This window comes from Streptomyces sp. NPDC004658, from assembly GCF_040609555.1.
Taxonomy (GTDB): domain Bacteria; phylum Actinomycetota; class Actinomycetes; order Streptomycetales; family Streptomycetaceae; genus Streptomyces.
This window is the reverse complement of sequence record NZ_JBEXKG010000017.1, coordinates 1-82,062: the sequence shown is the minus strand read 5'-3', so window position 1 is coordinate 82,062 and position 82,062 is coordinate 1. Positions and strand designations below refer to the sequence as shown.

Genomic DNA, 82,062 nt, shown 5'->3' with positions numbered 1-82,062 from the left:
CGGCGGGCCCCGACTGCCCCTTCCGGCCCCCGACCCGGTGGCCGTCGGCGCCCCGGCACCCTGCCCGCGCCCCGGTCCGGCCACCGCGCCGGACGGCGCCCGTGCCCCGCCCGATCTGGCGGAACTCCAACTCCTGCGGATCTAGAGGCCGCCCCGGCCGCCGCCCTGCCACGGCGCAGGCGCCGCGGTCGCGCCCACGCGTGCCCGAATCCCTTCAGAACAGCAGGAGTTCCCCGCATGACCATCCGTACCCTGACGCGCCGTGCCGCCCTCGCCGCGGTCGCCGTGACCGGAGCCCTCGTCCTCGCCGCCTGCGGTGGCGACAGCGACAACTCGGGCGGCGGCCACACCGGCCACGGCTCCTCCGCCACCGCGAGCGCGTCGGCCACCGCGCACAACGCCCAGGACGTCTCCTTCGCGCAGGGCATGATCCCGCACCACCGGCAGGCCCTGGAGATGGCCAAGCTCGCCGACGGCCGGGCGTCCTCCGCGCGGGTGAAGGACCTCGCGTCGCGCATCGAGAAGGCGCAGGACCCGGAGATCCGCACCATGACCGGCTGGCTGACGTCCTGGGGCGAGCAGGTCCCCATGGCCGGCATGGACCACTCCGCCCACTCCGGGATGTCCGGGATGTCCGGGATGTCCGGGATGATGAGTGACGCCGACATGACGGCCCTGAAGAAGGCCACCGGCAAGGACTTCGACACCAAGTTCCTGTCGATGATGGTCGACCACCACGAGGGCGCCGTCGAGATGGCCACCACCGAGAAGGAGAAGGGCCAGTACGGCCCCGCCAAGACCATGGCGGGCGCCATCGTCACCGCCCAGAACGCCGAGATCGAGGAGATGAAGAGGCTCCTCGGCACGCACTGACGGCACGGCGGGCGGGGACCGGTGCCGCCACCGGCCCCGCCCGTCCCTCAGGCCAGCACCTTCTCCAGGGCCGCCAGCGCCGACCGCAGCTCCTCCGCCGTGATCGTCAGCGGGGGCGCGAGCCGGATCGTGGAGCCGTGGGTGTCCTTGACCAGGATCCCCTCGCGCATCAGGCGCTCGCTGATCTCGCGGCCCGTGCCGAGGGCGGGGTCGACGTCCACGCCGGCCCACAGCCCGCGCGAACGGAACCCGGTCACGCCCCTGCCGGTCAGCTCGGTCAGCCCGTCCCGCAGGACCACGCCCAGTTCGGCCGCCCGGCGCTGGAACTCACCGGTCTCCAGCAGCTCGACCACCGCCGTGCCGACCGCCGCGGCGAGCGGATTGCCGCCGAACGTCGAACCGTGCTCACCCGGGTGCAGCACCCCCAGCACCTCGCGCCGGGCCACCACCGCCGACACCGGCACGATGCCGCCGCCGAGCGCCTTGCCGAGCAGCAGCACGTCCGGGACGACGTCCTCGTGCTCGACGGCGAGGGTCCGGCCCGTCCGGCCGAGGCCCGACTGGATCTCGTCCGCGATGAACAGGCACCCCTTGCGGCGGGTCAGCTCCCGCACCCCGGCGAGATAGCCGTCGTCCGGGACGATCACCCCGGCCTCACCCTGGATGGGCTCGATCAGCACCGCCGCCGTGGTGTCGTCGACCGCGGCCTCCAGAGCGGCCAGGTCGTTGTACGGCACGATGGTGAAGCCGGGCGTGAACGGGCCGAAGCCCGCCCGGGCCGTCTCGTCCGTGGAGAAGCTGACGATGGTCGTCGTACGTCCGTGGAAGTTCTCCGCCGCGACCACGATCGTCGCCTGCCCGGCCGGGACGCCCTTCACGTCGTACGCCCACTTGCGGGCCACCTTGATCCCGCTCTCGACCGCCTCCGCGCCGGTGTTCATCGGCAGCACCATGTCCAGGCCGGTCAGCTCCGCGAGCCGCTCCGCGAACTCGGCCAGCCGGTCGTTGTGGAAGGCGCGGGAGGTGAGGGTGAGCCGGTCGAGCTGGCGGTGTGCCGCCTCGACGAGCGCCGGGTGCCGGTGGCCGAAGTTGAGGGCCGAGTAGCCGGCGAGCATGTCGAGGTAGCGGTTGCCCTCGACGTCCTCCACCCAGGTGCCCTCGGCACGGGCCACCACCACGGGCAGCGGATGGTAGTTGTGCGCGAGAACCGGCTCCTCCGCGCGGATCAGGTCGTCGGACGTACGGGTGCGCGCGGGTGCGGTCATCAGCGGATCTCCTGGGTGCAGCACTTGATGCCGCCGCCGGCCTTGTGGAACTCGGACAGGTCGACGGGGACGGGGACAAAGCCGTGGTCGGCGAGGCGTTCGGCGAGCGCCTCCGCCTGGGGCGCGATGAAGACGTTCCGGCCGTCGGAGACGGAGTTCAGGCCGAACGCCATCGCGTCCTCGCGGGTGGCGAGCACGGCGTTCGGGTACAGGCGCTTGAGGACCTCCCGGCTGCCCGGAGAGAAGGCCTCCGGGTAGTAGCAGATGTTGTCGTCGTCGAGGACGAACAGCGCCGTGTCCAGGTGGTAGAAGTACGGGTCGACCAGGGTCAGGCCGATCACCGGGTGGCCCAGGAACTCCTGCGCCTCGCGGTGCGCCTCACGCGTCGTGCGGAACCCGGTGCCGGCGAGCACGTACCGGCCCGTCCACACCAGGTCGCCCTCGCCCTCGGTCACCGACTCGGGCCGGTGGACGTCGTAGCCGGCCGCCTTGAACCAGGTGTCGTAGTACTCCGACTCCGGGCGGCGCTCCGGAGCGTGGAACAGGGAGCCGAAGACCCGGCCGCCGACGACGAACGCCGCGTTGGCGGCGAACACCATGTCCGGCAGGCCGGGGACCGGCTCGACGGTGTCCACGGTGTGGCCGTGGGCCCGGTAGGCCCGGATCAGCGCCTGCCACTGCTCCTGGGCCAGGTCCACGTCGACGGGCTTGTCGGGATGCATCCAGGGGTTGATCGCGTACTGGACGGCGAAGTGTCTGGGTTCGCAGACGAGGAAGCGCCGGGAACGCGGCACACGACTGTCGGTCACAGAGGGTTTCCTCCGCTTTCCTGTGTGTCACTGAGGGGTGACACCACGGTAGGAAGAGAGGAAGACGGTCGACAAGCGAGGAAAGCTGCGCGGTTGCGCAGCATCGCTGCGTTGTCGCCGGAGGACACGCACGACTCCTGCGCGTCGAAACGGTCAGTCGGGAGCCGGATGGGTGGCGCCCGCTTCCGGGCTTTCCGGGAGCAGATGGGACAGGACCATCACGCTGATCGTCTTCCGGATGAACGGCTCGGCGCGGATCCGCTCCAGCACCTCCTCGAAGTGCTCCACGTCCCGGGCGCGCACGTGCAGCAGCGCGTCCGCGCCGCCGGTCACCGTCATCGCCGCCGCGATCTCCGGATGGTTGCGGACGACCTCCGCCAGTCGCCGGGGCGGGGCCGCGCCCTCGCAGTACACCTCGACGTACGCCTCCGTGCGCCAGCCCAGCGCGGACGGCCTGACCGTCGCCGTGAACCCGGTGATCACCCCGGTCTCCCGCAGCCGGTCCACCCGCCGCTTGACCGCAGTGGCGGACAGGCCGATCGCCGCTCCGATCTCGGCGAAGCTGGTCCGCGCGTTCGCCATGAGCGCGGTGATGATCTGGCGGTCCAGCTCGTCGAACGAGGGTGTCCTGCTGTTCATGCGGGCACTGTAGCCAGCCCCGTCGGCCGCGCGCGGCTCAGGACTGGGTGACCACCAGGGCGAGCGTCAGCAGCCCCAGCACCACCCATCCGAACCACAGCCAGCCGTTGCTGCCGAGCGCGACCGTGTAGGCGGTCACGACCACCAGCCCGCCGACCGTGAGTGCCCCCATCGTCCTGGTGGAACCGTTCGTGGAACCGGCCATCGCGACACCCTCCTCATGGTCCGTCCAGGACCATGGTGCCCTGGTTCGGGCCCGGACGGGACAGGTACGACGGTCCTGGCCCACCGTGCGACCGGCGCCCGTTGCGCGGTGCGGCTACCCCTCGCGGGCGTTCAGCGAGGCCAGATAGGCGTTGTACGCCTCCAGCTCCTTGTCGCCGTCCCGGTCGGCGGCCCGGTCCTTGCGCTTGGCCTGCCGCTGCTCGGAGCGGTACCACTGGAACAGCAGCGCGATCAGCACCAGCACCGACGGGATCTCGCTGAACGCCCAGGCGATGCCGCCCGCCGCGCTCTGGTCCGACAGCGCGTCGATGCCCAGCGAGGCGGGCGGGTGCTGGAAGGTCTCCACCATCGGCGTCGACGCCATCATCAGCGCGATGCCGAAGAACGCGTGGAACGGCATCCCCGCGAACAGCTCCAGCATCCGCATCAGGTGGCCCGGCCGGTGCGGGCCCGGATCGACACCGATGATCGGCCAGAAGAACACGACACCCACCGCGAGGAAGTGCACCATCATCGCGACGTGCCCGGTCTTGGAGCCCATCAGGAAGTCGAACAGCGGGGTGAAGTAGAGGGCGTACAGGCTCGCGATGAACAGCGGGATGGTGAAGGCCGGGTGCGTGATGATGCGCATGTACCGGCTGTGCAGCAGCATCAGCAGCAGCTCACGCGGACCCTTCCGGCCCTTTCCGGCGGCCGGCAGCGCGCGCAGCGCCAGGGTGACCGGGGCACCGAGCAGGATCAGGATCGGCGACAGCATGCTGATCACCATGTGCTGCACCATGTGCACGCTGAACATGACCATGCCGTAGTCGTTCAGCTTGGTGCACATCACCAGAGCGATGGTGAGCACGCCGACGACGTACGAGACCGTGCGGCTCACCGGCCAGGCGTCCCCGCGCCGCCGCAGCCGCACGACACCCCAGCCGTACAGGGCCAGACCGGCGAGGCAGGCGATGAGGAAGAAGGGGTCCGCCGACCATGCGAGCCCGCGCCCCAGCGTGAACGGCGGCAGATCCATGGTCATGCCGTGCCCGCTGTGATCCATCCGGCGGCTCCTGTTTCGGGGGGTGTGCGCGTTCTGTCCCGCCCAAGGGTAGAACTCGCCCCGGTTTCCCCTTCGGCCGGGGTCAGGTGCTCAGAGCACGCACTCCGCCTCGTCGTACCGCTCCGCCGGTACGGTCTTCAGCGTCTCCACGGCCTCCGCCAGCGACACCATGACGATGTCGGTCCCGCGCAGCGCCGTCATCTTGCCGAACTCACCCCGGTGCACGGCCTCGACCGCGTGCCAGCCGAAGCGGGTCGCCAGCACCCGGTCGTACGGCGTCGGCGTGCCGCCCCGCTGCACATGCCCGAGGATCACCGGCCGGGCCTCCTTGCCGAGCCGCTGCTCCAGCTCGACCGACAGCTGCCGCGCGATGCCCGCGAAGCGCTCGTGGCCGTAGATGTCCTTGCCACCCTCGTCGAACTCCATCGAGCCGGGCCGCGGCTTGGCCCCCTCCGCGGCGACCACGATGGCGAACCGCTTGCCCGCCTCGAACCGCTCGCCGACCTTCTTCGTCAGCTCGTCGATGTCGAAGGGCCGCTCGGGCACGACCACGGCGTGGGCGCCGGCCGCCATGCCGGAGTGCAGCGCGATCCAGCCGGTGTGCCGGCCCATGACCTCCACGATCAGCACGCGCTGGTGCGACTCGGCGGTGGTCTTCAGCCGGTCCAGGGCCTCGGTCGCCACGGTCACCGCCGTGTCGAAACCGAAGGTGACATCGGTGACGGCGATGTCGTTGTCGATGGTCTTGGGCACGCCCACGATCGGCAGCCCGCTGTCCGACAGCAGCCGGGCCGCCTTCAGCGTGCCCTCACCGCCGATCGGGATGATCGCGTCCAGGCCGAGTTCCGCGACATGCCCCCTGGCCCGCTCCACGCCGTCCCGCAGGTGCTCCGGGCGCACCCGGGAGGAGCCGAGGATGGTGCCGCCGCGGGCCAGGATGCCGCCCACCGCGTCCAGGTCGAGCTTCAGATAGTCGCATTCCAGGAGGCCCTTCCAGCCGTCCCGGAAACCGATGACCTCGTCGCCGTGGTCGGCGACGGCACGGTGCACGACGGACCGGATGACGGCGTTCAGGCCGGGGCAGTCGCCGCCGGACGTGAGGACACCAATGCGCATAGCCCGAAATACCTTCTCAACGTGGGCCGGGTAACCGGACCACGTCGTCCGGCGGATTCCCGGTCACCCTACCGGCGTGAGGGGGTGGCACCGTAGCGGGCGTCCGCCTGATGGACGCACCCGCACATGTGAGCGGACGGGCCGTCAGGCGGGCCCGCACGAGCCTGCCGGACCATGCTGGAATCCGGCTGAAGAACGGGTTACGCGGGCTGCTGCGCCGCCGCGATGCGCTCGTTGCGGAGCGCCTCGTACCAGCGGTCGTCGATCGGCGGCAGCGCGTTGACGTCGAGCGCCAGCTTCAGCAGCAGGTCGGCGATCTGCGGGTTGCGGGCGAGGACCGGTCCGTGCATGTACGTACCGAAGACGGTGCCGTTGTACGCGCCCTCCGTGCCGTCCCCGGTGCCGTTGCCCTTGCCGATCTGCACCCGGGCGAAGGGGCGGGCCGTGGGGCCCAGGTGGGTGACGCCCTGGTGGTTCTCGAAGCCGGTCAGCTGGGGGAGGCCCAGCTGGGGGTCGATGTCGGCCAGCACGTCACCGACGCACCGCTCGCCCTCGCCGCGCACGGAGACCACGTCGAGCAGGCCGAGGCCCGGCTCGCGCTGGCCGAGGTCGTTGATGAACTCGTGGCCGAGGATCTGGTAGCCGGCGCAGACCGAGAAGACGATCGCGCCGTTCTCCACCGCCCGGTGCAGATGCCCGTCCCGGCGCAGCCGCTCGGCCGCGAGCCGCTGCGGACGGTCCTCGCCGCCGCCGATGAGGTAGATGTCGCCGGAGGTCGGGATCGGCTGGTCGCTGCGCACGTCCAGCCGGGCCACGTCCAGGCCGCGCTGCCGGGCCCTGCGCTCCACGACGAGGGCGTTGCCCTGGTCGCCGTACGTGCTCAGCAGGTCCGGGTAGATCCACACCAGCCGCAGTTGGTTGTCGCTCATGAGGTGATCGCCCTTCGAGGATCAGAAGATCAGTTGCCGACGCGGCGGCGCAGGTCCTGGAACGCGGTGTAGTTCGCGATGACCTCGATCCGGCCCGGCGGGCACATCTGCACGGCCTGGTCGAGGTTGTCGCAGACCTGGAAGTGCTGGTTGGCGACCTCCAGACGGACGGCGAGGTCCAGCTTCCGGTCGCCGATGACGAAGATCGGGTGGCCGGTCAGCCGGGTGTAGTCGACGTCCCACAGCCAGGAGGTGTCGGTGCCGTCGGCCCCGCGCGCGTTCACGGACAGGATCACCGGCGCGGGCGGCGGGTCGATCAGGGAGAACGTCTCCAGCCAGCCGGCCGGGTTCTTGGCGAGCAGCAGTCTGAGGTCGCGGTTCTGGAACTGGACGACGTCGTACCGGCCGGCCACCGCCTGCACCTGGTACATCCGCTCCAGGGCGACCTGCGGCGGCACCCCGAAGACGGCGGCGACGGCCGCGGAGGAGGCCGCGTTCGCCTTGTTGGCACGGCCCGGCAGCTGGAGGTGGATCGGCCAGGCGGACCCGTGCGGGTCCAGCACGTGGTCCCCGGACAGCGCCCAGGTCGGCGTCGGCCGCCGGAACCCGCACTCACCGCAGAACCAGTCGTCGCCCGGGCGCTGCATCACGCCACCGCACGACGGGCAGGACCAGGCGTCGTCCTTCCACATCTGCCCGGCCGCGACCCAGATCACATTCGGGGACGAGGACGCCGCCCACACCACCAGCGGGTCGTCGCAGTTGGCGACGATGACGGCCTTGGAGCCGGCCAGGCCCTCCCGCCAGTTCTCGGCGAGCATCCGGGTCTCGGCGGCGCGGTCGAGCTGGTCGCGGGAGAGGTTCAGCAGCGCGATGCACTTCGGGCTGGTGTCCCGGGCCACACCGGCCAGGTACTTCTCGTCGACCTCGATGACACCGAACTTGGCGTCCGAGCCGCCGGCCAGCGCGGAGGTGATGCCCGCCGGCATGTTGGCGCCCAGCGCGTTCGACACGACCGGGCCCGCGGCGCGCAGCGCCTCGGCGATGAGCCGGGTGGTCGTGGTCTTGCCGTTGGTCGCCGACACCAGGACGACGTCCAGGTTCTGGGCGAGCCGGGCGAGCAGGTCGGGGTCGAGCTTCAGTGCGACCCGGCCGCCGATCACCGATCCGCTGCCGCGTCCCGCGGCGCGTGACGCCGCAGCTACCGCCTTGCCCGCGGTCACGGCCAGCTTGGCCCGCGGCGTGAGCGGGTCCGAGTTGCCTGCCATCAGTTCTCGATCCTCCTTGCGTACGCGCCGCGCCTGGGGCCATCCGGCAACGTGGTGTGAACCTCAGCCTATCGAGATCCATTCCCACACCCGAATCCCGGCCCAGGCCTTGAGCGGCGGGCATGAGCGATACGAACCGTACCCTTGCCGCCATGCGACACGGTTCCATTCCGGGCGCCCACGGGCGCGTCCGGCCCCTCACCCTGCTCGGCGACGCGGTACTGCGCGAGCCCTGCCGGGACGTCACCGACTTCGGTTCCGGCCTCGCCGCCCTCGTGGAGGACCTGTTCGCCACGATGTACGCGGCGCGGGGAGTGGGCCTGGCCGCGAATCAGATCGGGGTCGGTCTGCGGGTGTTCGTGTACGACTGTCCGGATGACGAGGACGTGCGCCACCTCGGACACGTGGTGAACCCCCGGCTGATGGAGGCGGACGGTGTGGTGGTCCGGGGCCCCGAGGGCTGCCTGTCCCTGCCGGGCCTGGAGGCGGGGACCGAGCGCTACGACCACGCGGTCGTCGAGGGCTTCACGCTGGCCGGCGATCCGGTCACCCTGCACGGCACCGGCTTCTTTGCCAGATGCTTGCAACACGAGTGCGACCACCTGGAGGGCCGGGTGTACGCGGACCACCTCACGGGGTGGCGGAAGCGGAGGCTGCTGAGGCAGGTCTCCAGAGCTTCCTGGAACCGGGCGGGCACACGGGCCTGAGGGGTGCGGGGGCCGTTCAGAACCCCGGGCCCCCCACCCGGTCACCGGCCGCGGCCAGGCGGCCCCACAGCAGGTCGGCGAGAGACCGCACCAACTCGGCGCGGGAACAGGGCCGTTCCCCCAGCCACCAGTCCCCGGCGGCGTGCATCATCCCGACGATGCCGTGCCCCCACACCCGGGCCAGCTGCTGGCTCTCCGGTCCCAGGTCCACCCGCTCCTCGATGACCTGGGCCAGCTCCTCGCCCATCCGCCGGAGCAGCGGAGCGCTGTGCTTGCCGACGTCGAAGCCCTGGTCGCCCCCGGTGCTGCCCTCCGCCGGGTGCATCAGGAACCGGTACACCTGGGGCCGTGCCTCGATCGCCGCGAGGTAGGTGTCCAGGGTCGACTCGACCCGTTCCCGCCGGCCGGCCGGTGCGTCGAGGGCCGCCCGCAGGGAGTCGAGCAGTGCGTCGGTGTGCCGCTTGGCCAGGGCCGCGTACAGCCCGCCCTTGTCGCCGAAGTGCCGGTAAAGGATCGGCTTGGTGATGCCCGCTTCCGCCGCGATCGCGTTCATCGAGGCCTGCGGGCCGTCGCGCAGCACCACCCGGTCGGCCGCCTCCAGCAGCTCGCGCCGTCGGCGGTCGGCGGTCCGCTGCTGATCGGTCCGCTGTGTGGTGTCCATGTGCTCTCCCCACCCGTGCTGATTCGGTGACGCCTGCGCAAACTAACACTGACCGGGCCCCTGACATCGAACGGGCTGCCGAGGCGTCATCGGCGGTTGACTTTTCCTACCGATCAGTAACACACTCTTGTTACCGCAAGTAACATCGCACCACCGCCGCTGGAGGGGACATGGCCGAGTTCACCATGGAGCTGAACGAGGAACAGAGGGAAGTACGCGACTGGCTCCATGGCTTCGCGGCGGACGTGATCCGCCCCGCCGCGGCGGAGTGGGACGAGCGCGAGGAGACTCCCTGGCCGGTCATCCAGGAGGCAGCGAAGGTCGGCATCTACTCCCTCGACTTCTACGCGCAGCAGTACTTCGACCCCACCGGCCTCGGCATCCCGATGGCCATGGAGGAGCTGTTCTGGGGCGACGCGGGCATCGCCCTGTCCATCGTGGGCACCGGCCTGGCCGCCGTGGGCGTACTCGCCAACGGGACCGAGGAACAGATCGGCACCTGGATCCCCCAGATGTACGGCGACCAGAACGACGTGAAGGTCGCCGCCTTCTGCTCCTCCGAGCCCGACGCCGGCTCCGACGTCGCCTCCATGCGCACGCGTGCCGTGTACGACGAGGCCAAGGACGAGTGGGTGATCAACGGCACGAAGACCTGGGCGACCAACGGCGGCATCGCCAACGTCCACGTCGTGGTCGCCGTGGTCGACCCGGAGCTGGGCTCCAAGGGCCACGCCTCCTTCATCGTCCCGCCGGGGACGCCCGGACTCTCCCAGGGCCAGAAGTTCAAGAAGCACGGCATCCGCGCCTCGCACACCGCCGAGGTCATCCTCGACAACGTCCGGGTGCCCGGCTCCTGCCTGCTCGGCGGCAAGGAGAAGCTGGACGAGCGGCTGGCCCGGGCCCGGGAGAGGGCGAAGAAGGGCGGGGAGCGCGTCAAGAACGCGGCCATGGCCACCTTCGAGGCGTCCCGCCCGGCGGTCGGCGCCATGGCGGTCGGCACCGCCCGGGCCGCCTACGAGGTCGCCCTCGACTACGCCACGACCCGCGAGCAGTTCGGCCGCCCGATCATCGACAACCAGGGCGTGGCCTTCCAGCTGGCGGACATGCGCACCCAGATCGACGCCGCCCGCCTGCTGGTGTGGCGCGCCTCCTGGATGGCGGTCAACGGCAAGCCGTTCACCGCCGCCGAGGGCTCCATGTCGAAGCTGTTCGCCAGCGAGACCGCCAAGAAGGTGACGGCTCAGGCGATCCAGATCCTCGGCGGCAACGGATACACCCGTGAGTACCCGGTCGAGCGGATGCACCGGGACGCGGCCATCTACACCATCTTCGAGGGCACGAGCGAGATCCAGCGGCTGGTCATAGCGCGGACCCTGTCGGGGATGCCCATCCGCTAGTCCGCACCGGTCGCCTCACCGGTGCCTCATCGGTGTCTCAGTGGGGTGAGCTGTTCGATGTCGTACTTGGCCCGCAGCGCCTCGATGGCCTCCTGGTCCGGAGGGCCGCCGTTGCCGAGGATGTCGAGCAGCTCCTCGAAATAGCGCTCGTGGTCCGGCGGGGGAGCGGCCTGGAAGAACATCTTCGCCGGCGCCTCCGTCGGATTCGCGAACGCGTGCGGGCATCCGGGCGGTACGACGATGACGGTGCCCGGTGTCGCCCGGACCACCCGGCTGCCCGAGGACGACTCCCACTTCCGCCAGTTGTCGGGGGTGCGCACGCGCGGCTCGAAGGCGAGGACGTCCAGTTCGCCTTCGAGGATGTAGAACAACTCCTCGCTGCGCGTGTGCACATGGGCGCCCACGTCGAAGCCGGGCGGGACCTCCACCTCGAAGGTGGAGGCCATGCGCGAGTGCAGGCCGGTGACCTTGAAGGTCACCCGCTGGGCCGGTGTCTCGACGACCCGGCCGTGGCCCGGTGGCACGTACAGTCCCTCGGTCTCTGTCATGGGGACCTCACCAGGTCACCGGCAGGCACTCGGGCCCCCGGATCAACGCGCCCTTCCTGAAGGGGACCTGATCCGGCGGTACGGCCAGTCTGAGGCCCGGTACCCGGTCCAGCAGGGCGTTCATCAGCAGTTCCTCCTCCAGCCGGGCCAGCATGCCGCCCGGGCAGTAGTGCGGGCCGAAGCCGAACGCCACGTGCGGGTTCGGACGGCGGGAGAAGTCGATGGTGTCCGGCGCGGGGAAGACGTCCGGATCCCGGTTGGCGGCCAGGTAGGAGACGTACACCGGATCGCCCGCGCGGATGCGGACGCCCGCGATCTCCACGTCCTCCAGGGCGATCCGGGACAGGCCGACCGCGTTGCGGTGCGGGATGTAGCGCAGCAGTTCGTCGATCGCCCGGGGGCGGATCGCCGGCTCCGCGCGCAGCCGCGCCGCCAGAGCGGGGCGGGTCAGCAGCAGGTGGAACATCTGCCCGCTGTTGGCGGTGACCGCCTCGCCGCCGATCTGCAGGAGCACGGCGAGGCCCACGGCCTGCTCCAGCGTGATCTCGCGGCGGCCCACGGCGGCACCGAGCAGCGAGGCGACGTCCTCGCCCGCGCTGTTCCCGCGCAGCCCGATCAGGTCGGCGAAGCAGGCGCTCATCTCCCGCTTGGCCCGCTCGCTGACCTCCTTGCCGTGCGCGGCGGACAGGATCAGCTGCGTCCAGGTGTGCATGGCGTGCCGGTCGCCGGCCGGGACGCCCATCAGTTCGCAGATCACCGCGATCGGGAACGGGCCGAGGACCGTCGCCGTGAGATCGGCGGGCGGCCCGGCCCGGAGCAGGTCGTCGACCAGCTCGTCCAGCATGGCGCGCGCCCGGTCGCGGACGCGCTCCACACCCTTCGCCGTGAAGGCGGCGGCGACGGAGCGGCGCAGCCGGGTGTGGTCGGGCGGGTCGAGGAAGCCGACCGCGCCCGGGTCGGGGATGAAGTGCGGGGCGAGCCGGGTCACCGGCTTGTCGACGACCGCCTCCCGGCTGAAGCGGGGGTCGTTGGCCACCATGCGTACGTCGTCGTACCGGGTGACCAGCCACGCCCAGCCCTCGCCGTTGGGCAGCTGGACGCGGGTGAGAGGGCCCTCGGCCATCAGCTCGGCCAGCACCGGGTCGAAGTCCGTGCCCGTGAGGTCGAGCGCCGGCCAGTGCCGGATCGGGGGCAGGACCTCGACCCCGGTGCGCGTCGCCTCCTCGATCATCGGTCGTCGCCGTCCGCGGTGACCCAGCGGCCCACCGTCATCTCGGCGGTGATGCCGGGACCGAAACCGGCGAGCAGCCCGCGTGCCTGCTCGTGGGCGCCGCCCTCGTCGAACAGCCGGCGCAGCGCGTCGAGGACGACGGCACTGGCGATGTTGCCGTACTCGGTGAGCGTGGACCGGCTGAACCGGAAGGCGTGCGGGTCGACCTCCAGGAACTTGCTGAGGTCGTCGAGTATTCGGGGACCGCCCGCGTGGATGATGTAGAAGTCCAGGTCGGACGCGTCCCAGCCGTGGTCGCCCGCCAGGTCCTTGAGCGCCGGGGCGAGCGGCTCCATGGTCGTGGGCACCCGCTTGTCCAGCAGGAAGTGGAAGCCGGTGGCCCGGACGTCGTAGGCGATCCAGTCCTCGGTCTTCGGGATCAGGTAGGAGCCGTTGCGCTCCAGACGGACGCCCGTGCCGCCCTGCCCCCGCACCACGGCGGCGGCGATGCCGTCGCCGAAGAGGCCGTTGGAGAGCAGCGAGCCGACGCCGAGGTCGGTGGGCTGGTAGCACAGCGAGCAGAACTCGCAGGCCACGATGAGCGCGTTGGCGTGCGGGTAGGCCGAGCAGAAGTCGTGCGCCCGGTTGATGGCCGCGCCGCCGGCGGCGCAGCCCAGCTGGGCGATGGGGAGCTGGCGGGTGGTGCTGCCGAAGTCCATCTCGTTGATCAGCCACGCCGTGAGCGAGGGCATCATGAAGCCCGTGCACGAGACGTAGATGATCACGTCGATGTCGCTGGTGAGCAGCTCCGCGTCGTCCAGCGCCTGCTGGATCACGGCGGGGACGCGGGCCTTGGCCTCGGCCTCGTAGAGCTTGTTGCGCTCCTCGAAGCCCGGGTGTTTCAGGGTCTCCTCGATGGGCTGCACGATGTGCCGTGTCTTGACGCCGGTGTTCTCGATCAGTCTGAGGGCCAGTGCCAGTTGGGGGTGGTCCGCGTGGCGCGAGCGCGCCAGCTCCAGCGTCTCCTCCATCGTGATCACGTGCTCCGGGACCGACACCGAGGGCTTGCACAAAGTCGCCATGAACCGTCCCTGCTTTCGCTCTCCGGGGGCCTTCGCCCACCGGCCAGAAGGTGGGTTCACCTCTGTGGGTGCTACACCCACCGTCACCCGGGAGGACGGCGATCTCGCGCTGGGTTACTCCGAATCGGGGACCCGGGGGTCAGGCGCGCAGGGCGATTCATACCGCCGGACGAGGGAAAACGCGGGTACGGCTGTTACGTGGGGGAGTGCTGTGACCAGGGCGGCTTTGGTGCGCAGAGGTACGCGGCCGGGGCGAGGGGTACGGCGGCGACGCCGGGCGCGGGCACGGCCGTCAGGGCGCCCCGCTGCTGTGGGCGATGCAGGCCACGTCGATGCGGTCGGCCAGCTTCGCCAGTTCGATGGTCAGCGCGGCGACCGTGTCCTCGTCCAGCCCCTGCTCCCCGGCCTCGACAAGATGCAGCCACCGCGCGCCCACGGTCCGCAACAACTTACTCACGTCCACCGCGGCCACCTGCAAGGTCCCGCGGTCGTCGACGATCAGAGGCAGGGTCACTTCGCGGTTCACAAACGGGATGGTAGCCGCGCGGCGCTCACGCACCCTGCCAAACCGTGGTGATGTTGCAGAACTCCCGGATTCCGTGCCCGGACAGCTCACGTCCGTACCCCGACCGCTTCACACCGCCGAACGGGAACGCCGGGTGGGAGGCGGTCATCCCGTTGACGTACACGGCGCCGGCCTCCAGGTCCCGCGCGAACCGCTCCACCTCGTTCTCGTCCCGCGTCCACACGTTCGAACTCAGCCCGAAGGACGAGTCGTTGGCGATCAGCACCGCCTCGTCCAGGTCGCCCGCCCGGTACAGGGTGGCGACCGGACCGAACGCCTCCTCGCGGTGGATGCGCATCTCCCGGGTGATGCCGGCGAGGACGGTCGGCGGGTAGTACCAGCCGGGCCCGTCCGGCCGCTGTCCGCCGCACAGCACCTCGGCCCCGCTGCGCCGGGCGTCGTCGACCAGCTCCTCCAGGTCGTTCCTGCCCTGCTCGCTGGCGAGCGGCCCGATCTCGGTGTCCTCCGCCAGCGGGTCGCCGATCCTGAGGGCCTTCATGCCCGCGACGAACTTCTCGGCGAACGCGTCGTACACGTCGGTGTGCACGATGAACCGCTTGGCGGCGATGCAGGACTGCCCGTTGTTCTGCACCCGCGCGGTGACCGCGACCTCGGCCGCGCGGTCCAGGTCGGCGGAGGGCATGACGACGTAGGGGTCGCTGCCGCCCAGCTCCAGCACCGTCTTCTTGATCATCTCGCCGGCGGTGGAGGCTACCGCCCGGCCCGCGGGCTCGCTGCCGGTCAGGGTGGCCGCCTTCACCCGCTCGTCGCGCAGGATGTCGTCCACCGCGGCCGAGCCGATCAGCAGCGTCTGGAAGCAGCCCGCGGGGAAGCCCGCCCGGTGGAACAAGTCCTCCAGGTACAGCGCCGTCTGCGGGACGTTGGAGGCGTGCTTGAGCAGGCCCACGTTGCCCGCCATGAGCGCGGGCGCCGCGAACCGGACGACCTGCCACAGGGGGAAGTTCCAGGGCATCACCGCGAGCACCGGGCCGAGCGGCCGGTAGCGGACCCGGACCCGGGAGGCACCGGAGTCCGTCACGTCCGACTCGGCGGGTTCCTCGTCGGCCAGCAGCCCCTCGGCGCGTTCCGCGTACCAGCGCATCGCCTTGGCGCACTTCGCGGCCTCCGCGCGGGCCTGCTTGACCGGCTTGCCCATCTCGGTGGTCATGATCCGGCCGATCTCCTGCTGGTCCTCGTCCAGCAGGTCGGCGGCCTTGTTCAGCAGTCGGGCGCGATCGGCGAAGGAGGTCGTCCGGTACGTGCGGAAGGTGGCCTCGGCGAGTTCGAGCCGGCGTTCCAGCTCGTCCTCGTCCATGGGCTCGTACATCTTGAGCGTCTCGCCGTTCGCCGGGTTCACCGTCGCGATGGGCATGGCTGACCTCCCTGGGAGCGGGCTTGTCTCGACCTTCGCGCGCGGCCCCGCAAGTCGCAACGCGACAGGCCCCCCGGCGTCTTCCTCCGGTCGCCGCGGGGGGCGGCTCCTAGCCCGAGTGCTCCGCCAGCCGGTCGAGAAACGCGGCCTGCGCCGTGACGATCACCTCACGGGCCCGGTCCAGGCCGAACCACGCCACCCGGTCCAGCTCCGGGAACTCCTGCGTCCGCCCCGACCGCGGCGGCCACTCCATCGTGAAGGTCCCCGGGGTGATCGCCCGCGGGTCGAGGTCCGCCGCCACCGCCCACGCCGTGACGATCTTGCCGTTGCGCTGCACGACCTCGCCCAGCGGTACGGCCTCACCGTCGGGCGGCGCCACCCCCAGCTCCTCCCGGAACTCCCGCCGGGCCGCCTCCCAGGCCGGCTCCGCCGGGTCGTACTCGCCCTTCGGCACGGTCCAGGCGCCCGCGTCCTTCTTCGCCCAGAGCGGTCCTCCCATATGGCCCAGCAATACCTCCAGTCCCTGGTCGGTGTGCCGGAACAGCAGCAGTCCCGCGCTGCGCTTCGTCGTCCGCACCGTCACGGCGTGACCTCCGGGTGGGCTGCCAGCAGGTCCTGAACGGTATCGGCCTCCTCGGGACGCTTGTCCTCGCGGTAGCGGACCACGCGGGCGAAGCGGAGGGTGACACCGGCCGGGTAGCGGGTGGAGCGCTGGAGGCCGTCGTAGGCGATCTCCACGACGAGTTCGGGGCGGACCCGGACCACCCAGCCGTCGTCCTCGACCGCCAGTTCCCGCAGCCGCTCGGTCTGCCAGGCGAGCATCGCGTCGGTCATGCCCTTGAAGGTCTTGCCGAGCATGGCGAAGCCGCCGTCCGGGTTGCGGGCGCCCAGGTGGAGATTGGAGAGCTTGCCGGTGCGCCGGCCATGGCCCCACTCGGCGGCCAGCACCACCAGGTCGAGGGTGTGCACGGGTTTCACCTTCAGCCAGGCGGCGCCGCGCCGCCCCGCGCTGTAGGGCGCGTCGAGCGCCTTGACCACCACGCCCTCGTGACCGCGGGCCAGGGTCTCGGCGAGGAACCGTTCCGCCTCCGGGATGTCCGGGGGGCCCGACGCCACCGTGCGCCGGACCCGCATCGGCTCGGGCACCAGCCGGGCCAGCTCCGCGTGCCGCTCGGCGAAGGGCAGGTCGAGCAGGTCGCGGCCGTCGACCGAGAGGGCGTCGAAGAAGACGGGGGAGACCGGGGTCTCCTCGGCGGCCCTCGCGACGTCCGTGCGCGAGCCGACCCGGCCCGCCGTCTCCTGGAAGGACCGGGGCCGGCCCGCCGCGTCGAAGGAGATCACCTCGCCGTCCAGGATGAACCGCTCACCCCGCAGCTCCAGCGCCGCGGCCGTCACTTCGGGCAGCCGGTCGGTGATGTCGTCCAGGGTGCGGGTGTGGATCCGGACCGTGTCACCGTCCCGGTGCACCTGGACCCGGATGCCGTCCAGCTTCTCTTCCACCGCGCACGCGCCCAGCTTCTCCACCGCCTCGGCGACCGAGGAGGCGCTGTGCGCCAGCATCGGCAGCACCGGCCGGCCGACCGTGAGCCGGAAGCGGTCGAGCGATGCGGGCCCCTCGCCGAGCAGGGCCTGCGCCACCGTCTGCAACGACCCCGCCAGCATCACGGCCCGCCGCACGTCCGCCGGGTCCGCGCCGGTCGCCCCGGCCAGCCCCTCCACCGCGACCGCGTCCAGCGCGCCCTGCCGGACCTCCCCGGTGAGCAGGCCCCGCAGGAAGCGCTGCTCCTCCTCGGTGGCCGCGCCCATCAGCTCCCCGACGATCCGGGTCCGCTCCGCCTGGGAGCCGGGTCCGGACACCTTGCCCAGTTCGGTGAGCCGGGCGTCGACCTCCCGCACGGTGAGGGAGGGTTCGGCGGCGGGCGGGACCGGGCGGCTCAGCACCTTCCAGCCGACACCGAGCCGGCCCTGCGGCAGCCGGCCGGCGAGGTAGGGGATGACGATCGGCACGTCGTCCGCCTCCGCGTCCCGGAACAGCTCCGCGAGCAGCGCGATCTTCCGGGACCGCGCCGCGGTCGCGGCGACCTCCCGGGACACCTGGGCGAGCCGGGTCAGCAGCATGCCGCCATGGTGCCTCAGCGCCGCGCCGGGTGCGCGGTTCCGTTCCGAGCGGGTGCGTCGTGATCCGCGGGCGCGCGGCGGCAGCCGCACCCCGGACACGGTCCCGCGCCCCTCACAGGGCGCCGGCGTCCAGGTCGGCCATCAGCAGTTCCGCGTTGATCGCCGCCCCCGCGCGGTACCCCCGGCTCGCCGCGTTGACCACCTGTTCCGCGAAGCCGCTCGCGTTGCCGGCCGCCCACAGGCCGGGCACGGTCGTCAGGCCCCGTTCGTCGATCACCGGGTAGCTGCCGAACGGGGTCTCGCGCAGCTCGGCGCCCAGCCTGATCAGCAGCTCGTTGTTCGGCACGGCGCGCGGGGCGGCGTACAGGACCTCGCGGCCGTGGACGGTGCCGTCCTCCAGCCGGACGCCGGTGAGGCGGTCGTCGGCGGTCACGAGTTCCACCACCGCGCCGGGGACGACGGCGACCCCGGCCGTGGCCAGCCGGCGCAGGTCCTGGTCCGTCAGCTCCGACTCGGCCACCTCGTGCAGGAAGAGCCGTACGTCCTTCGTCCACTGGGTGACCATCAGCGCCTGGTGCACGCTGAGCGGTGAGGTGGCGAGGACGCCGGTCGGCTTGTCGCGCACCTCCCAGCCGTGGCAGTACGGGCAGTGGACCACGTCCCGGCCGAACCGCTCGGCGAGCCCGGGGACCGGCGGCAGCTCGTCCTTCAGGCCGGTCGCGATCACGAGCTGCCGGGCCCGTACGGTCCGGCCGCCGCCGAGGACGGCGGTGAAGTCCCCCTCCCGGGTCACGTCCACCACCCGGTCCCGGACCAGCTCCACCCCGTACCGGGCGATCTCCTCACGTCCGACGGCCAGGAACTCGGCCGGGGACATGCCGTCCCTGGACAGGTACCCCTGCATGTGCGCGGACGGCGCGTTGCGCGGCTCGCCCGCGTCGACGACCAGCGTGCGGCGCCGGGACCGGCCCAGCACCAGGGCGGCGGACAGGCCGGCGGCTCCGCCGCCGACGATGACGACTTCGTACCTGTTGTTGTCGGTCATGAGGCGACGGTCGCCCGACGGCTGCGGTATTGACAAACACATTTGCCGTTCCTGCAATTGTGGCCATGAGCACAGACGACGTACTGGCGGAGGTGGGCCCCAGGCTGCGCCGCATCCGCAAGGAGCGGGAGGTGACCCTGGCCGCGCTGTCCGCGGCCACCGGCATCTCCGTGAGCACGCTCTCCCGGCTGGAGTCCGGCCTGCGCAAGCCCAGCCTCGAACTGCTGCTGCCGATCGCCCAGGCCCACCAGGTGCCGCTGGACGAGCTGGTCGGAGCACCGCCGGTGGGAGACCCGCGGGTGCGGTCCAAGCCCATCGTCCGGGGCGGGCGCACCCACTGGCCGCTGACCCGCCAGCCCGGCGGCCTCCAGGCCTTCAAGGTGCTCGAACCCCAGCGCAGACAGGAGCCCGACCCGCGGACCCACGAGGGCTACGAGTGGCTCTACGTCCTCTCGGGCCGGCTCCGCCTGGTCCTCGGCGAGCACGACGTCGTGCTGTCGGCGGGCGAGGCGGCCGAGTTCGACACGCGGGTGCCGCACTGGTTCGGGTCGACGGGGGAGGGGCCGGTGGAGTTCCTGAGCCTGTTCGGGCCGCAGGGGGAGCGGATGCACGTACGGGCACGGCCCGCCCGCACGTGACCTACGCGACTGTTCCCTGATCGGCAAGCGACCGCTTAGTATGCCGTCGGACCCGGTCAGACGAAGCAGTCCCGTGGAGGCCCCGCATGCAGGCATGGCAAGTGCACGAGAACGGCGAGCCGAGCGAGGTGATGCGCCTGACGGACGTCGAGCGGCCCACGCCCGCCGACGGCCAGGTCCTGCTCAGGGTGCGCGCCGCCAACGTCAATTTCCCGGACGCGCTGCTGTGCCGCGGCCAGTACCAGGTGCGTCCGCAGCTGCCCTTCACACCCGGCGTGGAGATCTGCGGCGAGACCGAGGACGGCCGCCGGGTGATCGCCAACCCCGCGCTGCCCCACGGCGGCTTCGCCGAGTACGCCCTCGCCGACGCCCGCGCCCTGCTCCCCGCACCCGAGTCGCTGGACGACGCCGAGGCCGCCGCCCTGCACATCGGCTACCAGACCGGCTGGTTCGGCCTGCACCGCCGCGCCCGCCTGGAGGCCGGGGAGACCCTGCTGGTGCACGCCGCCGCCGGGGGCGTGGGCAGCGCCGCCGTGCAGCTGGGCAAGGCGGCCGGTGCCACGGTGATCGGTGTCGTGGGCGGCGCGGACAAGGCCGCCGTCGCCCGGGAGCTGGGCTGCGACGTGGTCGTCGACCGGCGCTCCGAGGACGTCGTCGCCGCCGTGAAGGAGGCCACCGGCGGCCGGGGCGCCGACGTCGTCTACGACCCCGTCGGCGGCGAGGCCTACGCCCAGTCCGCCAAACTGGTCGCCTTCGAGGGCCGGATCGTCGTCGTCGGATTCGCCAGCGGCGCCATCCCGAGCCCCGCCCTCAACCACGCCCTGGTGAAGAACTACTCGATCGTCGGCCTGCACTGGGGCCTGTACAACACCAAGAACCCGAAGCTGGTCCAGCGCTGCCACGAGGAACTGACCGAGCTGGCCGCCCGGGGCGCGATCAAGCCGCTCGTCAGCGAGCGGGTGCCGCTCGCCGAGGCGGCCGGTGCCGTGCAGCGGGTCGCCGACGGCGTGACCACGGGCCGGATCGCCGTCGTGCTGGAGAACGGAGCCGTCGCATGACCGACGCCGGAGAACTGCGCCGCCGCACCCGGGAGTTGCTCGCGCAGCACCCGCCCGCGAGCACCGACCGCCTGGACTTCCTCCGGGCCCGCTTCGACGCCGGCCTCGCCTGGGTGCACTACCCGGAAGGCCTCGGCGGGCTGGGCGCCCCGCGCACCCTCCAGGGCGTCGTGGACGCCGAGCTGGCGGCGGCCGGCGCCCCCGACAACGACCCCCGGCGCATCGGCATCGGCCTCGGCATGGCCGCACCGACGATCCTGAAGTACGGCACCGAGGAGCAGAAGCGGCGCTACCTGCGCCCCCTGTGGACCGGCGAGGAGGTCTGGTGCCAGCTGTTCAGCGAGCCCGGCGCCGGCTCCGACCTGGCCGCGCTCGGCACCCGGGCGGTCCGCGAGGACGGGGACTGGGTGGTCAACGGGCAGAAGGTGTGGACATCGAGCGCGCACGTCGCCCGCTGGGCCATCCTCATCGCCCGCACGGACCCGGACGTGCCCAAGCACCGGGGCATCACCTACTTCATCTGCGACATGACCGATCCGGGCGTCGAGGTCAGGCCGCTGCGCCAGATCACCGGCGAGGCCGAGTTCAACGAGGTCTTCCTCACCGGCGTCCGCATCCCCGACGACCGCCGCCTCGGCGAGATCGGCGACGGCTGGCGGGTCGCCCAGACCACGCTGAACAACGAACGCGTCGCCATCGGCGGCATGGCCCTGCCCCGCGAGGGCGGCATGATCGGCCCGGTCGCGAAGACCTGGCGCGAACGCCCCGAACTGCGCACCCACGACCTGCACCAGCGCCTGCTGAGGCTGTGGGTCGAGGCCGAGGTCGCCCGGTTCACCGGTGAACGCCTGCGCCAGCAGCTCGTCGCCGGCCAGCCCGGCCCCGAGGGCTCCGGCATGAAACTCGCCTTCGCCCGCCTCAACCAGGAGATCAGCGGCCTGGAGGTCGAACTCCGCGGCGAAGAGGGCCTGCTGTACGACGACTGGACCATGCGCCGCCCGGAGCTGGTGGACTTCACGGGCCGGGACGCCGGCTACCGCTATCTGCGCTCCAAGGGCAACAGCATCGAGGGCGGGACCAGCGAGGTCCTGCTGAACATCGTCGCCGAGCGCGTCCTGGGCCTGCCCGCCGAGCCGCGCACCGACAAGGACGTCGCCTGGAAGGACCTCGCCCGATGACCGACCTGCTGTACTCCGAGGAGGAAGAGGCGCTGCGGGCCGCCGTCCGCGACCTGCTCGCGGACCACTGCGCACCGGCCGACGTGATCGCCCGCGCCGAGTCGGACGCCCCGCACGACCGCGCCCTGTGGAAGCTGCTCGCCGACGGCATGGGCCTGGCCGGCCTCCTGGTGCCCGAGGAGCGGGGCGGCCAGGGCGCCTCCGCGCGGGAAGCCGCCGTCGTGCTGGAGGAGCTGGGGCGCGCGGTGGCCCCCGTGCCCTACCTCACCAGCGCGGTCGTGGCCACCGAGGCCCTGCTCGCCTGCGACGACGCCGAGCTGCTGGGGCAGCTGGCCTCCGGGCGCACGATCGGCGCCCTCGCGGTCGGCCTGCACACGGCGCCGGGCGCCGACGCCGCGGCCGTCCACGTGGAGAACGGCACCCTGCACGGTGAGCTGACGGGCATCGCGGACGCGTCCGCCGCCGACGTCCTGCTCGTCCCGGGCGACGACGGCGGCCTGTACGCCGTCGCCGCCGACGCCGTCGCCGTCACCCCGCAGGCCTCCCTGGACCTGACCCGCCCCCTGGCGAGCGTGCGGCTGGAGGGTGCGCCCGGCCGCCGGGTCGGCGCGGCCGGACCCGCCGTACGCCGTGCCCTGCGCGCCGCCGCCGGACTGCTCGTCTCCGAGCAGCTCGGCGTCGCCGACTGGGCGTTGACGGAGACCGTCCGGTACCTGAAGGAGCGCAAGCAGTTCAACCGGCCGGTCGGCGGCTTCCAGGCGCTCAAGCACCGGCTCGCCCAGCTCTGGCTGGAGTCCGTGCACCTGCGGGCCGCCGCCCGTGCCGCCGCCGACGCGCTCGCCACCGGCGAGGACGTGGAGGTCTCGGTCGCCGTCGCGCAGGCCTACGCGGCGCCCGCCGCCGTCCATGTCACCGAGGAGGCGCTGCAGCTCCACGGCGGCATCGGGATGACCTGGGAGCACCCGGTCCACCTGTACCTGAAGCGGGCCAAGGCGGACTCGATCGCGTACGGCACGGCAGGCGCCCACCGGGAGGCGCTGGCCGCGCTGGTCGACCTCCCGGCACCCCTCCAGACGCCCTGACACGCCCACGGTGAAGCCCGCCCCACCCGGGGCGGGCTTTTCCGCGTGCGCACACCGGTGAAGTGAACAGAGCGCCAACTCCCCGCGAGGAAGGGACCCTTCGGTGGCGAGTGCACGCATACTCTCCCCGGTCCCCATCACCCCAGGGAGGCAGTGCATGGCCCTCACCACCCGTCGCAGAGCCCTCACCACCCTCGGCGCCGCCCTCGCGGGCACGTTCGTCCTGCCCGCGAGCCACGCGCTGGCCGGTGAGCGGACGCGTCATCCGCGCCCGTTGCGGCACGCCCACGCCCACAACGACTACGAGCACCCGCGGCCCCTGTTCGACGCCCTCGACCACCGCTTCGGCAGCGTCGAAGCCGACATCTTCCTCGTCGGCGACCAGCTCCTCATCGGTCACGAGGCATCCGACCTCGACCCGTCCCGCACCCTCGAGTCCCTCTACCTGGAACCGCTCGCCGCCCGCGTCAAGGCCAACCACGGCCAGGTGTACCGGGGTTCGCGCCGGCCGCTCCAGCTGCTCATCGACATCAAGACCGAGGGCTCCGCCACGTACCTCGAACTGGACCGCCACCTGCGCCGTTACCCGCGCCTGTTCACCCGGTACGCGCACGGCCGCGTCCACCCCGGCCCGGTCACCGCGGTCGTCTCCGGTGACCGGGCGGCCCGTACCCCGATGGAGGCGCAGACCGAGCGCCGCGCCTTCTACGACGGCCGGCTCGCCGACCTGGGGGGCCCCGCGCCTGCCTCCTTCATCTCGCTGATCAGCGACAACTGGACGCAGAACTTCACCTGGACGGGCGTCGGGGCGTTCCCGGAGGCCGAGCGGGACAAGCTGCGGAGCATCACCGGCGCCGCCCACGCGCGCGGGCAGCAGGTCCGGTTCTGGGCCACCCCCGACGCCGCGGGCCCCGCCCGGGACGCGGTGTGGACGGAACTGCTCGCCGCCGGGGTCGACTACCTCAACACCGACGACCTCGCCGGCCTGGAGGCCTTCCTCGACGCCCACCCCTCCGCGTAAGACCACACGATCGGAGGACACGTCAGCAGCCCGGACGAACCCTCCGCTACGCCACACTTGCGGCCGAACGCCGCACACGGGGCGTGGCGGAGGAGGGTTCCCGATGGTCATTTCCATCTCTGTGGTGCTGCTGCTTCTGGTCCTGGCCGTGATCTTCATTCGCAACTGCTCACTGAAGATCTCGCACGCCCTGGTCTGCCTGCTGCTCGGCTTCTACCTGGCCTGCACCAGCATGGCGCCCACCATCCAGAGCGGGCTCACCGCGACCGCCGAGCTGGTGGGCAGCCTGCGGCCCTGACCGGCCGGCCTCAGGCGGCGGAGAAGACGCCGATGCCGTTGGGCACCGGACGCTCGGCACCGCCGCTCGGGTGGTTGCGCACCGTCACGCCGGCGTCGTCCGCGTCACGCGCGACCAGCTCCGTCGAGCCGCCCCCGTCGAGGTTGAAGGCGGCGGTGGCCCCCAGCGCGCGCATGGTCTGCGCCTCCTCGGCCACGGTCAGCCCGCCGCGGTAGTGCGCCGAGCCGTCCAGCGCCAGCAGCAGCATCTGCCGGCCGCCGCCCTTGTATCCGACGGCCGTCCGTACCGCCGAGGTGCTGTCGTCCAGGCCGGACAGCGGGCTGCCGTCGCGCAGGATCGGGAAGCCGCCGATCGCGAACGCGTACGGCACCCCGGACGAGGACGCCACCAGGGTGTGCGTCACGTCCACCGGGTCGCCGACCGACAGCTTGCGCAGCTGCCGCGCGCCCTCCTCGCGCCCCACCAGGACCGTGGTGTCCGCGGGGATCGAGCCGCCGCCCGGGGCTTCGGAGGCGGAGACCACCTTGCCCCCGCGCACCTTCACCTCGTACGTGTCCTCGCTGCACGGCGCCGCGCGGGCGGTGTCCGTGCCGCACACCGCCCGCACCCGGGAGGCGCTGCCCCAGCGCGAGGTGAAGGCGCCGACCGAATCCACCGGCAGCGCGTACTGGTTGAGGCCCTTCAGCGGCAGCTGCCCCTCCGGTGTGCCGACCGAGCCGGAGAGGGAGAGGCGGTCCAGGCGGGCCCGCCGGTCGGTGCCCACGCCGAACACGTCCCGGGTGGTGGTGCCCGGGGGCAGCGCGGGCCCGAACCGCTGGCCCTTCGGCACCGCGGCCTTGAGCACCCGCCCGTCGGCCACGGCCGGTCCGACGGGCGCGCCCGTGGCCTCCACGCCCGGGTGCTGGGTCTCGGTGATGTTGAAGAAGTCGCCGTTCACCCCGGCGACCGCACCGGCCGAGTCCGCCAGCCGGGAGACGGTCGCGCGGGCCGCCACCGCCCCCGGGTACAGCAGGTCGACGTGGACGTGCGGGTCGGCCAGGTCCACCGTGACCAGATGCGCGCGGGCCGTCCCCGCCGCCCCGTCGATGTCGAACTGCCGGTACGTGACGCCCGGCGCGAGCCGTCTGCCCACCGGCGCGGCGCCGGCCGGTGCCGCCTCCGCCAGGGCAGCGCCGGCCAGCACACCGAACGCCGTGACAACCGTGAGAACCGCTCTGCCCGCTGCCGAACGCCCGCGAGGTCCCGCCACCGTGCCCCCTGATGTCTCGTCAACTGTCCTCGGTTTCAGGGGCAGTGGACCAGACCCGGACGACCGGCGGGCCGACTAGGCGTCGACGACGCGAGAACGGGTGAGAAAACGCACCCCCTCGGGTGCCTCCAGGGAGAAACCGCTGCCTCGTCCCGGCACGACGTCCACGATCAGCCGGGTGTGGCTCCAGGCCTGGTACTGGCTGCGCGACATCCAGAACGTGACGGGCTCCGGCACGCCGTCCACCGTCAGCTCGGCCAGCAGCACGTCCGAGCCGCCGGTGCGGAACTCGCCGTCCGGGTAGCACATCGGGGCGCTGCCGTCACAGCAGCCGCCGGACTGGTGGAACATCAGCGGGCCGTGCTCGGCGCGCAGACGGCGGACCAGCTCCGCGGCCTGCGGGGTCAGCGCGACGCGCGCGATCTCCTCTTCCATGTCACCGTCCTGCACAGCGGGGGCGTCGGATCGTCGGCTCCAGTCTCACGGATGGCCACGAACCCGTCCAGAACGCCTCGTTGCCCTGGTAGCCCCGACCCGCCCGCTCCCGTCGCGCGCTGGGACAATGGGGGCATGCACCCTCTCTTCCCGAGCCCGCCCGAGCCGCGCTTCGTCCCCGCCGGCGAACACCCGCTGTGGGACGCGGCGCTGGTGGCGGTCAACCGGGACCTCGCGGCCACCCTGCCCGGGCAGACCCCGCTGCGCCTCATCGCGTACCCGGCGGACGAGCACGAGGACGAACAGCTCTACGTCGCGCTGGCCGACGGCAACGCGCACGGCAACTCCCTGTGCCCGGCCGGCTCCGCCGACTGGGCGCTGCGGTACGTCGCCGAGGCCGCCCAGGACACGATCACGGGGTGCCTGTGGCAGGCGTGGCCGGTCTGCACGGTCCACGGCCTCGGGATGCACCTGGGGGAGGAGCCCGGTCGTCCCGTCTGGCGCTGCGCCGGCGGCGGCCGGCCGGGCGATCCGGCCCACGTACGCGCGGCGGTGGGGGAACTGGACACGGTGCACCGCCCGCACCGGCCGAACAGGAAGCGCCGCGAGGAGGGCGGGCGGCGGGAGGGGCCGGGAGGACGGTAGGGGGCGGGGCGGCCGGAGCGCGGGAGGAGCGGGCGGCCCTGGAGCTGTCCCAGGGCATCCGGTGCCGTCCCGTTCCCGTGGGGCCGGTGCGGACATCCGGCGGGTGAGCCGGGGCGCGTTCAGCGGGGGGAGTCGCGCCGGTCCCGGCGGGCGCGGAGGGCCTCGGGCACCAGTGGAAGCAGCGACAGGACGACGACCACGGCGACCAGCGGCAGCAGATAGTCGTCGATGTGCGGCACGGACGCCCCCAGGGTGTACCCGGCGAGCACCAGTGCCTGCGACCACAGCACACCGCCCACCGTCTGCCAGAGGGTGAAGGTCCGCACCGGCACCCCCAGGGCCCCCGCCACCGGGTGCAGGACGGTCCGCAGCAGCGGCACGAACCGGCCGATCACCAGCGCCTTGCCGTAGCCGTACCGCGCCAGCAGCCGTTCCGCCCGCGCCGCCGCGCCCTTCACGCGCCCGCTGTTCGTGCGCGCGAGCAGCGCCCGGCCGCCGTGCCGCCCGATCAGGTATCCCACCTGGCCGCCCGCCACCGCCCCGATCGCCGCGCACGCGAGGACCTGCCACAGTGCCAGCCGCGGCGGCTGCTGCGCGCTGCCCGCGCACAGCACACCGGCCGGGAACAGCAGCGTGTCACCGGGCAGGAAGAAGCCGACGACCAGCAGACCCGACTCGGCGAAGACCACGGCCAGGACGCCCAGCGCGCCGAAGGCGGCCAGCACCGAGGCGCTGTCCATCGGGTTGACGGCGATCAACGGCCACGCCTCCCGGCTTCCTCGGGGACCTTGTCGCTCCCCAGCATCACCTGTCCGGCGCACGAGTGCGCGCCGGTCGCGGGGAACAGCCGTACGAGACCAGCTATCGCGATATGTCGCCGAGCTGTCGTGGTGTGCGATTGAACAGATCGACAGGAATCCCGGCACGCCCCTAACGTCGGGCCCACATGCCGTACGCCCATGAAGGAAGGCACCTTGTCTGGACTCGAGAGCGTCGGTTCCACCAAAGTCGCGCTGGTCACCGGAGCGGCCCGCGGAATCGGCCGGCAGATCGCCATCACCTTGGCCAAGCACGGCTACAGCCTGGGCCTCGTGGACAAGCTGCCGGCCGAGCTTTCGGTCACCGCGGAACACATCGAGAGAATGGGTGGCGAGGTCGTCACGGTCACCGGTGACGTGACGAATCCGGAGAACGTCGACCACTGCTGCGACGCCGTGGAGAAGCGCTTCGACGGCATCGACGTCCTCGTCAACAACGCCGGGTACGCCGGACGGTTCGGCCGCTTCGCCGAGACGGACCCGGACGACTGGTGGGAGGTCATGACCACCAACGTGCGGGGGCCCATGCTGTTCTGCCGCCGGCTCGTGCCGTCCATGCTCGACCGGGGACACGGATACGTGATCAACATCAACACCCGGGTGGCGGTCCGGGACGACGGGCCCCCCACCTTCAGCGCGCTGGCCGCGTCCAAGGCGGCGCTGGCGCGCTTCACCGGCGCCCTCGCGCACGAGACCGCCGGCCGCGGTGTCGTGGTGCTCGACGTCAACCCCGGGATGGTGCGCACCGCGATGACCGAGCAGCGACCGGACTACGACCGGATACCGGACTCGGCGTTCCTGCCGGTGACGGTGTCCGCGAAGAAGATCGCCGCACTGGTGTCCGGTCGGTACGACATGCTGCACGGGCGGTTCGTCCACGCCCGCGACGACCTGGACGAGCTGGCCGAGCAGGTGACCCGTGACCCTCGGGCCCGCGTCCTGTGCATCGGCACCACGGGCCCCGGCGATCCGGTCGGATGACGGCGGGAGCGGCCTGCCGCGATTCCTCTTCCTTCCACGACCCTGCTGTTTTTCCTGCCCGGGAGACCCGATGGACGAAAAGCTGATCGGCCAGGCGATGCGTCAGCTCCAGATCTACGCCGCCATGGTCTATTTCGCTCCGGAATACGACGAGGAGCTCGGCGCGGCGGGACTGGAACCCGGTGTGATGTGCTACTTCGGGGGCCGGGCGGCGCCGATGGGCGCGGTGGCCGCCTCCGTGGTCCACGCGGCGTTCTACAACTTCAACCCGGAGCGGGTCCGTGAGAACGTTCCGCGCACCTGGGAGCTTTCCAGCCCGGCCAAGCTGGTGGAGGCCCGGCTCGTGGCCGTGGACCGCGCGCTGCGGCGGATGCTGGGCCCCGACGTGCTCGCTTCGCCCCCCGTCGCCGAGGCCGCCGAGCTGGCGCGCCGCGCCGCGCTGAGCGCCGACTGCGAGGGGCGTCCGCTGGCCGCCGCCCACCAGGAGCAGGACTGGCCGCGGGAACCGCATCTGGTGCTGTGGCAGGGCCTGGCCATCCTGCGCGAACACCGTGGGGACGGGCACATCGCCGCCCTGGTCGACGCGGAGCTGGGCGGGCTGCAGTCTATGGTCAGCCACTCCGCGACCCACGCCGGCTTCCTGCCGTCGTTCGCGCAGTCCCACCGCGGCTGGTCGCGGGAGCAGTGGGACGCCGCCGTCGAGGAGCTGCGCCTGCGCGGTGTCGTGGACGCGGCCGGTGACATCACCGAGCAGGGGGCCGAACTGCGGGCCCGTATCGAGGCGGACACCGATCGGCTGGCCGTCCCGCCGTGGCGGGCGCTGGGCGAGGAGGGCGCGCAGCGGCTCACCGAGGTCGGCGGAGAGTTGTCCAAGGCGTTGGTGGCGGCGGGGTGTCTGCCGTCCGAAGGGGTCTTCTTCCGGCGCTGACCGCCCGGCCGGCCGGGGCGCGGAACGCGAGTTCGCCGTGGCGGCAGCCGCGGCGCCACGGCGAACTCGGTGACACTAGGTCAGTCGTCGGAGGCGAACCTGATCACCTCGAAGGGGGTGGCGATCTTGCAGCCGAACAGGGTGCCCGCGCGCCGGCCGAGGGACTCCAGGAACTCCTCCGGATCGAAGTCGGGCCGGCCGAGGCCCTTGATGTAGGCCTCGTGGGCCCGCAGCGAGGCCACGCCTCGCGGGAACGTCTCGGTGACGTCGACCCCGTGAGCGGCCAGCGGGGAGTGGGCGACCCAGACCTGCCGTACGCCGCCCCACGGCTCCAGACCCTCGTCGAGCAGATCGGTGAAGACCCATCGGTTGGCGGCGTCCCGGATCCCGTCCAGGATCGCCCGCCCGGTGGCGATGTGGTCGGAGTGATTGAGCGGGGCGTGCTCCCGGCCCAGTTCCTCGGCGTTCCAGGTGTCACGGAGATTGTTGGTGATCACGATCTCGGGGCGCCGGAGCCGGATCTGCCGTGCGATGGCCCGCCGCAACGGCAATCCGTACTCCAGGACACCGTCCGGGAACCCCAGGAAATCCACCGTGCCGACCCCGGCGATCGCGGCCGACGCGCGCTGCTCGGCCTCCCGCACGGCCCGCGCCCGCTCCGGCGGCATTCCGTCGATGCCGGCCTCCCCACTGGTCACCAGGCAGTAGGACAGCGTCTTTCCCTGCGCCGTCCAGCGGGCTATCGCGGAGGCGGATCCGTATTCGAGGTCGTCCGGGTGTGCGACGACCGCCAGGCCTGTCTCCCAGTTCTCGGTCAAGGGTGCGAGCCTGTTCGCGGGCTGCGTCACGATTCTCGTCCTTTCGTCTCTGGTTCCGGCCAGGAGGCCCTGGACTGGTCACGCAGGCTCTCGGAGAGGGCGTGCCATCCCTCCGCGTAGGCCTTTGCGAGATCGGCGATGCGTTCACGGCAGTGCGGCGGTGCCTGGCTGAGCAGGGCGGCGCACTGCTCGTGGCCCAGCGCGTGGGCGTGCAGCCACCGCAGCAGCTCGCGTCCCGCCTCGGAGGACCTCAGGGCGGGATCCCTCCGGAGCGTCCGCAGCAGGGTCTGCGGATCGTGTGCCGGGCCCTGCCGGGCCGGTGCGCGGCGGCACGCCACGCCGCTCGCACCGCCCGATCCGGCCGGCACCGGGTCCTCCCCGCGCGCGATCCGCCGGCGGACGTCCAGTACGGTCGCCGGCGAGATGCCCACCTCGCCGGCTATGTTCCGCAGCGACCGGTGGGGCTCCAGCGCGAGGAGCCTGGCCGCGAGCCGGCGCCGGGCCGCGCCGTCGACCGGCCGTCCGCGGCCGTCCGCGCCGATCCGGGTGTTCGACCGCGGATGCTCCGCACTCGCACGCCGGAGCCTGGCGACCGTCTTGTCGGACAGGCCGGCGGACGCCGCGAGGGACCGGTCCGACCGGTCGGGGAACATCCTGACCAGCCTGGCTGCCGCCGCCTTGCGCTCGGAGAGGGACAGCGGCAGCCCATGGGCCCGGTTGGCCGTGACCGACAACAGGAACGCTTCCTCCGGGGTGCCGTCGAAGAACCGGGCCCTGATCGTCCGTTCGCCCCGGAGCAGCGCCGCCCGGCTCCGGTGGAGGCCGTCGACGACGGTCATGGAGGACCGGTGGACGATGATCGGCGGCAGCCTCTCGGCGGCGATCTCCGCCAGCGCCCTGGTGTGCTCGACGTCCTCCTCGCGGAATCGGGGAGACCCGCCGAATCTGAGGTCCTGGAGGAGGACTTCCACGGTTCCGGCCGGACCGGACGTCCTCGATGCGTTCTGCACGAGCTGCAAGCGCGCCCCCATGCTACGAATAGAGGTGTACCAGAAGGCGTTTGAGTACCTTGCCGCTGGGACCGGTGGGCAGGGACTCCGCGAACTCGACGCGCCGCGGGTACTTGTAGCCCGCCAGATGCTCCCGGCACCAGGCACCGATGTCGGCGGCCAGCGCCGCGTCCCGGGAGAACCCCGGCCGGGGCACGACGACCGCGCAGACCTCCTCGCCCAGGCGGTCGTCGGGGACACCGATGACGGCGGTCTGGCCGACGGCGGGATGCCGCAGCAGCACCTCCTCGACCTCGCGGGGATAGACGTTGTAGCCGCCCCGGAGCACCACGTCCTTCTTCCGGTCCACCAGCCGCAGCCGACCGTCCGGCTCCAGCACGCCCAGATCACCCGAGCGGAACCAGCCGTCGACGAGGACGGCGGCCGTCGCCTCCGGCCGGCCGAGGTATCCGGACATCACGTTGTGGCCGCGGATCACGACCTCTCCCATCGTGCCCGCGGGCAGCAGCTCGATCCGGCCCTCCAGACCGGCGCGGGCGATGCCCACCTCCACACCGGCGATCGGCGTTCCGACCGTGCCCGGCCGCGTGACCGATCCCGGCTGGTTGTAGGCGACGCACGGGGAGGTCTCGGTCAGCCCGTACCCCTCGTACACCGGGCAGCCGAAAACCTCCTCGACCCTCTTCAGGACGGGCACCGCCAGGGCCGAACCCCCGCTGTACGCCCGCCGCAGCCGCGGCGCCGGCGCACCCTCGCCGACCGCCTCCAGCAGCGCGTGGTACATCGTCGGCACCCCCATGAACACCGTGCAGCCGTGCTCGGCCATCAGCGTCAGCGCCGTGGTCGCGGTGAACCCGGGCATCAGCACCACCGTCGCACCGGCGTGGAACGCCACGCCCATGACACAGGTCTGGCCGAAGGTGTGGGACAGCGGAAGACCGCACAGCAGGACGTCGTCGGGCCGGACGGCGAAGGGGGACACGGCCGTCACCTCGATGTTGGTGACGATGTTGCGATGCGTGAGCATCGCCCCCTTGGGCCGGCCGGTGGTGCCCGACGTGTAGAGGATCGCGGCGATGTCGTCGGGCTCGCCGCCCAGGCGGACCGCGTCGGCGGGCGCCGGCGCGAGGGGGTCCAGCCGTATCCCGTCCGGGTGTCCGGCCCCGAGCGTGCACAGCGTGATGCCCGCGGCGGCCGCCGCCTTCGCGCCCTCGTCCACGGTCGTCTCGGCGCAGATCAGCGCGCGTGCCCCGCTGTCCGCCAGGACGAACTGGATCTCGCCGGCCCGGAGCCGGGTGTTCAGCGGGACCACGGTGGCCCCCGTAGCCAGCGTGCCGTAGTACGCGACCGGGAACCGCGGGCTGTTCGGCAGCAGCAGCGCGACGCGGTCGCCCGGCCCGATGCCGTGCCGGCGCAGCTCGGCGGCACAGGTCCGAGCCCGTTCCCACAGCACCCGGTAGGTGAGGGCGGTGGACTCGAAGACCAGCGCCGGCTCGTCCGGCCGCCGTGCCGCGGTGTCGGCGAGCACGGCGGCCAGGGGTCGTGTCACACCACTGCCTTCGCGGTGGAGGCCGCTCCCCGCCGCATGGAGACGGTGGGGATGTTCAGGTCCAGCCAGATTCCGGCGAGGGCCGACGCGAACTCCTTCACGTCCGTGGTGGTGTGGGTCGCGGACGGGGCGATCCGCAGCAGCTCGTCTCCCGGGCGCACGCTGGGGGCGTTGATGGCCTGCACATAGATCCGGTGCCGGTCGAGCAGGAGCGCGGACGCCCGTTTGCACAGGGCGTCGTCGCCGACCATCGCCGAGACGATGTGCGAATCGGACGACTTGAACGGGATGCCGGCGTCGTCGAGCAGACGGTGCAGCAGCTGGGCGTTCTCGGCGAGCCGCCGCCGCTCCGCCTCGGACCCGCGCAGATGCCGTACGGCGGCGAGCGCCCCCGCCGCCGTGGCCGGCGGCATGGACGTGGTGAAGACGAAGGCGCGCGAGGTGGTCCGGACGTAATCGACGAGCGCCTTCGGCCCGGCGATGTAGCCGCCCACCGTCCCGAGTCCCTTGGCGAGCGTGCCCATGATGACGTCGAACCGGTCGGCGATGCCCTCGCGTGCCGCGATGCCCGCGCCCTGCGGACCGTACATGCCGATCGCGTGCACCTCGTCCAGGAACGTGGTCGCGCCGTGACGCTCCGCCAGATCGGCGATCTCGGCGAGCGGGGCGATGTCACCCGACATCGAGTAGACCGACTCCAGCACGATCAGCTTCGGCGCCTTCGGGTCGGTCTCGGCGAGCAGCCGCGCCAGATGCCCGACGTCGTTGTGGCGGAATATGCGTTTGGTCGCTCCGCTGTGCCGCAGCCCGTCGATGATCGAGGCGTGGTTCAGCTCGTCCGAGAACACGACCGTGTCGTCCGGGGTGCCCGCGAGCACCGTCAAGGCGCCGTCGTTGGCCGCGTACCCGGAGGAGAACAGCAGCGCCGCGTCCTTGCCGTGCCAGTCGGCGAGTTCCCGCTCCAACTCCACATGGCAGTGGTTCGTGCCGCCGATGTTGCGCGAACCGCCCGATCCCGCGCCGTACTTGGCCACCGCGTTGTGCACCGCGGCCAGCACCGCCGGATGCTGTCCCATGCCCAGGTAGTCGTTGCTGCACCACACGCTCACCTCGGTGGTCCCGTCGGGCACCCGGGCCATGGCGCTCGGGAACTGCCCGGCGCACCGGCCGATCTCCAGGAACTCGCGGGTGTGCGTCTGTGCCGGTGTGATGGTGGTCGTGAAGTGTTCCAGATGTGCGGTCATGGTTCTCCACATCGCCTTGAAATCGTCTTGGAGGAGGCCCGCCTGCGGTCAGGCGTGCGAGGCGTGTTCCAGTCGCAGGCGTGGTTTGTCGGGCTTTCCGGCGGCGTTCAGGGGGACTTCGTCGAGGACGAGGACCTGTTCGGGGACGTGCGCCGGGGAGAGGATGTTGCCGAGGTGTCCGCGCACCGCGTCGACACGCACCGAGGCGCCCGGGCGCAGGGTGATCGCCGCGTGCAGGTGCTCCAGGCCGTCCTTGCCCAGGAAGCCGTACACGACCGCCTGCGCGATGCCGGGAAGCGTGAGCATCGCGCGCTCGACCACCGTGGGGTACACCTTGACCCCGTCGATCTTGACCATGTCGGCGACCCGGTCCAGCAGATGCAGATAGCCGCGCTCGTCGCGGTAACCGATGTCGCCGGTGTGGTACCAGCCGTCGCGGAGCACCCGCGCGGTCAGCACCTCGTCCAGGTAGCCGTCCATGACGTGGGGGGAGCGCACCCGCACCTCACCGACCTGCCCGTCGTCGAGCGGGGCGCCCGATTCCAGGTCGCTGATACCGATCTCGACACCGGGGAACGGACGTCCCACCGTCCCCACCAGGTCCGGGTCGGTGTGGTCCGACGGCGCGAGGAAGCTGATCCGGGCGCTCTCGGAGGTGCCGTACTGCTGGAACAGGCTCGGCCCGAACAGCCTCACCGCCTCGGCCAGCCGCGCCGGTGCCGCCGGGCTCCCCGCGTAGTCGAGGCGGCGCAGGCTGCCCAGTCCGGCGGCCTCCGCGTCGGCCAGCCCGCGTTCCTCCAGGCGGTCGAGAAGCCGGTACAGATGGCCCGTCGCCATGAAGGTCCGGGTCACCCCGTGCTCCCGCACCGCGTGGATCCACGGGTCCGGCGCGAACTCCTCCAGCAGCACCAGCCGGCCCCTGTCGATCAGCGCTGCGTCGGCCAGCTGGCCGACCGTCTGACTGAGCGGGGTGCCGATCAGCGCCGTGATCCGCTCGGCCTCCCGGCCGAGGGCGATCGTGCCGTACACCACGCTGTCCCAGGACCGCCGCGACTTCCTGATCCCCTTGGGCCGCCCGGTGCTTCCGCTGGTGAAGGCGATGGCCGCCAGATCCTCCGGCGACCAGGGCACGGGCGCGGCCGGACCCGGGTCGTCGCCGGGCGTGACCTCCACCGCACCGGGCACACCCGGGCCGATCAGCGGTATCCCGGCCAGCCGTGCCAGCCCCGCCGCCCGGTCGGCACTGTCCCGGTCGGCGTACAGCACCGCCGCCCCCGTGCCGCGGAGGATCTCCAGCTGGTCGTCGACCGACAGCATCGCCGTGCTGGAGCCGGGATTGGTCGACCGCAGATGCGCGACCGCCGCCCGCAGCAGATGGGCCGCGTGCCGCACGCCCAGGATCTCCGGGCTGTTCGACGCGGTCAGCACGCCGACGACCGTGCCGTGTCCCACCCCGCAGGAGTGCAGGGCCCGGTAGGTCCCGGTCACCGCGTCGAGGTGCGCCCCGGCGGTGATCCACCGTCCGCGGTAGTGCAGTACCGGTCTTCCCGGTTCCTTCGCGAGCACGGAGAGCAGCTCGGCCACGTATCCGCCCGCCGCCGCCCACCATTCCCCACTGCCGGTCGCCATACTGATCTCTCCCTCCGACCCGGTTCTCTCTCGCTGACGGGGTTCGCTGACAGGGAAGGCCTGCGAGCTGGAACGGCATCGCAGCAGCCGGGACGGGCGCCGCGGGGCAGGCCCCTGGGGGCCGGACGGACCGGGTTTCCCCGCCGGCCGGCTCCCGGCCGCCCACGCGCTCGCCGCCCGGTCGGTCCGCTGTCAGCCGCCCACGAACTCCGCGCGCACCAGCCAGCTGCGCGAGGGCCCCTTGCGGTCCCGGGGCTGCACCTGGAACGGCCAGTCCTCGTGCGCGGTGCTCGGCTCGCCGGGTTCCCTCACCTCGCGCGCCTTCCAGCCGGTCGAGGCCAGGTACTCCTCGGGCTCGTCCGTGCCGAACAGCCACGGCGTGCCGTCCTCCTCCAGGTTCCGGCGGAACTCCCGGGAGAACGGGCTGCGCAGCAGGGCCTGGCTGACGAAGTCCACGCCCAGCCAGCTACCGGGCGCCGACGCCGAACCGAGGGTCCGCAGCAGGTTGGTCGCCTGCTCCGGGGTGAGGAAGAACATCAGCCCCTCGACGATCCACAGGGTGGGGCGCAGGGGGTCGAAGCCGGCCTGCTCCAGCTCGGGCAGCCACTCCCGGCGCAGATCGGCGGCCACCTCACGGCGTGCCACCCGCGGCTGCGCCGCCAGCCGGCTCAGCCGGCGGCGCTTCTCCTCCAGCAGCGCCGGGAAATCGACCTCGTACACCGTCGCGTCGTCCGGCCACCCCAGCCGGAACGGGCGGGTGTCCATGCCGGCGGCGACGAACACGATCTGCCGGATGTCGTTCTCCGCGAGGATCTGCTCGATGCTCTCGTCCAGGTACCGGGTGCGTATCGCGATGAACGGGATCAGCCCGCTGCCGCGGTTCTTCTCCAGCAGCTCGAATCCGCGCGGTGCGGCCAGCGAGCGGGCGAAGCGATCCTGGAAGATCGCCCGGTCGCCGCGCTCGGTCTCCAACGCCCGCGCCGCGGCCGTCCACTGGGCCGTGTACGAGACGGCTTCCATGAGTGCCTCCCTTCCGGTGCGTGTCAGGCCGCGACGAAGAACGCCTTCTCGATGGCGGCGAGGGTCTGGAAGTCCTGGATGTCGATGTTGTCGAAGTCGATCTCCACACCGGTGGCGTTCTCGATCACGTAGACCAGCTCGACGAAGGTCAGCGAGTCGACCAGGCGGGTCTGGATCAGGTTCTCCTCGGCGTCGATGGTCCGCCGTTCCGGGTGCCGCTTGAGGATCCACGTGCGGACCTCGTCAATGCCCGTCGCTGTCATGTGCACTCCTGTCCTCAGGGTCGCGCGTGTTGTCTGGGGTGCGGGCCGTGAACGCCACCGCCACGGCACAGGGGTCGTCGTGGGTGATGCTCACCGAGATGTCCTCGATGCCGGCGCGCCGGGCCAGTTCGGCGGCCCGGCCGGCCAGCCGCACCACGGGCCAGCCGCCGTCGGCGGTGAGGATCTCGATGCCGCGCCACGGCAGGGTCTGGTCGGGCGCGTGGAACAGCTTGAACACCGCCTCCTTGGCGGCCAGCCGGCCGGCGATGCCCGGGACGTCCGGTCCGGTGGCGCCGCGGGACAGCCGGATCTCCTCGGCGGAGAGCATGCGGGCCAGCAGGGACTCGTCGCGCACCAGGTCCCGCACCCGGCCGAACGGGACCATGTCGATGCCGACCCGGCAGACCGGCGTCACCGGACCGACGCGGCGGCGTCCCGTACCGCCGCGTGGGCCTCGGGGGCGCTGCCGTGCGTGTCCAGCAGCACGGCCAGCCAGCGCTCCAGGCCGAACGCCACGCAGCTGGTGTACGCGTGGCCGGGTTCGCCGGCGAGCCGGATGCGGCAGCGCTCGCCGAAGAAGTTGCGGTGCGTGTTGACCGACGCGATCGCCAGGTCGCCGGCCTGGAACTCGTACTTGACCGGGCTGAGCCGGGACATCAGCGCCCGCGCGCCGTCGTTCTCGAAGAACGGGTCGGTGGCGGCCACCCGGTCCAGGCGCAGGCCCAGCGCCGCACCGAACGCGGTGATCCGCTCGGTGAAGTCGGCCAGCACCCGCTGGGTGTGCGCGTAGGAGCCCAGCGCCACGATCTCCCGCATCTGGAAGCTGGCCAGCCGGCGCAGCGGGACGTAGTGGTCCTCGTTGCGGAAACACCGGTTCACCAGGGTGATCAGCGTGTCGTGCTCCAGTTCGACGCCTTCGTGGAACAGGTAGGCGCCGAAGCAGGTGGCGTGCGGCAGACCGAGCCGAGCCTCGCGCAGCGCCGCCGGGGCGAACCGGCCGTCCGCCGGTGCGTCCGGCCCGCCGTCCAGTTCCAGCGGGGCGGCGACCAGGGCGAGGTGCGGGAAATTCGTGTAGACGTCGAACTTCTCCAGGTCCGCGACGGGATACATCGGTGGCGGCAGGATCTCCCGGGCACCGGCGGCCCGCCCCCACCCGGCGAACACACCGTCCAGTTCGCGCAGGAGATCCGTCTGGTCGGGATCGAGAATGGTCAGCGCGCCGGTGTGCGTGACCGGCGTGGCCTCGGCGGTCATGAGATGATCCCGATCTTCTGGAGGAATTTCGAGGTCTTGCGGAACACGCTCTGCTCGAACTCCGCCCGCGCGGGCGACTCCAGCAGCTCCTGGCGCACGGCCAGGGGGTCGGCGATGCCGGCGTCCCGGTAGACGTGCGGGTTGAACAGCGACTCGAAGCTGTACGACATGTACCGGCGCAGGTACTCGGCGATCTCCGCGAGTTCCCGCTCGGTCGCGTTCCGCCGGACCTGGGCGAACAGCGCGGTGACCAGTTCACGGCCGAAGGCGATGTGCCGGGACTCGTCCTGGTGGTGGATCCGGTTGATGGCCCGGATGGTGTCGTGCAGCCGGTCGTCCACGGCCATCCGGGAGTTGAAGTGGTCGACCAGTTCCTCGAAGATCAGGATGCGTGCGAAGACCAGCAGACTCTCCACGTCCGACTTCGGGATCGCCACGCTCGCCCCGGCCGGCTGCCGGTAGATCCGTCCGCCGTAGCGCAGGCAGAATTCGGCGAAGAACCACATGTGCTCGTTCTCCTCACCGATGAAGTGGTGGAAGAACTTCGACGGCGTCTCGAATCCCTTGGTGTGGATACGCCGGGTGACCTCGATGAGCAGTTCCCGGATGCCGTGCACGTTGAGGCTGTAGAAATTGATGCTCTCGTGCTTCGAGAGCGCGTACAGCTGCTCCTCGGTCAGACGGGATGCTACGGCGGTGCCGTGGGTGGTGGTCAGTTCCGGGCTCATCCACCACATGGCGTCCGGCAGGCTGTCCGGCCACTCGAAGAGGCGGTAGGGGTTGTAGTAGTCGTCGATCGACTTGGTGGTCAACCGGTCGAGGATCTCCAGGAATCGCTGGTCGGAATTGATCAGCTCGCTCACCATGGTGTGCCACTTCCTTCGCGGTCACTCAAGCTCTGACGCCGTCGGTAGCCGGTTCGACGTGGACCGGTGGCCCGTCGCCGAACGGCGCTTGGGTCGGGTCCCGGTCGACGGCGACCAGCCGTGGGGGATACAGAACGCGCAGCAGGGGGCCGGCCATCAGGGTGGTCAGCACCGCCATGAGCACCATCAGCGAGTACAGGCGCTGATCCAGCAGGCCGAGCTGCAACCCGGTGGTGAGGATGATCAGCTCGGTCAGCCCCCTGGTGTTGAGGAGGGTGGCCAGCACCGCCGAACGCCGCCAGTCGAGGCCGGACCAGCCGGCGCCGCCCGTCGCGCCGATGAACTTCCCGCCCACCGCGACCAGCATGATCGCGCCGAACTCGGCCACGCCCGAGGCACCCAGCCGGGACAGGTCCACCCGCGCGCCGGCGACCACGAAGTAGACCGGCAGCAACAGGTTCTCGGTCACCAGCCGCAGCCGGTGGCCGGCCGGCTCACCCAGACCACCCGGCCCCGCGGGCATGACCAGCCCGAACAGGAACGCGCCGAAGAGGAGATGCAGGCCCAGCCACTCGGTCGCCGCGCCGCAGCCCAGCAGCCCGGCCAGCGCCACCATGTACGGCTCCTGCGTCCGCCCCCGCCGCGTCCGCCACCGCGCCCACCGGTCCAGCAGCGGTCGTACCACCCCGAACACCACGCCCAGCAACGCGGGCACCAGGAGCAGCCGCCACTGGACGTGGCCGGAGTCCAGCATGATCGTCACCGCCAGCATCGACCAGGCGATCAGATCCCCGATCGCGGCGCTGGCGAGCGAGATGCCCGCCACCGGGGTCCCCAGCAGATCCCGGTCGCGGACGATCCGGGCCAGCACCGGGAACGCGGTCACCGACATCGCGGTGCCCAGGAACAGCACGTGGCCCAGGGACCGTCCGCCGGACGGCTCGACGACCGTCGCGGCCAGCAGGCACGCCAGTGCGAAGGGGACCGTGATCGAGCCGAGCGTGGTGCCCAGGACGACCCCGGTCTGCCGGCGCGGCGGATGCCGCGTCAGCTCCTGGCCGATCAGGAACAGGAACACCGCGATCCCGAGATTGCCCAGCGCGCTCAGGATCAGATGGATGTCCGCCGGGAACAGGGCACGCTGCACCGCGTCGGGCAGCAGCGTCGGACCGAGCAGGATGCCGGCCAGGATCTCCCCGATCACCGCCGGCTGGCCGAAGCGCGCCAGCAGCGAGCCGAGCGTCTTGGCCACCACCAGCACCGCGGCCAGGACCAGCAGCAGCGTGATGCTCTGCGCCGAGGTCACTCTGCTTCGACGGCCGGCTCGACCAGGCGCCGGATCCGCAGCTTCGGTTCCAGTTCGAGGTACAGGCCGCCCACGGCCTTGTCCGGCGAGGCGGGCATCGAGTTCATCGCCTCGTTGTGGCCGGCGAGGATGCCGCCCTCGGTGTCGATGTCGCCCTGCGAGCGGATGCGCTGCGCCACCTTGTCCAGCGCACCGGTGCCGTCGCGGGTGTCGTCCAGGTCCTCGACCCCGGTCACGATGTGCAGGAACGACTCGTACAGGTTGAGCATGTGCCGTTCCCGCCGGGTCAGCTTGTCCGCCTCGAAGAACTGCGACTCGCGGTTGTAGCTCTTGTAGAAGAAGGACACCACCACCAGCAGCCGTTCGTACGCCTGCCGGTACGCCTTGGCGAAGAACGAGGTGGCCTCGTCCTCGGACAGGTCGCCGTCGACGACGGCGGAGATGGCCGCGGCGGACAGCAGCGCGCTGAACGTGGCCAGGTGCACGCCCGTGGACAGCAACGGGTCCAGGAAGCAGGCCGCGTCACCGATCATCAGGTAGCCCGGGCCGGTGAAACGGTCCGCGCTGTACGAGTAGTCCTGCTCGACCTTGAACTCGGGCAGCCGCTCCGCCCCGTCCACCATCTCGGCGACGCGCGGGCACTGGGCGAGCGCGTCGAAGTAGACCGCCTCGATGCTGCCGAGCCGGTCCCGTTCCGCCGTGAACGCCGTCCGCTTGGCCACCAGGCCGATCGAGTGGGTGCCGTCGTGCAGCGGGATCGCCCAGAACCAGCCGTAGGGCACCGAGCAGACGGCGATCGCGCCGGCCGGTCCGCGCTCCAGGGGCTTCACCCCGCGCCAGTACGACCACACCGCGATGTTCTTGAACGCCTCCTGGTAGTGCCGGTTCTTCAGGTACTTGGTCGCCATCACGCCGGCCCGGCCGGAGGCGTCCACCAGGAAGTCGAAGCTGATGTCGCCGGTGACCGAGCGGTCGCCGGTGGCGGCCCAGCGGGCCTTGACCGGCCGGCCCTCGTTGAATTCCAGCTCGGTGACCTTCACGCCCTGCCGCACGTCGACGCCGAGTTCGGCGGCGTTGTCCAGCAGCATGTGGTCGAATTCGGACCGGATCACCTGGTAGCTGTACCCGCCGGAACCGGTGAGGTGGTCGAAGTTGAGGTCCCAGTTCTCCGGGCCCCATTCGAAGTAGGCGCCGTCCTTCCGTACGAAGCCGTATTGGTCGATCTTTTCCCTGAGGCCGAGCAGATCGAGTACCGGAAGGACCGACGGCAGGATCGACTCACCGATGTGGTATCGCGGGAATGTGGCACTTTCCAGCAGCGTCACCTGGATGCCCTGTCGCGCCAGCAGTCCGGCGGCTGTGCTGCCCGCCGGTCCGCCGCCGATCACCAGTACCTGGGTATGTTCCCCCATCACCGATTCCTCGTCTCGGTAGGTGCGAACAATCGGACGCCGGAGACGCTAGGTTTCCGAAGTCCGCGACCGCAACGACCGGAAGAGGGTGGCCACATGCGGCCACCCCGGCGGAACACCCGGCTCCGGTGCCGGCCTTCGGTGATCCGGCACCGGCCGGTACGGCAATGCGCGACCGGCCGCAGCGGTGGCCGAAAGCGGCCAGCCGCTTCCGGCAATTGCGAGCGCCGACTTCGCCTCTTTACTGTGTGGCCCGCGACGACCCAGTGCCGGGAGAGCGTATCGGGGAAAGGACCAGCATTGACCACGCAGGAGAGCGCGACGAAACCGGCTCTGGCGACCACCACGTCGGGTGTTGTCGCGGGCAGGGTCCACGAGGGCGTCATATCCTTCAAGGGAATTCCGTACGCCGCAGATCCCTTCGGTGACCGCCGATTCCAGCCGCCGCAACCCCCGCAGCCGTGGGACGGAGTGCGCGAGGCATTCGATTACGGCCCGGCCGCACCCCAGCCCACCACCTATTCACTGGTCGACGCCACACCGCTCTACCCGTGGGGAACCGACTGCCTGAGCATCAACGTCTACACCCCCGAGCTGGGGCAGGAGGCCCGGCTGCCCGTGATGGTCTGGGTGCATGCCGGCGGCTACAACACCGGCAGCGCCTCCACCTCCCGCGCGGACGGATCGGTCTTCGCCCGCGAGGGCGTCGTCATGGTCGCGATGAACTACCGGCTCGGCGTGGACGGATTCCTGTCCGTGCCGGGCGGCACCCCGAACGCCGGCATGCACGACGTCGTCGCCGCGCTGCGCTGGGTGCGTGACAACATCGCCGCGTTCGGCGGCGACCCGGACGCCGTCACCGTCTTCGGCAACTCCTCCGGCAGCGCCATCATCGCGGCGATCGCCAGGACCGTCGCCGGCGAAGGACTCATCCACCGGGCCATCCTGCAGAGCCCCTGCCCCACCCTGGTCGTCGACGCGGAGGAGGGACGCGCGGTCGCCAAGCACGTCCTCGCCGACCTGAGGGCCGAGACGGACCTGCGGGACATCCCGCTCCGGGAACTCCTCGGCCGGCGCCAGCGCGCCCTGGACGTCCGCTTCCGCGACGCCGGCCTGTGGAACCCGTACACCTACTGGTTCAGCCCCTTCATGCCCGTCGTGGACGACACCCTGTTCACCGACCCCGGGCTGCGCGGACGCATCCCGGCCTCCGTGGACCTCCTCATCGGCACCAACCGCGACGAGTCCCGCTACTTCTTCATGCGCAACGGGCAGTTCCACTCGGCCACCGAACAGGACCTCCGCGACGCCCGGGACGCCTACGACGTTCCCGACGCGTGCCGCGCCGCCGCCGAGTCCCTCTACGGACACCTGTCCCTCGGGGAACAGCTCGCCGAGACCGTGACCGACTGGATCTGGCGCGGCCCCACCATCGAACTGACCCGCCTGCACGCCGAGTCCGGCGGCAACACCTTCGCCTACGAGTTCGCCTGGCAGCAGTCGCCCGCCTTCGACGGCCGCTACGGCGCCGCGCACTTCCTCGAGGTGCCCTTCCTCTTCGACCAGCTCGACGATCCCGCCTTCGCCCCCCAGGTGGGCCCGGAAGCCCCCGCCGACCTCGGGCTCTCGCTGCGCCGCGGCTGGGTCCGGTTCGCCAGGACCGGCGATCCCGGCTGGCCCCGCTACGACGAGCGGCGCTCGGTCATGGTGTTCGACACCACCTGCCGCGTCGAGCCCGACCCCCGCGAACGCCACCGTGCCGCCTGGGACGCTCACATCGCCGGGCCCACCCCTGGGTGACCATGCCGACGCCGTTCGCCGACGCGCACCGTCTGGAGTATCCCGATGCGTAGCCTGATCATCGACAACTACGACTCGTACACGTTCAATCTCTTCCAGCTGATCGCCGAGGTGAACGGGTGCGAGCCGGTCGTTCTCAGAAACGACGACCCACTGCTGGCGACGCTGGACCTGACGGAGTTCGACAACGTCGTGATCTCGCCCGGCCCCGGGAACCCGCAGACCACGCGCGATCTCGGATACGCCGGGGACGTCCTGGCCCGGGCGGAGCTGCCGGTGCTCGGCGTCTGCCTCGGCCACCAGGCGATCGCCCACGCCGCGGGCGCGAGGGTCGACCGCGCACCACGACCGCGACACGGCCATCTCACCAGGGTCCGGCACCAGGGCACCGAACTGTTCAGCGGCGTCCCGCAGGACTTCACCGCCGTCCGCTACCACTCGCTGTGCGCCGCTGAACCGCTGCCCGACGCGATCGAGGCCACGGCCTGGTCCGAGGACGGTGTCGTCATGGCGATCCGGCACCGCACCCGCCCCCAGTGGGGCGTGCAGTTCCACCCCGAATCCATCGCCTCCGAGTACGGCCGCGAGATCATGGTCAACTTCAAGGAGATCACCGCCGCCCGCACCGACAGGACCGCCGGCGGGGGGCGCGGGCGAGCACGGGGCCTGCCGGTGTCCGCCGGCTCCCGGCGCCCGGCCCCGCCGGCGGACGGTGCCTACCAGCTCCTCGCCGTCACGGTGCCGGGCGCCGTCGACACCGAGGCGGCGTACGCGGAGCTGTTCGGGACGTCGGAGTACGCCTTCTGGCTGGACAGCAGCCGTGTCGAACCGGGACTGTCCCGGTTCTCGTTCCTCGGCGACGCCTCCGGACCCCTCAGCGAGGTCCTCACCTACCGGCTCGCCGACCGTGCCGTCCTGGTCCGCGACGCCGCCGGTGTGCACGCGGAGGACGGCAGCATCTTCGACGTGCTGGACCGCCGCCTCGCCGAACGCCGACTGGACGACCCGGGGCTGCCGTTCGACTTCACGAGCGGCTATGTCGGGTACTTCGGCTACGAGTTGAAGGGGGACCTCGGCTCCAGGAACCGGCACAGCGCCGAGACACCCGACGCGGCATGGATGTTCGCCGATCGCCTCGTCGCCGTGGACCACGAGCGCGACCTCACCTACGTCGTCGCGCTGCACCGCGGTGACACGGAGACCAGGGCATCCGCCCGGACATGGCTCGACGGCACCACCGCCACCCTGGTCGCCCTGCTGAACCCGCTCGACGCCGCGACGCGGACCGAGGAGTCGGCCGCGCTCGCCGATCCGGCCGCCGACACCGCCGACCCCCGCCCGTGGCTGGCCCGGGACACCGAGGGCTACGTCCGGGACATCGAGGAGTGCCAGAGCCGGCTCGTCGCCGGCGAGAGCTACGAGATCTGCCTGACGAACAAGGCCAGGATGCCCTTCCACGGCGACGACCTGGCCTACTACCGCAGGCTGCGCGCGTCCAACCCGGCGCCGTACGCGGCACTGCTCCGCCTCGGCGAGGTCACCGTCTTCAGCTCCTCTCCCGAACGCTTCCTCAAGATCGACGCCGACCGTGTGGTGGAGACCAAGCCCATCAAGGGAACCGCGCCCCGCAGCGCCGACCCGGCCGAGGACGCCGCCCTGGCCGCCGAACTGGCCGGCAGCGCCAAGACACGGGCCGAGAACCTCATGATCGTCGACCTGCTGCGCAACGACCTGGGCCGCGTCTGCCGGATCGGAAGTGTCGGCGTCCCGCGCTTCATGGCCGTGGAGTCCTACGCCACCGTCCACCAGCTCGTGTCCACCGTCCGGGGCGTCCTGCGCCCGGAGGTCAGCGCCGTGGACTGCGTCCGCCACTGCTTCCCGGGCGGATCGATGACGGGCGCGCCCAAGCTGCGCACCATGGAGATCATCGACGGGCTCGAAACGGAGGCCCGGGGCATCTACTCGGGCGCGCTCGGCTACCTCGGGCTCACCGGCACCGCCGATCTCAACATCGTGATCCGCACCGCCGTCCGGTACCGGGACGAACTGAGCATCGGCGCCGGCGGTGCCATCGTCCTCGACTCCACCCCGGCAGGCGAACTGGACGAGATGCTGCTCAAGGCGAGTGCCTCGTTGCGGGCGCTGCCGCAGCGGCCCTCACAGACCGTCGGGCGCCCGCGGTGACGGCCGCGCCGGCGGGCGGTCGGCGCTGGCGCTGGTCCGCGGCGGACGGCGGCTTCACCGCAGTGCCGCCGGGCGGACCGGTCGACGTCATCGACTCCTGGCTGGTGACCGACGGCCGGGTCGTGGCGCTCGACGCGCACAGGGACCGCTTCACCACCGCCTGCACCACGCTGCTCTCCGTACCGCCCGCGCACACAAGTGCCTTTCTGCGCGCGGCACTTGACCGCATCCCGGCCCACGGCCGCTGGTTCCCCCGGGTGGAGTGCGCCGTCCTCGACGGTGCGCCGGGTTTTCACCTGTGGCTCCGGGCGGCGCCGCCCCGTGCCGCGACCGTCCGGGTGTGGATCCACGACGGAGCCGACGGGCGACGCCATCCGTCGGTCAAGGGGCCCGACCTGGACTGGCTGGCGGGGGTGCGGTCGGCGGCCCAGCGCCACGGGGCCGACGAAGCGGTCATCCTCTCGTCGGACGGCAGACTGGTCGAAGGCACGACGACCAGCCTGCTCTGGTGGCAGGGCGACACCCTGTACGTGCCCGACGCCGCACGCCTGGACCTGCTGCCGAGCGTCACCCGGCAGACCCTGTTGAAGATCGCGGCGGCCTCCGGGACCCGCGTCGCCCACGCCTGTCCCCGCCCGCAGGATCTGGCCGGACTGGAAGCGTGGGCCGTCAACGCGCTGCACGGTATTCGGCCGATCCGGGAATGGGTGGGATTCGCGATCGAGGCCGGAGCGGCGCCGCGCGCACCCCTCTGGCAGGCACGTCTGGAAGCGCTCGCATCGCAGCCGCGTCGGGAATCGGCCACTTCTTGAGAGCACGGCGTGTCGCGCGATATGGCCGATATCTGTTCGACCGCACCTAAGGAGCGCACTGCCGTCACCTCGGTTATGTAACCTTCGCCCTGGCTCGCACTCGAGTCGCTGACTCCTGCTTCGCGCCCACGCCGTCCCGAGGCTTTGAAAAGTTTTGGGATTCCGGAATCTGAACTGACCGGTCAGTGGCGTATGCTACGTGGGGCGACATGGCCAGGGACGGTCATGGACGGCACATATCGGCGGACCGGGTCGGGAGCCGACGAGTCGTTGCAGGACCCGCAGTCGCAGTGGCAGGGCTGCGCGTTTTCCAATTCCGCAGGGCATGACGGGGGTTTGCCGATGAACCTTGTCGAATTTTCGGCCGTCTACAAGCGCGACCATCAGCCGGAATGGCCGGTGCTGTCGGAGGTGCGCCGCGCTCGCGCCGCACTGGCCCGGGCGGCGCCGTTGGTGCCGGCCTCCGACATCCGCCGATTACGGGCCCGGCTGGCGGAACCCGCATTCCTGCTGCACGCCGGAGACTGTGCCGAGACCTTCCAGGACAACACCCGGCTGTCGGTGGGGAGGCGGGTCTCGCTGTTGCGGAGCATCGCCGGCCTGATCGAAGCGGAATGCGCGTGCTCGGTGGTGACCGTCGGGCGGATCGCCGGCCAGTACGCGAAGCCCCGCTCGGCACCGGTGGAGCGCCGAGCGGGGTTTGTGCTGCCGTCCTACTTCGGCGACGCGGTGAACGCGGCCGACTTCTCCGCGGGCGCACGCGCCCCCGACCCCTGGAACATGGTTCGCGCCCGCGAACAGTCCCGCACAACCCTCTCCTACCTGGAGAGCACGGGTGTGTTCACCTCGCACGAAGCGCTGTTGCTCGACTACGAGCAGCCGCAGACCCGCCGCAGCACGGACGACGGCCGGACCTACGCCCACTCGGCCCACCTGCTGTGGATCGGTGAGCGTACGCGATCGCCAACCGGCCCGCACATCGCCTTCGCGGCGGAGATAGCCAATCCGATCGCCGTGAAGATCGGGCCGAGTGCCACCCCGGCGGACCTGATGGCCCTGCATGCCGTGCTCAATCCGGACAACATCCCCGGCCGGCTGGCCTTCATTTTCCGGATGGGTCGCGCACGGGCGTACGACCTCGTCTACGCGATGCTGAGCCGCATGGTCGCGGAGGGCTGGGTGGACCGGGTCCTGTGCGATCCCATGCACGGCAACACGGTCGTCAGCCCGGCCGGCGTGAAAACGCGCGTGGTCGCCCAGATCGAGGACGAGTTGCGGGCGTTCTTCGGCGCCTGCAATGATACGGGCGTCACACCGGGTGGAATTCACCTTGAGGTGAGCGGTGACGATGTCAGCGAATGCGTCGGCACGCAGGTCGAGGACACCTACCTCGCCACGAATTACCGCAGCGTGTGCGATCCCCGACTGAATCCCGAACAAGCCCTGTATCTTGCCCGGGTCGTGGCCGAATTGCTGGCGTCGCACCGGGATTTCGATTCATGGATGGAATTGACATTGACGCATCGATAATGCTGGACGTCATCTCCCGTGCACTGCGGGAATCATCGAGATCGGTAGTGTTAGAAGAGGTCGCCTTGTGTCCGTAGAAGCTCGATCGAATCGGGCAGTAGTGCTCGCCATGGCCTGCGTCGGGCAGTTCATGGTCTTGCTCGACAACACCATTGTAGGTGTGGCGCTGCCCGATATGAAGCAGCATTTGCACACCGGATTATCCGGTCTGCAATGGATTGTCGACTCGTACGTCTTGCTGGTCGCCATGCTGTTGCTGACCGGCGGCGTCTTCGCCGACCGCTTCGGCCGTAAGCGGGTCTATCTGTCCGGCGCGGTGGTGTTCACCCTGGCGTCGCTGCTCTGCGCCGTCGCACCCTCGCTGGGCTGGCTCATCGCCGGCCGGGTGGTCCAGGGCATCGGCGCCGCGGCGCTGAGCCCCGGCTCACTGGCCCTGCTCGCCGCCGCCTATCCCGTTCCGCAGGAAAGGGTCAAGGCGATCGGACTGTGGGCCGGTATCAGCGGTATCGGCCAGGCGGCGGGACCGCTGGCCGGCGGCATCCTGGTGGACGCCTTCGACTGGCGCGCCATCTTCCTGGTCAATGTGCCCATCGGTGTGTTCCTGGTGCTGGCCGCCCTGCCCACCGTGAGCGAGTCGCGCAATCCGCACGCACCGGCCATCGACGTCCCGGGAACGATCCTGTCCATCCTGGGGGTCGGGGCGCTGACCTACGGGCTGATCGAAGGCGGCTCCAGGGGCTGGACCTCGCCGCTCATTCTGGGCAGCTTCGCCGCGGCGGCGGTGATCATCGCCGTGTTCATCAGCGTGGAAGCACGCACACCGACGCCCATGCTGACGCTGCGGCTCTTCCGGAACCGGTTGTTCACGGTGTCCAACACCGCCATGGTGATGGTCGGTTTCGCGTTCATGGGCTCGGTCTTCTTCTTCTCGCAGTTCTTCGTCGCCGTGCAGCACAGCTCCGTTCTGGCCGCCGGTCTGGAGACCCTGCCCATCGCGCTCGCCATGGCGATCTGCAGCCCGTTCGCGGGCCGGCTGGCCGCGAAGTACGGCTTCCGGATCGTGGTCACCAGCGGCCTGGCCGTGGCCGGGCTGGGACTGCTGACCCTCGGCTTCGTGCACGCCGACACGCCCTTCTGGAACATGTGGTGGCGGCTGGCGATCGCCGGTGTCGGTTTCTCCCTGGCCATGTCGCCGCTGACCGGTGCCGCCATCCAGGCGGTCAGCCCACAGGAAGGCGGCCTCGCCTCGGGCATCAGCAGCACCGCCCGGCAGATCGGCGCGGTGCTCGGCGTGGCCGTCCTCGGCGCCATCGTTGTCACCCGGCAGTCCGGTGGCGCTTCCTTCGAGGCCGGCCTCGACACCGCCTTCATCACCGCAGGCATCGCCACCTGGGTCACCGCGCTCTTCACCGGCCTGTGGCTGGTGAAGACGCAGCCCGCGGAGAGACCGGTCCCGGAGGCACGACCGCAGGCGCAGACGACCGACTGACCGTGGTCATGACGCCGTCCTGACCATGCCGGCCGGCAGCAGGCGGCCCGGCAGCAGGCGGCCAGGGACCGGCTGCCGGGGACCGAGGGTCTGGGGCGGCGGCCGGGGGTGGTGGCCGGGGGGGCGGTGGCCTCTCATCGCCGAGCCACCGCCCGACGGCCGCCACCGGTGCCGGCTGCCGCACCCGGGCCGCCGCTGCCAAGCCGCCACTTCGATGCCATCCCTCGACGGGGATGCGAGGGGGTGCTGCTCGGAACACCGTCGGACACGCACGGACTCACCCACATCACCGGAGCCGCCGACGCCGACGGTCCGGCCCGGCACGAGAACGCCGGCCGGCTCGCCGTCGACCGGTAGGGGACCAGACGCTGCGGCTCCTCGCCGAGGGCCGGACCCACAGGTCGGTCGCTCGCTTCCCCGAGTATCTCCGAGAAGGGCGTCACACATCTGATGGGTAATGTCATGGCGAATCCAGTCATCTTCCTCCGCACGCGCGCCGCACTGCGTGTACAGGGGACGGACACGACCGAGAGGGGACTGCGCGAGGCCCACGCTTCAGGACGGTGTCGGGGATGAAGGAAGCTTCCGCAGCCGGTGGGATATCGGTCGCGACCGAACAGGCCCGACCGCAGCACGTCGTTCCGGAGCTGGACGACCAACTGGTTGTCCGCGTCTACGAGTACACCCTGGCCCACGAGCCCGCCACCGTGTCCGAGGTGGCGACCGCACTGCGCTTACCGCTGGCCGACGTCAAGCGAGCCATGAGTCTGCTGTGCGATCTCCGGCTGATGCGGCTCTCCGAGGGGTTCAACAGCTTCCGCGCCCTCTGTCCGGAGGTCGCGCAGAACGAACTGGTGATTCCCCTGCAGCGGGCGGTCAACGACAAGCGGCGCGAACTCGCCAGCATCCACGAGCGCCTGCACACCCTCTCGGGAATCTTCAGCAGCCTGCGCCGCTCGAACCAGCACAACGACAAGGTCGTATCGCTGCTCGATCCGCAGCAGGCGTCCCTCCATCTGGCCGACTCCCTGCGCTCGTGCACCTCCGAGGTCCTGGTCATGCAGCTCTTCGACCGCGGACCCAGCAAGAGCTTTCCACCGGTCGAACTGCCGACGCCGCCGAGCGGGGTGCCGATCCGGCTGGTCAGCCCGCACTCGGCCCGGGCCAGGACGACCACCAGGGCCCGCCTGCGCCAGATGATCGACTCGGGGGCCCAGGTCCGCACCACGAACCACATCTTCGACAACATGGTCCTGGTCGGCGACGACGCGGCGTTCGTGACCCAGCAGGTACCGGCCGAGGAGATGCCGAGCGTGATCGCCGTCTACGAGCCGGTGATGATCTCGCTGCTGCGCCGCGTGTACGACTTCGCCTGGCAGGCCGGCACGGACTTCGACGCCGAGGCCGTCTCCTACGGGGAGACGCTGACCGATCTCAACGCCGGCATCCTCAACCTGATGGCCGGGGGACTGAAGGACGAGGCGATCGCCCGCCGCATCGGCGTCGGCTCCCGGACGTTCCGCCGCCATGTCGCCAACATCATGGAAAGACTGGGTGCCACGACCCGGTTCCAGGCGGGGGTCTTCGCGGCGCGGGCCGGGCTCATCGACGGCTAGGGCCTCTCGTTCGGATCAGGCCGGGCTCGTGGGCCCCGTCGTGTGCATCATCCCGGCGTCGCGGGGCCTGGTGCGTGCGGCTGCACGGCGCAGCGGCAGGGCGTCGACGCGGAAGCGCCGGCAACCGACGCCGCCGCGGACGCGCGTACCAGGCCCCGCGTCCGCGAGCCGACACCTGAACGCCAGCCCTTGGGACGCCGGCGACGGGCGACACGCCTTGAGGAGGCGCGCACCGCGTGGACGGGCGGGCCGAGGGCCTTGGGTCCATGTGCCGAGGGCGATTCGGGCTGCGGTCGGGTACCGGTCCCGGTCCGCGCCGATAGCGTGGGCGGCCGGCCACGATGACTCGCGCGACGCTCCGGTACGGCGGCCCGCCCACGCACCGCCGGGAGCGCAAGCCCGGACCCACCCGAGGAGAGCGATGCCCCGCAGCGGCAGCACCGACCTCGCGGAACGGGCCGATGCCGCCCGCAACCGCGCCCGGCTGCTGGAGGCCGCCGCCGCTCTGATGGCCGAGCGGGGGGAGCACCTGACGATGCACGAGGTCGCGCGGGCCGCCGGTGTGGGCAAGGGCACGCTCTTTCGCCGGTTCGGCGACCGCGCCGGACTCCTGCTGGCCGTGCTGGACGCCGCCGAAGCGGACTTCAGCGACGCGTACACCTCCGACCCCCCGCCGCTGGGGCCGGGAGCGCCGGCCAGGGACCGGTTGACGGCGTTCGGCCGCACCCTGATCGCGCGCATCGCCGACGACGCGGATCGGGGCGCCGCGCCGGCACGCCAGGTCGACTGCGCGCGACGTCACGCCTCGGAGGTCGGCCGGGCCTTCCACGACCGCGTCGCCTCCCTGCTCCGGGAAGCGGGGGTCGAGGGCGATCACGCCATGCTCGCCCACGCCATGCTCGCGTTCACCAGCTTCGAGATCGTCGACTATCTGCGCGACGACCGCCAGGTCAGCACCGCACGCCTCCAGGCCGCCTGGGAGGACCTGGTACGGCGGGTGACCGGAGCCGGCGACGGCGCAGGCCGGTGCCGTCGAGGAGCGGCCGACCAGGTGGCGGATGACCCGCGGTCGCTTCTGTGAGGACGCTCGCGGCGGTGTTCACCAGCTGATCCTGGCGGCCACCGGCAGGTGGTCGCTGCCGGTGGCCGGCAGCACCCAGGAGCTGTGCGGCTGCACGCCCCGGACCAGGATCTGGTCGATCCTCGCCACCGGGAACCTCGCCGGCCAGGTGAAGCCGAAGCCCTTCCCGGCCTCGTCCTGGGCCGAGCGCATCCGCGACGTGATGCCGGCGAGCGCGCGGTCGTCCACGGTGCCGTTCAGGTCGCCGAGCAGCACGACCCGTCTGTTCCGCTCGGCGGCGACGGCCTCGGCGAGCGCCCTCGCGCCGCGGTCCCGGCTCTCCGTCCAGAAGCCCATCCTGGGTTGCAGGCGCACGGACCCCAGGTGGGCGACGTACACCGCCAGCGGACCCCGGTCGGTGGCCACTGTGGTGCGCAGCGCCCGTGTGTAGGTCATCTTGACCTCGGCCGGCTTGGTGGCGGCCAGCGGCCCGTAGTCCATCTTGATGTCGACCGGCCGGGTGTCCGACAGCGGCAGCTTGCTCCACAGCCCGACCGTGCCCTGCACGGTGTGGTAGGGGTACGCCTTCGCCAGCTCCCTCTCGTACCGGCCCCGGGCCTGCTCGGTCAGCTCCACCAGTGCCAGCACGTCCGCGCCGGAGGCGGCCAGTTCGTGAGCGGTGCCGACCGGGTCGGGATTGGCGTCGCCGACGTTGTGCTCGGCCACGGTGAGATCACCGCCCGGGTGGGACCGGTCGCCGAGCAGCCCGCCGAAGAGGTTCAGCCACACCGCGACCGGCAGCAGCAGCGCGACCACCGCGGAGGCGGAGCGACGCCACAGCGCGCCGACGAGCAGCACGGGCACGAGCAGGCCGAACCACGGCAGGAAGGTCTCCACCAGGCTGCCGAGGCCCCCGCGGTCGGTGATCCGCGCGTGCAGCAGCAGGAGCAGGCCGAGCAGCACCGCCATCGCCGCGAGCACCAGGCCGCGCTTCCAGGGCCCCGGCCGGGAGACCGCGCGTACCGCCCGGCGGATGCGTGCGCGCCGGGTGCCGTCGCCCGGGCGGCCGGCGCCGTCCTGCGCGGTCTGCGCCGGGTCCGCCTGCGTCGTCGCGGACCGTCCTCGCCCCACGAGGCCGACGGCGCGGAGTCGGTGAATCCGGTGTTTCGCTGTGCGTACTGACGGTGCGGTTCGGTGCATGGCGCCAGTCAAGGCGACGCGGTGTTGCCGGCACGTATGCGTTTTTCGATACGCGGACGATATGCGCCGACTTATAGCATCATCCGCATGCGTGTGCTCATCGTCGAGGACGAACCTTATATGGCGGAAGCCATCCGCGACGGCCTGCGCCTGGAAGCGATCGCGGCCGACATCGCGGGTGACGGCGAGACCGCGCTGGACATGCTCGGCACGCACGCCTACGACATCGCCGTACTCGACCGCGACATCCCCGGGCCGTCCGGTGACGAGATCGCCACACGCATCGTCGCCTCCGGCAGCGGCATGCCCATCCTCATGCTCACCGCGGCCGACCGTCTCGACGACAAGGCCTCCGGGTTCGGACTCGGCGCCGACGACTACCTCACCAAGCCGTTCGACCTGCGGGAACTCGCGCTGAGACTCCGAGCCCTCGACCGCAGGCGTGCCCACAGCAGGCCGCCCGTGCGAGAGATCGCGGGGCTGCGGCTGGACCCGTTCCGCCGCGAGGTGCACCGGGACGGCCGCTACGTCGCGCTGACCCGGAAGCAGTTCGCGGTGCTCGACGTCCTCGTCGCCGCCGAAGGCGGTGTCGTCAGTGCCGAGGAACTCCTGGAACGCGCGTGGGACGAGAACGCCGACCCGTTCACCAACGCCGTGCGCATCACCGTCTCGGCACTGCGCAAGCGTCTCGGCGAGCCCTGGATCATCGCCACCGTGCCAGGCGCCGGCTACCGCATCGACACGCGACCGGAGGCCGATCACGAGGGACGCGACCGTGGATAGGGCGCCAGGGGTGAGCGTTCGCCTCAGACTCGCCCTCAGCTACGCCGGATTCCTCATGGTCGCAGGCGCCCTGCTGCTCGCCGCCGTGTGGCTGTTCCTGCTGCGTTACGTCCCCGAGCGTGCGCTCATCGTCAGCGCGGAAACCACCCCTCACGGGGTTTTCCCCGTCCGGTCCAACCTCCTGCGCGCCTTCGCCCCGTCGGCGGCCGCGGTCCTGGTGTTCCTTCTGGTGTTCGGTCTCCTGGGAGGATGGCTCCTCGCCGGCCGCATGCTCGCCCCCCTGACCCGGATCACCCACGCCACGCGTCTGGCCACGAACGGATCGCTGTCCCACCGCATCCGGCTGCCGGGCCGCATGGACGAGTTCCGCGAACTCGCCGACGCCTTCGACGCGATGCTCGCGCGGATCGAGACGCACGTCGCCGAACAGCGGAGATTCGCAGCCAACGCCTCTCACGAACTGCGTACGCCGCTGGCGATCTCCAAGGCGCTCCTCGACGTGGCCCGCACCGATCCGGACCGCGACACCGGCGCCCTCGTCGACCGCCTGCACGCCGTCAACACCCGGGCGATCGACCTCACCGAGGCACTGCTCCTGCTCAGCCGCGCCGAGCAGCGGTCCTTCACCCGGGAACCCGTCGACCTGTCCCTGATGGCGGAGGAGGCGACCGAGACCCTCCTCCCGCTCGCGGACAAGCACGGCGTCACCGTCGAGACCGGCGGTGACATCGCCCCCACGAGCGGGTCGCAGGCACTCCTGCTGCAACTGACCACGAACCTCGTGCACAACGCGATCGTCCACAACCTGCCCGAACAGGGAGCCGTGTGGGTCGACACACACGTCCACCCCCGGACCGTGACGCTCACCGTCGAGAACACCGGCGAGACGCTCGCCCCGCACCTGGTCTCCACGCTCACCGAACCGTTCCAGCGTGGCACCGAGCGCGTCCGCACCGACCACGCGGGCGTCGGCCTCGGCCTGGCGATCGTCAGAACGATCACCCACGCGCACGACGGGACGCTCACCCTCACCCCGCGCCCGGCCGGAGGTCTCCGCGTCACCGTGGAACTGCCCGCTGAGGCGGGCTCCGGCGCCGTCAGCGGCCGGGCACAGCCAGATCACCCTCGACGTACTGGGCGCGACCGAAGCCGAAGGACCAGTCCTGAGGGCCGTTCTCCACGATGCTGACGAAGACGTCCTCGCCGGCGATACCGAGGGCTTCCAACCGCTTGGCGACCGTCCGGTAGACCCGTTGCTTGACCTCGGTCGAGCGCCCCGACTGGGTGAAGATCTGGATCATCACCAGGCCACCGGTCCGCTCGAAGCCGAGTCCTGCGTCGAGGGCGATCACGTGGTCGGCGTCGTGCTCCGTGATGATCTGGAACCTGTCCCGCTCGGGGATGTCCAGCACGTCCACGAGCGCCCGGTGCGCCGCGTCGGCGATCGCCCTGATGTCGTCGGGACGGCGTCCGCGGACGAGATCGATCCGTACGAGGGGCATGCGCGTCGTTCCGTCTCTGTGGGGGGAGTTCTGTGGGCGAGTTCTGTGGGGGTAAGCCGAGCGAGGGGGGTTCAGTGGGTCAGCGGCACCCACGTGCCGTGGGGTGCGGCCCGCAGCAGGGAGGAGAGGCCGGCCTCGTGGAAGGCCAGCTCGATCTCGGGCAGCCCTTCGGAGAAGTGGGCCCAGCCGTCGTAGTGGGCCGGTACGACGATCTCCACGCCCAGGACGGCAGCCGCGGCGGCGGCCCGGCGGCTGTCCAGGGACAGGGGTCGTCCGTCGAACTTCGCCGGCACGCGCGCCGCTCCCGCGTGCAGGACGGCCGCGTCGAGGCCGGGCACCCGGCGGGAGATCTCCGCGACCGTCCGGATCGAGGCGTTGTCACCGCTGACGTACACGGTGGGAAGCCCCCGCCCGGACAGCACGAAGCCGATGACCTCGCAGTTCACGTTGCCGTCCGCGTCGCGTTCGCCGTCCTCGGGACCGTGGACGGCGGGAACGGCCAGCACGGTCAGATCGCCGCCGCCGTCCGGTCGGCGCAGGGAGTGGCTGGTCCACGGGGAGAGGCCGACGGCGGGTGACCCGAGCCGCTGCGCCGCGAGCGGCCCCGTGAGCACCAGCGGGGCGGCCTTCGCGAACGCGCGGCCTCGCCCGTCGAGGTTGTCGGGGTGGGCTTCATGGCTGACCAGGACCAGGTCGACCGGTCCCACCGCGTCCTCGTCGGCGGCCGGCCCGGCGGTCTTGGTGAGGTACCCGTGGGGACCCGCCTCGTCGAAGGTCGGATCGCTGACGACACGCAGGCCGCCGATGTCGATGACGGCCGTCGGGCCGCCCAGCACGGTGACCGCGCAAGCCTGCCGGGACAGCCCTGTGCTCATCGCGGCCCTCGCGGGGTGCTCATCATGGTTCGCTTCACACGATCGACGCTAACGAGGTGCCGACGGTTCGTGAAATCCCTGCCGCGACGCATCCATGCGTCGCGGGCATGGACGCCGCACGACCCGGTCACGGTGGGGGCCGCTCCGATGCCGTCCGAACGGAGGCGTCCAGGAACCGGCGGATCAGCGATCGCTGGGAGTCGGGGAAATACACGAGGCGCACGGGGCTCGGCGGTGCGCCTGTGAGGGGTACGAAGCTGACGGCGGGGTGCTGCGTACGGCGCCGCGCGACCTCCGGGACGATGCCGATGCCCCGGTCGGCCGCCACCGACTCCAGCCACTCGTCGTAGTTCGCCGTTTCGATGATCCGGTCCGGGCGCCGGTCCGCGGGCCAGGACCAGGGACCGGTCGTACCGCTGACCGTGTTGACCACCAGCGGCCAGTCCTGGACGTCCGCCCAGTCCAGACGGCCGAGACGGGCCAGTTCGTTGTGCTCGGAGCACACGGCGATGCGCGGCTCGTCGAAGAGGTGCACGGTGCGTGCCCCGCTCGGCGCGTCACGTTCGCCGCGGACCACCGCGATGTCGACGGTGCGCCGGCGCAACGCCTGAAGGGGATCGTCGGTCCGGGTCAGGGCAACCGTCGCCCCGGTGCTCTCCTCGAAGCGGCTGACGGTCCGCTGCGTCCACGGATCGGGGAGCAGCCAGCTGAAGCCGAGCCGCAGGGTGACGCGGTGGCGGGCGACGGCGAGGGCCTGGTCCAGGGTGGCGAGGGCCCGCTCGACGTGTACGAGGAACTCCGCCCCGGTGTCCGTCAGATCGACGTGCCGTGAGGAACGGTCGAGCAGGCGGACGCTCAGGTTCCCCTCCAACTGCGCGATCGTCCGGCTCAGCGCCGGCTGCGTGATCAGCAGTTCCTCGGCGGCCCGGGAGAACGAGCGGTGCCGCGCCACGGACGCGAAGGCCCGCAGGTGACGCAGCTCGACGTCCCCGCTCATCGCACCCCTTCGGGGCGGCCATGCATGCCGTGCATAGCGCCAGCGTAATGCGCCTTTCACCGGCCGGCGCGCGCTGCCTGGCGTCATATCCGGCCCGCTCACCGTCGGCAGGAAGGCGATCGATCCGGGTCCCGGGACGGGCGCCGACCAGGCGTCTGCCCCGGTCGGCGCCGATACCCGCGGGGGGCCTAGAAGAAGCCCAGCTTCTTCGGCGAGTACGACACGAGCAGGTTCTTCGTCTGCTGGTAGTGCTCCAGCATCATCTTGTGCGTCTCCCGGCCGATCCCCGACTGCTTGTAGCCGCCGAACGCCGCGTGCGCCGGATAGGCGTGGTAGCAGTTGGTCCACACACGGCCCGCCTGGATCGCGCGGCCCGCGCGGTAGGCGGTGTTGATGTCCCGGGTCCACACGCCCGCGCCCAGGCCGTACAGCGTGTCGTTGGCGATCTTGATCGCGTCGTCGAAGTCGTCGAAGGAGGCCACCGAGACGACCGGTCCGAAGATCTCCTCCTGGAAGATGCGCATGCGGTTGTCGCCCTCGAAGATGGTCGGCTGGACGTAGTAGCCGCCCTTCAACTCGCCCTCGTGCTCCACCCGTTCACCTCCCGTGAGGACCTTCGCGCCCTCCTGGCGGCCGATGTCCAGGTAGGAGAGGATCTTCTCCAGCTGGTCGTTGGAGGCCTGGGCGCCGATCATGGTGTCGGTGTCCAGCGGGTGACCCGGCTTGATGAGGCGGGTGCGTTCGACGGCCGCCTCCAGGAACTCCGCGTAGTGACCCCGCTGGATCAGCGCCCGGGACGGGCACGTGCAGACCTCGCCCTGGTTGAGCGCGAACATCGTGAAGCCTTCGAGCGCCTTGTCACGGAAGTCGTCGTCGTGCGCCCACACGTCGTCGAAGAAGATGTTCGGCGACTTCCCGCCGAGCTCCAGGGTGACCGGCTTGATGTTCTCCGAGGCGTACTGCATGATCAGCCGCCCGGTCGTGGTCTCCCCGGTGAACGCGACCTTCGCCACCCGCGGGCTCGACGCCAGCGGCTTGCCCGCCTCCACCCCGAAGCCGTTGACGATGTTCAGCACACCCGGCGGCAGCAGGTCCGCGACCAGGCTCAGCCAGTAGTGGATCGAGGCCGGGGTCTGCTCGGCCGGCTTGAGGACGACCGCGTTGCCCGCCGCCAGCGCCGGCGCCAGCTTCCAGGCCGCCATCAGGATCGGGAAGTTCCATGGGATGATCTGCGCGACGACCCCGAGCGGCTCGTGGAAGTGGTACGCCACCGTGTCGTCGTCCAGCTCGCCCAGCGAACCCTCCTGTGCCCGGATCGCCCCCGCGAAGTAGCGGAAGTGGTCGATCGCGAGCGGGATGTCGGCGGCCAGCGTCTCCCGGACCGGCTTGCCGTTCTCCCAGCTCTCCGCCACCGCCAGCGGCTCCAGGTGGGCCTCCATCCGGTCGGCGATCCTCAGCAGGATGTCGGAGCGCTCCGCGACCGGCGTTCGGCCCCACCCGGGCGCCGCCTCGTGCGCCGCGTCCAGCGCCCGCTCGACGTCCTCCGCCGTGCCGCGCGCGATCTCCGTGAACGGCTGGCCGTTGACCGGCGACGGGTTCTCGAAGTACTGGCCGCGCGTCGGCGGCACGTAGGCGCCGCCGATGTAGTGGTCGTAGCGCGCCTGGTAGGAGACGATCGCGCCTTCGGTGCCCGGCGCCGCGTAACGAGTCATCCTGATTGCCTCCCGGTGCAGCGCTGCCCGCCGTTGGGCAGCTCTCGGCGCGAGGCTAGACAGGCGGACGTTGCAAGTACGTTGCGCCGCGGGTCCGCGCCCGTGCCCGGCCGGCCGGCGCCACCAGTTCCGCCTCCAGCGCGGCGAGCCGGGCCCGGACCGGTGCCGTCGGGCGTACGGCGGCGAGCGCCCGCCACACCTCCAGGTCGTCCTCGCCCCATGGCGCGTGCGCCCAGTCCGCCAGCAGGTCGGGGTCGCCGTGCGTGATCAGCGCCGTGCGCAGCCCGCCGGCGAGCCGCTCCCGCAGCCGGACGATCGCCGGGGCCTGGGAAGCGGGCAGCAGCGGGCCGGCGTACGCCTCCGCCGCCGCGGTCAGCGCACCCGTCTCCAGCCGTCGCTCGACCACGGTGGCGTCCGACTCGACCGCGGCCGTCAGCCGGTACGGCCGCGAGGCGAGCAGCCCCGGGCCCAGCAGTCTGCGCAGGCGCGCCAGCTCGGCCCGCAGCGTCACCGGGGTCACCGACTCGTCCGCGTACAGCGCGCACAGCAGCTGGTCGCCGGTCAGGCCCTCGGGATGCCGGGACAACAGCACGAGGATCTCGCTGTGCCGACGGCTGAGCCTGATCCGCCGCCCGTCCAGGGCGAGTTCGGCCTCGTCCCGGCCGAGCGCGCTCAGCAGCGGCCCGTCCTCGGCGGCGCCGGGCGGGGCGAGCAGGGCGAGCTGCGCCTCCGCGGCCCTGGCCACCGCCTGCACGAAGCCGAGGCTGTGCGGATGGGCGAGCCCGTCCCCGCCGGTGATGTCGACGGCCCCGAGGACCCGTCCGGTGCGTGGATCGTGCACCGGCGCGGCGGCGCAGGTCCACGGCTGCACCCGCCGTATGAAGTGCTCCGCGGCGAACACCTGCACGGGCCGGTCCACCGCGACCGCGGTGCCCGGTGCGTTGGTGCCGACCGCGCTCTCCGACCAGCGGGCCCCGGGCACGAAGTTCATCCGGTCCGCGCGACGCCGGGTCGCCGCGTGCCCCTCCACCCACAGCAGCCTGCCGTGCGCGTCGCACACCGCCAGCAGATGCTCGCCGTCGGCCGCGAAGGTGCCCATCAACTCCCGGAACAGGGGCATCACCCGGGCCAGCGGATGCTCCGCGCGGTAGGCGCCGAGATCGCTGTCGGTCAGCTCCACACTGGCGGCGCCGTCCGGCCCGACACCGGCCCGGGCGCTGCGCCGCCACGACTCCGCCACCACCGACCGCACCGGGCGCGGCACGGTGCCCACCGTGGTGAACGTCTCGTGCGCCCGGCGCAGCAACCGGACGTGCTCGGCGGGGTCGGCCCCCGGCTCCAGGGCAACCCACGGATCGGTCAACTCGGCCTCCCCGGACAGTGGAACTGTGGTGATGCGGTGCGGTACGGGACGGTCATGCGCGGTAGGAGTCGGTGCTGAGCGGTACGGGTCGGTGGTGTGGCGGTAGGGGTCGGTGCTGAGCGGTACGGATCGGTGGTGCGTGGTAGGGGCCGGTGCTGAGCGGTGCAGGTCGGTGGTGTGGGATAGGGCCGGTGTTGTGCGGTACGGCAGCTCCGCCTCCGGTCAGGCGAAGTTGACCATTCTGATGTACCGCACCCAGTCCCAGTTCGGACCCGGATCGGTGTGGTCGGTGCCGGGCACCTGGTAGTGGCCGATGATGTGCTCCCGGTCCCGGGGGATGCCGTACTTCGCGCAGATCGCCGCCGTGAGCTTCGCCGACTCCTCGTAGAGGGCGTCGGTGAAGTAGGCGGGCTGATCGATCCAGCCCTCGTGCTCGATGCCGATGCTGCGTGTGTTGTAGCTCCAGTTGCCCGCATGCCAGGCGATGTCGGCCTCGTGCACGCACTGGGCGACGTGACCGTCCGCCGAGCGGACCACATAGTGCGCGGACACCTTCTTCTGCGGGTTGCCGAAGATCCCCAACGTGTCCGTGTACGTCTCCTGCGTGACGTGGATGACCACTCGGTCGATGGCGTAGTCGTCGGGGCGGTCGGCCGCCGTGTAGTTGGAGCTGCTGGCCGCCCGCCACTCGGCGGGCGGATAGTCGACGGCCGCGGTCTGCGCACCGGCCCGCGCGTCGGGAAGCAGCGCGTAGGGGACGGCGGCGAGTGCCGCGCCCTTCAGCAGCCGGCGCCGGCTGAGCCGGGGTCTGGCTCGGTCCATGTCCATGGCGGATGCCTTTCGGGATGCCTCGGGGAATGCCGTTCGGCACGCTTGCGGGGGGGCGGGGGTACGACGGAGACGTCAGCGGCGCAGGGCCCGCGCGGTCTCCCGCAGCCGTGCGTGCACGCCGCGGTACGTCTCCCGCGCGGGCAGCCACTCCTTGCGGAGCTTGGCCACGCACGTGTAGTTCGTGTCGCACACGTTGGCCAACGGTGATTCGACCGCCTGGGTTGCGAATTGGTACGCGTCCAGCTCACTGAACCCGTAGTCGCGCACCAGCCAGCGCACCAGGTCGAGCTGCGATATCCGGAACGCGTCCTCCAGCGGCCGGGCCGAGCCGGTCGAGATGATGTGCGTGTCCGACTCCAGCCGGGGCCACGGTGTGGCGACGTCCTTGAGGAGGTCCACGACCACGACCGTGTTCATCGCGCACTCCACCGCCACGCCACAGGTCTCGCCCTCGCCCTGCCGGGCATGCCCGTCGCCGAGGCTGAGCAGGGCACCCTCGACGTTGACGCCCAGGTAGCAGGTGACGCCCGCCCGCATCTCGGGGGTGTCCATGTTGCCGCCGTGGGCGTCCGGCACGAGGGCCGAGCGCACCTCCAGGCTGGCGGGGGCCACGCCCACCGTGCCGTGCATCGGGTCCAGGGGCAGCTCCACCTGGAGGTCACTGTCCCGCGCCTGGAACAGGGCCGTCCCGCGGGCCCGGTCCAGCTGCCAGATCCACACCCGCTCCGGCAGCGGTGGCTGAAGGGTGGCCGTCGTGTGCGTGGAGGTCAGCGCGCCGAAGAGGGGGACGGTGGTGGACGCCGCCCAGTCGCGGGCCGGTTCGATCGACACGAAGTGCACGGCCACGGTGTCACCGGGCTCGGCGCCCTCGATGTGGAAGGGGCCGGTCTGCGGATTGAGGAAGGGAAACTCGCACACCTCGGACACCAGGTCCTTCTCGGAGCGGACCCGGCCGGCGAAGCAGTCCTCCGTGTAGAGGTCGAGAACCGTACCGGGCGCGATCCGCGCCAGGGGCGCCGCTCCGCCGAACGTCCAGGCGTACTGGTCCGGTTCGGGACGCAGCGTGAGGATCCGGGGGTCGTTCATCGTGGCGTGACTCCCTTCTGAAGGCGGTCCCCCGGGGCGGGGGGACGCGAGGGGACGTGGCCGAGGGCCACGTGAGGGTTGGTCAGCCCGGCACGGATCCGTCCATGCGGCCGGCGCCGGGGTCGTAGGCGTCGAGGTGCACCCGCGCGGTCTCGGCTATGCGCTCCGGGTGCCGTCGTATGAGCACGAGCAGCACGACCACACCCACCGCCATCCACGCGCCGACGACCGGACCGGCGTAGGACACCGGTGCCGTCAGTTCCGTCACGAAGTCGAACACCGGGAGGCCCGCGGCCGTCAGCAGGGCGGGGACGAACGCGGTGATGCCCAGTACCGGGAACAGCAGGTGCCGTACCGGTTTCAGGGCAGCGCGGTGGGAGCGCAGGAAAAGACCGGCGCAGGAGAGGTTCACGACGATGTAGACGCCGACGACCACCGTGACGATCACCGTGGCGAGCAGCAGGAACGCGGTCACCGGGTCGTAGGCGAAACCGAGCCCGAGCACCGCTCCCACCGCCACGGCGGTCTGGAGGGCGATGCCGGCCACGGGGGAGCGGTGCCGGGGATGGAGCGCGGCGAGCACGCCGGGCAGGACCCGGACGCGGGCCAGGGCGAAGGCCGTGCGGGTCGAGACGTTCGCACTCGCGTTGGCGTTCGCGATCGTGGAGTTGACCACCGCCAGGAACACCAGCACCCAGAAGAGACCGAACGAGGCCCGGGCGGCACCCTCCCAGGAGGCCTCTCCCGAGGCGCCGAACTCCGCGAAGCGGTCGGGGCCGAAGTAGACGGTCATCGCGTACGTCGTAAGGACGTAGAACAGGCCGATGCCCAGGGCCGCTCCCAGCACCGCGCGGTGCATGGTCCGCCGGGGGTCGCGGGTCTCCTCGGCGAGCGGCGCCGCCGCCTCGAAGCCGGCGAAGGCCAGCACCGTGTACACCGACCCGGCGAACACCCCGGCGACTCCGGTGTGTCCGTCGGCGGTGTGGGACGTACCGAACACCGACAGGGTGTTGGCGCCGCCCGCCTTGCCGATGAGCAGGACGGCGAACACGAGGAGAACGAGGATCTCGAAGACGCCGAGGACGGTGCCGAAGCGGGCGGAGGCGCGGACGCCGAGGTAGCCGGAGACGGCGATCACTCCGGCACCCGCCAGCGCCCACGGCCACCACAGGTCCGCCGGATACACCGGCCACTCCTCGTGCAGCGTGCCCGCCGCCGTGAAGCCCAGTTGGAGGAGCAGCAGGGGTGGTACCAGCATCTCCACGAAGACATAGGCCCACCCGACGAGGAAGCCGACGGCCGGGTGCAGGCCCCTTGCCGCGTACGTCGCCACCGAGCCCGCCGCGGGCAGCTCCCGGGCCAGCTCGGCCACGCAGGAGGCCGTGAACAGGCAGGCCACCATCGCCACGAGCACCGCGAGCGGGAGGCTGCCGCCCGCGAAAGCGGCGCCCGACGGAATCGACGCCGCCACCGCGGCGGCCGGTGCCATCGCCGTGATGCTCTGGAACAGGACCTCGCGCAATCCGATGGCGTCGCGCCGCAGCGTCCCCGTCGTCTCCCCGTGCATGTGTCCCCCGATACCTGTCAGTCCGCCGCCACCGCCGCCCGTGCGTTTCTCATGTCGCCCGCGCAGCCAGGTCGGTGACGACTCGTCGGCTGCGCCTCGCGTGAATCACGGTACGACTCGGGCGGGTTGGGCAGAAGGGTGTGCCACGGTTCCGTGGACGAGTCAGGGCTTGTGGACAACTCGCTCACTCGATCGGGTGACGTCCGGCTGTGCGCGGGGGCGTCCGGCACGTCACTGCCGGTGCTGGAAACCAGTGGCCTGACCGGCGCCGGAGGCTCGACGCCCGGTCCGTCACGCCCGCTCGCGGAGGCGGATTTCCTCCCGCGGTCCGGCGGCGGGCGTTTCACGGGCGGTCTTGGAGGCTGACAACCGGTGCCCCCTCAGAGCGCCACGCCCTCCCGCAGATACACCACACCCCCACCGTGCACCGCCCCGTACAGCGCCGTCAGGGTGGACCGCCGGGCGGCCAGTGGCAGCCCGTGCAGTTCGTCGAGCGAGAACACCCCGTGCCGGTCATGCTCCGTGCTCAGCCGCACCGAGGTGTCGGTGACCAGCGTGCCGCCGTGGAAGAAACAGTCGAGAACCGGCCCGGTCCCGAGCACGTCCGCCCGGTGGTCGACGCCGAGCAGCGCGGGCCGCGGGCCGATGTCGATGCCGGTCTCCTCGCGCATCTCCCTGCGCGCCGCCGACCAGGGGTCCTCACCGTGGTCCAGCATCCCGCCGGGCAGCCACCACCGCCCGGCGTCGGGCCGCCCCGGGCCGTAGCGCAGCAGCAGGACGCGCCCCTGCTCGTCCAGCATCAGCACACACGAGGCGAGCAGCGCCCTCGGCTGAGACCTGATCCACTCCTCGCGTGGCACCCAGTCCGTCACCCGACCTCCCGCAGTCGTGGCCCCGGCATGTGCCGAGCCGCGTCAGGATCGTTCCGCCACCACCGCCGGATCATCCAGTACCGCTCGGACGACCGAGTGCGCGGCGCCCAGCAGCGGGCCCTGCGGGCCGAGCGGGGAGACCGTCACCGGGCAGGCCGGACCTGCCGTACGGCCGGTCAGCTCCGTGTCCAGCGACGGCAGCAGCCAGGGGGACAGCTCGGCCAGGGCGCCGCCCAGGACCACCGTCTCCGGGTCGAGCAGGTTCACCGCTCCGGTCAGGGCGATGCCGAGGGCCGTACCGGCGTCCCGCAGCGCGGCCCGGACCCTCTCGTCGCCCGCCTCGGCGCGCTCCGCGAGCAGGCCCACCCGATCGTCCCGCGGCTCGAGCCCGGCCGCGCGCAGGACCGCTTCCTCGCCCGCGTACTGCTCCAGACATCCCCGGCTGCCGCACGGACAGGGGGGACCGTCCGGCCGTACGGGCACATGGCCCAGCTCGCCCGCGAATCCCCGGGTGCCGCGCAGCAGCCGGCCGTCCACCACGACCGCCGCGCCGATGCCGATCTCGGCCGACACGTGCAGGAAGTCGCCCGGCGTACCGGCACCGAGCCACAGCTCGGCCAGCGCGCCGAAGTTGGCCTCGTTCCCCACGGTCAGCGGCCCGTGACCGGGCAGCAGGGGCCCGAGGTCGACGTCGTGCCAGTCGAGGTTCGGAGCCCGTACGACGGTCCGCCCGTCCCTGGCCACCAGGCCGGGCACGGCGACCGCCAGTCCGGCGGGCCAGAGTTCCGCCTGTTCCGCCTCCGCGACGACCTGGTGGATCAGCGCGGTCAGTTCCTCGATCACCGGTTCCGGCGCCCGGCCCCGGTTGGTGCCGCGCCGGACCATCCGCGCGCGGACCTCACCGCGCAGGTCGACCGCGCACACCGCGAGGTGGTCGACGCCGATCTCGGCCCCGATCCCGGCCGGCCCCCGGCCGCTCACCGCGAGCGCCGATCCGGGCCGGCCCACCCGCCCCGGCCGCTCGGGGCCCAGTTCCTCCAGCAGACCCCAGCGGATCAGCTCGTCCACCAGGGTGGACACCGCGGCCCGCGTCAGTCCGATCCGGGAGGCGACCGCCGCCCGGGAGAGCGAGCCCTCGGCGCTGACGGCGTGCAGCACCCGGGCGAGGTTGCGCCGGCGCATGCCCTGCTGGGTGTCCGGCAGGGCGCGCCCGGCGCCCGGTCGGCGCGCCTCGTGCAGCGGTGCGGTCATGCCTCCGTCGATTCCTCGGTGTCTGCCGCCGTGCTGGTCGCGGGCGGCTCGGTCACTCGGTGTCCGTCCGCCGCTCCAGCAGCGGGGACGCGTCGGAGAGTACCCCGGTGATCCGGTCGAGCGTCGCCCGGTCTCGTTCCACGGGCTCCAGGACGGGACCCGCTGCCGTGTTCCAGCGGCGGGCGACCGCCGCGGGATCCTCGCCGGTCAGCAGTCCGGCCGCCTGCGCCGCCGCGCCCAGGGCGACCAGTTCCCTGGCCTCCGGGACCTGGACGGGCCGTCCCGAGAGCCGGCGCACGGTCTGCTGCCAGGCCGTCCCGCGGGCCCCGCCACCGATGAGGAGCAGCGGGGTGTCGCGGTCCGCGTCCTCGTCGAGGACCAGGTCGAGAGCCCCGAGCAGCGCGTGCACCGCGCCGTCGTACGCGGCCTGCAGCAGCTGGCCGGCGGTGGTGTCGTGCCGCAGACCGTGCAGGACTCCGGAGGCGTGCGGCAGGTTCGGGGTGCGTTCGCCGTCCAGGTACGGCAGCAGGGTCACGGAGCCGCCGGACTCCACCGCCTCGCGGTCCAGGCCCAGCAGCGCGGCCACGCGGTCCACGGCGAGGGTGCAGTTCAGGGTGCAGGCCAGGGGGAGCCAGTCCCCGCGCGCGTCGGCGAAGCCCGCCACCGTGCCGGTCGGGTCGGCGGGGCGGTGCCGGGAGACGGCGTAGACCGTGCCGGACGTGCCGAGGCTCAGCACCGGCGTACCGGGCCGCAGGCCGAGGCCCAGGGCCGCCGCCGCGTTGTCGCCGGTGCCCGGGGCCACCAGCGTGCCCTTCGAGAAGGGCAGATCGTGGCTGTCGCGCACGGTGCCGGCCACCTCGCCGGGCCGTACGACCCGCGGCAGCAGCGCCGGGTCCAGGCCGACGTGCGCGAGGGTCTCCTCGTCGTACGCCTCCGTCCCGGACGCCCACCAGCCGGTGCCGGAGGCGTCGCCGCGGTCGGTCGTGCCCTGGCCGGTCAGCCGCTCGGTGAGGTAGTCGTGGGGGAGCCGTACCGCGCGGGTCGCGCGGACCGCCTCCGGCTCGTGCTCGGCGAGCCAGGCCCACTTGGTGACCGTGAAGGACGCGCCGGGCACGCTGCCCGTGCGCTCCGCCCAGGCCTTCGGCCCGCCCAGCTCCTCCACCAGACGGCGGGCCTGCGGCGCCGAACGGACGTCGTTCCACAGCAGCGCCGGACGTACGGGCTCGCCGCGCTCGTCCAGGGTGACCAGGCCGTGCTGCTGGCCGCCGATCGACACCGCCGCCGCCTCGTGCGCCGCGTCACCGCACTGGCGCAGCGCCTCGCACAGCGCGTGCCACCACTGGCGCGGATCGCTCTCCCGGCCGGCGCCGGACGACACCGTGTGCGGTGCCTGGCCGCTGGCCACCACCTGACCGGTGGACGCGTCGACGACCAGTGCCTTCGTGGACTGGGTGGACGTGTCCACCCCGACGACGAGCGGACCCTCGGCTGCTGACATCGGGCTCTCCCTCTTCCGCGGCTCCGCGGGACATGCGGTGTGTGGTTTCGAAGACACCTTGCTGTCGAAGACATCTTGTCTCTTCCCAGAGGTGCGTCGGCATACTAATTTGTAAACCGCCATGACGAAATAGTCGCAACGCAGCAAGGAGCCGCGGCATGAGCTACCAGCCCACCCCCGAGGACAGGTTCACGTTCGGACTCTGGACCGTCGGCTGGCAGGGAAGGGACCCGTTCGGCGACGCCACCCGCCGCGCCCTCGACCCGGTCGAGACGGTGCAGCGCCTGGCGGAACTCGGTGCCTACGGGGTGACCTTCCACGATGACGACCTGATCCCCTTCGGTTCCTCGGACACCGAGCGCGAGTCGCACATCAAGCGGTTCCGCCAGGCCCTGGACGCCACCGGCATGACCGTCCCGATGGCCACCACGAACCTCTTCACGCACCCCGTCTTCAAGGACGGCGCGTTCACCGCCAACGACCGCGACGTGCGCCGCTACGCCCTGCGCAAGACGATCCGCAACATCGACCTGGCGGCCGAGCTGGGCGCGAAGACGTACGTCGCCTGGGGCGGCCGCGAGGGCGCCGAGTCCGGCGCCGCCAAGGACGTACGGTCCGCCCTGGACCGCATGAAGGAGGCCTTCGACCTCCTCGGCGAGTACGTCACCTCGCAGGGCTACGACCTCCGCTTCGCCATCGAGCCCAAGCCGAACGAGCCCCGCGGCGACATCCTGCTGCCCACCGTCGGGCACGCGCTGGCCTTCATCGAGCGTCTGGAGCGCCCCGAGCTCTACGGCGTCAACCCCGAGGTCGGCCACGAGCAGATGGCCGGCCTGAACTTCCCGCACGGCATCGCGCAGGCCCTGTGGGCCGGGAAGCTCTTCCACATCGACCTCAACGGCCAGTCCGGCATCAAGTACGACCAGGACCTGCGGTTCGGCGCGGGCGACCTGCGGTCCGCCTTCTGGCTGGTCGACCTCCTGGAGAGCGCCGGGTACGAAGGACCCCGCCACTTCGACTTCAAGCCGCCGCGGACCGAGGACCTCGACGGCGTGTGGGCGTCGGCGGCGGGCTGCATGCGCAACTACCTGATCCTGAAGGAGCGCGCGGCCGCCTTCCGCGCCGACCCGGAGGTGCAGGAGGCACTGCGCGCCTCGCGCCTGGACCAGCTCGCCCAGCCGACCGCGGCCGACGGCCTGCAGGCCCTGCTCGCCGACCGCGCGGCCTTCGAGGACTTCGACGTGGAGGCCGCCGCCGCGCGCGGCATGGCGTTCGAGCGCCTCGACCAGCTGGCGATGGACCACCTGCTGGGGGCGCGTGGCTGAGACGGAGGAGGGCCGGGGTGAGCGGCAGCGGTTCGCCCCGGCCGTCCCGGTCGCGTGATCGGTGTCAGCGGTTTTCGGGCAGTCGGATGTAGGTCACGGTCGTCCTGATTCCGCTCTCGGCCTGGCGGCCCTGGGCGTGGACGTGGAGGCCGGCGCGCGCGGCGTGGCGTTTGAACGCCGGCTGGGGGCGCGTGGCTGAGTCCGAGGAGGGCCGGGGTGAGCGGCAGCGGTTCGCCCCGGCCGTCCCGGTCGCGTGACTGGTGTCAACGGTTTTCGGGCAGTCGGATGTAGGTCACGGTCGTCCTGATTCCGCTGTCGACCAGGCGGCCCTGGGCGTCGAAGGCGCCCGTCCCGTCGGTCATCCCGAAGTCGTTGTCGTTGATGAGCGCGAACGTGTCGCGATCCACGCGCGCGATGCCCTCGATCTTCCCGGGCACCCCTGCCACCTTGCCCAGGTCGACCACCAGGCGCTTGGCCAGGACCGGCACGCCCCGCGCCGCGGGATCGTCCAGCTGCTCCAGCGACGGGGCCGTGGTGTCGTCGTCCCAGGGACCGCCGAGGATGTCGGACGTGCGTCCAAGGCTGACCAGCTGAAGCCGGGCGGCCTTGTCGGTACGCTCCTCGACCAGCAGCCGGTCGCCGCCCACCGCGACCACCGACGAGATCTTCAGCTCCGACGTGTCGTCCTCGCTCGGGTCCACCACGTTCACCGGGTCGAAGCGGTAGGCGTACTCCGCCGTGACAGCCTTCTCGCGGGGCGAGAAGCGCAGCAGGCGAGTGGTGCGCGACGCGTCCCCGGCGTCCGCGTCCGGCAGCGACAGCGGGCTCTGCAGGGCCATCACCAGGTCCCCGCCGGGAAGCTGCGCAAGCCCCTCGAACCCCCGGTTGACCTTGCGGTGCAGCAGGATCGACGGCAGAGCCTCCACCACCGGGTAGTCCGCGCCGGTCAGACCGAGCCCCTTGGGGACGTAGCGCGCGAGGACCCTCCCGCGCGCGGAGACGTGCACGAGGGACGGCCCGTACTCGTCCACGAGCCAGAAACTGCCGTCCCCGGCCCGGACGATTCCCTCGGTGTCGAGGCCGTCCGGGTCGTAGGAGAGCGGCGTCCGCGCGTCGTAGGTGTACGGCGCCTCGTCCCGGCCCTTCTGGTCGGGGAGTCCGGTGACGGCCTTCCCGGAGGAGGTGGTCAGCGGTATCGCGTCGATGACCTGGACCGTGTCCCCGGAGACCCGGATCTTCACGATCGCGGGATCGAACCCCGGCACCGGGAAGGTCCGGCGCTTCTTTCCGTCCACCTTGATCTGACCGTTGGGACCGCGGTCGGTCACCGTCCAGAACTCGCCCCTGCGTCCGGCCGGGTAGATGTCGCTGCCGATGCCGCCGAGCTTGATCCCGTGGTCGTCGGCCACGCTCCCGGGCAGCAGCGCGTTGCTGAACGCGCCGAGGGGGATCTCTCCCAGGGTCGCCGTGCGGATCACGCGGGCGTCCCCGGACAGCGCCGCGGTGGCCGTTCCCACCGCGGCGAGGACGGCGGCCAGGGCCAGGGGCAGACCCCTGGTGACGGAACGGCGGACGCGGCGTCGGCCGGCGGCATGCGTGGACATCAGGCCTCCTGGGGCAAGGTCATCGGCTGCCGACACCATGGGGTTCTCGGAGGAACACCACACGACCGCGGGGTGAACGGCCGGCGTCCACCGCTCACAGGATCGCGCCGACCTCGCGACGACTGCCTCCCGGCGGCCCTCAGCGTCCGGGAGTCTCCGTGTCCAGCCGCGCGGAGGCCAGCGCTGTCGCGGGATCCGGATCGGCCCCGCCGGCCGGAGCCCAGCGTCCTCCCTCGTCGCGATACGGCCACCAGTGGCCCTCGCGCCCGAGCCGCAGCTGAACGCCCTCCCGCTGCACGGTCCACCGGTTGCCGCTCCGGTGGAACGCCGGCCGCTCGTCCCCCTCCCAGGCCGCGTCCAGAGCCGCACGCGCGCGTGCGAGCACCGCCCCCTCCACCTCCCATTCCTCGTCGAGCACCGTCAGCGCCGCCGCGCCACCGTCCCGCCAGGTACGCACGGCCGCCACGAGCCCGTCGCGTCCGCGCCCCGACCCCGTGGCGAGCCGCTCGGCGACGGCGGCGGGGGCCGGCCCACACGCCAGGCGTACGGCGTCCTGAGCGGCCGTCAGGCCCGCGCCCCCCGTCGTGCCACCACGCAGAGCCGCCGCCAGCAGCCGGTACGCCTCCACGGCGGTACGACCGGCCAGGTGTTCCAGTGCCGCCGGATCCACCCCCGGTACGGCGGGCGACGCGGTGACGAGGGACGGGGGCGCGCCGGGTGCCGGCGGGAGCGCGGGCAGCTCGGGCAGCGGCGGCAGGATCTCGGCAGCCGCCCACGCCTCGGCCGCGTCCACCCCCGCGGCCCGGGGCGGCCCTCCGGACGGCTCCGCGGTGCCGCGGACGTGCAGCTCCGCCAGGAAGGCGTCCCTGTCCCGCCCGCGCATCAGCAGGAGCAGAAAGGGATCCTCGTCCAGCAGTCGCGCCACCTGGTGACACAGCGCGGCCGTGTGCCCGCAGTGGTCCCAGGCACCGCAGTCGCACTCGGGCTCCAGATCCCCCAGACCCGGCAGCAGCTCGATCCCAGCCACCGCCGCGTCCTCGACCAGATGCGGCGGAAGCTCCCGGTCGAGCAGCGCGGCCATGTGCCCGGCCTGCTCCACGGCGAGGTCCCCGAACCGCGCCCACTCCTCGTCGGACAGGCGCGGCAGCAGGACGTCGGCCCGGTGGGCCGCACCTCCGGGGTCGCGGACCACGGCCGTGACCCGGCCCGGCCGCACGGTCACCGCACCCACGGCACCCGCGCGCGCGAGCCGCCGCCCGGACTTGACCGCAGCGGCTTCCAGGGCCGCGTCCTCCAGCGCCTCCACCCAGGCGCGCCCCCACCAGCTCTGGGCGAAGACGCGCCCGCGCGCGGGCGGCAGCGCGGCGAACGTGCGCCCCGCTTCACGGCCGTGCTCGTCGTCGTAGCGGCTCATCGCGCCTCCCCGCGCAGTTCCACCAGTGCGGCCAGTTCCTCGTCCGACAGTTCCGTCAGCGCCGCCTCACCGGAACCGAGCACGGCCTCGGCCAGCCCCCGCTTGCGGTCCAGCAGCTCCGCGACGCGGTCCTCCAGGGTCCCCTCGGCGATCAGCCGGTGCACCTGCACCGGGCGGGTCTGCCCGATGCGGTACGCGCGGTCGGTGGCCTGTGCCTCCACCGCCGGATTCCACCAGCGGTCGTAGTGCACGACGTGCTCGGCCCGGGTGAGGTTCAGCCCCGTCCCGGCGGCCTTGAGGGACAGCAGGAACACGGGGGCCTCGCCCGCCTGGAAGCGCCGTACCAGGTCCTCACGCGCGGCGACCGGTGTCCCGCCGTGCAGGAGCAGAGAGGACACCCCGCGGGCCGCCAGGTGTCGTTCGAGCAGCCGGGCCATGCGCACATACTGCGTGAAGACGAGCACCCCTGAGTCCGCCGCGAGGATGGTGCCGAGCAGTTCGTCCAGCAGTTCCAGCTTCCCCGAGCGTCCCGGGAGCCGTGGGTCGTCCTCCTTGAGGAACTGCGCCGGATGATTGCAGATCTGCTTCAGGCCGGTCAGCAGCCGCATGATCAGGCCCCGGCGGGTCATGTCGTCGACGGCCGCGATGCGGTCCAGGGTCTCGCGCACCAGCGCCTCGTACAGCCCCGCCTGCTCGGCCGTGAGCGCCACCGGGTGATCCGTCTCGGTCTTCGGCGGAAGCTCGGGGGCGATGCCCGGATCGGATTTGCGCCGCCGCAGCAGGAACGGGCCGACGAGCCGTGCGAGCCGTTGTGCGGCGGCGGGGTCCCGGCCGCCCTCGACGGGCTGTGCGTATCGCGCGCGGAAGCCGCCGAGGCTGCCGAGCAGGCCGGGTGTCGTCCAGTCGAGGATCGCCCAGAGTTCTGTGAGGTTGTTCTCCACCGGAGTTCCGGTGAGCGCCACGCGCGCGCGTGCGCCCACCGTGCGCAGCGCCCGGGCGGTCGCGGAATACGGGTTCTTCACATGCTGCGCCTCGTCCGCCACGACCATGCCCCAGGGAACCCCGGCGAGCTGTACGGCGTCCAGGCGCAGCGTGCCGTATGTGGTCAGGACGAACTCGCCGTCCGCCGGAGTCCCCAGATCGCGCCCGGGTCCGTGGAACCGGCGCACCGGCGCCCCGGGAGCGAACCGCTCGATCTCGCGCTGCCAGTTGCCCAGCAGCGAGGCCGGGCACACCACGAGCGTGGGACCGGCCGCCGCGGTATCCGTCTGCCGGTGCAGGTGCAGCGCGATCAGTGTGATCGTCTTGCCGAGCCCCATGTCGTCGGCCAGGCAGCAGCCCAGACCGAGCGATGTCGTGCGGGCCAGCCAGTCGAGGCCGCGCAGCTGGTAGTCCCGCAGGGTAGCGGCCAGTGCGGGCGGCTGCCCGACGGTGGGGGCCGGATCCGCGGCCGTCAGCCGCTCCCGCAGCCGCTCAAGCCACCCCGTGGGCCGTACGTCGACCCGCCGGCCGTCGACCTCGGTCGAGCCCGTCAGAGCCGCGGCCAGCGCCTCGACCGGTGCGACGGAACGGTCCCGCCCGGTACGTGCCCGCTCCACCATCCGGGGATCGACCAGGACCCAGCCGTCGCGCAGCCGCACCAGGGGGCGCTTGGCCTCCGCGAGCCGGTCCAGCTCCTCCCGGGACAACTCCCGCCCGCCCAGGTCGAACCACCAGTTGAAGGCGACTCTCGCGTCCGCGCCGAGGAACGACGCGACGGTGGCGGTCCCGGACGGTGCGGCGCCGTCGTCCGGCGGACCTATGGCCGCGTGCGCGGTGAGGCCGCGTGCCAGGTGCTTGGGCCAGTGCACGTCGACCCCTACGGCGGCCAGCGCCCGCGCCCCAGCGCCCAGCAGTTCGGCGATCTCGTCGTCGGCGAGGTCCACGGAGTCCGGCACGGCGGCGGAGAGCAGCGGCGCGAGCGGCGGCCAGGCCCGGGCCGCGCGGCGCAGCGCCAGCAACGCGTCCGCACGCGCGCGTGGAGCGAAGGCCGCGCGCCCGGTGTCCGCACCGGTCCACAGCCCGGCGGCGTCCAGGACGTCCGCAGGTCCGCTCAGGCCGTGCACCTGGAGGACCGCGCGGAAGCGGACCGGAGCGTCGTCCCCGCAGGCGGCGTCATCGAGACCGGACGCCTCCACGCGCAGCGACAACCGCACCCCCGCGTCATGGCCGGCGGCGATGTCGTCGGCCCACGCGCGCAGCTCGGGCAGGTGCTGCGGCTCCAGCGCCGCGTACGCGGGGCCGCCGGTCGCCAGAGGGGCGGCGGGGGAGCGCGGCAGCACGTCGGCGACCGCGTCGAGGAAGGCGCGCAGCAGCCGCTCCGGGTCGGGCAGCAGCGGTGGCCCGTCCGCCGTGAGCGGCACGGCGTGCGCCTCGGGCGGCATGGCCGCGGCGAGTTCGCGGACCAACTCCGCATCGCGTGCGGACAGCGGTCCCACGCGCCAGGCGTCGTGATCACCGGCGGACAGGCCCGGAAGGAGCAGACCGCGCGCCAGGAAGCCGAGGGCGAGTTCGTACGCGGTCCGCCAGAACGCGGCGGCCCGGTGCTCCAGCGGCAGCGCACGCGCGCGTGCGAGCACCGGAAGCGCGGTGCGGACGGGGAGCTGGAGGACGGGCAGTGCGACGCGTTCGACGCCACCGTCGGCCGAGGGCAGGACGAGGTCCAGATCCGCCGTCGAGCCCCTCGGGTGAGCGGGCGGAGCCGCACCGTCCGGTCGCCAGAAGCCGATGTGGCCCGCGCGCGGGGGATCTGACGGCAGGAACACGACGCGGCACTGGGTGAGTTCGGCCAGGTCGGAGGGTGTTGCCGTGGGGATGGTCTGCACAGCTCTGCCGTATTCCTCAAATTTGACTACTCGACCGAGTCGCCGAGGGTACAGGGCCCCCTGGGCCTTTCCGTCCGGTCGGTGTGGTGACGTGGGTCACTTCACGATCTGTTCGAAGAGGTCCCGGTCCGTCGCGTGAACGGGCGGCAAGTGAGCGTCGGGCGGGGACAATGTCCGCTACCGCTGTCGAGTGCTGTGATCGAGCGAGGGGGAGAGCATGGGGGAGAACCTGACGGACGCGGGGCCTCCGGAGATCCCGGAGCGAGGAGAGGCGACGGAGCCGGGCCGAAGAGACCGCATGCCGTCGCCCCTGCGCGAGGAACACGCGGCCCTGGAACGGCGGCTCGCCGAACGGGCGCACGGGGAACCCGCCGGGGTCGTTCCGCAGATCCACCGGCCCGGCGGCTTCGAGGTGGACGCCTCGATCCCGAACCGGCAGCAGTGCTGGGACATGCTGGAACCCGCCGTGAGGGAGAAACTGGCGCACAAAGCTGGTGGCGTCTGGGAGTGGTGGGCGCGGCTGGACCACGAGAGCCACCCCAAGGCGTTCGTGTTCGGCCCGCGCGGACTGTGCCAGGTCGGTTGCGTGGTCCGCGACGGCCGGCCGGTCTTCCAGGGGGAGCGTCTCAGAGTGGAGCCCGGATCGGTGCGGCGGCGGTCCTTCGCGGTGACCGGTCCCGGGCGGAAGTCCCCGGCGGCCACCGGCGCCTCGGGCCGGACTCAGGCCGCCCGTGCCGCGCAGCCGCCGTCCGCGGCTGTGCGCCCGCTGAACCTGCACCCCGCGGCAGTCGGCGTCCTCGGGAACTTTCCCGCTGAGGTGCAGGAGTTCCTCCAGCGCCCTTTCCTCTCGGACGATCACGGACTCGTCGCCGACTGGTACTACGAGGAGACCCTCGAACTCACGCATCAGAAGGTCTTCGCGGTGTTCTGCCTGTCGGCGGAACGCCATGTGACGGTCGCGGCGGGCACCCGCACCGTGCCGAGGGGAAGTGCGCCGCATCAGGCCCACTGGGATGTCGAGTGCTATGAGGCACTGGTTCGGGGGGCTTGAGACGAGGTGTCCGTCGGCGGCGGGCGGGACGGGGAGAGGCCATTGGCAGCGGTGGCGCGCGCTATAGGGCCACGCGCTGCCGTGCCCGCGTGCGTGTGGGGCCGTGCTGCCGCGCCCGTGCATGTGCGGAGCCTGGGGGCGTGGTGCCCCTGGCCATGCGCAGTCCGTGCCGTGGGCCCCGCATGCCGCGCCACTGCGGGGGCCGAGCCCGGTGCCGTGGTGCCCCCGGCCGTGCGAAGTCCCGTGTCCGCGGGCCCCGCGTCCCGCGCGGAGCAGCAGGCGGCTGTGCCCGCCTGCCTCCTGCCGCTTTGCCCACCTGCCGCGCTGAGCCTCCTTCCGCTGTGCCCACCTGCCGTTCGGTCCGCCCCAGGGAGCCAGTAGGGGACGCGACTCAGGGATGTCTCAGGGTCGGGGCGCGGAACCGCGGGGAGCGGGGGGCCGTTCTCAGATCAGAGAGCGGCAGTGGCCGCGAAGGAGGCGACGCTCATGTCCATGAACGCGAAGATCGCCGCAGGGGGCGTGGCGGTCGGGCTGATCCTGCTCATATGGCTGCCCTGGTGGGTGGCGTTCCTGATCGTCGTGGGAGTTCCGGCGGCCGCGTACCTCGCGCTGGACCCCTCACAGCGGCGCAGGCTGCGCAGGGTCGCCCGCAAGGAGCTGGGCCGCTGAGGCACGGGCGCACGGCACGGCGTCACCGGCCCGGCCGCCTTCGACGGGCCGGCCGAGCCGCCGGGAGCCGCGTCACCGGGAGCCGCGTCACCCAGGCGCGGCGCGGCTGCCCGGGGACCGCCCGGGAGGTCTTCTCAGGCCGCCCCGGCTCACAGGGGCCGTACGGCCATCTTGTCGAGCGCCTCCAGCAGACCGGGCAGTTCGGGCCCCCGGCCCACCGGCAGTACCTCGCCGGGCTCCTCGTCGAGCAGGACGAACGCGATGTCGTCGGTGCGGGCCACGATCGACCAGCCGGGACCGTCGGCGCGCAGCGTACGGGCATCCCCGGGAGCGAACGAGGAACGCACGCGACCGAGCGGTGGCGGGGAGTCGACGTAGGCGCGCGCTTCCGCGAGGACCCGGCGGACACCAGCGTGCCCGCCGGCCCGCGCACCCTCGGGACCCTCCTCGCTCTCGGGTGCGGACTCCCCGGCCTGCGCCTGCTCCCCTGGCAGGGGGAACTCGGCGTCGTTGATCTGCTCCCGCCAGGCGGCCCACTGCAGCGCTATCTCGTCGGCACCCAGCCGGCGCTGCGCGGGCCCCCACGAACCGGTGTCCGGAGGGCTCAACGCCGGCCGTCCCGCCTCCTCGGCGGGCGGGTCGTGGGGAGCGGGCACGCCGGGCGCCGCCACGGCGACGGCCAGGGGCCACCCCGGCAGGGCGGTCACGACCGCGCGCTCGTCCGGCGACAGCTCGTGCTCCATGCCACAGTCCCAGGAGGCGATCGCCACAGCGACCAGCGAGACGTCGTCGATGACGACCGTCCAGCGGGCTCCCTGCCCGTCCTGGCCCAGCACCAGGCCGTACCCGTCGGCGCGCGGAGCCAGGTCCAGCGCCGCACACGCCTCCGGGTAGTCGTCGCCCAGCACGCTCGGAAACTGTGCCGGCGTCAGCAGCACCGCCGTCAGCACGTACAGCGCATCGTCCGCGGCGGCGACGGGCTCATCGTCCGTCCCGGCCATCCCTGCCTCCCCAGTGGTTCGTCCATCGGCGCGCACCCTAGTGCGAGCGGAAGCAGCTTGTCACGACTCCGCGCACCACGCGGAGCTGCAGGTTTCCGCCTGGACGGGGGCGAAACGGCCACAAGTGGAGAGGGAACTTCCGTTCAGGCCGCGGGGAGCCCGAGAAGGTCGCGGGCGACCGCGGCGGGCGACTCGTCGCGCTCCCGGGCCAGCGCGACCACCGCCCGGCAGGCCAGCTCGCTCACCCCGAAGGACAGAGCCTCCGGGGAGACCCAGGCCGCCGCTTCCTCGAGCCTGTCCTGATCGTCCTCCGCGCGGGCCGCCACATAGACGGCCGCCGCTTCGAACAAGTTGTGCGCGCGCCTTTCCCGGGCCCCCTCCGGCCGCCCCTGCGTCGCGGTGCCGAGCCGGCCGGCGTACCTGCGGATCCTGTCGAACACGCGGACCACCCTTCCCTGAACGAGGTCAGTACAGATCGCCCATCTGCTGCCTCACAACGTAGAGTTGGAGATTCGTCGGAAGAAGGGGGCGACGCGGTGAGACGATTCGAGCGGCTGGCGGAGATCCGCCGGCTGGACCCGGTGGCGGACGCGCTGGAGATCTACCGGATCAGCGTCGCGTACGAGTTCCCCTGGGACTACGCCCGCGCCCTGGAACTGGCTCTCTACCGCACCTACGCGGTGCCCAGCATCGGGCGGCTGCTCGCGCGGACGGCGGAGCTGACCGAGCGCACGCAGAAGCGGTACGACGACACCGTGCTGCTCCTCGACACCATCGTGGAGCACGGCTTCGCGGCAAAGGAGGGACGCACCGCGATCCGCCGCATCAACCAGATGCATCGCAGCTACGACATCAGCGACGACGACATGCGGTACGTGCTGAGCACCTTCGTGGTGATGCCCCGGCGCTGGATCGACGCCTACGGCTGGCGACGGCTGTCCCGGCACGAGATCGTCGCCGCCACCGAGTACTACCGCACCCTCGGCCGGCACATGGGCATCCCGGACGTCCCCCGGACCTACGAGGAGTTCGAAACCCTTCTCGACTCCTACGAGGAGGCCCACTTCGGCTGGGACGAAGAGGCCCGCAAGGTCTCCGACGCCACTCTCGACCTGATGGCGTCCTGGTATCCGCGCCCCCTCGCTCCACTGCTGCGCACGGCCACACTCGCCCTGCTCGACGAGCACCTGCTGCGCGCGTTCCGCTACCCGCGACCCGGCGCGGCCACCTCCGCGCTGGTGCGCCGCGCCGTACGGACGCGCGGCAGGCTGGTCCGGCTGCTGCCCCCGCGCCGCGGCCCGCACTTCGCGCGCCAGAACTGGGAGGTCAAGGGCTACCCGAACGGCTATCGCGTCGCCGACCTCGGCACGCGCCCGGTCCCCGGTCTGCGCGGTTGCCCGGTACGGCACCGGGACGGCTCAGCGGCCGGCTCCGTCGAGTGACGCCAGGGTGTCACGCAGCCAGGACAGTTCGGCCCGGCTCGTGGCGCGCGCGATGGTGAGAACACCGCGCCGGAACGGGTCGTCCAGTTCCTCGGCGCGCAGCGGCCGGTCGCCGTCGTAGAAGAAGCTCGCCGGCTCCTCCAGGAAGGCCAGCCGGCGCCGCAGCACGGCCGCCTGCGCGGCGGGGTCCTCCAGGTGCCGCAGGAACGCGAGCAGCGTGAACCAGTGGTTCTCGTCGGTGATCTCACGCTGGGCGGGCTCGGCGAGCCGGCGCTTCAACTCGCGTCTGCCTTCCTCGGTCAGTCTCAGCACATGTCGGGGCGCCGCCACGGCGCCGGGCTCGGTGGCCCGCACCAGCAGACCGGCCTTCTCCAGGCGCTTGATCGCCGGGTACAGCGTGCTCTCGGCGACGGGCCGCACGTGCCCCGTGAGCGCCGAGATGCTGCGGCGCAGGACGTAGCCGTGCTGGGGGGCGCCGTACAGGAAGCCGAGGATGGCGAGTTCGAGCATGGTCGCATTCTCTCGCAGAGGTACATCGCTGTGCCAGTACACCCTTGACGGAATACATCGACACCGATGTATTGTCCAGGACGTCGCGGAACACAGGGAGGGGCACGGTGCAGCACGCCACGTTCGACAGCAGGGGGAGCCGGATCCGGTGGACCGAGGTGCCCGGGGCGGAGCCCGTCCGGGTGTATCTGCACGGACTGGGAGCGATGTCCGCCGTGTACCACGCGCACATCGCGGCGCGGCCCGCGCTCGCGGGCCGCCGCAGCCTGTTCGTGGACCTGCCCGGACACGGCACGAGCGACCGCCCCCAGGACTTCGGATACACGCTGGAGGACCACGCCGAGGCGGTGGCCGCCGCGCTGGACGCGGCCGGGGCCGCCGGCGCCGAACTGATCGCGCACAGCATGGGCGGTGCCGTAGCCATCGTCCTCGCCCACCGGCGGCCCGACCTCGTCTCCCGGCTGGTTCTGACGGAGGCCAACCTGGACGCCTTTCCGCCGCCGACCGCCGGCAGCAGCGGAATCGCCGCCTACGGGGAGGACGAGTTCGTCGAAGGCGGGTACGCGCGCGTGCTGGAGACGGTCGGCCCGTTGTGGGCGGCGACCATGCGGCTGGCCGACCCGCGCGCGCTGCACCGCAGTGCCGTAGGCCTGCGCAAGGGCTCGGACCCCGTGATGCGGACGCTCCTCGAAGGGCTGCCCGTCGACCGAGTCTTCCTCCAGGGGGAGCACAGCGGCGAACTCGCGGGCCGGGAGGGCCTGGAAGCCGCCGGGGTGCGCGTGCTGACGGTGCCGGGCGCCGGGCACAACGTCATGTTCGACAACCCCGACGCCTTCGTGGCCGCCGTCGCCGGAACGGACTGACCCGACCCACCCCGCCCCGCCCCGTCAGCCCTCGCGCACCGCGAGCGCGAGGAAGCGGGTGTCCTCGTCCGTGTACGACGTCATCCGCCAGCCCGCACGCGCGAGGAGCGGCCGGAGGTTGGTCTCGGCCCGCAGGTCGTCGGGGGTGATGCGGCGCCCCTGACGTGCCGCCAGCGCGGCCCGGCCGATGGGGTGGAACAGCGCGAGCATGCCGCCCGGGCGCACGCAGCGGGCCAGTTCCCGCAGGTTGTCTGCCGGACGGGGCAGATGGGCGATCAGGCCGGCCGCGAACACGGCGTCCAGGCAGCCCGAGCGCAGCGGGAGCGCGGCGACGTCGGCGAGCATCAGCCGCCCGTCGAGGTGCCTGCCCGCCCGCACGGCGGCCTGGAGCATCGCCGGGGTCAGATCCGCGCCCAGCACCACCCCCGAGGGGCCCACGGCGGCCCGCAGGGCCGGCAGCGCCCGCCCTGTGCCGCAGCCCGCGTCCAGCACGCGGTCTCCTTCCCGCAGCCCGAGGTCGGCGACGGCCGCCGCGTAGGCCGGGCCGTCGTCCGGGAACCGGCTGTCCCAGTCGGCCGCCCGGGCGGTGAAGAACTCCTGGACATGTGTGTGGTCGTCGTTCATGTTCCGCATGTTCCGCATGATTCCTCACCGTCACGAGGGAAGCCTCTGTGCGCATGTTCGAGCGGGACGCGATCGTTCCGGCACAACTGTGCGTCATATTCCGGCACCTTTCGAAATGCGCCCCCTGTGTGCGCCCCTGTCCCCGCTAGCGTCCCGGGGCCATGGGACACCTGGACCACGCCGCCTTCGGCTGGCTGACCCCCGCGCTGTCGTACGTGATGGCCTGCATAGGCGCCGCGCTCGGACTGCGCTGCACCGTCCGCGCGCTCGGCGCCACCGGCCGCGCGCGCCGCAACTGGCTCGTCACCGCCGCCTCCTCGATCGGGACGGGCATCTGGACCATGCACTTCGTGGCCATGCTCGGCTTCCGCGTCAGCGGCACCGACATCCGCTACGACGTGCCGCTGACCATCCTCAGCCTGCTCGTCGCCATGATGGTCGTCTGCGCCGGCGTCTTCGTCGTCGGCTACAGCCGCGACCGCAACCGCGCGCTCTTCCTCGGCGGGCTCACCACCGGGCTGGGCGTCGCCAGCATGCACTACCTGGGCATGGCGGCGGTGCGGCTGCACGGCGACGTCACCTACGACCCCGTCCTCGTCGGGCTGTCGGTGCTGATCGCCGTGGTCGCGGCGACCGCCGCCCTGTGGGCCGGACTCAACATCAAGTCGCCCCTCGCGGTCACCGTCGCCTCCCTCGTCATGGGAGCGGCCGTCAGCAGCATGCACTACACCGGGATGTTCGCGGTGAGCGTGCGCGTGGACCCCTCCGGGGACACCCTGCCCGGGGCCACGGCGATGCAGTTCATCTTCCCCCTCGCCGTCGGCCTCGGGTCCTACCTGTTCATCACCTCGGCCTTCGTCGCCCTCTCGCCCACGGCCGACGAGCGCGAGGCGTCCGCCTCCGCCCAGCGGCCCGTCGAAAGCGTCGCCCGCTAGCGGGACCCCGGCCCGAGCGCCCCGAACCACGTCCCGAGCGAGGAGGCCATGCGCCCACCCCGTACACCCGAGAACGCCGCCGCCCCGGTGCATCGTCCGCGCGGACGCCGCGCGCACGCCGGACCGCCCGCCGACGAGGGCCGCCGCACGCCCGCC

Annotated in this window: 79 protein-coding genes; 28 read left to right on the top strand and 51 right to left on the bottom strand. The window is 72.0% G+C overall.

The genetic code is table 11. The features are described from left to right. Window positions 1–13 precede the first annotated feature (13 nt). A complete protein-coding gene (locus tag ABZV94_RS09685; RefSeq protein WP_356339027.1) occupies window positions 14–145 on the top strand; it encodes a DUF6153 family protein in 132 nt (43 codons plus the stop codon). A 92-nt stretch (window positions 146–237) separates the two neighbouring features. Continuing rightward, window positions 238–873 carry a DUF305 domain-containing protein gene (locus tag ABZV94_RS09680; RefSeq protein ID WP_356339018.1) on the top strand — a complete coding sequence of 212 codons (636 nt, stop codon included), beginning with the start codon at window positions 238–240 and terminating at the stop codon, window positions 871–873. 47 nt (window positions 874–920) lie between these two features. On the opposite strand, the gene rocD is transcribed toward ABZV94_RS09680, so the two are convergent. The 8 genes from rocD to ABZV94_RS09640 all read right to left on the bottom strand — a co-directional run bounded on the left by rocD (window position 921) and on the right by ABZV94_RS09640 (window position 8,169). Beyond that, window positions 921–2,138, bottom strand: coding sequence for an ornithine--oxo-acid transaminase (gene rocD / locus ABZV94_RS09675; RefSeq protein ID WP_356339016.1), 1,218 nt, complete (start codon window positions 2,136–2,138; stop codon window positions 921–923). Beyond that, complete coding sequence (gene ddaH, locus ABZV94_RS09670; RefSeq protein ID WP_356339014.1) at window positions 2,138–2,947, bottom strand: dimethylargininase; 810 nt, start codon at window positions 2,945–2,947, stop codon at window positions 2,138–2,140. Before ddaH ends, rocD begins: the two co-directional genes overlap by 1 nt. Before the next feature lie 153 nt (window positions 2,948–3,100). Continuing rightward, complete coding sequence (locus ABZV94_RS09665) at window positions 3,101–3,586, bottom strand: Lrp/AsnC family transcriptional regulator (RefSeq protein WP_356339012.1); 486 nt, start codon at window positions 3,584–3,586, stop codon at window positions 3,101–3,103. A gap of 37 nt (window positions 3,587–3,623) precedes the next feature. Beyond that, window positions 3,624–3,791: a hypothetical protein gene (locus ABZV94_RS09660; protein ID WP_356339010.1), complete on the bottom strand. Its 168-nt coding sequence runs from the start codon at window positions 3,789–3,791 to the stop codon at window positions 3,624–3,626. Between the two features lie 114 nt (window positions 3,792–3,905). Then, the gene (locus ABZV94_RS09655) at window positions 3,906–4,856 is read right to left on the bottom strand and encodes a cytochrome c oxidase assembly protein (protein WP_356339008.1); all 951 of its coding nucleotides are present in this window, start codon (window positions 4,854–4,856) and stop codon (window positions 3,906–3,908) included. 90 nt (window positions 4,857–4,946) lie between these two features. Beyond that, the gene (locus tag ABZV94_RS09650) at window positions 4,947–5,972 is read right to left on the bottom strand and encodes a 6-phosphofructokinase (protein ID WP_356339005.1); all 1,026 of its coding nucleotides are present in this window, start codon (window positions 5,970–5,972) and stop codon (window positions 4,947–4,949) included. A 200-nt stretch (window positions 5,973–6,172) separates the two neighbouring features. Beyond that, window positions 6,173–6,901 (bottom strand): glutamine amidotransferase, encoded by a 729-nt coding sequence (locus ABZV94_RS09645; RefSeq protein WP_103815672.1) that lies wholly within the window; start codon window positions 6,899–6,901, stop codon window positions 6,173–6,175. A gap of 29 nt (window positions 6,902–6,930) precedes the next feature. Continuing rightward, entirely contained in the window at window positions 6,931–8,169 is a 1,239-nt protein-coding gene (locus ABZV94_RS09640; RefSeq protein WP_030655212.1) for a MurT ligase domain-containing protein, read from the bottom strand. A 152-nt stretch (window positions 8,170–8,321) separates the two neighbouring features. Here ABZV94_RS09640 and def point away from each other — a divergent pair, with 152 nt between their 5' ends. Beyond that, the gene (gene def, locus ABZV94_RS09635) at window positions 8,322–8,876 is read left to right on the top strand and encodes a peptide deformylase (RefSeq protein ID WP_356339003.1); all 555 of its coding nucleotides are present in this window, start codon (window positions 8,322–8,324) and stop codon (window positions 8,874–8,876) included. 16 nt (window positions 8,877–8,892) lie between these two features. Here the strand turns inward: def and ABZV94_RS09630 are convergent, their stop codons facing one another. Next, entirely contained in the window at window positions 8,893–9,537 is a 645-nt protein-coding gene (locus ABZV94_RS09630; protein WP_356339000.1) for a TetR family transcriptional regulator, read from the bottom strand. A gap of 170 nt (window positions 9,538–9,707) precedes the next feature. Here ABZV94_RS09630 and ABZV94_RS09625 point away from each other — a divergent pair, with 170 nt between their 5' ends. Next, window positions 9,708–10,934, top strand: coding sequence for an acyl-CoA dehydrogenase family protein (locus ABZV94_RS09625; RefSeq protein ID WP_356338998.1), 1,227 nt, complete (start codon window positions 9,708–9,710; stop codon window positions 10,932–10,934). 26 nt (window positions 10,935–10,960) lie between these two features. On the opposite strand, the gene ABZV94_RS09620 is transcribed toward ABZV94_RS09625, so the two are convergent. The 8 genes from ABZV94_RS09620 to ABZV94_RS09585 form a co-directional block, all read right to left on the bottom strand. Further along, entirely contained in the window at window positions 10,961–11,482 is a 522-nt protein-coding gene (locus tag ABZV94_RS09620; RefSeq protein ID WP_356338996.1) for a cupin domain-containing protein, read from the bottom strand. A 7-nt stretch (window positions 11,483–11,489) separates the two neighbouring features. Further along, a complete protein-coding gene (locus ABZV94_RS09615; protein ID WP_356338993.1) occupies window positions 11,490–12,713 on the bottom strand; it encodes a cytochrome P450 in 1,224 nt (407 codons plus the stop codon). Beyond that, entirely contained in the window at window positions 12,710–13,774 is a 1,065-nt protein-coding gene (locus ABZV94_RS09610) for a type III polyketide synthase (RefSeq protein WP_356338991.1), read from the bottom strand. Before ABZV94_RS09610 ends, ABZV94_RS09615 begins: the two co-directional genes overlap by 4 nt. A 292-nt stretch (window positions 13,775–14,066) precedes the next feature. Next, window positions 14,067–14,300, bottom strand: coding sequence for a DUF6213 family protein (locus ABZV94_RS09605; protein ID WP_030655224.1), 234 nt, complete (start codon window positions 14,298–14,300; stop codon window positions 14,067–14,069). A 25-nt stretch (window positions 14,301–14,325) separates the two neighbouring features. Further along, window positions 14,326–15,711, bottom strand: a complete 1,386-nt coding sequence (locus tag ABZV94_RS09600) for an NADP-dependent succinic semialdehyde dehydrogenase (protein ID WP_356338988.1) — start codon at window positions 15,709–15,711, stop codon at window positions 14,326–14,328. A 109-nt stretch (window positions 15,712–15,820) separates the two neighbouring features. After that, on the bottom strand, window positions 15,821–16,294 hold the full coding sequence (locus ABZV94_RS09595) for an NUDIX domain-containing protein (RefSeq protein WP_356338986.1): 474 nt from the start codon (window positions 16,292–16,294) through the stop codon (window positions 15,821–15,823). Further along, entirely contained in the window at window positions 16,291–17,829 is a 1,539-nt protein-coding gene (locus ABZV94_RS09590) for an ATP-dependent DNA ligase (protein ID WP_356338983.1), read from the bottom strand. Before ABZV94_RS09590 ends, ABZV94_RS09595 begins: the two co-directional genes overlap by 4 nt. A gap of 112 nt (window positions 17,830–17,941) precedes the next feature. After that, window positions 17,942–18,874 carry an NAD(P)/FAD-dependent oxidoreductase gene (locus tag ABZV94_RS09585; RefSeq protein WP_356338981.1) on the bottom strand — a complete coding sequence of 311 codons (933 nt, stop codon included), beginning with the start codon at window positions 18,872–18,874 and terminating at the stop codon, window positions 17,942–17,944. A gap of 65 nt (window positions 18,875–18,939) precedes the next feature. Between ABZV94_RS09585 and ABZV94_RS09580 the strand changes: the two genes are divergently transcribed. From ABZV94_RS09580 to ABZV94_RS09555, 6 genes are all read left to right on the top strand, one after another. Then, a complete protein-coding gene (locus tag ABZV94_RS09580; RefSeq protein ID WP_356338978.1) occupies window positions 18,940–19,512 on the top strand; it encodes an XRE family transcriptional regulator in 573 nt (190 codons plus the stop codon). An 86-nt stretch (window positions 19,513–19,598) separates the two neighbouring features. Further along, entirely contained in the window at window positions 19,599–20,570 is a 972-nt protein-coding gene (locus ABZV94_RS09575; protein ID WP_356338975.1) for an NADPH:quinone oxidoreductase family protein, read from the top strand. After that, window positions 20,567–21,748, top strand: a complete 1,182-nt coding sequence (locus tag ABZV94_RS09570; RefSeq protein WP_356338973.1) for an acyl-CoA dehydrogenase family protein — start codon at window positions 20,567–20,569, stop codon at window positions 21,746–21,748. The genes ABZV94_RS09575 and ABZV94_RS09570 overlap by 4 nt, the downstream gene beginning before the upstream one ends. Continuing rightward, entirely contained in the window at window positions 21,745–22,830 is a 1,086-nt protein-coding gene (locus tag ABZV94_RS09565) for an acyl-CoA dehydrogenase family protein (protein ID WP_356338970.1), read from the top strand. The genes ABZV94_RS09570 and ABZV94_RS09565 overlap by 4 nt, the downstream gene beginning before the upstream one ends. 157 nt (window positions 22,831–22,987) lie before the next feature. Next, window positions 22,988–23,851, top strand: a complete 864-nt coding sequence (locus ABZV94_RS09560) for a phosphatidylinositol-specific phospholipase C/glycerophosphodiester phosphodiesterase family protein (RefSeq protein WP_356338969.1) — start codon at window positions 22,988–22,990, stop codon at window positions 23,849–23,851. A 103-nt stretch (window positions 23,852–23,954) separates the two neighbouring features. Beyond that, the gene (locus ABZV94_RS09555; protein WP_014671248.1) at window positions 23,955–24,149 is read left to right on the top strand and encodes a hypothetical protein; all 195 of its coding nucleotides are present in this window, start codon (window positions 23,955–23,957) and stop codon (window positions 24,147–24,149) included. A 10-nt stretch (window positions 24,150–24,159) separates the two neighbouring features. On the opposite strand, the gene ABZV94_RS09550 is transcribed toward ABZV94_RS09555, so the two are convergent. Both ABZV94_RS09550 and ABZV94_RS09545 read right to left on the bottom strand, forming a co-directional pair. Continuing rightward, window positions 24,160–25,332, bottom strand: a complete 1,173-nt coding sequence (locus ABZV94_RS09550; protein WP_356338966.1) for a phosphodiester glycosidase family protein — start codon at window positions 25,330–25,332, stop codon at window positions 24,160–24,162. A gap of 141 nt (window positions 25,333–25,473) precedes the next feature. Then, window positions 25,474–25,833: a DUF779 domain-containing protein gene (locus ABZV94_RS09545; protein WP_356338964.1), complete on the bottom strand. Its 360-nt coding sequence runs from the start codon at window positions 25,831–25,833 to the stop codon at window positions 25,474–25,476. Between the two features lie 135 nt (window positions 25,834–25,968). On the opposite strand from ABZV94_RS09545, the gene ABZV94_RS09540 reads away from it, so the two are divergent. Further along, on the top strand, window positions 25,969–26,478 hold the full coding sequence (locus tag ABZV94_RS09540; protein ID WP_356338962.1) for a hypothetical protein: 510 nt from the start codon (window positions 25,969–25,971) through the stop codon (window positions 26,476–26,478). 119 nt (window positions 26,479–26,597) lie between these two features. On the opposite strand, the gene ABZV94_RS09535 is transcribed toward ABZV94_RS09540, so the two are convergent. Next, window positions 26,598–27,236 (bottom strand): DedA family protein, encoded by a 639-nt coding sequence (locus ABZV94_RS09535; protein ID WP_356338960.1) that lies wholly within the window; start codon window positions 27,234–27,236, stop codon window positions 26,598–26,600. A 216-nt stretch (window positions 27,237–27,452) separates the two neighbouring features. On the opposite strand from ABZV94_RS09535, the gene ABZV94_RS09530 reads away from it, so the two are divergent. Next, window positions 27,453–28,277 carry an SDR family oxidoreductase gene (locus ABZV94_RS09530; RefSeq protein ID WP_356338957.1) on the top strand — a complete coding sequence of 275 codons (825 nt, stop codon included), beginning with the start codon at window positions 27,453–27,455 and terminating at the stop codon, window positions 28,275–28,277. Window positions 28,278–28,347: 70 nt separating this feature from the next. Then, complete coding sequence (locus tag ABZV94_RS09525; protein WP_356338955.1) at window positions 28,348–29,205, top strand: hypothetical protein; 858 nt, start codon at window positions 28,348–28,350, stop codon at window positions 29,203–29,205. A gap of 80 nt (window positions 29,206–29,285) precedes the next feature. Here the strand turns inward: ABZV94_RS09525 and ABZV94_RS09520 are convergent, their stop codons facing one another. From ABZV94_RS09520 to ABZV94_RS09465, 12 genes are all read right to left on the bottom strand, one after another. Further along, the gene (locus tag ABZV94_RS09520; protein ID WP_356338952.1) at window positions 29,286–30,023 is read right to left on the bottom strand and encodes a PIG-L deacetylase family protein; all 738 of its coding nucleotides are present in this window, start codon (window positions 30,021–30,023) and stop codon (window positions 29,286–29,288) included. Between the two features lie 26 nt (window positions 30,024–30,049). Next, the gene (locus ABZV94_RS09515) at window positions 30,050–31,054 is read right to left on the bottom strand and encodes a ParB N-terminal domain-containing protein (RefSeq protein ID WP_356338949.1); all 1,005 of its coding nucleotides are present in this window, start codon (window positions 31,052–31,054) and stop codon (window positions 30,050–30,052) included. A 1-nt stretch (window position 31,055) separates the two neighbouring features. Beyond that, on the bottom strand, window positions 31,056–32,582 hold the full coding sequence (locus ABZV94_RS09510; RefSeq protein ID WP_356338947.1) for a long-chain fatty acid--CoA ligase: 1,527 nt from the start codon (window positions 32,580–32,582) through the stop codon (window positions 31,056–31,058). Then, window positions 32,579–33,826 (bottom strand): 5-aminolevulinate synthase, encoded by a 1,248-nt coding sequence (gene hemA / locus ABZV94_RS09505; protein WP_356338944.1) that lies wholly within the window; start codon window positions 33,824–33,826, stop codon window positions 32,579–32,581. The genes ABZV94_RS09510 and hemA overlap by 4 nt, the downstream gene beginning before the upstream one ends. A gap of 48 nt (window positions 33,827–33,874) precedes the next feature. Continuing rightward, window positions 33,875–35,455 (bottom strand): fatty acid--CoA ligase family protein, encoded by a 1,581-nt coding sequence (locus ABZV94_RS09500; protein ID WP_356338941.1) that lies wholly within the window; start codon window positions 35,453–35,455, stop codon window positions 33,875–33,877. 192 nt (window positions 35,456–35,647) lie between these two features. Further along, window positions 35,648–36,475 carry an SAM-dependent methyltransferase gene (locus tag ABZV94_RS09495; protein WP_356338939.1) on the bottom strand — a complete coding sequence of 276 codons (828 nt, stop codon included), beginning with the start codon at window positions 36,473–36,475 and terminating at the stop codon, window positions 35,648–35,650. 23 nt (window positions 36,476–36,498) lie between these two features. After that, window positions 36,499–36,738, bottom strand: coding sequence for a phosphopantetheine-binding protein (locus tag ABZV94_RS09490; RefSeq protein ID WP_356338937.1), 240 nt, complete (start codon window positions 36,736–36,738; stop codon window positions 36,499–36,501). Beyond that, on the bottom strand, window positions 36,719–37,153 hold the full coding sequence (locus ABZV94_RS09485) for a 4'-phosphopantetheinyl transferase superfamily protein (protein WP_356338934.1): 435 nt from the start codon (window positions 37,151–37,153) through the stop codon (window positions 36,719–36,721). Before ABZV94_RS09485 ends, ABZV94_RS09490 begins: the two co-directional genes overlap by 20 nt. Continuing rightward, the gene (locus tag ABZV94_RS09480; RefSeq protein WP_356338932.1) at window positions 37,150–37,992 is read right to left on the bottom strand and encodes a hypothetical protein; all 843 of its coding nucleotides are present in this window, start codon (window positions 37,990–37,992) and stop codon (window positions 37,150–37,152) included. The genes ABZV94_RS09485 and ABZV94_RS09480 overlap by 4 nt, the downstream gene beginning before the upstream one ends. Continuing rightward, a complete protein-coding gene (locus ABZV94_RS09475) occupies window positions 37,989–38,858 on the bottom strand; it encodes a diiron oxygenase (RefSeq protein WP_356338929.1) in 870 nt (289 codons plus the stop codon). Before ABZV94_RS09475 ends, ABZV94_RS09480 begins: the two co-directional genes overlap by 4 nt. A 25-nt stretch (window positions 38,859–38,883) precedes the next feature. Next, window positions 38,884–40,164 (bottom strand): cation:proton antiporter, encoded by a 1,281-nt coding sequence (locus ABZV94_RS09470; protein ID WP_356338926.1) that lies wholly within the window; start codon window positions 40,162–40,164, stop codon window positions 38,884–38,886. Beyond that, window positions 40,161–41,576: an NAD(P)/FAD-dependent oxidoreductase gene (locus ABZV94_RS09465; RefSeq protein WP_356338925.1), complete on the bottom strand. Its 1,416-nt coding sequence runs from the start codon at window positions 41,574–41,576 to the stop codon at window positions 40,161–40,163. Before ABZV94_RS09465 ends, ABZV94_RS09470 begins: the two co-directional genes overlap by 4 nt. A 300-nt stretch (window positions 41,577–41,876) precedes the next feature. Here ABZV94_RS09465 and ABZV94_RS09460 point away from each other — a divergent pair, with 300 nt between their 5' ends. The 7 genes from ABZV94_RS09460 (at window position 41,877) to ABZV94_RS09430 (ending at window position 52,088) form a co-directional block, all read left to right on the top strand. Beyond that, window positions 41,877–43,376, top strand: a complete 1,500-nt coding sequence (locus ABZV94_RS09460) for a carboxylesterase family protein (RefSeq protein WP_356338923.1) — start codon at window positions 41,877–41,879, stop codon at window positions 43,374–43,376. Between the two features lie 45 nt (window positions 43,377–43,421). Continuing rightward, window positions 43,422–45,560 (top strand): aminodeoxychorismate synthase component I, encoded by a 2,139-nt coding sequence (pabB, locus tag ABZV94_RS09455; RefSeq protein ID WP_356338920.1) that lies wholly within the window; start codon window positions 43,422–43,424, stop codon window positions 45,558–45,560. Beyond that, on the top strand, window positions 45,557–46,372 hold the full coding sequence (locus ABZV94_RS09450) for an aminotransferase class IV (RefSeq protein ID WP_356338918.1): 816 nt from the start codon (window positions 45,557–45,559) through the stop codon (window positions 46,370–46,372). Before pabB ends, ABZV94_RS09450 begins: the two co-directional genes overlap by 4 nt. Window positions 46,373–46,597: 225 nt before the next feature. Next, the gene (locus ABZV94_RS09445; protein WP_356338915.1) at window positions 46,598–47,902 is read left to right on the top strand and encodes a 3-deoxy-7-phosphoheptulonate synthase; all 1,305 of its coding nucleotides are present in this window, start codon (window positions 46,598–46,600) and stop codon (window positions 47,900–47,902) included. Between the two features lie 109 nt (window positions 47,903–48,011). Continuing rightward, on the top strand, window positions 48,012–49,391 hold the full coding sequence (locus ABZV94_RS09440) for an MFS transporter (RefSeq protein ID WP_356339024.1): 1,380 nt from the start codon (window positions 48,012–48,014) through the stop codon (window positions 49,389–49,391). Window positions 49,392–49,963: 572 nt separating this feature from the next. After that, window positions 49,964–51,007, top strand: a complete 1,044-nt coding sequence (locus ABZV94_RS09435; protein ID WP_356338912.1) for a LuxR C-terminal-related transcriptional regulator — start codon at window positions 49,964–49,966, stop codon at window positions 51,005–51,007. A 421-nt stretch (window positions 51,008–51,428) separates the two neighbouring features. After that, window positions 51,429–52,088: a TetR/AcrR family transcriptional regulator gene (locus ABZV94_RS09430; protein WP_356338910.1), complete on the top strand. Its 660-nt coding sequence runs from the start codon at window positions 51,429–51,431 to the stop codon at window positions 52,086–52,088. A gap of 18 nt (window positions 52,089–52,106) precedes the next feature. On the opposite strand, the gene ABZV94_RS09425 is transcribed toward ABZV94_RS09430, so the two are convergent. Continuing rightward, on the bottom strand, window positions 52,107–53,036 hold the full coding sequence (locus tag ABZV94_RS09425; RefSeq protein WP_356339022.1) for an endonuclease/exonuclease/phosphatase family protein: 930 nt from the start codon (window positions 53,034–53,036) through the stop codon (window positions 52,107–52,109). 318 nt (window positions 53,037–53,354) lie between these two features. On the opposite strand from ABZV94_RS09425, the gene ABZV94_RS09420 reads away from it, so the two are divergent. Together ABZV94_RS09420 and ABZV94_RS09415 are read left to right on the top strand one after the other, a co-directional pair. Further along, entirely contained in the window at window positions 53,355–54,050 is a 696-nt protein-coding gene (locus ABZV94_RS09420; protein WP_356338907.1) for a response regulator transcription factor, read from the top strand. After that, complete coding sequence (locus ABZV94_RS09415) at window positions 54,043–55,239, top strand: HAMP domain-containing sensor histidine kinase (RefSeq protein WP_356338905.1); 1,197 nt, start codon at window positions 54,043–54,045, stop codon at window positions 55,237–55,239. Before ABZV94_RS09420 ends, ABZV94_RS09415 begins: the two co-directional genes overlap by 8 nt. Here the strand turns inward: ABZV94_RS09415 and ABZV94_RS09410 are convergent. From ABZV94_RS09410 to xylB, 11 genes are all read right to left on the bottom strand, one after another. Then, a complete protein-coding gene (locus tag ABZV94_RS09410; protein ID WP_356338902.1) occupies window positions 55,148–55,552 on the bottom strand; it encodes a tautomerase family protein in 405 nt (134 codons plus the stop codon). The genes ABZV94_RS09415 and ABZV94_RS09410 overlap by 92 nt on opposite strands. Before the next feature lie 71 nt (window positions 55,553–55,623). Then, window positions 55,624–56,427 (bottom strand): MBL fold metallo-hydrolase, encoded by an 804-nt coding sequence (locus ABZV94_RS09405; RefSeq protein ID WP_356338900.1) that lies wholly within the window; start codon window positions 56,425–56,427, stop codon window positions 55,624–55,626. A gap of 127 nt (window positions 56,428–56,554) precedes the next feature. Beyond that, window positions 56,555–57,424, bottom strand: a complete 870-nt coding sequence (locus ABZV94_RS09400) for a LysR family transcriptional regulator (protein ID WP_356338897.1) — start codon at window positions 57,422–57,424, stop codon at window positions 56,555–56,557. A gap of 188 nt (window positions 57,425–57,612) precedes the next feature. Continuing rightward, on the bottom strand, window positions 57,613–59,136 hold the full coding sequence (locus tag ABZV94_RS09395) for an aldehyde dehydrogenase family protein (protein ID WP_356338895.1): 1,524 nt from the start codon (window positions 59,134–59,136) through the stop codon (window positions 57,613–57,615). Window positions 59,137–59,191: 55 nt separating this feature from the next. Then, window positions 59,192–60,499 carry a GAF domain-containing protein gene (locus ABZV94_RS09390; protein WP_356338893.1) on the bottom strand — a complete coding sequence of 436 codons (1,308 nt, stop codon included), beginning with the start codon at window positions 60,497–60,499 and terminating at the stop codon, window positions 59,192–59,194. A 222-nt stretch (window positions 60,500–60,721) separates the two neighbouring features. Continuing rightward, window positions 60,722–61,321, bottom strand: a complete 600-nt coding sequence (locus ABZV94_RS09385) for an N-acetylmuramoyl-L-alanine amidase (RefSeq protein ID WP_356339019.1) — start codon at window positions 61,319–61,321, stop codon at window positions 60,722–60,724. Window positions 61,322–61,402: 81 nt separating this feature from the next. Beyond that, the gene (locus ABZV94_RS09380) at window positions 61,403–62,416 is read right to left on the bottom strand and encodes an acetamidase/formamidase family protein (RefSeq protein WP_356338891.1); all 1,014 of its coding nucleotides are present in this window, start codon (window positions 62,414–62,416) and stop codon (window positions 61,403–61,405) included. An 82-nt stretch (window positions 62,417–62,498) separates the two neighbouring features. Continuing rightward, window positions 62,499–63,983, bottom strand: a complete 1,485-nt coding sequence (locus tag ABZV94_RS09375; RefSeq protein WP_356338889.1) for an APC family permease — start codon at window positions 63,981–63,983, stop codon at window positions 62,499–62,501. Between the two features lie 380 nt (window positions 63,984–64,363). Continuing rightward, entirely contained in the window at window positions 64,364–64,855 is a 492-nt protein-coding gene (locus tag ABZV94_RS09370) for an NUDIX hydrolase (RefSeq protein ID WP_356338886.1), read from the bottom strand. Window positions 64,856–64,897: 42 nt separating this feature from the next. After that, complete coding sequence (locus tag ABZV94_RS09365; RefSeq protein ID WP_356338884.1) at window positions 64,898–66,106, bottom strand: ROK family transcriptional regulator; 1,209 nt, start codon at window positions 66,104–66,106, stop codon at window positions 64,898–64,900. A gap of 52 nt (window positions 66,107–66,158) precedes the next feature. Beyond that, the gene (xylB, locus tag ABZV94_RS09360) at window positions 66,159–67,604 is read right to left on the bottom strand and encodes a xylulokinase (RefSeq protein WP_356338882.1); all 1,446 of its coding nucleotides are present in this window, start codon (window positions 67,602–67,604) and stop codon (window positions 66,159–66,161) included. A 158-nt stretch (window positions 67,605–67,762) separates the two neighbouring features. Between xylB and xylA the strand changes: the two genes are divergently transcribed. After that, the gene (gene xylA, locus ABZV94_RS09355; protein WP_356338880.1) at window positions 67,763–68,929 is read left to right on the top strand and encodes a xylose isomerase; all 1,167 of its coding nucleotides are present in this window, start codon (window positions 67,763–67,765) and stop codon (window positions 68,927–68,929) included. Window positions 68,930–69,192: 263 nt separating this feature from the next. On the opposite strand, the gene ABZV94_RS09350 is transcribed toward xylA, so the two are convergent. The 3 genes from ABZV94_RS09350 to ABZV94_RS09340 form a co-directional block, all read right to left on the bottom strand. Next, window positions 69,193–70,533, bottom strand: coding sequence for an esterase-like activity of phytase family protein (locus ABZV94_RS09350; protein WP_356338878.1), 1,341 nt, complete (start codon window positions 70,531–70,533; stop codon window positions 69,193–69,195). A 139-nt stretch (window positions 70,534–70,672) separates the two neighbouring features. Continuing rightward, a complete protein-coding gene (locus ABZV94_RS09345; protein WP_356338876.1) occupies window positions 70,673–71,947 on the bottom strand; it encodes an SWF or SNF family helicase in 1,275 nt (424 codons plus the stop codon). After that, complete coding sequence (locus tag ABZV94_RS09340) at window positions 71,944–74,811, bottom strand: DEAD/DEAH box helicase (RefSeq protein ID WP_356338874.1); 2,868 nt, start codon at window positions 74,809–74,811, stop codon at window positions 71,944–71,946. Before ABZV94_RS09340 ends, ABZV94_RS09345 begins: the two co-directional genes overlap by 4 nt. 217 nt (window positions 74,812–75,028) lie before the next feature. Here ABZV94_RS09340 and ABZV94_RS09335 point away from each other — a divergent pair, with 217 nt between their 5' ends. Further along, window positions 75,029–75,862, top strand: coding sequence for a hypothetical protein (locus ABZV94_RS09335; protein ID WP_356338871.1), 834 nt, complete (start codon window positions 75,029–75,031; stop codon window positions 75,860–75,862). A gap of 486 nt (window positions 75,863–76,348) precedes the next feature. Then, on the top strand, window positions 76,349–76,531 hold the full coding sequence (locus ABZV94_RS09330) for a hypothetical protein (RefSeq protein WP_014671229.1): 183 nt from the start codon (window positions 76,349–76,351) through the stop codon (window positions 76,529–76,531). 149 nt (window positions 76,532–76,680) lie between these two features. Here ABZV94_RS09330 and ABZV94_RS09325 read toward each other — a convergent pair whose 3' ends face one another. Both ABZV94_RS09325 and ABZV94_RS09320 read right to left on the bottom strand, forming a co-directional pair. Next, window positions 76,681–77,532: a hypothetical protein gene (locus ABZV94_RS09325; RefSeq protein ID WP_356338869.1), complete on the bottom strand. Its 852-nt coding sequence runs from the start codon at window positions 77,530–77,532 to the stop codon at window positions 76,681–76,683. Between the two features lie 143 nt (window positions 77,533–77,675). Beyond that, on the bottom strand, window positions 77,676–77,972 hold the full coding sequence (locus tag ABZV94_RS09320; protein WP_356338867.1) for a hypothetical protein: 297 nt from the start codon (window positions 77,970–77,972) through the stop codon (window positions 77,676–77,678). A gap of 96 nt (window positions 77,973–78,068) precedes the next feature. On the opposite strand from ABZV94_RS09320, the gene ABZV94_RS09315 reads away from it, so the two are divergent. Next, window positions 78,069–78,974 carry an oxygenase MpaB family protein gene (locus ABZV94_RS09315; protein ID WP_356338866.1) on the top strand — a complete coding sequence of 302 codons (906 nt, stop codon included), beginning with the start codon at window positions 78,069–78,071 and terminating at the stop codon, window positions 78,972–78,974. Here the strand turns inward: ABZV94_RS09315 and ABZV94_RS09310 are convergent. Beyond that, the gene (locus tag ABZV94_RS09310; RefSeq protein WP_356338864.1) at window positions 78,951–79,484 is read right to left on the bottom strand and encodes a PadR family transcriptional regulator; all 534 of its coding nucleotides are present in this window, start codon (window positions 79,482–79,484) and stop codon (window positions 78,951–78,953) included. The genes ABZV94_RS09315 and ABZV94_RS09310 overlap by 24 nt on opposite strands. A 107-nt stretch (window positions 79,485–79,591) precedes the next feature. On the opposite strand from ABZV94_RS09310, the gene ABZV94_RS09305 reads away from it, so the two are divergent. Further along, window positions 79,592–80,347 carry an alpha/beta hydrolase gene (locus ABZV94_RS09305; RefSeq protein ID WP_356338861.1) on the top strand — a complete coding sequence of 252 codons (756 nt, stop codon included), beginning with the start codon at window positions 79,592–79,594 and terminating at the stop codon, window positions 80,345–80,347. A gap of 24 nt (window positions 80,348–80,371) precedes the next feature. On the opposite strand, the gene ABZV94_RS09300 is transcribed toward ABZV94_RS09305, so the two are convergent. Next, on the bottom strand, window positions 80,372–80,971 hold the full coding sequence (locus ABZV94_RS09300; protein ID WP_356338859.1) for a class I SAM-dependent methyltransferase: 600 nt from the start codon (window positions 80,969–80,971) through the stop codon (window positions 80,372–80,374). A gap of 161 nt (window positions 80,972–81,132) precedes the next feature. Here ABZV94_RS09300 and ABZV94_RS09295 point away from each other — a divergent pair, with 161 nt between their 5' ends. Then, window positions 81,133–81,906 carry an MHYT domain-containing protein gene (locus ABZV94_RS09295; protein ID WP_356338856.1) on the top strand — a complete coding sequence of 258 codons (774 nt, stop codon included), beginning with the start codon at window positions 81,133–81,135 and terminating at the stop codon, window positions 81,904–81,906. Window positions 81,907–82,062 lie beyond the last annotated feature (156 nt).

Excerpts from the sequence above, each read along its gene's own strand:
- ABZV94_RS09330 (WP_014671229.1), top strand. The coding sequence starts at position 76,349 with ATGTCCATGAACGCGAAGATCGCCGCAGGGGGCGTGGCGGTCGGGCTG.
- ABZV94_RS09620 (WP_356338996.1), bottom strand. The coding sequence starts at position 11,482 with ATGACAGAGACCGAGGGACTGTACGTGCCACCGGGCCACGGCCGGGTC.
- ABZV94_RS09660 (WP_356339010.1), bottom strand. The coding sequence starts at position 3,791 with ATGGCCGGTTCCACGAACGGTTCCACCAGGACGATGGGGGCACTCACG.
- hemA (WP_356338944.1), bottom strand. The coding sequence starts at position 33,826 with ATGACCGCACATCTGGAACACTTCACGACCACCATCACACCGGCACAG.
- pabB (WP_356338920.1), top strand. The coding sequence starts at position 43,422 with ATGCGTAGCCTGATCATCGACAACTACGACTCGTACACGTTCAATCTC.
- ABZV94_RS09405 (WP_356338900.1), bottom strand. The coding sequence starts at position 56,427 with ATGAGCACAGGGCTGTCCCGGCAGGCTTGCGCGGTCACCGTGCTGGGC.
- ABZV94_RS09440 (WP_356339024.1), top strand. The coding sequence starts at position 48,012 with ATGGCCTGCGTCGGGCAGTTCATGGTCTTGCTCGACAACACCATTGTA.
- ABZV94_RS09640 (WP_030655212.1), bottom strand. The coding sequence starts at position 8,169 with ATGGCAGGCAACTCGGACCCGCTCACGCCGCGGGCCAAGCTGGCCGTG.
- ABZV94_RS09625 (WP_356338998.1), top strand. The coding sequence starts at position 9,708 with ATGGCCGAGTTCACCATGGAGCTGAACGAGGAACAGAGGGAAGTACGC.
- ABZV94_RS09545 (WP_356338964.1), bottom strand. The coding sequence starts at position 25,833 with ATGGAAGAGGAGATCGCGCGCGTCGCGCTGACCCCGCAGGCCGCGGAG.
- ABZV94_RS09600 (WP_356338988.1), bottom strand. The coding sequence starts at position 15,711 with ATGCCCATCGCGACGGTGAACCCGGCGAACGGCGAGACGCTCAAGATG.
- ABZV94_RS09575 (WP_356338975.1), top strand. The coding sequence starts at position 19,599 with ATGCAGGCATGGCAAGTGCACGAGAACGGCGAGCCGAGCGAGGTGATG.
- ABZV94_RS09540 (WP_356338962.1), top strand. The coding sequence starts at position 25,969 with ATGCACCCTCTCTTCCCGAGCCCGCCCGAGCCGCGCTTCGTCCCCGCC.
- ABZV94_RS09585 (WP_356338981.1), bottom strand. The coding sequence starts at position 18,874 with ATGACCGACAACAACAGGTACGAAGTCGTCATCGTCGGCGGCGGAGCC.
- ABZV94_RS09680 (WP_356339018.1), top strand. The coding sequence starts at position 238 with ATGACCATCCGTACCCTGACGCGCCGTGCCGCCCTCGCCGCGGTCGCC.
- ABZV94_RS09465 (WP_356338925.1), bottom strand. The coding sequence starts at position 41,576 with ATGGGGGAACATACCCAGGTACTGGTGATCGGCGGCGGACCGGCGGGC.
- ABZV94_RS09420 (WP_356338907.1), top strand. The coding sequence starts at position 53,355 with ATGCGTGTGCTCATCGTCGAGGACGAACCTTATATGGCGGAAGCCATC.
- ABZV94_RS09570 (WP_356338973.1), top strand. The coding sequence starts at position 20,567 with ATGACCGACGCCGGAGAACTGCGCCGCCGCACCCGGGAGTTGCTCGCG.
- ABZV94_RS09430 (WP_356338910.1), top strand. The coding sequence starts at position 51,429 with ATGCCCCGCAGCGGCAGCACCGACCTCGCGGAACGGGCCGATGCCGCC.
- ABZV94_RS09555 (WP_014671248.1), top strand. The coding sequence starts at position 23,955 with ATGGTCATTTCCATCTCTGTGGTGCTGCTGCTTCTGGTCCTGGCCGTG.
- ABZV94_RS09630 (WP_356339000.1), bottom strand. The coding sequence starts at position 9,537 with ATGGACACCACACAGCGGACCGATCAGCAGCGGACCGCCGACCGCCGA.
- ABZV94_RS09395 (WP_356338895.1), bottom strand. The coding sequence starts at position 59,136 with ATGACTCGTTACGCGGCGCCGGGCACCGAAGGCGCGATCGTCTCCTAC.
- ABZV94_RS09645 (WP_103815672.1), bottom strand. The coding sequence starts at position 6,901 with ATGAGCGACAACCAACTGCGGCTGGTGTGGATCTACCCGGACCTGCTG.
- ABZV94_RS09435 (WP_356338912.1), top strand. The coding sequence starts at position 49,964 with ATGAAGGAAGCTTCCGCAGCCGGTGGGATATCGGTCGCGACCGAACAG.
- ABZV94_RS09615 (WP_356338993.1), bottom strand. The coding sequence starts at position 12,713 with ATGATCGAGGAGGCGACGCGCACCGGGGTCGAGGTCCTGCCCCCGATC.
- ABZV94_RS09385 (WP_356339019.1), bottom strand. The coding sequence starts at position 61,321 with ATGGACCGAGCCAGACCCCGGCTCAGCCGGCGCCGGCTGCTGAAGGGC.
- ABZV94_RS09310 (WP_356338864.1), bottom strand. The coding sequence starts at position 79,484 with ATGCTCGAACTCGCCATCCTCGGCTTCCTGTACGGCGCCCCCCAGCAC.
- ABZV94_RS09375 (WP_356338889.1), bottom strand. The coding sequence starts at position 63,983 with ATGCACGGGGAGACGACGGGGACGCTGCGGCGCGACGCCATCGGATTG.
- ABZV94_RS09410 (WP_356338902.1), bottom strand. The coding sequence starts at position 55,552 with ATGCCCCTCGTACGGATCGATCTCGTCCGCGGACGCCGTCCCGACGAC.
- ABZV94_RS09560 (WP_356338969.1), top strand. The coding sequence starts at position 22,988 with ATGGCCCTCACCACCCGTCGCAGAGCCCTCACCACCCTCGGCGCCGCC.
- ABZV94_RS09610 (WP_356338991.1), bottom strand. The coding sequence starts at position 13,774 with ATGGCGACTTTGTGCAAGCCCTCGGTGTCGGTCCCGGAGCACGTGATC.
- ABZV94_RS09295 (WP_356338856.1), top strand. The coding sequence starts at position 81,133 with ATGGGACACCTGGACCACGCCGCCTTCGGCTGGCTGACCCCCGCGCTG.
- ABZV94_RS09445 (WP_356338915.1), top strand. The coding sequence starts at position 46,598 with ATGGACGGCACATATCGGCGGACCGGGTCGGGAGCCGACGAGTCGTTG.
- ABZV94_RS09565 (WP_356338970.1), top strand. The coding sequence starts at position 21,745 with ATGACCGACCTGCTGTACTCCGAGGAGGAAGAGGCGCTGCGGGCCGCC.
- ABZV94_RS09325 (WP_356338869.1), bottom strand. The coding sequence starts at position 77,532 with ATGGCCGGGACGGACGATGAGCCCGTCGCCGCCGCGGACGATGCGCTG.
- ABZV94_RS09490 (WP_356338937.1), bottom strand. The coding sequence starts at position 36,738 with ATGACAGCGACGGGCATTGACGAGGTCCGCACGTGGATCCTCAAGCGG.
- ABZV94_RS09425 (WP_356339022.1), bottom strand. The coding sequence starts at position 53,036 with ATGGCGGTGCTGCTCGGCCTGCTCCTGCTGCTGCACGCGCGGATCACC.
- ABZV94_RS09655 (WP_356339008.1), bottom strand. The coding sequence starts at position 4,856 with ATGGATCACAGCGGGCACGGCATGACCATGGATCTGCCGCCGTTCACG.
- ABZV94_RS09650 (WP_356339005.1), bottom strand. The coding sequence starts at position 5,972 with ATGCGCATTGGTGTCCTCACGTCCGGCGGCGACTGCCCCGGCCTGAAC.
- ABZV94_RS09475 (WP_356338929.1), bottom strand. The coding sequence starts at position 38,858 with ATGGTGAGCGAGCTGATCAATTCCGACCAGCGATTCCTGGAGATCCTC.
- ABZV94_RS09495 (WP_356338939.1), bottom strand. The coding sequence starts at position 36,475 with ATGGAAGCCGTCTCGTACACGGCCCAGTGGACGGCCGCGGCGCGGGCG.
- ABZV94_RS09590 (WP_356338983.1), bottom strand. The coding sequence starts at position 17,829 with ATGCTGCTGACCCGGCTCGCCCAGGTGTCCCGGGAGGTCGCCGCGACC.
- ABZV94_RS09380 (WP_356338891.1), bottom strand. The coding sequence starts at position 62,416 with ATGAACGACCCCCGGATCCTCACGCTGCGTCCCGAACCGGACCAGTAC.
- rocD (WP_356339016.1), bottom strand. The coding sequence starts at position 2,138 with ATGACCGCACCCGCGCGCACCCGTACGTCCGACGACCTGATCCGCGCG.
- ABZV94_RS09580 (WP_356338978.1), top strand. The coding sequence starts at position 18,940 with ATGAGCACAGACGACGTACTGGCGGAGGTGGGCCCCAGGCTGCGCCGC.
- ABZV94_RS09480 (WP_356338932.1), bottom strand. The coding sequence starts at position 37,992 with ATGACCGCCGAGGCCACGCCGGTCACGCACACCGGCGCGCTGACCATT.
- ABZV94_RS09665 (WP_356339012.1), bottom strand. The coding sequence starts at position 3,586 with ATGAACAGCAGGACACCCTCGTTCGACGAGCTGGACCGCCAGATCATC.
- ABZV94_RS09400 (WP_356338897.1), bottom strand. The coding sequence starts at position 57,424 with ATGAGCGGGGACGTCGAGCTGCGTCACCTGCGGGCCTTCGCGTCCGTG.
- xylA (WP_356338880.1), top strand. The coding sequence starts at position 67,763 with ATGAGCTACCAGCCCACCCCCGAGGACAGGTTCACGTTCGGACTCTGG.
- ABZV94_RS09515 (WP_356338949.1), bottom strand. The coding sequence starts at position 31,054 with ATGGGGGCGCGCTTGCAGCTCGTGCAGAACGCATCGAGGACGTCCGGT.
- ABZV94_RS09345 (WP_356338876.1), bottom strand. The coding sequence starts at position 71,947 with ATGAGCCGCTACGACGACGAGCACGGCCGTGAAGCGGGGCGCACGTTC.
- ABZV94_RS09365 (WP_356338884.1), bottom strand. The coding sequence starts at position 66,106 with ATGACCGCACCGCTGCACGAGGCGCGCCGACCGGGCGCCGGGCGCGCC.
- ABZV94_RS09500 (WP_356338941.1), bottom strand. The coding sequence starts at position 35,455 with ATGGCGACCGGCAGTGGGGAATGGTGGGCGGCGGCGGGCGGATACGTG.
- ABZV94_RS09350 (WP_356338878.1), bottom strand. The coding sequence starts at position 70,533 with ATGTCCACGCATGCCGCCGGCCGACGCCGCGTCCGCCGTTCCGTCACC.
- ABZV94_RS09525 (WP_356338955.1), top strand. The coding sequence starts at position 28,348 with ATGGACGAAAAGCTGATCGGCCAGGCGATGCGTCAGCTCCAGATCTAC.
- ABZV94_RS09300 (WP_356338859.1), bottom strand. The coding sequence starts at position 80,971 with ATGAACGACGACCACACACATGTCCAGGAGTTCTTCACCGCCCGGGCG.
- xylB (WP_356338882.1), bottom strand. The coding sequence starts at position 67,604 with ATGTCAGCAGCCGAGGGTCCGCTCGTCGTCGGGGTGGACACGTCCACC.
- ABZV94_RS09335 (WP_356338871.1), top strand. The coding sequence starts at position 75,029 with ATGGGGGAGAACCTGACGGACGCGGGGCCTCCGGAGATCCCGGAGCGA.
- def (WP_356339003.1), top strand. The coding sequence starts at position 8,322 with ATGCGACACGGTTCCATTCCGGGCGCCCACGGGCGCGTCCGGCCCCTC.